Below are 113,117 nucleotides of genomic sequence, written 5' to 3' on the forward strand. Positions count from 1 at the left end.
GAGCGGGCCGGCTTCGAGGTCCGTGACGTCCACCCGTCGCACTACGGCCGCATGTGCCCGATCGAGACGCCCGAAGGCCCGAACATCGGTCTGATCGGCTCGCTGGCCTCCTACGGGCGCATCAACCCGTTCGGCTTCATCGAGACGCCGTACCGCAAGGTCGTCGAGGGCGTCGTCACCGACGACGTCGACTACCTGACGGCCGACGAAGAGGACCGCTTCGTGATCGCCCAGGCGAACGCGACGCTCTCCGAGGACATGCGCTTCACCGAGGCCCGTGTCCTGGTCCGCCGTCGTGGCGGCGAGATCGACTACATCCCCGGTGACGACGTCGACTACATGGACGTCTCGCCGCGCCAGATGGTGTCGGTCGCCACCGCGATGATCCCGTTCCTCGAGCACGACGACGCCAACCGTGCCCTCATGGGCGCGAACATGATGCGTCAGGCCGTCCCGCTCATCAAGAGCGAGGCGCCGCTGGTCGGCACCGGCATGGAGTACCGCTGTGCCACCGACGCCGGTGACGTGCTCAAGGCCGAGAAGGCGGGTGTGGTCCAGGAGGTCTCCGCGGACTACATCACCGTGACGAACGACGACGGCACGTACACCACGTACCGCATCTCGAAGTTCTCGCGCTCCAACCAGGGCACCTCGGTCAACCAGAAGGTCGTCGTCTCCGAGGGCGACCGCGTGATCGAGAGCCAGGTCCTCGCCGACGGGCCGGCCACCGAGAACGGTGAGATGGCGCTCGGCAAGAACCTGCTCGTGGCGTTCATGCCGTGGGAGGGTCACAACTACGAGGACGCGATCATCCTGTCGCAGCGCCTCGTGCAGGACGACGTCCTCTCCTCGATCCACATCGAGGAGCACGAGGTCGACGCCCGTGACACCAAGCTCGGCCCGGAGGAGATCACCCGGGACATCCCGAACGTCTCCGAAGAGGTCCTCGCCGACCTCGACGAGCGCGGCATCATCCGTATCGGTGCCGAGGTCGTCGCCGGCGACATCCTCGTCGGCAAGGTCACGCCCAAGGGTGAGACCGAGCTGACCCCGGAGGAGCGCCTGCTCCGCGCGATCTTCGGTGAGAAGGCGCGCGAGGTGCGCGACACCTCGCTGAAGGTGCCGCACGGTGAGATCGGCAAGGTCATCGGCGTCCGCGTCTTCGACCGCGAAGAGGGCGACGAGCTGCCGCCGGGCGTGAACCAGCTGGTCCGCGTCTACGTCGCGCAGAAGCGCAAGATCACCGATGGTGACAAGCTCGCCGGCCGTCACGGCAACAAGGGCGTCATCTCGAAGATCCTCCCGATCGAGGACATGCCGTTCCTGGAGGACGGCACCCCGGTCGACATCATCCTCAACCCGCTGGGTGTCCCGTCCCGAATGAACCCGGGACAGGTCCTGGAGATCCACCTCGGCTGGCTCGCCAGCCGCGGCTGGGACGTCTCCGGCCTCGGTGACGAGTGGGCCCAGCGCCTGCAGGCCATCGGCGCCGACCAGGTCGCCCCCGGCACCAACGTCGCGACCCCGGTCTTCGACGGTGCCCGCGAGGACGAGATCACCGGCCTCTTCAAGGCCACGATCCCGAACCGCGACGGCGACCGGCTGGTCCAGCCCTCCGGCAAGGCCCAGCTGTTCGACGGCCGCTCCGGCGAGCCGTTCCCGGACCCGGTCTCGGTCGGGTTCATGTACATCCTCAAGCTGCACCACCTGGTCGACGACAAGCTCCACGCGCGTTCGACCGGCCCGTACTCCATGATCACGCAGCAGCCGCTGGGTGGTAAGGCGCAGTTCGGTGGGCAGCGATTCGGTGAGATGGAGGTGTGGGCTCTTGAGGCTTACGGCGCCGCATACGCCCTCCAGGAACTGCTGACGATCAAGTCCGACGACGTGACCGGCCGCGTGAAGGTCTACGAGGCGATCGTCAAGGGCGAGAACATCCCCGAGCCCGGTATCCCCGAGTCCTTCAAGGTGCTCATCAAGGAGATGCAGTCGCTCTGCCTCAACGTGGAGGTGCTGTCCTCGGACGGCATGTCCATCGAGATGCGCGACACGGACGAGGACGTCTTCCGCGCGGCGGAGGAGCTCGGTATCGACCTGTCCCGGCGTGAGCCGAGCAGCGTCGAAGAGGTCTGACGGGTTGTCCGGCCGGATCCTCGTGATCCGGCCGGCTCTCCCCGGACCCGTTCAGACCATTGCTGAAGTGCCCCGATTTCTCGCGTGAAGCGAGGGGGCTCGAACCCCCGAAAGAGGGATTGACGACAAGTGCTCGACGTCAACTTCTTCGACGAGCTGCGGATCGGCCTTGCCACCGCGGACGACATCCGGACCTGGTCCCACGGCGAAGTGAAGAAGCCGGAGACCATCAACTACCGCACGCTCAAGCCCGAGAAGGACGGACTCTTCTGCGAGAAGATCTTCGGTCCGACCCGGGACTGGGAGTGCTACTGCGGCAAGTACAAGCGTGTCCGCTTCAAGGGCATCATCTGTGAGCGCTGTGGCGTAGAGGTCACGCGCGCCAAGGTGCGCCGTGAGCGCATGGGTCACATCGAGCTTGCCGCTCCCGTCACCCACATCTGGTACTTCAAGGGTGTCCCGTCGCGTCTGGGCTACCTGCTGGACCTCGCGCCGAAGGACCTCGAGAAGGTCATCTACTTCGCCGCGTACATGATCACGTTCGTCGACGAGGAGCGCCGCACGCGTGACCTCCCGTCGCTGGAGGCGCACGTCTCCGTCGAGCGTCAGCAGGTCGAGAACCGTCGTGACTCGGACCTCGAGAACCGCGCCAAGAAGCTCGAGACCGACCTGGCCGAGCTCGAGGCCGAGGGCGCCAAGGCCGACGTACGCCGCAAGGTGCGCGAAGGTGCCGAGCGTGAGATGAAGCAGCTGCGTGACCGTGCGCAGCGCGAGATCGACCGTCTCGACGAGGTGTGGAGCCGCTTCAAGAACCTCAAGGTCCAGGACCTCGAGGGCGACGAGCTGCTCTACCGCGAGCTGCGTGACCGCTTCGGCACGTACTTCGACGGCTGCATGGGCGCCGCCGCCCTGCAGAAGCGCCTGGAGTCCTTCGACCTCGACGAGGAGGCCGAGCGCCTCCGCGAGATCATCCGTACCGGCAAGGGCCAGAAGAAGACCCGTGCGCTCAAGCGCCTCAAGGTCGTCTCCGCGTTCCTGCAGACCAGCAACAAGCCCAAGGGCATGGTGCTCGACTGCGTGCCGGTCATCCCGCCGGACCTGCGTCCGATGGTGCAGCTGGACGGTGGCCGCTTCGCGACCTCCGACCTGAACGACCTGTACCGCCGTGTGATCAACCGCAACAACCGCCTCAAGCGTCTCCTCGACCTCGGTGCCCCCGAGATCATCGTGAACAACGAGAAGCGGATGCTGCAGGAGGCCGTCGACGCGCTGTTCGACAACGGCCGCCGCGGTCGCCCGGTCACGGGTCCCGGTAACCGTCCCCTGAAGTCCCTCAGCGACATGCTGAAGGGCAAGCAGGGCCGTTTCCGTCAGAACCTCCTCGGCAAGCGCGTGGACTACTCCGCGCGTTCCGTGATCGTCGTCGGTCCGCAGCTCAAGCTGCACCAGTGCGGTCTGCCGAAGGCGATGGCGCTGGAGCTCTTCAAGCCGTTCGTGATGAAGCGCCTGGTGGACCTGAACCACGCGCAGAACATCAAGTCGGCCAAGCGCATGGTCGAGCGTGGCCGCACCGTCGTGTACGACGTCCTCGAAGAGGTCATCGCCGAGCACCCGGTGCTGCTGAACCGTGCGCCCACCCTGCACCGCCTCGGCATCCAGGCCTTCGAGCCGCAGCTGGTCGAGGGCAAGGCCATCCAGATCCACCCGCTCGTCTGCACCGCGTTCAACGCGGACTTCGACGGTGACCAGATGGCCGTGCACCTGCCGCTCTCCGCGGAGGCGCAGGCCGAGGCCCGCATCCTGATGCTGTCCTCGAACAACATCCTGAAGCCGGCCGACGGTCGTCCCGTCACCATGCCGACCCAGGACATGGTGCTGGGCCTCTTCTTCCTCACCACGGACGAAGAGGGCCGCAACGTCAAGGGCACGGACCGCGCGTTCGGCTCCACGGCCGAGGCCACCATGGCCTTCGACGCCCGCGAGCTGTCGCTCCAGGCGAAGGTCGACATCCGCTTCCCGGTGGGCACCATCCCGCCGCGTGGCTGGGTGCCGCCGGTCGCCGAGGAGGGCGAGCCCGAGTACCAGCCGGGTGACACCTTCCGGCTGCGTACGAGCCTGGGCCGCGCGCTCTTCAACGAGCTGCTGCCCGAGGACTACCCGTTCGTCGACTACTCGGTGGGCAAGAAGCAGCTCTCCGAGATCGTCAACGACCTGGCCGAGCGCTACCCCAAGGTCATCGTGGCGGCGACGCTCGACAACCTGAAGGCGGCCGGTTTCCACTGGGCGACCCGCTCCGGTGTGACCGTGGCCATCTCCGACGTCGTCGTGCCCGAGGCCAAGAAGGCCATCGTCAAGGGCTACGAGGAGCAGGACGAGAAGGTCCAGAAGCAGTACGAGCGCGGTCTCATCACCAAGGACGAGCGCACGCAGGAGCTCATCGCGATCTGGACCAAGGCGACCAACGAGGTTGCCGAGGCGATGAACGCGAACTTCCCGAAGACGAACCCCATCTTCATGATGGTCGACTCGGGTGCCCGAGGAAACATGATGCAGATGCGTCAGATCGCGGGTATGCGTGGTCTGGTGTCGAACGCCAAGAACGAGACGATTCCCCGTCCCATCAAGGCGTCCTTCCGTGAGGGCCTCACCGTTCTGGAGTACTTCATCTCCACGCACGGTGCCCGTAAGGGTCTGGCGGACACCGCCCTGCGTACCGCCGACTCGGGTTACCTGACCCGTCGTCTGGTGGACGTCTCGCAGGACGTGATCATTCGCGAGGAGGACTGCGGCACCGACCGTGGCCTCAAGCTGAAGATCGCCGTCAAGGGTGCCGACGGTGTCCTCCGCAAGACGGACGACGTCGAGACCTCGGTCTACGCCCGCATGCTCGCCGAGGACGTCGTCGTCGACGGCAAGGTCATCGCGCCTGCCAACGTCGACCTCGGTGACGTCCTGATCGACGCCCTCGTGGGCGCCGGCGTCGAGGAGGTCAAGACCCGCTCGGTCCTGACCTGTGAGTCCGCGGTCGGCACCTGTGCCTTCTGCTACGGACGCTCGCTCGCCACCGGCAAGCTGGTCGACATCGGTGAGGCGGTCGGCATCATCGCCGCCCAGTCCATCGGTGAGCCCGGTACCCAGCTGACGATGCGTACCTTCCACACCGGTGGTGTGGCCGGTGACGACATCACGCAGGGTCTGCCGCGTGTCGTCGAGCTCTTCGAGGCGCGTACGCCCAAGGGTGTCGCCCCGATCTCGGAGGCCAAGGGCCGTGTCCGGATCGAGGAGACCGAGAAGACCAAGAAGCTCGTCGTCACCCCGGACGACGGCAGCGAGGAGACGGCGTTCCCGATCTCCAAGCGTGCCCGTCTCCTGGTCGGCGAGGGCGACGCGGTCGAGGTGGGCCAGAAGCTCACCGTCGGTGCCACCAACCCGCACGACGTGCTGCGGATCCTCGGTCAGCGCGCGGTCCAGGTCCACCTGGTCGGCGAGGTCCAGAAGGTCTACAACTCGCAGGGTGTGTCGATCCACGACAAGCACATCGAGATCATCATCCGGCAGATGCTGCGCCGTGTGACGATCATCGAGTCCGGCGACGCGGAGCTGCTGCCGGGCGAGCTCGTCGAGCGGTCGAAGTTCGAGACCGAGAACCGTCGTGTGGTCCAGGAGAGCGGTCACCCCGCCTCCGGCCGACCGCAGCTGATGGGTATCACCAAGGCCTCGCTCGCCACCGAGTCGTGGCTGTCGGCGGCGTCCTTCCAGGAGACGACCAGGGTCCTGACCGACGCGGCGATCAACGCCAAGTCGGACTCCCTGATCGGCCTCAAGGAGAACGTCATCATCGGTAAGCTCATCCCGGCCGGTACGGGTCTCTCCCGCTACCGCAACATCCGGGTCGAGCCGACCGAGGAAGCCAAGGCCGCGATGTACTCGGCCGTCGGCTACGACGACATCGACTACTCGCCGTTCGGCACGGGCTCCGGCCAGGCCGTTCCGCTGGAGGACTACGACTACGGTCCGTACAACCAGTAGAAGTGAGTGAGAAGGGCGCCCACCCCGGCGAGTACCGCGCACGGGGTGGGCGCCCTTCTGCGTGCCCGTGGGCCGGCGGTTCAGCGCACGGATTCCCACAGGGCGACGGCGAGCCGGCTTGTCGGCCGGATGGGTCACGGGCGGCTCACACGGTCGTGTGCGGGACCTTGAGGGCGTTCCAGGAGGTGCGGCCGGGGACCCCGTCGGCGTCGCTGTCCCGGAAGCCGAGCTTGCGTTGCCAGGCGGCGTACGAGCGGCGGTCGGCGTCGCTCCAGCGGGGGCCCGGCCCGACGGCGTAGGACGAGCAGCCCTCGGCGACGAGCCGGCGGCCCATGGCGGTGATCACGGGGGAGCTGGTGCGGCCGTCGAAGAATGAGGTCCCGGGGAACGGCTCGTACCTGGGGGCGGACGTCCCGCCGGCCGGTCTGCCCGCGGAACCGCCGCTCGCCGGGCCGCTCAGCCGCGCGGCGATACGGTCGCGCAGCGACGGCATGGTGAAGCCGCGCGGGTCGACCTTCCAGTCGGACCACTCCAGGTGGCCGATGACGCTGCGGGCGGACCAGCCGTGGGCCCGGCAGAGGGCAGCGGTGGCCCGTTCGATCGCTTCGAGCTGGGCGGCGGGCCAGGGGTCTTCGCCGTCGCCGAGGTTGACGCACTCGAATCCGTAGAAGCGGGCGTTGCCGTCGACGGCACCGGCGCTGCCTTCGTGTTCCTGCGGGGTGGGCGGCCGGTCGCCGTAGTCCTCGGCGATCACGCGCCGGAGCACGACGGGGTCGCCGCCGCCCGCGTGGTTGGCGCGGCCGTTGCCGACCAGGTGGACGGTGCCCGCCTTGTCGATGACGCCGTGGCAGAGCGGCCCGGGCAGGGCGGAGTGGCCGTTGCGGCAGAGCTCCACGGACGCGTCGGTACCGCTGCTCACGGTGTGGTGGATCATGACGCCGTTCAGCGGGCCCCAGGCGCCCTTGTGGTTGCGGTTGTGGGTGCGCCAGCTCGCGTACTCGACGACGTCGACGCCTTCGGCGCGCAGCGCGGTGAGCAGCTGCTCGGCGGTCAGGGGAGTGGCCATGGGTGTTCCTTTCGGTCGGGCCCGTGCGGGTACGGCAAGGGCTTCGCACCGAGCGGTGCGGGGCCACTCGCACGGGAGCGTCAGGAAAGTGCTTCCCAGATCGCGTCGGAGTCCGCGACCAGATGAACTCACCCGGCATCCGGGCGTTGCCGCCAGGTCGGCGGGAAGACCACGGTCCTGCCGATTTGAGAACGGGTTATGGGGTGCAGCCCTCACACACGAGGTGAAACTCTGCATTACGCCCCATGCGGTCCCCTGGGAATGTCAGAGAGACATTCCGCACCCGAGCAGCCAAGAAGTATCCTGGATTTGCGCAAAAGCTTCCGTACGCCTTCAGCCTGTCGCGGTGGAGCCGATGCATGAGGTCAGGATCACGGCCCCGGGAGGCTGACGGGCGGAAAACAGGGCCCGATGGCGCCCTGGCGCCGGTGCTGCCGGGCCCGGTGTCGAGCTGAATGCTTTCACGCCCGCCGGTGACGCGAACGCATTTTTTACTCTTCCACTGTTCTCGCCCTGTTCGCCCTCAATTTCCTGGCGTGGGGCGGCGCTGCGGCGTTCTCTGCTTACTTGTGGAATTTCGCCGGCAGGGCGGCGAATTGTGGAGCGCGCATCGGAGTGCCGTGCCGGTCGGGTGCCGCGGCCGGACTCGCCGGAGTCTGGATCGGATCTCCGTGGCCGCGATGACCGTGCTGCTCGTCCACCTCTGGCGTGTGGGTGTGCGCGGTCCATGCCGGCCGCGGCGGTTCCGGGGCTGCTGGGCGCGGTCCTGGGAGTGCGCTTCCTGTGGTCGGCCCTGGTGGCCGCCCCCGGGGCATTTGTTTTGACCCAGCTCCGTGAGGTAGGTACGCTCAAGCCTTGTGCCTGGGGTGTGCCTGGGCTCGGGTGCGTGTCCTCAACCGCATGGCGAGTCCGTAAGTGGCCACCGCAATCTGTGTTCCGTCTGCCTTCCAGCAGGGGCGTGCAGTGTTCGACACACCCGACCGCGTGGGTCGGTGACTGTTCCAGGTTAGTTTCACCGAACGGCACACAGAAACCGGAGAAGTAGTGCCTACGATCCAGCAGCTGGTCCGGAAGGGCCGGCAGGACAAGGTCGAGAAGAACAAGACGCCCGCGCTCGAGGGTTCGCCCCAGCGTCGTGGCGTCTGCACGCGTGTGTTCACGACCACCCCGAAGAAGCCGAACTCGGCCCTCCGTAAGGTCGCGCGTGTGCGTCTGACCTCCGGTATCGAGGTCACGGCCTACATCCCGGGTGAGGGACACAACCTGCAGGAGCACTCCATCGTGCTCGTGCGTGGTGGCCGTGTGAAGGACCTGCCGGGTGTTCGTTACAAGATCATCCGCGGTTCGCTCGACACCCAGGGTGTCAAGAACCGCAAGCAGGCCCGCAGCCGCTACGGCGCCAAGAAGGAGAAGTAAGAATGCCTCGTAAGGGCCCCGCCCCGAAGCGCCCGGTCATCATCGACCCGGTCTACAGCTCTCCTCTTGTCACCTCGCTGATCAACAAGATCCTCCTCGACGGCAAGCGTTCCACCGCCGAGCGGATCGTGTACGGCGCCATGGAAGGCCTCCGCGAGAAGACCGGCGCTGACCCGGTCATCACGCTGAAGCGCGCGCTTGAGAACGTCAAGCCCTCGCTCGAGGTCAAGTCCCGCCGTGTCGGTGGCGCCACGTACCAGGTGCCGATCGAGGTCAAGCCCGGTCGCGCCGCCACCCTCGCGCTCCGCTGGGTCGTCGGTTACTCCCGCGCCCGTCGCGAGAAGACCATGACCGAGCGCCTCATGAACGAGCTGCTCGACGCCTCCAACGGTCTTGGCGCTGCCGTCAAGAAGCGCGAGGACACCCACAAGATGGCCGAGTCCAACAAGGCCTTCGCGCACTACCGCTGGTAGTCGCTCACCCCATCGAGACCGAGAGAAGATTGAGCCTTATGGCCACCACTTCGCTTGACCTGGCCAAGGTCCGCAACATCGGGATCATGGCCCACATCGACGCGGGCAAGACGACCACCACTGAGCGGATCCTCTTCTACACCGGCGTTTCGTACAAGATCGGTGAAGTCCACGACGGCGCAGCCACGATGGACTGGATGGAGCAGGAGCAGGAGCGCGGCATCACGATCACGTCGGCCGCGACGACCTGTCACTGGCCGCTCAATGATGTTGACCACACCATCAACATCATCGACACCCCCGGTCACGTCGACTTCACCGTCGAGGTGGAGCGTTCGCTCCGCGTCCTCGACGGTGCCGTCACCGTGTTCGACGGTGTGGCCGGCGTCGAGCCCCAGTCCGAGACTGTCTGGCGTCAGGCGGACCGCTACGGCGTGCCGCGTATCTGCTTCGTCAACAAGCTCGACCGTACGGGCGCCGAGTTCCACCGCTGCGTCGACATGATCGTGGACCGCCTGGGCGCGGTTCCGCTGGTCATGCAGCTCCCCATCGGTGCCGAAGCCGACTTCAAGGGCGTCGTCGACCTCGTGTCGATGAAGGCCTTCGTGTGGTCGGACGAAGCCGCCAAGGGCGAGATGTACGACACCGTCGAGATCCCGGACACCCACAAGGAGGCCGCCGAGGAATGGCGCGGCAAGCTCCTTGAGGCCGTCTCGGAGAACGACGACGAGATGATGGAGCTGTACCTCGAGGGCGTCGAGCCCACCGAGGAGCAGCTGCACGAGGCGATCCGTCGGATCACCCTCGCGTCGAAGGGCTCGGCCGACTCCGTCACCGTGACCCCCGTCTTCTGTGGCACGGCGTTCAAGAACAAGGGCGTCCAGCCCCTGCTCGACGCCGTCGTCCGCTACCTGCCTTCCCCCCTGGACGTCGAGGCCATCGAGGGCCACGACGTCAAGGACCCGGAGCTGGTCGTCAAGCGCAAGCCTTCGGACGACGAGCCGTTCTCCGGCCTGGCGTTCAAGATCGCGAGCGACCCGCACCTCGGCAAGCTCACCTTCGTCCGGATCTACTCCGGTCGCCTCGAGGCCGGCACCGCGGTGCTGAACTCGGTCAAGGGCAAGAAGGAGCGCATCGGCAAGATCTACCGCATGCACGCGAACAAGCGTGAGGAGATCGCGTCGGTGGGCGCCGGTGACATCGTCGCCGTCATGGGCCTGAAGCAGACCACCACGGGTGAGACGCTGTCCGACGACAAGCACCCGGTGATCCTGGAGTCCATGGACTTCCCGGCGCCGGTCATCCAGGTCGCCATCGAGCCCAAGTCCAAGGGTGACCAGGAGAAGCTGGGTGTCGCCATCCAGCGGCTCTCGGAGGAGGACCCCTCCTTCCAGGTGCACTCCGACGAGGAGACCGGCCAGACCATCATCGGTGGTATGGGCGAGCTTCACCTCGAGGTGCTCGTCGACCGCATGAAGCGCGAGTTCCGCGTCGAGGCGAACGTCGGCAAGCCCCAGGTCGCGTACCGCGAGACGATCCGCAAGACCGTCGAGCGCATCGACTACACGCACAAGAAGCAGACTGGTGGTACCGGCCAGTTCGCGAAGGTGCAGATCGCCCTCGAGCCCATCGAGGGTGGCGACGCCTCCTACGAGTTCGTCAACAAGGTCACCGGTGGCCGCATCCCCCGTGAGTACATTCCCTCGGTGGACGCGGGTGCCCAGGAAGCCATGCAGTTCGGCATCCTGGCCGGCTACGAGATGGTGGGCGTCCGCGTCACCCTTCTCGACGGTGGTTACCACGAGGTCGACTCCTCGGAGCTCGCCTTCAAGATCGCCGGTTCGCAGGCGTTCAAGGAGGGTGCCCGCAAGGCGTCCCCCGTGCTCCTCGAGCCGATGATGGCCGTCGAGGTCACCACGCCCGAGGACTACATGGGCGATGTCATCGGCGACCTCAACTCCCGCCGTGGCCAGATCCAGGCCATGGAGGAGCGCAGCGGCGCTCGCGTCGTGAAGGGCCTCGTGCCCCTCTCGGAGATGTTCGGCTACGTCGGAGACCTCCGCAGCAAGACCTCGGGTCGCGCAAGCTACTCGATGCAGTTCGACTCCTACGCCGAGGTTCCGCGGAACGTCGCCGAGGAGATCATCGCGAAGGCCAAGGGCGAGTAACTCTTCCGAGCTCACGCTTTAGGCTTGTCACCGGAGCCCGGTCGGACATTCGTCGCAGCGCGTAAGCAGCGTGGCGAATGTCCCCGGCACCGGCATTCCAGCAAAGATCACCTGGCGCCGATGAAGCAAGGCGTACAGAACCACTCAGGAGGACCCCAGTGGCGAAGGCAAAGTTCGAGCGGACTAAGCCGCACGTCAACATCGGCACCATCGGTCACATCGACCACGGTAAGACGACCCTCACGGCCGCCATTACCAAGGTGCTGCACGACGCGTACCCGGACCTGAACGAGGCCTCGGCCTTCGACCAGATCGACAAGGCTCCTGAAGAGCGCCAGCGCGGTATCACGATCTCGATCGCGCACGTCGAGTACCAGACGGAGTCGCGTCACTACGCGCACGTCGACTGCCCGGGTCACGCCGACTACATCAAGAACATGATCACGGGTGCGGCGCAGATGGACGGCGCCATCCTCGTGGTCGCGGCCACCGACGGCCCGATGCCGCAGACCAAGGAGCACGTGCTCCTGGCCCGCCAGGTAGGCGTGCCGTACATCGTCGTCGCGCTGAACAAGGCCGACATGGTGGACGACGAGGAGATCCTGGAGCTCGTCGAGCTCGAGGTTCGTGAGCTCCTCTCCGAGTACGAGTTCCCGGGCGACGACCTTCCGGTCGTCAAGGTCTCGGCGCTCAAGGCCCTCGAGGGCGACGCCGAGTGGGGCAAGACCGTTCTCGACCTGATGAAGGCCGTCGACGAGTCCATCCCGCAGCCCGAGCGTGACGTCGAGAAGCCGTTCCTCATGCCGATCGAGGACGTCTTCACGATCACCGGTCGCGGTACGGTCGTCACCGGCCGCATCGAGCGTGGTGTCCTCAAGGTCAACGAGACCGTTGACATCGTGGGCATCAAGCAGGAGAAGACCACCACCACGGTCACCGGCATCGAGATGTTCCGCAAGCTGCTCGACGAGGGCCAGGCCGGTGAGAACGTCGGTCTGCTGCTTCGTGGCATCAAGCGCGAGGACGTCGAGCGCGGCCAGGTCATCATCAAGCCGGGTTCGGTCACGCCGCACACCGAGTTCCAGGCCCAGGCCTACATCCTGTCGAAGGACGAGGGTGGCCGTCACACCCCCTTCTTCAACAACTACCGCCCGCAGTTCTACTTCCGTACCACGGACGTGACGGGCGTTGTGACCCTTCCCGAGGGCACCGAGATGGTCATGCCGGGTGACAACACCCTCATGGACGTCGCGCTGATCCAGCCGGTCGCCATGGAAGAGGGCCTGAAGTTCGCCATCCGTGAGGGTGGCCGGACCGTGGGCGCCGGCCAGGTCACCAAGATCGTCAAGTAATCACCTGACTGTCTGACCTGGTTGCTCCGCACAGAGCACCGAGAGGGGCCCCGGCCCGCCGCGCGAGCGGTGGGACGGGGCCCCTCTTCTGTGTGCGTGACGAGGGCGTACGGGTTACGGGCGCCACGTCCAGGGAAGCGCGTCCGTCCCCAGCCCCACCACCACCGGGCGGCCGTCGTCGCCGGCCCGGAGCGCGGCTCCGTCCAGGGCGACGGGCCCGTGCGACCGCACCGAGAGCCGCGTGCCCGTACGGAGCTGGAGCAGGCCGCCGACCGTGCGGCCGAGCAGCGCGGGACCCGCGGCGGTCAGCTCTCCGTACCCGTCGAAGCCGGTGAGGTCCGTGGCCGCCCCGCCCCGTACGGCCGTCGTCGCAGCCCGCGCCTGGCCCCGGTAGAACAGGTCGACGGACCCGTCCGCGGCCGGCAGCGCCGTGGGGGCGTCGCCCGGTACGGGGCCGGCGTCGATCTGCGTACGGGCGGTGAGCCCGGCGCCCGGAGTGTCCTGGGTCCAGTGGTGCACCGCGTGATGGCCCGCGGCGTACACATGGACCCGCCCGCTGCCGTCCACCACCGCGCTCAGACCGTCCTGGACCTCTCCGCCGCCCAGGTCCCGCCACTCGCCCCAGCTTCGGTCCGCCTCCCGCACCCGGGTGCTGAGCCCCTTCTCCGCGTTGCGCACGAAGAGGTGGACGCGGCCGTCCGGCGCCGCCACGGCGACGGGAACGCCGATGCGCCGCCCCTCGTCCCGGCCGGGCGAGGGGGTGCCGAGACCGCGCCAGGCGAGGAATCCGCCGCCCGGCGCCCTCCGCTCCAGCAGGACGATCTCGCGCTCGTTGTCGGCCCCGTGTCCGCCGAGCGCCGCGAACCGCAGCCCGAACAGGAGGAGACCGCCGTCGCCCGTGGCGGCCGATCCCAGCGCCGGGGCGAGCGGGCCGCCGCCGAGGTCACGGGGCGGGCCCCACACCCCGGCGGCGTCGGCCTCGCGCCACCGGACCAGGCGCAGCCCCACCACCGCGTACGCCGCGAGCCCCCCGCCGGGTTCGGCCGCGACGACGGTGCGGGGGCCCGGATAGCGGTGGTGGGTGGAGCGGACCCAGCCCTTCCTGTTGGTCAGCGGCCGGTCGCCGCCCACGTTGTAGTCGCCGCACCCGGACGGGTTGCCGCAGTCCCAGTCGGGCGAGCCGCCGTAGGGGACCAGGGCGGCGGCCTTCCCGTCGAGCACACCGGGCGGCAGGTTCTTCGGCCAGTGCCGGTTGTAGTACCCGCGGAACGAGGTGACGACGAACCCCGGTATCCCCGCGCCGTCCCGCGTGCTCCTGGCGACCCGGCGGATCATCGCCGCCCAGGCGAAGCAGGCCGCCGCGGTGTGGTCGGCGTGGTCGGAGTACCCGTGCTGCTCACTGTCCGCCCGCCGGACCGCCTCGGTGCTGTGCTGGATGTCCGGATCCGGGTCCAGGGTGTGCACGACGGTGGGCTCGTAGCGCTCCAGCAGCCCGGCGAGGACGTCGATCAGCCCGTCGTACGTGTACGAACCGGCGCGCCGCAGCGGTGAACCCTCGGCGACGACGGTGCGCAGAACCAGCCGGCGGTCCTGCCAGAGGCTGGGCAGTCCGAGCCGGTGGCGGCCGGTGTGCATGGCGGTATCGAGGAAGATCAGCTCGACCCGGCGCACCCCGGCGGTCAGGGTGTTGACCTCGGCCCGGTGTCCGCCGCCGAGCTCGGCGACGGAGACCTCCCAGGGGGCGAACTTCTCCAGCCCGAGCAGCGTCGCGTACGCCTGTCGCAGGCCCTGGTGGCGCGCCGAGGAGTACGCGGCCTTGTCCGGCGCCGGGCGGGCCCGGCCGGGGATCTTGTTGACGCCGTCGGCCTCGCCGGCCGTGAGGTACACGCAGACCAGGGGTGTCCCGGCGTCGAGGGCGCGCCGGGTGTCCGGGTTCATGAAGTACAGGTCGTCGTCCGGGTGGGCGAGCATCTGCATGAGCAGCGCACGCCGCGCGGTGCTGATGGGCCGGCCGGGCGCGGGATCCGGGGCGGGGTCCGCACGCCGGGGCGGGGGGACCGAGCAGGCGCTGAGCGCCGCCCCCGCGGCGGCGATCGTCATGACGGTGCGTCGTGGCACACCGTTTCCGGGCAGGGCAGGTCCATCCGTCACGCCACGCACTCCGTCCGCGTCCCCCCGCAGCGGACGGGCGGGAGCCCAGGGCTGCGTGCTGTCGGTCAGCGCAGGTCAGGGCTGTGCGCCTGTTCCTGCGGGGGGATAGACGGGGATCCGGACGGCCGGGTTGCCCGGGAGATGCGCGAGGCCTCCGCGTCACGGTCACAAGAACGTCACGGAATACGGTGTTCCCTTGTTCGGGTTCGCACGCCCCGGATGAAGTTGACCTGACAACTTCATGGGGGAGTGGGGCAGAACGATGAGCACGAGCACGTCAGGGGGATCTCCTGACCACGGCGACGGCACGGATCGCGTCTCCGACGAGCAGTGGGCGGAGCTGGTCCGGCGGGCGGAGGAGGGCGGGGCCGAGGCGCCGAAGGAGCCCTCGGCCCGCGCCCGGATGGTCACCGCGCGGCTGCGCGCGCTGGACGAGGAGGCGGCGCGCGGGCGGGGCCGGGGCCGTAAGGGCGAGCCGGCCGAACCGTGGCAGCCGGAGGGCTGGCGCACGGGCCCGCCGATCGGGGACGCCCGTCCCCGTCCCAGGAAGCGTCGCCGCCTCGCCGCGGTCCTGGGGTTCGCCGTGGTCGTGGGGATCCTGGTGGTCACCATGCGGCCGAGCCTGCTGACCGACCACCTGCCCGGAGGCGGCGACTCCGCGAGTGCCGACCCGCTGCCCGCCGAGACCGCGCCGCCGACCGCGGCGCCCGCCGACGGGCCCGTGGGTGACCGGCCGACCCTGGCAGAGCCGTTCCGCGGCTCGCCCGCCGTCCGCTGGGCGGACGGGGCGGAGGGGATCGAGATCCCGGAGGCCGAGGCGGCCGGAGGGATGAGCAAGGGGGAGGTCGAGCAGGCCCTGCGGGCGACCCGGCAGCTGCTCGTCGCCGCCAACCTCGATGCCGCCACCCTGCGGGGGGAGAAGCCCGAGGAGGCGCTGAACCTGCTCGACCCGCTGCAGAAGGGCGAGCGGGAACGCCTGGAACGGTCACTGGCGGAGCCCGGCGGGGAACAGGACCCGCTGATGCTGTTCAGCCGGTTCGACCCGGACGAGGCACGGCTGGTCGGGGACGTCGTGAAGACCCGCGGACGGATGACCTTCGAGGCGGGCGCCGCCGGCTCGGTCGAGGTCCACGCCGACTACACGTTCGTCTACCCGCTGGTGAAGCCGGGCGGCGACGAAGTGGCGCGCACGATCGTGCGGCGGAAGCTGACGACGGCGCTGCACGACCCGGAGCGGTTCGTGGCGACGCGCGGCAAGCTCTCCGTCGTCAGTTCCGAGCAGAACTTCGGCAACACCTCCTGCGAGGTGAACGACGGCTTCCTCCACCCGTCCTTCCCGAGCGACAGCGCGAACCCTCCGCGCGGGGACGACGTGGACCCGTACGACCGCAGCGAGTGGCAGCCGGACGGGTCCTGCGGGACGGTCACGCGTACGTAGCTCCGCAGGGACCTACGGGGCCCGCACCATGAACACGTCGACCGGGTCCTCGTGCTCCAGGACGAACCCGTGGCGCTCGTACAGCCTGCGGGCCGCGCTGCCCTGGAGGACGTTGAGGCGGACCGGCGCACCCTCGGCGTCCGTACGGGCCAGGAGGCCGGCCAGGACGGCGGTGCCGATGCCTCTGCCCTGGAGCTCCGGGGCGAGGTAGAAGTGCTCCAGGCACCAGCCGTCCTCGGAGGGCCGCAGGGCGACGCATCCCGCCACGGCCCCGTCGACCTCCACGACGGAGGTGTGCTCGGGGGCGTAGGCGTCACGCAGCCGCTGCCGGACCCGGTGCCCGTCGTAGCGGCCGAGGCGCTCCAGGTCGGGGCGCATCACCAGGGCCCGGAGCTCGGCCATGGCCTCGATGTCATCGGGTGTGGCAGGGCGCAGGGACCACGCCTGAGTGGTACGTACAGACATGGCGGGAGTCTCCCAGAGACTTCGGACGGCAGCGGAGCAGGGCTCCCCGCTGCCGTCCGGGCCCGGCCGGTCAGTGACGCTCGGCAAAAACCTCTTCGGTGGTGGTGGCAGTGGCGGCGCGGTGCAGCCACCGGTGGAGGAGCTCGGGGTCGGTGCAGGTGGTGATCTTCTGCCGGAGCTCGTCGGTGAGGGTGATGCCACGGGCTTCGAGGATCAGCAGGAGGCCTTCGGCACGGCCTTGGGCTCGGCCTTGGGCTCGGCCTTGGGCTCGGCCTTCGTCCCGGATTTCTTCGGACATGAAGGACTTGTAGAAAGAGGTGTCCACGGCCACCAGGTTCCTCCACTGTTGTGCGGCCGGGCGGTCGCCCAGGCCGGTTGAGGGCGAGTGTGTGTCACGCGGCTCTGTGCATGACGTCTGGCTGTTCGGTTCGGCAGTCCCGGCAGTGACCGGGGTGGGTGGCGCGGAAGGCGCGGTCGCAGGTGTCGCAGTTCTGGAGCGGGATCACGATCACCTTGCGGCGGGGCGGGGTGAGGTCTGCTGTGCCGGGGAGCGGGGGTGGCAGGAGCGTGGTGATGCGGCTGCGGACGAACTTCGCCGGGTGTTTCACCGGGGTCGGGAGGTCGCTGGTGAGGGCGTGGCGGATGGTGTCGGGGTGGGCGTCGCGTTCGAGCCAGGTAGCGACACCGGGGGCGAGTGCCTCGATGTCCGCCTCAGGGAGGGTGAGTTGGGGCGAGCTGCGCCGGAGGTCTGCTAGGAGCGCTGTGGCGGCTCGGTGGAGTTCCACAGTGGGCGCGTGGGGGTGGGGGAGCGGCGGGGGCTGTTTCCTCGGGGCCGTGGGAGCCGGTACGTAGACGGGGGCGGCTGACGGCAGGGGTGCCGGGGCTGCGGGTGCGGCCGTAGGCGGCGGAGGTGGTGCCTCGACGGGCGCCGGGGGTGGCGGCGGGGCGGCGAGCGTGGCTGGTGGCTCGCTGTGGCGGGGCTGGGGGCGCGGCGCTGTGGCCGTGGCGCCGGGCTGGTTGTACGAGACCGTGCGTGTGACCATGCGGCCGTCGGGGAGGCGTACGCGGCTGCGGTGGAGGTAGCCGGTGGCTTCCAGCTCGTGCAGGGCGGCGGCGATGCGGGCTTCGCTCTCCGGGAAGCGGGCGCTGAGGACCTTGATGCCGACCTTGGCCCCGGCGGGCAGCGACTGGATGTGTGCGGCGAGCCCGATCGCGGTGAGGGAGAGGCCACGGTGCTGGGCGAGGTGGTTGCCGATGACCGTGAAGCCGGAGATGTGGCGGACGTTGACGTGGAGGACGCCGGAAGTCGGCGTGACGTCGAGCCGGGTGCCAGGGGAGCCGGGCTGGGCGCACGGGGGCGCGATAACCTGCGGGGTATCCATCGGGAAGGTGATCTCTTCCTCGTGGTCAGGCCCCCGGTTGAGATTTGCCGTCTCGGTCGGGGGCCGTCTCGTGTCTGTGGTTGTCGCGGCGAGCATATGCCAGCCAACCCGCCCCAAATCCAGCCCTGTTGCGATATGTCACCCGTGCGAGTGACGCAGGTCAGGACGGGGGTGGGGTGGGGTCTGGTCGGGTTTCTTTCCCGAGTTCTTTAAAAGCCTTTAGACGTCGTGGGTGGCCGCGTCGCGGGTCACCAGGGCGTGGCCGACCGGGTCGTGGGTGCCCGCGACCCGGTGGAGTCGGTCACGGTGCGAGGTCGAGCTCCGCCCAGACCGTTTTGCGCGGGGCCGGGCCCGGGGAGACGCCCCAGCGGTCGGCGAGGGCCGCGACGATGAGCAGGCCGCGCCCGCCCTCCCTGTGGTGGTCGGGGGGCGTTGTGACGGGCAGGCGGTCACCCCGGGTGTCGATGACCTCGATCCGCAGTCGGCTGTCCGCGTGCACGGCGAGGCGCAGTTGGAAGTCCCGTCCCGTTACCCGCCCGTGGACCGAGGCGTTGGCGGCGAGCTCCGCGACGATGTGCGCGGCCGAGTCGGAGGGAAACCCCCAGAGGTCGAGATGGGCCACGGCGAGGAGGCGGGCGAGCCGGGCGCCTCGGCGAGTGGGGGAGAGGAGCACGGTGAACGTGCGTCCGTCGGTGGGCCCTTGAGGGGTGGCGGTCTGTTGGTTCACGTCACTCAGCGTGGCCGGGTCTGCGTACCGTGCCCAGTGACTGAGCCCTTGCGTACGGTGATTGTCCCGGGCTTGTCCAGTGCTGTCCCGGCTGTCCGGAGTGACGTGCGGGGAACAGGGGCGGTTGAGGAAGAACGGCACGCACGTCGGAAGTGGGGCACGGATGAGTGTGGACGGGGTCGGTACGCAGCAGGGTGGCGGCGGGGCGGACGAGCCCGGCTGGGATGTCGATCCCGATGACGAGTCGGGCGTTGCGGTGGTCGCCGCCGTGGGGCGCCAGGTCAAGGCCTGGCGGGAGGCGGCCGGGATGCGGGCCGGCGAGCTCGGGGCCGCGATCGGGTATGGGGAGGACCTGGTCCGCAAGGTGGAGGGCGGGCGGCGGATCCCTCGGCCGGAGTTCCTGGACAGGGTGGACGAGGTCCTGGGGGCGGGCGGCAAGATCGCCGCGATGAAGCAGGATCTGGCGGCGGTCCGGTACCCGAAGAAGATCCGGGAGCTGGCGAAGATGGAGGCGCAGGCGGTGGAGCTCTCTGCTTACGGGAGTCACAACCTCCACGGCCTGTTGCAGACGGAGGAGTATGCACGGGCGCTGTTCGGGATGCGCCGGCCCGCCTTCTCGTCGGACGAGGTGGAGAGGCTGGTGGCTGCCCGTGTCGCCCGGCAGTCCATCTTTGACCGCTCGCCCGGACCGGAGCTCAGCTTTGTCCAGGAAGAGGTGACACTGCGGCGGCACCTCGGGGGCAGAATGGTGCTGCGGCGACAGCTTGAACGGCTCTTGGAGGTGGGGCAGTTGCGGAACGTCGAGATCCAGGTGATGCCGACCGGCCGCGACGATCACGCCGGAATGGGCGGGGAGATGCAGGTGCTGAAGTTCAGGGACGGCTCGGCGGTGGGGCGCTCCGAGGGCGACTTCGGCAGTCGCCCGGTCTCGGACCCGAAGTATCTCCGGATCGTTGAGCTGCGCTGTGGCATCATCCGGGCTCAAGCTCTCACGCCTCGGGAGTCGCTGGCCTTCATCGAGCAAGTGCTGGGAGAGACATGATCAGCGAGACCTCTGCTGGAGACGCTTCCCGGCTGGAGTGGTTCAAGAGCAGCTACAGCGACAGCAGCAACAGCAACGAATGCGTAGAGGTCGCGGCTGCGCCTGACTCGGTGCACGTGCGCGACTCCAAGGACGTGCAGGGGGCGAGGCTCGCCTTCGCACCCGACGCGTGGGCGGGCTTCGTCCCGTACGCCGCCGGGCGCTGACCCTCCCTATATACGTACCGGGACCAACGACGCCTCCCGGATCCCCCGCAGCACCTCCGCCCCGATCTCCGCCAGCCGGTGGGCCGGTGGCGGGGTCGCGCCGAGCCCGATCGCGTACCCCGTGCGGCCGTCGGTCGTGAGAGGGCGCGGCCAGATGCGGCAGTCGGCGGCGCCCGCCTCGGAGAGGGCGGCGGCCAGGGCGAGGAGGCGGCCGCGCAGGCGCCCCTCGGCCGGTCCGCCCGTGGGTACGGAGGCGAGGGCCCAGGACGGGTGCAGTTCGGGGAGGCTCGGCGGCGCGCACAGGAGGGGACGCGGGTCGTCCCCCTCCCCGGCCGACTCCAGGATCTCCCAGGCGCGGTACAGCTCGGCGGAGAGGAGATCGCGGTCTGCGGCGGAGACCTGCGTGGTGCAGGAACGTACGGGGGCGGTCGGGGTCAGCACGGTGACCGGGGACGCGGTTGCCGCCACCCCGCCCACCGCCTCGTCCCAGTCCCACGCCGCCCAGACCCCGAAGAAGTGCCGGAGCAGCGCGAGCGGCGGCAGGTCGCCCGCCTCGTGGGCGGTACGGGCCGCGAGTACGGCCCAGGCGAGGCCCGGCAGTCCGCCGCAGGGAGCGGAGTCCAGGCCCCTCGCCGCCGCCCACGCCTTGACGTCCCGGGCGAGGGCGGCGAAGGCGTCCCGGTGCGGGTCCGCCACCGCGAGCACCGCATCGGCGTCGCTCACCGCGCTGAGCGCGATCGCCGCCGCCTCGCCCAGTTCCGCGCGGCGGGCGACCGCCTCGGCGGGGGAGAGGTCGCCGGTCACCACGGTGACCAGGTCGACCCGGAGGCCGTCCAGGTGCCAGCGCAGGCCGGGCACCCGGGCGCCCGTCACCCCCCGCAGGTCCCGCGCCTCCGGGAACGCGGCGGCCAGTCGTTGGCCTACCCCTGCCGGATCGGGGGCGCCGGGCAGCGCGGCGACCAGGTCCAGGTCCGCGCCGGGCAGCGCGCAGCCCATGCGCCGGGAGCCGACGACGTGGACCCGGGCGCCGGGCAGGGCCGCGGTGACGCGTTCCGTGCTCCCTTCACTCCCTTCGGCCACCAGAAGGGGAGGGCCCAGCTCCACCCGTACTCCGTAGTGGTCGGAGACGTACAGCCCCTCCGGGCCGGGTGTCTCGCCGGTCAGGGCCGCCGACCGGGCGCGCAGCCGTTCCGTACGCAGCAGGACCCTGTCCAGCCGGGAGATACGGCCGGACAGGGAGGAGACCGCGGCGAGGGGGTTCGCTGACGGGTCGAAGGTGGCGGTCCGGTCGGCGGGGCCGTGCACCTGGCTCCAGGCGTCCGTCATCGCCAGGCGGGTCTGGGGGCGGTCGCTGCCGTCGTTGAAGTCTCCGACGAGCAGCAGTTCGCCCTCGATACCCGCCAACCCCGTTGCCAGGTCGGCCAGTTCGGTGTCGCGGCGGGTGGCGCCCTCGGGGGAGTGGTCGCTGCTGAGGTGGGTCACGGCCACGGTGACGGGCCCGCCGGCCGTCTCGACGACGGCCGCGGTCACCGCCTTGTGCGGGCCGAGGGCGTGCACCCCCGCCTCGCTCACGGGCAGCCGGCTGAGCAGCAGCAGCCCGTTGTCCGCCACGTCACGGCCGGCCGGTCCGGTGGCGATGACGTATCCGTCCCGTACCCACGCGCGGTCCAGCAGCAGGCGCAGCAGCGCGGGCTCCGCCTCCTGGAGTGCGATGACGTCCGCGTCCGCCGCACACAGGGCGTCGAGCAGGAGGGGGCGGCGCCGGGCCGTGTCGATGCGGTCGCTGTCGTACCGGTCCCAGAGCGTGTTCCAGGTGAGCACGGTCAGGGAGGCGGAGGCGGACGAGCCCGGCGGGCCGGGGGAGGCCGGCTCCCAGGTGCCCGTCGCCGGGGAGAACGCGTGCGGGACGCGTGAGGTGAAGTACGGGGACGGCAGGCGGCGCGGGGTCCGGACGCGCCCCGCCTCCGACGCGTCGATCCGGTCGAGTCCCGTGGAGCGGTCCCACACCACCTCGCCGTCCGCCTCGAAGAACAGCACCCGGTGCCAGGGGATGTCGCCGCCGGGCGTGAACCGCTCCAGCGGCACCCGTTTGGGGTCACGGCCGCGCTGGGCGACGCCCAGGAAGAAGCGCGCCGGGTCGAACCGGGCGTCCCAGCGGACCCGGTGGTAGATCTCCTCGCTCGTACGCATCAGGTCCGGTCCTCCACGGTTCCGCTCGTCCCGATGTACCAGGTGCGGTGGGCCTGGCCGGGGTACGGGGGCACGAAGCGGCGCACCTGGGAGGCCAGGACGTCCGGGGGCACCGGATGGCCGCGCCGGCCGTTGCGCACGGTCAGCTCGTCCGCGCCGACCCACGCCACGGCGTGGGTGAGCAAAGCGTCCCTGCGGTGGGCGGCCGCGTGCACGAGGGAGCGCTGGCGCGGGTTGAGCGAGGTGGCGTCCCAGACCACGGTCGCGCCCGGGACGAGCGCGGCGTCCAGGCGGCGCAGCGCCTCGCGCAGGACGTCGGCGTTGGCGCTCTGGTCGGCGCGCGATCCGCGGGACTCGCGCAGGTCGTCGAGCGAGATGTACGTGGCGGTGCCCGGCAGCCCGCGGCCGAAGGTGCTCTTCCCGCTGCCCGAGGGACCGACCAGGTGGATCAGGCGCGGGAAGTCCCCGGACCGCCACCGCCAGGTCGCGGCGACCGCCTCCTCCGCGGTGGTGAGGCGGCCCAGCGCGTAGGCCTCGCGGGCCTGCGCCAGACAGCGGTCGGCGGAGTCCGGCTCCAGGCCGGCGAAGGCGGCGGGCAGCCCGTCCGGTTCGGCCACGTCCTGGCCGTGCAGCTCCGACCACTCCACCTGCTCGCGGGCCTCGGACCCGTCGGCCAGCACGCCGGCCAGCGCGTGCAGCACCGTCAGGTCCGCGGCGAGCGCCATCCTCGCCAGGCCGCTGTGCCGGTCGTCGTCCGGGTGGGGACGGTGCAGGAGGGGATAAAGGCCGACCAGGTCCGCGGTCCGCCGGGCGAGCCGCATCCCGAGCGGTCCGGCGAGCGCGGGTGCGAGTACGGCCCGGCGGGTGCGGTGCAGCAGGGCGGCGAGCACCCCGGCCAGCCGGTCGTCGCCGGTACGGCCCCGTGCGTCCAGGGCGTCGGCGGTCATGAGGGCGGCCGGCGCGTCACCGGGGCCGGCTCCCGCGGCGGCGGCGAGTGCCGCAGGGTCCACGGGGGCGCCCGAGCGCACCGCCCACAGGGCGGCGGCGGGGCCCAGCCCGTTCTCCACCACCTCCGCGTGCATCCAGTGCGTGTCCGTCGTCACATGCCCCGGCCGCACCCACTTCGCCACCCGCCGCGCGAACGCCGCGGCGGGAAAGCCCTCGGCAGGCCGGACGACGTACCCCTCCTGGCGTTCCGTGTCCGGCCTCAGCGCGAGCAGCGCGTTCTCGGCCCGGGCGTCGAACACACCGCGCCACAGCACCGTCGGCGTCGGGATCCCCAGGTCCCGCAGGAAGTCCACGGTCCGGTCCCAGTCCAGGCAGAAGTCTCCGTCCCAGACGGAGAAGCCGTAGAAGTGGCTCGCGAGGTCCTCGTACGGGATCGAGTGGCGGGCGAACATGTTCTCGCCGCAGATCCGCCACCCCGCCGGGACGCGCGGGCCGATGCGGCTCTGGAGCGCCTTGACCCAGGCCCGGGAGGGGTGGTGTGCCGAGTCGAGGGAGCGGGCGTGGAGCCCGTCGGCGTACAGCGTGGTGTTCTCGCCGTCCAGCTTCTCGGTGACCACGACCTGGGAGCCGGTCAGTCCGGCGAGGTCGGCGAGGCGCACGTCGTCCGAGGTGGCCCCGGGTGACCAGGGAAGATGCGAGGTCCGTGGATAGTGCGTACGCATGTTCCGTGCCCCCGGTGAGTCGCCGTTCCGGCCGGTCACACTAGGGGCGGTGGCGTGCGGCGCTCGACCGAATTTCGCGGTACTGCGCACCGGCCGGCCGGCGCGGGGTCGTGCCCGCGTTTGACCGGTCCCCCGCAGGGGGTAAGATCCCCGGCCCGATTGGCCAGGCCCCCGAGCCGTGTGGCACACTAGCCAGGTTGCTCGGTTGAGTGTCAATGCTGCGCGCCTCCCGCCGGGAGGACCGGAAGCGAGTCCCACAGTACTCGTCGACCCCCAGGGTCGGACGTACGGGAATCTTTCGGGAAGTTCAGCAGGGCGCTGACCAGGCACCCGGTGGGGTTTCGCCCCCGGCAGCGCGGTTTCGGCCCGCACCCCCTTGGTTGGGAAATCCTTCGGGAGATCTTCGTAGAGGGGATGCGACACGCCCGACCGCGTGGGTCGGAGGCGGAGTTAAGAGAACTCCCGGGTTCCAGAGCGTTATTGAGAGACAGGACTACTAGTAGCCATGGCGGGACAGAAGATCCGCATCCGGCTCAAGGCCTACGACCACGAGGTCATCGACTCCTCGGCGAAGAAGATCGTCGAGACGGTGACGCGCACTGGTGCGTCGGTCGCGGGCCCGGTGCCGCTGCCCACTGAGAAGAACGTGTACTGCGTCATCAAGTCGCCGCACAAGTACAAGGACTCTCGCGAGCACTTCGAGATGCGCACGCACAAGCGCCTCATCGACATTCTCGACCCCACGCCGAAGACGGTTGACTCGCTGATGCGCCTCGACCTGCCGGCAGGCGTCGACATCGAGATCAAGCTCTGAGGGGACGGGCCGAGATGAGCAAGAACATCAAGGGCGTCCTGGGCGAGAAGCTCGGTATGACCCAGGTCTGGGACGAGAACAACCGGGTTGTCCCGGTGACCGTCGTCAAGGCCGGTCCGTGCGTCGTGACGCAGGTTCGCACGAATGACAGCGACGGCTACGAGTCGGTCCAGATCGCCTTCGGCGAGATCGACCCGCGCAAGGTGAACAAGCCCCTCAAGGGCCACTTCGCCAAGGCCGACGTGACCCCGCGCCGCCACCTGGTGGAGCTCCGCACCCCTGACGCCAGCGAGTACACGCTGGGCCAGGAGGTCACTGCCGAGGTGTTCGAGTCCGGCGTCAAGGTCGACGTCACGGGCAAGAGCAAGGGCAAGGGCTTCGCCGGTGTCATGAAGCGTCACAACTTCAAGGGCCTCGGCGCCGGCCACGGCGTCCAGCGCAAGCACCGTTCCCCCGGTTCGATCGGTGGCTGCGCCACCCCTGGGCGTGTCTTCAAGGGCATGCGCATGGCCGGTCGGATGGGTAACGAGCGCGTCACCACCCAGAACCTGACCATCCACGCGGTTGACGCGGAGAAGGGTCTGCTGCTCATCAAGGGCGCGGTCCCCGGTCCGAACGGCGGCCTCGTCCTGGTCCGTACCGCGGCCAAGGGGGCTTGAGGTAATGAGCACCATTGACATCCTTTCGCCGGCAGGCGACAAGGCCGGTACCGTCGAGCTCCCCGCGGAGATCTTCGACGCGAAGACCAGCGTTCCGCTGATCCACCAGGTCGTCGTCGCACAGCTGGCAGCTGCCCGTCAGGGCACGCACAAGACCAAGAGCCGCGGCGAAGTCCGTGGTGGTGGGCGCAAGCCGTACCGCCAGAAGGGCACCGGCCGCGCGCGCCAGGGTTCGACCCGTGCGCCGCAGTTCGCCGGTGGTGGCGTCGTCCACGGCCCGCAGCCGCGTGACTACTCGCAGCGCACCCCGAAGAAGATGAAGGCCGCCGCCCTGCGCGGTGCCCTCTCGGACCGGGCGCGTCACTCCCGCATCCACGTCGTCACCGGCGTGGTCGAGGGTGGGATCTCCACCAAGGCCGCCAAGACGCTGCTCGGCAAGATCTCGGAGCGCAGCAACCTGCTCCTGGTCGTCGACCGCGCCGACGAGGCCGCGTGGCTGTCCGCGCGCAACCTGCCCCAGGTGCACATCCTGGAGCCGGGCCAGCTGAACACGTACGACGTGATCGTCTCTGACGACGTGGTCTTCACCCAGGCCGCTTTCGAGTCCTTCGTGTCTGGCCCCCAGACCGCTGAGACCGAAGGGAGCGCCGCCTGATGAGTGAGGCGACCGTTACCAGCAAGACCTACTCGGACCCGCGCGACGTTCTCGTCAAGCCGGTTGTTTCCGAGAAGAGCTACGCGCTGCTCGACGAGAACAAGTACACGTTCATCGTCGCGCCCGGCTCCAACAAGACCCAGATCAAGCAGGCCGTGGAAGCGGTCTTCTCGGTCAAGGTCACCGGGGTCAACACGATCAACCGGCAGGGTAAGCGCAAGCGCACCAAGACCGGTTTCGGCAAGCGCGCCGACACGAAGCGCGCCATCGTGACCCTCGCCGAGGGCGACCGTATCGACATCTTCGGCGGCCCGACCTCCTGACGGAGGTCGAGTCGTCCGGAATCGGACGAGGACTGAGAAATGGGTATCCGCAAGTACAAGCCGACGACCCCGGGCCGTCGTGGCTCCAGCGTCGCCGACTTTGTCGAGATCACGCGGTCCACGCCGGAGAAGTCGCTGGTCCGCCCCCTGCACAGCAAGGGCGGCCGTAACAACGCCGGTCGTGTGACCGTTCGCCACCAGGGTGGTGGCCACAAGCGCGCCTACCGCGTGATCGACTTCCGTCGTCACGACAAGGACGGCGTGCCGGCCAAGGTCGCGCACATCGAGTACGACCCCAACCGCACCGCGCGCATCGCGCTGCTGCACTACGCGGACGGCGAGAAGCGTTACATCGTCGCCCCCCGTGGTCTGTCGCAGGGTGACCGCGTCGAGAACGGTCCGGGCGCCGACATCAAGCCGGGCAACAACCTGGCGCTGCGCAACATCCCGGTCGGTACGACCATCCACGCCATCGAGCTGCGGCCCGGCGGCGGCGCGAAGTTCGCCCGCTCCGCGGGTGCCTCCGTGCAGCTGCTGGCGAAGGAGGGCACGATGGCCCACCTTCGTATGCCTTCCGGTGAGATCCGGCTGGTCGACGCCCGCTGCCGCGCCACCATCGGCGAGGTCGGCAACGCCGAGCAGTCGAACATCAACTGGGGCAAGGCCGGCCGCATGCGCTGGAAGGGCGTTCGCCCGACCGTCCGCGGTGTCGCGATGAACCCGGTTGACCACCCGCACGGTGGTGGTGAAGGCAAGACCTCCGGTGGACGTCACCCGGTCTCGCCGTGGGGTCAGAAGGAGGGTCGTACTCGCTCGCCGAAGAAGGCATCGAGCAAGTACATCGTCCGCCGCCGCAAGACGAACAAGAAGCGCTAGGAGCGGGTTTAGATGCCGCGCAGTCTCAAGAAGGGGCCCTTCGTCGACGGCCACCTCATCAAGAAGGTGGACGTACAGAACGAGGCAGGCACCAAGAACGTCATCAAGACCTGGTCCCGTCGCTCGATGATCGTCCCGGCCATGCTGGGTCACACCATCGCGGTGCACAACGGCAAGATCCATGTCCCGGTGTTCGTCACCGAGTCGATGGTCGGCCACAAGCTCGGCGAGTTCTCGCCGACTCGCACCTTCCGCGGCCACGTCAAGGACGACCGGAAGTCGAAGCGCCGCTAACCGCGGGGTGGAAACGACTATGACTTACACCGAAGGGACAACCATGGAAGCCAGGGCCCAGGCGCGGTACATCCGCGTCACGCCCATGAAGGCCCGCCGAGTGGTGGACCTCATCCGTGGCATGGACGCCACGGAGGCTCAGGCGGTCCTGCGTTTCGCCCCGCAGGCCGCGAGCGTGCCGGTTGGCAAGGTGCTTGACAGCGCCATCGCCAACGCTGCACACAACTACGACCACACCGACGCCTCTTCGCTGGTCATCAGCGAGGCGTTCGTGGACGAGGGTCCGACCCTGAAGCGGTTCCGTCCGCGTGCTCAGGGCCGTGCCTACCGGATCCGTAAGCGGACCAGCCACATCACCGTGGTCGTCAGCAGCAAGGAAGGAACCCGGTAATGGGCCAGAAGGTAAACCCGCACGGGTTCCGGCTCGGCATCACGACGGACTTCAAGTCCCGTTGGTACGCCGACAAGCTGTACAAGGACTACGTCAAGGAAGACGTCGCCATTCGTCGCATGATGACGAAGGGCATGGAGCGGGCCGGCATCTCGAAGGTCGAGATCGAGCGCACCCGCGACCGCGTCCGCGTTGACATCCACACCGCCCGCCCGGGCATCGTCATCGGCCGCCGTGGCGCCGAGGCCGACCGCATCCGTGGCGAGCTGGAGAAGCTGACCGGCAAGCAGGTCCAGCTGAACATCCTCGAGGTCAAGAACCCCGAGGTGGACGCTCAGCTGGTGGCCCAGGCCGTCGCCGAGCAGCTCTCCTCCCGTGTCTCCTTCCGTCGTGCCATGCGTAAGAGCATGCAGAGCACGATGAAGGCGGGCGCAAAGGGCATCAAGATCCAGTGCGGTGGCCGCCTCGGCGGCGCCGAGATGTCCCGCTCGGAGTTCTACCGCGAGGGCCGCGTGCCCCTGCACACGCTCCGTGCGAACGTCGACTACGGCTTCTTCGAGGCCAAGACGACCTTCGGCCGCATCGGTGTGAAGGTCTGGATCTACAAGGGCGACGTCAAGAACATCGCCGAGGTCCGCGCCGAGAACGCAGCGGCTCGCGCCGGCAACCGACCGGCTCGTGGCGGCGCTGACCGCCCGGCCGGCCGTGGTGGCCGTGGTGGCGAGCGCGGCGGTCGCGGCCGCAAGCCGCAGCAGTCCGCGCCGGCAGCCGAGGCCCCCAAGGCCGACGCTCCCGCCGCCGCTGCTCCGGCTGAGAGCACCGGAACGGAGGCCTGACCGAAATGCTGATCCCCCGTAGGGTCAAGCACCGCAAGCAGCACCACCCGAAGCGCAGCGGTATGTCCAAGGGTGGCACGCAGGTTGCGTTCGGCGAGTACGGCATCCAGGCGCTGTCCCCGGCGTACGTGACGAACCGCCAGATCGAGGCAGCTCGTATCGCGATGACCCGCCACATCAAGCGTGGCGGCAAGGTCTGGATCAACATCTACCCGGACCGCCCCCTGACGAAGAAGCCTGCCGAGACCCGCATGGGTTCCGGTAAGGGTTCTCCCGAGTGGTGGATCGCGAACGTCAAGCCCGGTCGGGTGATGTTCGAGCTGTCCTACCCGAACGAGAAGATTGCTCGTGAGGCGCTCACCCGCGCTGCTCACAAGCTTCCGATGAAGTGCCGGATCGTTCGGCGCGAGGCAGGTGAGTCGTGATGTCGGCCGGTACCAAGGCGTCCGAGCTGCGCGAGCTGGGCAACGAGGAGCTTCTCAACAAGCTCCGCGAGGCCAAGGAAGAGCTGTTCAACCTCCGCTTCCAGGCGGCGACGGGCCAGCTCGAGAACCACGGTCGGCTCAAGTCCGTCCGTAAGGACATCGCCCGGATCTACACCCTGATGCGCGAGCGCGAGCTGGGCATCGAGACGGTGGAGAGCGTCTGATGAGCGAGAAGACTGTGACTGAGACCAACACCGACCGCGGTTTCCGTAAGACCCGTGAGGGTCTGGTCGTCAGCGACAAGATGGACAAGACCGTCGTCGTCGCTGTCGAGGACCGCGTCAAGCACGCGCTGTACGGCAAGGTCATCCGCCGTACGAACAAGCTCAAGGCCCACGACGAGCAGAACGCTGCCGGCGTCGGCGACCGCGTCATCATCATGGAGACGCGTCCGCTGTCCGCCACGAAGCGCTGGCGCATCGTCGAGATCCTCGAGAAGGCCAAGTAATTCCTGAGGGGCATCCCCCTCAGGCAAGTTCCGCCAGGCTCGGCGGGGGCACCTTCACCGGCGCCCCCGCCGGGAACCGGCAGACGATCAGGAGATAGACGTGATCCAGCAGGAGTCGCGACTGCGCGTCGCCGACAACACGGGTGCGAAGGAAATTCTCACCATCCGTGTTCTCGGTGGCTCGGGTCGCCGCTACGCGGGCATCGGTGACGTCATCGTCGCCACCGTCAAGGACGCGATCCCCGGTGGCAACGTGAAGAAGGGTGACGTCGTCAAGGCCGTCATCGTTCGCACCGTCAAGGAGCGTCGTCGCCCGGATGGCTCGTACATCCGCTTCGACGAGAACGCCGCTGTCATTCTCAAGAACGACGGCGACCCCCGCGGCACCCGTATCTTCGGCCCGGTGGGCCGTGAGCTGCGCGAGAAGAAGTTCATGAAGATCATCTCGCTCGCGCCGGAGGTGCTGTAAGCATGAAGATCAAGAAGGGCGACCTGGTTCAGGTCATCACCGGTAAGGACAAGGGCAAGCAGGGCAAGGTCATCGTTGCCTTCCCCGCTCAGGACCGCGTCCTCGTCGAGGGTGTCAACCGGGTCAAGAAGCACACCAAGGCCGGTCAGACGGCTCGCGGTTCGCAGACGGGTGGCATTGTCACCACCGAGGCCCCGATTCACGTCAGCAACGTTCAGCTGGTCGTGGAGAAGGACGGCAACAAGGTCGTCACCCGCGTCGGCTACCGCTTTGACGACGAGGGCAAGAAGATCCGCGTTGCCAAGCGGACCGGTGAGGACATCTGATGACGACCACCACTGCGCCGCGTCTCAAGACGCGCTACCGCGAGGAAATCGCCGGCAAGCTGCGTGAGGAGTTCTCGTACGAGAACGTCATGCAGGTCCCCGGTCTGGTCAAGATCGTGGTCAACATGGGTGTGGGCGACGCCGCCCGCGACTCCAAGCTGATCGACGGTGCCGTCAAGGACCTCACCACGATCACCGGCCAGAAGCCCGCCGTCACGAAGGCCCGCAAGTCGATCGCGCAGTTCAAGCTGCGCGAGGGGCAGCCGATCGGCTGCCACGTCACCCTCCGTGGTGACCGCATGTGGGAGTTCCTGGACCGTACGCTGTCGCTCGCGCTTCCGCGTATCCGTGACTTCCGTGGTCTGTCGCCGAAGCAGTTCGACGGCCGTGGCAACTACACCTTCGGTCTCACGGAGCAGGTCATGTTCCACGAGATCGACCAGGACAAGATCGACCGGGTCCGGGGCATGGACATCACCGTGGTCACCACGGCGACCAACGACGACGAGGGTCGTGCCCTGCTTCGTCACCTCGGCTTCCCGTTCAAGGAGAACTGACCGTGGCGAAGAAGGCTCTGATCGCTAAGGCCGCCCGTAAGCCGAAGTTCGGCGTGCGCGGTTACACCCGCTGCCAGCGCTGCGGCCGGCCCCACTCCGTCTACCGCAAGTTCGGCCTCTGCCGCGTGTGCCTTCGTGAGATGGCTCACCGTGGCGAGCTGCCGGGCGTGACCAAGAGCTCCTGGTAATCCTCCTTCGCCCTCGGGCGTCGTAGGACCAGAAAGCTCTCGGTAAGTATCCGGTCGGCAGGAGCCCCGCTCTTCATGCCGTAGGCTTGAAGGGTTGGGCGCCTGCCGCCCTGACCGACTTACTACGCCGTAGGTCCCCGCACCGCACCCGTCCCGCCACTGAGTGGGGAGAGGGATGGCGCATACAGGAAACCCCGGCGAGAGAGGCCGAAGGCCAACTCATGACCATGACTGATCCCATCGCAGACATGCTCACGCGTCTGCGTAACGCGAACTCGGCGTATCACGACGATGTTTCGATGCCGCACAGCAAGATCAAGTCGCACATCGCGGAGATCCTCCAGCAGGAGGGCTTCATCACCGGCTGGAAGGTCGAGGACGCCGAGGTCGGTAAGAGCCTCGTTCTCGAGCTGAAGTTCGGGCCGAACCGCGAGCGTTCGATTGCCGGCATCAAGCGCATTTCGAAGCCGGGTCTGCGTGTATACGCAAAGTCCACCAATCTGCCGAAGGTTCTCGGCGGCCTGGGCGTGGCGATCATCTCCACGTCCCACGGTCTCCTGACCGGCCAGCAGGCCAGCAAGAAGGGCGTAGGTGGGGAAGTCCTCGCCTACGTCTGGTAGTCGGGAACGGAGGAATAGCTCATGTCGCGAATCGGCAAGCTCCCCATCCAGGTTCCCGCCGGTGTGGACGTCACCATCGATGGCCGCACGGTCGCGGTGAAGGGCCCGAAGGGTTCCCTCTCGCACACCGTCGCAGCGCCGATCGAGGTCACCAAGGGTGAGGACGGCGTGCTCAACGTCGTCCGCCCGAACGACGAGCGTCAGAACAAGGCCCTTCACGGCCTGTCCCGCACGCTGGTGGCGAACATGATCACCGGTGTGACCCAGGGATACAGCAAGGCGCTCGAGATCAGCGGTGTCGGTTACCGCGTCCAGGCGAAGGGCTCCAACCTGGAGTTCGCCCTGGGCTACAGCCACCCGATCCTCATCGAGGCTCCGGATGGCATCACCTTCAAGGTCGAGTCGCCCACGAAGCTCAGCGTCGAGGGCATCGACAAGCAGAAGGTCGGCGAGGTAGCCGCCAACATCCGCAAGCTGCGGAAGCCCGACCCGTACAAGGCCAAGGGCGTCAAGTACGCGGGCGAGGTCATCCGCCGCAAGGTCGGAAAGGCTGGTAAGTAGCCATGGCATACGGTGTGAAGATCGCCAAGGGCGACGCGTACAAGCGTGCCGCTCTCAAGCGGCGCCACATCCGCGTCCGCAAGCACATCTCCGGTTCGCCGGAGCGTCCCCGCTTGGTCGTGACGCGTTCCAACCGCCACATCGTGGCCCAGGTCATCGACGACATCGCGGGCCACACGCTCGCGTCGGCGTCGACCCTGGACACCTCGATCCGTGGTGCGGAGGGTGACAAGAGCGCCCAGGCCAAGCAGGTCGGCGCCCTGGTCGCCGAGCGTGCCAAGGCCGCAGGCGTCGAGGCCGTCGTGTTTGACCGCGGTGGTAACCAGTACGCCGGGCGGATTGCCGCTCTGGCTGACGCCGCCCGTGAAGCCGGGCTGAAGTTCTAAGCCCCGGTTCCAACGCACAGCGGACGTAACAGAGAGAGGTAAATCCAATGGCTGGACCCCAGCGCCGCGGAAGCGGTGCCGGTGGCGGCGAGCGGCGGGACCGGAAGGGCCGTGACGGTGGCGCTGCCGCCGAGAAGACCGCGTACGTCGAGCGTGTCGTCGCGATCAACCGCGTCGCCAAGGTAGTGAAGGGTGGTCGTCGCTTCAGCTTCACCGCGCTGGTCGTGGTGGGCGATGGTGACGGCACCGTCGGTGTCGGATACGGCAAGGCCAAGGAAGTTCCCGCGGCCATCGCCAAGGGCGTCGAAGAGGCCAAGAAGAGCTTCTTCAAGGTCCCGCGTATCCAGGGCACCATCCCTCACCCGATCCAGGGCGAGAAGGCTGCGGGCGTCGTCCTGCTGAAGCCTGCTTCCCCCGGTACCGGTGTGATCGCCGGTGGCCCGGTGCGCGCCGTTCTGGAGTGCGCCGGCGTTCACGACATCCTGTCGAAGTCGCTCGGTTCTTCGAACCCGATCAACATCGTGCACGCGACCGTGGCGGCCCTCCAGGGCCTGCAGCGTCCCGAGGAGATCGCGGCCCGCCGCGGTCTGCCCCTCGAGGACGTCGCCCCCGCGGCTCTGCTCCGTGCGCGTGCGGGAGCGGGTGCGTAATGGCTCGCCTCAAGATCACGCAGACGAAGTCGTACATCGGCAGCAAGCAGAACCACCGCGACACCCTGCGTTCGCTCGGGCTCAAGCGCCTGCACGACGTGGTTGTCAAGGAGGACCGCCCCGAGTTCCGCGGAATGGTTCAGACCGTCCGCCACCTCGTGACGGTTGAGGAGGTTGACTGACATGGCGGAGAACAGCCCGCTGAAGGCCCACAACCTCCGGCCTGCCCCGGGCGCCAAGACCGCCAAGACCCGTGTGGGTCGTGGTGAGGCGTCCAAGGGTAAGACCGCAGGCCGTGGTACCAAGGGTACGAAGGCTCGTTACCAGGTTCCGGAGCGCTTCGAGGGTGGCCAGATGCCCCTCCACATGCGTCTCCCGAAGCTCAAGGGCTTCAAGAACCCGTTCCGCACGGAGTACCAGGTCGTGAACCTGGACAAGCTCGCGACGCTCTACCCCGAGGGTGGAGAGGTCACGGTGGCCGACCTGGTCGCCAAGGGCGCTGTGCGCAACAACCACCTCGTCAAGGTCCTCGGACAGGGCGAGATCTCCGTGGCGCTGCAGGTTTCGGTTGACGCCGTCTCCGGCTCCGCCAAGGAGAAGATCGCCGCCGCAGGCGGCACCGTCACCGAACTCGTCTGAGACAACTCGGACAGGGCTGTGGCCTGAACACCCGACCGGGGATGCCTCTCATTTGGGGCATCCCCGGTTGGTCGTTCCTAGGGGGGCATGTACGCCGGTAAGGTGGCGTGCACTGTTGCTGTGGTAAGTCCTGGGCAAGAGCCCGGGGTCCTTTGGCTGTTACGTAATCGTCGATCCTCAAGACCGTCACCTCACGCTTTTGCGCGGGGGTCGCAGGAGGCACCGTGCTCACCGCGTTCGCCCGGGCGTTCAAGACGCCCGACCTGCGCAAGAAGCTGCTCTTCACGCTCGGCATCATCGTGCTCTACCGTCTCGGTGCGCACATTCCCGTACCGGGGGTGAGCTACGAGAACGTCCAGACCTGTGTTGACCAGGCCAGTCAGGGCAACAACAGCCTGTTCGGTCTGGTGAACATGTTCAGCGGTGGTGCACTGCTGCAGATCACGATCTTCGCGCTCGGCATCATGCCGTACATCACGGCCAGCATCATTCTCCAGCTGCTGACCGTGGTCATCCCCCGACTCGAAGCCCTCAAGAAGGAGGGGCAGTCGGGCACGGCCAAGATCACGCAGTACACGCGTTATCTGACCGTCGCGCTGGCCATCCTCCAGGGCACCGGCCTCGTGGCGACCGCCCGCAGCGGCGCGCTCTTCAGCGGCTGCTCCGTCGCCGACCAGGTCGTCCCGAACCAGTCGATCTTCACGACCGTCGTCATGGTGATCACCATGACCGCCGGCACCGCCGCCGTCATGTGGCTCGGTGAGCTCATCACCGACCGCGGCATCGGCAACGGCATGTCGATCCTGATGTTCATCTCGATCGCCGCCAGCTTCCCCGGCGCTCTCTGGGCCATCAAGCAGAGCGGCAAGCTGGCCGACGGCTGGATCGAGTTCATCACCGTCATCCTCATCGGCTTCGTGATGGTCGGCCTCGTCGTCTTCGTCGAGCAGGCCCAGCGCCGGGTTCCGGTGCAGTACGCGAAGCGGATGATCGGGCGCCGGTCCTACGGTGGTACGTCCACTTACATCCCGCTGAAGGTGAACCAGGCGGGTGTGATTCCCGTCATCTTCGCTTCTTCGCTGCTCTATATCCCTGCTCTAATCGTTCAGTTCTCCAACTCCACCGCGGGCTGGGCGACCTGGATTCAGGACCACTTCGTCAAGGGCGACCACCCGTACTACATCGCGACGTACTTCCTGTTGATCGTGTTCTTCGCATTCTTCTATGTGGCGATCTCGTTCAACCCCGAGGAAGTCGCGGACAACATGAAGAAGTATGGTGGCTTCATCCCGGGTATCCGGGCAGGTCGACCTACTGCCGAGTATCTGAGCTACGTGCTCAACCGGATCACTTGGCCGGGCTCGCTGTACCTGGGTCTGATCGCTCTGGTGCCGACGATGGCGTTGGCAGGCTTCGGTGGCGCTAACCAGAACTTCCCGTTCGGCGGGACGAGCATCCTGATCATCGTGGGTGTGGGTCTGGAGACCGTGAAGCAGATCGAGAGTCAGCTCCAGCAGCGCAATTACGAAGGGTTCCTCCGCTGATGCGAATCGTCCTCGTCGGGCCGCCCGGTGCCGGCAAGGGAACGCAGGCCGCGTTCCTTGCCAAGAATCTGTCGATTCCGCACATCTCCACGGGCGACCTCTTCCGCGCCAACATCAGCCAGGGCACCGACCTTGGCAAGCAGGCCCGTGCCTTCATGGACGCGGGACAGCTGGTGCCGGACGAAGTCACCATCGCGATGGCCAAGGACCGCATGTCCCAGTCGGACGCCGAGAACGGCTTCCTCCTGGACGGCTTCCCCCGCAACGTGGGGCAGGCCGCGGCACTCGACGAGATGCTGCACAGCGAGGGCGTCAAGCTCGACGCGGTTCTTGACCTCGAGGTCCCCGAGGACGAGGTGGTCAAGCGCATCGCCGGCCGCCGTATCTGCCGTAACGACAGCGCGCACGTCTTCCACGTGACGTACAACCCGCCGAAGACCGAGGGCGTCTGCGACGCCTGCGGTGGCGAGCTGTACCAGCGGGACGACGACACCGAGGAGACGGTACGTACGCGTCTCGAGGTCTACCACACGCAGACCGAGCCGATCATCGACTACTACCGGTCCCAGGGCCTGGTCGTGACGATCTCCGCGCTCGGCAAGGTCACCGAGGTGACCGAGCGGGCCATGGAGGCCCTCAAGAAGTCCGACGAGGGCTGACCCGCCCCCGTAGAACCACCCAGCCGGCCGCGGCGCCCTCGGGCGTCGCGGCCGACTGTTTTGGCGCCGTATCGTGGAGTACGGCTTCAACCGTTTCCCTTCGTAGGCAGAGAGGCGCCGCGCAATGGTGCAGATCAAGACCCCCGAGCAGATCGCGAAGATGCGCGAGGCGGGCCTCGTGGTCGCTGCCATTCACGCCGCCACCCGTGAGGCGGCCGTGCCCGGCGCCACGACGAAGGACCTGGACGAGGTCGCCCGCAAGGTGATCGCCGACCACGGCGCGAAGTCGAACTTCCTGGGTTACGGCGGGTTCCCCGCCACGATCTGCACCTCGGTCAACGAGGTCGTCGTCCACGGCATCCCGGACGAGAAGACCGTCCTCAAGGACGGCGACATCATCTCGATCGACGCCGGCGCGATCATCGACGGCTGGCACGGCGACGCGGCCTACACGGCCTTCGTCGGCACCGGTCACGCTCCGGAGCTCGTAGAGCTCTCGCGGGTGACCGAGGAGTCGATGTGGGCCGGGATCGCCGCGATGAAGGTGAACAACCGGCTCGTCGACATCTCGAAGGCCATCGAGTCCTACATCCGCCGCCAGCCCCGCCCGGCGACCGGCAAGTACGGGATCATCGAGGACTACGGCGGCCACGGCATCGGCACCGAGATGCACATGGACCCGCACCTCCTGAACTACGTCTCGCGCAAGCGCGGCAAGGGGATCAAGCTGGTCCCCGGTGTCTGCCTGGCCATCGAGCCGATGGTCTCGCTGGGCACCGCGCAGACGAAGGTGCTGGCCGACGAGTGGACGGTCCTGACGACCGACGGCACCTGGTCCTCGCACTGGGAGCACTCGATCGCCCTCACGGAGCAGGGCCCGCTGGTCCTGACCTCCCCGGACTGCGGCCGGGCCAAGCTCGCCCAGTACGGCGTGGAGGCCGCGCCGGACCCGCTGGCCTGACACTCCGGCCCGATGCTTCGGCCTGACGCTCACCAGGACTGTCCGGCTGATCCGTGTCTAAGGATCAGAGGAAGTGGGCAAACTTGACGGATTCGTCTTTTGGAGTCCGCTGACGTAGACTGACTCGTCGGCTCTCGTGCATCCGTGTGTCTTCATGCGGCGGGCGTGAGTCGATCAAGGTAGCCGATTCGAAAGGCGAAGCGTGGCCAAGAAGCAAGGTGCCATCGAAATTGAGGGCACCGTGATCGAGTCCCTCCCGAACGCCATGTTCAAGGTGGAACTCCAGAACGGTCACAAAGTCCTCGCGCACATCAGCGGCAAGATGCGGATGCACTACATCCGCATCCTCCCGGATGACCGGGTCGTCGTGGAGCTGTCTCCGTACGACCTGACGCGTGGCCGGATCGTCTACCGGTACAAGTAGATCTTGCCGCCATCCCGCTTCGGCGTGGTGAGGGCACTGACCCGGAGAACCTGACATCCCATGAAGGTCAAGCCGAGCGTCAAGAAGATCTGCGACAAGTGCAAGGTGATCCGCCGTCACGGCCGGGTCATGGTCATCTGCGACAACCTGCGCCACAAGCAGCGCCAGGGCTGACGCACGACCACCTGCATCTCGCAGCTCTTCGCGCGACGCACGTAAACGTACATACGCAGTGCCCGTCCAAGCTTCGGCTGACGACACCTCCGGCGGGGGCCGGGGACCCGGGCGTACCACCTCTTCCCACGCGGACGAGGTCGGCGTTCGGGAGTGGTACTGCGGAAGACCCCCGAAATGACAACTGGAGCCATTGAATGGCACGCGTTTCAGGTGTTGACATCCCGCGCGAAAAGCGCGTGGAGGTTGCCCTCACCTACGTCTTCGGTATCGGGCGCACCCGGTCCAAGGAGATCCTCGCCACCACCGGCGTGAACCCGAACACCCGCGTTCGTGACCTGGCCGAAGAGGACCTGGTCAAGATCCGCGAGTACGTCGACGCCAACCTCCGCACCGAGGGTGACCTTCGCCGCGAGATCCAGGGCGACATCCGCCGCAAGATCGAGATCGGCTGCTACCAGGGCATCCGGCACCGTCGCGGTCTGCCGGTCCACGGTCAGCGCACCAGCACGAACGCGCGTACCCGCAAGGGCCCGCGTCGCGCCATCGCCGGTAAGAAGAAGCCGGGCAAGAAGTAGTCCTCAGCGGACGCACTGCGGATCTCCGGACCTCCGGGGCCCGCAGCAACCAGCGGTCTTCGCTGTAGGACCGATCACCTCCCCTCTCCATCTGGAGTCAAGACATGCCCCCCAAGGGTCGTCAGGGCGCAGCCAAGAAGGTGCGTCGCAAGGAAAAGAAGAACGTCGCTCACGGGCACGCCCACATCAAGAGCACGTTCAACAACACCATCGTCTCGATCACGGACCCCTCGGGCAACGTGATCTCCTGGGCCTCCGCCGGCCACGTCGGCTTCAAGGGCTCGCGCAAGTCCACCCCCTTCGCCGCGCAGATGGCCGCCGAGTCGGCCGCCCGCCGCGCGCAGGAGCACGGCATGCGCAAGGTCGACGTCTTCGTGAAGGGTCCGGGCTCCGGCCGCGAGACCGCGATCCGCTCCCTCCAGGCCACGGGCCTCGAGGTCGGTTCGATCCAGGACGTCACCCCGACGCCGCACAACGGCTGCCGTCCGCCGAAGCGTCGCCGCGTCTGATCCGCTGCGGCCGGTGACGGCCGTGCGTCAGTAGCGTCGGATCCGGGCGGTATGTCCTTCCCAGGGCGTGCCGCCCGTATCCTTGTTTCATCTGTCGGGCATCAAATAGTGGGTGCCCACGACTGAAGGATTCCTTCATGCTTATCGCTCAGCGTCCGTCGCTGACCGAAGAGGTCGTCGACGAGTTCCGCTCCCGGTTCGTGATCGAGCCGCTGGAGCCGGGCTTCGGTTACACCCTCGGTAACTCCCTGCGTCGTACCCTCCTCTCCTCGATCCCCGGTGCCGCTGTCACCAGCATCCGGATCGACGGTGTCCTGCACGAGTTCACCACCGTGCCGGGCGTCAAGGAGGACGTGACCGACCTCATCCTCAACATCAAGCAGCTGGTCGTCTCCTCGGAGCACGACGAGCCGGTCGTGATGTACCTGCGCAAGCAGGGTCCCGGCCTGGTCACCGCTGCTGACATCGCCCCGCCGGCCGGTGTCGAGGTCCACAACCCGGACCTGGTCCTGGCCACGCTCAACGGCAAGGGCAAGCTGGAGATGGAGCTGACCGTCGAGCGCGGTCGCGGCTACGTCTCCGCCGTCCAGAACAAGCAGGTGGGCCAGGAGATCGGGCGTATTCCGGTCGACTCCATCTACTCGCCGGTGCTCAAGGTCACGTACAAGGTCGAGGCGACCCGTGTCGAGCAGCGCACCGACTTCGACAAGCTGATCGTCGACGTCGAGACCAAGCAGGCCATGCGTCCCCGTGACGCCATGGCGTCGGCCGGTAAGACCCTGGTCGAGCTGTTCGGTCTGGCGCGCGAGCTCAACATCGACGCCGAGGGCATCGACATGGGCCCGTCCCCGACGGACGCCGCGCTCGCCGCCGATCTGGCGCTGCCGATCGAGGAGCTCGAGCTCACGGTCCGTTCGTACAACTGCCTCAAGCGCGAGGGCATCCACTCCGTGGGTGAGCTCGTCGCCCGCTCCGAGGCGGACCTGCTCGACATCCGCAACTTCGGTGCGAAGTCGATCGACGAGGTCAAGGCGAAGCTGGCCGGTATGGGCCTCGCGCTCAAGGACTCGCCTCCCGGCTTCGACCCGACCGCCGCGGCGGACGCGTTCGGCGCGGACGACGACGCGGATGCGGGTTTCGTGGAGACCGAGCAGTACTGATCGCCTTCCGGCGGGGGTGCCCGGGTTCTTGGGTGCCCCGTGCCGGGGCTCAGGCTTTGTCCTCAATCTCCCCCAGACTTCGTCCGGGGGGACCCCCAGGGGCTTGATTTTGGCTGCTGTCCGGTGTGAGCCGGACGGGCTTGATGTGGCTGATGGCTGGTGGAAGCCGGTTTCAGCCGCTGCGGAGTAAAGACTTCCGCGGGGCGGCCGCCTCGCGGGAACTGACACCGGTACCTGATACGGCCGGTGCAGCACACAAGGAGAAAAACCATGCCTCAGCCCGCCAAGGGTGCCCGTCTGGGCGGCAGCGCTGCGCACGAGAAGCTTCTTCTCATCAACCTCGCGAAGTCGCTGTTCGAGCACGGCCGCATCACCACGACCGAGGCCAAGGCCCGCCGCCTGCGTCCGGTCGCCGAGCGTTTCATCACCAAGGCGAAGAAGGGCGACATCCACAACCGTCGCCTGGTGCTGCAGTCGATCACGGACAAGGGCATCGTGCACACGCTCTTCACCGAGATCGCCCCGCGGTACGAGAACCGCCCCGGTGGTTACACCCGCATCACCAAGATCGGCAACCGTCGTGGCGACAACGCCCCGATGGCCGTCATCGAGCTGGTCGAGGCGCTGACCGTGGCCCAGCAGGCCACCGGTGAGGCCGAGGCCGCGACGAAGCGTGCCGTCAAGGAAGACGCCCTCAAGAAGGACGAGGCTCCGGCCGAGACCGTCGAGGACGCCAAGCCGGCCGACGCCGCCGAGGAGTCCAAGGACGCCTGAGCGTTCTGAGACCCAGGTACGGGCCCGCATCACCCTTCGGGGCGGTGCGGGCCCGTTCGGTTCTGAGAGGATCTTCGGGTGAGTGACGAGGCAGAGCCCGGCTTTGTACGGGTACGGCTGGACCTTTCCTACGACGGCAAGGACTTCTCCGGCTGGGCGAAGCAGACCAGCAGGCGCACGGTGCAGGGCGAGATCGAGGACGCGCTGCGCACCGTGACGCGGTCGTCGGTGACGTACGACCTGACGGTGGCCGGGCGCACCGACGCCGGGGTGCACGCGCGTGGGCAGGTGGCGCACGTCGACCTGCCGGCCGAGGTGTGGGCCGAGCACGAGGAGAAGCTGCTGCGGCGGATGGCGGGGCGCCTGCCGCTGGACGTACGGATCTGGCGGGCGGCCGAGGCTCCCGCGGGGTTCAACGCGCGCTTCTCCGCGCTGTGGCGGCGTTACGCGTACCGCGTGGGGGACCGGCCGGGCGGTGTGGACCCGCTGACCCGCGGCCATGTGCTCTGGCACGACCGGCCGCTGGACCTGGACGCGATGAACGAGGCGGCCGCCCTGATGGTGGGGGAGCACGACTTCGCCGCGTACTGCAAGAAGCGGGAGGGCGCGACGACCATCCGTACGCTCCAGAAGCTGCACTGGGTGCGGGACGCGGAGTCGGGTGTGCTGACGGCGACCGTGCAGGCCGACGCGTTCTGCCACAACATGGTGCGGGCGCTGATCGGGGCGGCGCTGTTCGTCGGGGACGGGCGCAGGCCGGCCGGGTGGCCTGCCGAGGTGCTGGCGGCCAAGGTGCGGGACCCGGCGGTGCACGTGGTGCGGCCGCACGGGCTGACGCTGGAGGAAGTGGCCTATCCGGCCGACGAGTTGCTGGCGGCCAGGGCGCTGGAGGCCCGGAACGTCAGGACGCTTCCGGGGACGGTCTGCTGCTGACCGGTCTGCGGCGCCGGGCGCGGAGCAGCTTGGCCGCGAAGTACAGGGCGACAACGGTGGACGCGGTGGAGCGGAACCAGCCGATGTCGGGCGTCCACCAGGCGTAGGCCGCGGCCGCGCTGAAGAAGAGCAGTCCGGCCGTGCGCAGGACCCACCAGCGGGCCGGGTGCGGCTCGTCCGGGGCGGGGGCCTCCGGGTGGACGCCGTCCCTGGTGGTCATGGTGTCCCGCATGCCCGCGAGGAAGCCGCGCCGGGCCAGCACCCGGGCCCCGGGGAGCGCCGTGAGGATCTCCTGTTCGCCCCCGTATCCGGCGGGCAGCGGCGGGAGGCCCAGGGCGGCGACGAGCTCTCCCTGGTGGCGGGCGGGATCGCCGGTGGCCCGCAGGATGTGGGCCAGGGGGCGCGGGTCGGTCAGCTTGTACACCCGGGCCAGCGCGGCGGCCGTCGCGCCCGCCTCCGCGTGGTCGGTGGCGGGTGCGGCGGTCTCCCAGGTGTGGTCCGTCACCTTCCTTCCCCGGTGCAGCAGGGTGAAGCTGCTGCGTTCCGGGGTGCGGTGCAGGACCAGGGCGGGCCACTCCTCGGCCGTGGTGAAGTTGTCGGCCGCCGAGGTGAGCGGGTCCTCCGGGAGCAGGGCCGCGCGTCTGCCGCGTACGGGGTCCGGGACGATCTCGACGTACGTGTGACGGCTGCCGGCCGGGGCCGTCCGCAGGCTGTGGCCGCAGATCAGGGCGGCCTGGGCCACCTCGGTGGGGCCGGTGGAGGCGATGGCGACCGACCGCGGTGCCAGCTCACGCTCCCATTCGGGCGTGCCGGTGGCCGGGGGCGCGGGGGAGGGACGGAAGAAGGGGACCTTCATCGCCAGCTCGACGCGGGTGTCGGAGCGGGCCTCCAGGAACTCGGCCCGGGGCTCGCCGAAATAGGTCCACGGGAAGGTCGTGGCGTGCACCCCGATGCTGCGGAAGGCCGTGAGGGCCTCCTCGTAGCGGTTCATCGACCACAGGACCAGGGCCAGGTGGTTGCGGAAGCCGGCGGCCTCCCGGTCTCCCGGGGCGTAGCTGTCGGACAGGGCCTGGGCGCGGGTGACCGCCGCCTCGGCGCGGGCGGTGTGGTCGGGGCCGGACGTCTCCTCGTCGGCGATCAGGTATTCGACGACGGCCTGGAGCGGCAGCGCGTGGAGCCGGGAGCCGGGAGGCGCCTGGTCCGCCGCGCGCTCGGCGAAGGCGAACATCTCCTCGTGCGAGCCGTACCACTTGTCGCAGAGGTACTGGAGCGCCTGGGTGTGGCAGCCCTCGTGGTGCGGGTCGCGTGCGTTCGCCTCGGCGAGATAGGTGTCGAAGACGTCCCGGGGAGCCTGGATGCCCCGGGCCTGGGTCAGCGCGACGCGCCACGGGACGGGGTCGTCGGGGTTGAGCTCCGCGGCGGCGGATATCACCGGCACCGAGTCCCGCAGCACCGCGTGGAACGCCCGGAACTGGTCGGCCTCGACGTGCTTGGCCCGGGCCCCCGTCCGTATCTGCCAGGCCTGGCAGATGTACTGGTCGGCCTTGACCAGTACGGCGTCGGGGTCCTCCGGGGACTCCTCCAGCCAGCTGTCCAGCCAGCCCGGGTGGTGCAGCGAGGCCCGTGCGAGGCGGGTGACACAGGTGTCCCTGCGCTCCCACTGGGCGTGCTCGCGGGTGAGGGCGAGCAGCTCGGCGGCCGGGGCGTGGTCACCCGCCGCGGCGGCGGCGAGGGCCGCCCGCAGCGAGGGGTCCGGGGCGTCGAGGACCACGGCGTCGTCCGGGGGCAGACCGGCGCCTATCGCGTCACTGTGGCGCAGGACGCGCGGGAGGGTGAAGAGGGTGGTCAGACGCACGGCTGCGGGTCCTCGGTCGAGGGGAGGGACGGGGACTGGTGCGTGGGGGGAGGGAGCACAGCACGGGCGGTCAGACGACGGGGGCCCCCGCGGCGGCCGAGGCCTGGACCTCGCCGCGGTGCCGGATCTGCCGGAAGGTGAAGTCGGTCAGGTCGTCGCCCACCTTGTACGCGTCCTTGGAGGCCGTGGTGACGTTCTTGCCGCTGGTGTAGCCGCCGATCGTGAAGTAGGCGTAACGGCCGTAGGAGTTGGAGGTGCGCCGGCAGACGGATCCGCCGCGGCAGAAGGTGGGGACTCCCGAACCGCTGAGCGAGGCGACTCCGCCGGACGCCTGCTGGGCGGCCTTCCTGGCCTCCGCCTCGGTGCCGAAGACGGCGAGCCCGACGGTGACCGCCACGCCGCCCTTGCTGTACGTCGCGCGGATGACCTGGTCGCAGCCGTTGTTCTCGAGGATCGAGCCGAGCGCGCCCTGGGTCGTCGCGGCGCAGTTCGCCGTACGGGCGGTGGCGCCCTTGGCGTAGACGCGGTCGCCCATGGTCAGCTTCCTGCCGGGGAAGAAGGCGTTGACGTCGACCGGGGCCTTGTCCTTCTTCTCGTCGGCTATGTAGTCCTTCGGGTCCGGCGGGGGCGGCGGTGCCACCGAGGAGAAGGAAGGCTCCGGCACGGAGGTCTCCGAGGGCAGGTCGGCGGGGGCCGGCAGCTCGCTGGCGTTCTTGTCCGACCCGGAGGCCCCGCCCCCGTCGGTCGTGATGACGGCCGTGGCCACGATCGCGGCCACCGCGGCGGTGGCCAGCGCGCCGCCGCCGATCATCAGCCACTTCTTGCGCCTGCCGCGTGCCGCGGACGCCTCCGCCAGCGCCGCCCAGTCCGGAGTCCGGCTCTCTCCCGGCCCCCAGGAGGGCCCCCCTTGCCCAAAGCTCATGCGGCGAATCCTAGACCGACCGTAATCCGGTTGGGTCAACGGTTCGCATGCCGTGACAATGCTGTGCATGGGACATCTTGAAGCGGGCCATCTGGAGTACTACCTACCGGACGGACGGGTGCTGCTCGGCGACGCTTCGTTCCGGGTGGCCGACGGCGCCGTCGTCGCCCTCGTCGGCGCGAACGGGGCGGGCAAGACGACGCTGCTGAAGCTGCTCGCCGGAGAGCTCCAGCCGCACGGCGGCTCGGTCTCGGTGAGCGGCGGGCTGGGCGTGATGGCCCAGTTCGTGGGCTCCGTACGGGACGAGCGGACCGTCCGCGACCTGCTGGTGTCCGTGGCCCAGCCCCGCATCAGGGAAGCGGCGAAGGCGGTCGACGCGGCGGAGGAGCGCATCCTCACCGTGGACGACGAGGCCGCGCAGATGGCGTACGCGCAGGCGCTCAGCGACTGGGCGGAGGTGCGGGGGTACGAGGCCGAGACGCTCTGGGACATGTGCACCACGGCCGCGCTCGGCGTCCCGTACGAGAAGGCGCAGTGGCGCGAGGTGCACACGCTCAGCGGGGGTGAGCAGAAGCGGCTGGTCCTGGAGGCGCTGCTGAGGGGCCCGGACGAGGTGCTGCTCCTGGACGAGCCGGACAACTATCTGGACGTACCCGGCAAGCGGTGGCTGGAGGAGAAGCTCAAGGAGACCCGCAAGACGGTCCTCTTCGTCTCCCACGACCGGGAGCTGCTCTCGCGGGCCGCCGAGAAGATCGTGAGCGTGGAGCCCAGCCCCGCCGGCTCGGACGTCTGGGTGCACGGCGGCGGTTTCGGGACGTACCACCAGGCCCGCAAGGAGCGGTTCGCGCGCTTCGAGGAGCTCCTGCGGCGCTGGGAGGAGGAGCACGCCCGGCTGAAGGCGCTCGTCCTGCGGATGCGGCAGCAGGCGGCGAACAGCCCCGACATGGCGAACCGCTACCACGCGATGCAGACCCGCTTCAAGAAGTTCGAGGAGGCGGGCCCGCCGCCGGAGCCGCCCCGCGAGCAGGACATCCGGATGCGGCTGCGCGGCGGGCGGACCGGGGTGCGGGCGGTGACCTGCAAGAACCTGGAGCTGACGGGTCTGATGAAGCCGTTCGACCTGGAGATCTACTACGGGGAGCGGGTCGCGGTCCTCGGCTCCAACGGTTCGGGGAAGTCGCACTTCCTGCGGCTGCTGGCCGGGGAGCCGGTCGCGCACACCGGTGAGTGGAAGCTCGGGGCGCGGGTCGTGCCCGGCCACTTCGCGCAGACGCACGCCCATCCGGAGCTGCTGGGCAAGACGCTCGTCGAGATCCTGTGGACCGAGCACGCCAAGGACCGCGGCGGCGCCATGTCGGTGCTGCGGCGCTACGAGCTGGAGCGCCAGGGCGACCAGGCCTTCGAGAGGCTGTCCGGCGGGCAGCAGGCGCGGTTCCAGATCCTGCTCCTGGAGCTGGCCGGCACGACCGCGCTGCTGCTGGACGAGCCGACGGACAACCTGGACCTGGAGTCGGCCGAGGCACTGCAGGACGGGCTCGAGGTGTACGACGGGACGGTCATGGCCGTCACGCACGACCGCTGGTTCGCGAAGTCCTTCGACCGCTATCTGGTCTTCGGCTCGGACGGGGTGGTGCGGGAGTCCACGGAGCCCGTCTGGGACGAGCGCAGGGTCGAACGGGAGCGGTAGGGCAGCGCGTTTTGACCCGTCCCGGGCGGGGCGGGTACTGTCGGTGGTTGTTATACGTATCGGCTCCGTCGCTCTCACGCGAGCAGCCCTTACGTAGGTTCTCTGGAGCAGTTACCAGTGGCTCGCATACGGGCAGTGTTCCCGGCATTGTGAGCCCCAGCTGCATGATCGCTTCAGGGGTGCCATGTGTTGTCTGGACCTCATCCACTGAAGAAGCGAAGGCTACGAAGTGCGTACGTACAGCCCCAAGCCCGGCGATGTCACTCGCCAGTGGCACATCATCGACGCCGAGGACATCGTTCTCGGCCGTCTGGCCACCACGGCTGCGAACCTCCTCCGAGGCAAGCACAAGGCGATCTACGCCCCCCACATGGACATGGGCGACTTCGTCATCATCATCAACGCCGAGAAGGTTCACCTCTCCGGTAACAAGAAGACCCAGAAGATGGCGTACCGCCACTCGGGCTTCCCGGGCGGTCTCCGTTCGGTGCGCTACGACGAGCTCCTCTCCAAGAACCCGGAGAAGGCCATCGAGAAGGCCATCAAGGGCATGATCCCCAAGAACACCCTGGGTCGTCAGATGATCTCGAAGCTCAAGGTCTACGCGGGCGACCAGCACCCGCACGCTGCGCAGCAGCCGGTCCCGTTCGAGATCACCCAGGTCGCGCAGTAGTTCCGGCCTCCCCCCTAAGACGTAAAGAAAGATCTGAGGAGAATCGTGGCCGAGACCACTGTTGAGACGCCCGTCGAGGGCACCGAGGGCGAAGAGACCTTCGCCGAGGTGACCACCTTCGAGTCGGAGGTCCCCGTCGAGGGTGAGTACACCTCCGAGTCGCTCGCGGGCCGCTTCGGCGACCCGCAGCCCGCGGCCGGCCTGGGCCGCCGCAAGAACGCCATCGCCCGCGTCCGGATCGTCCCGGGCACCGGCAAGTGGAAGATCAACGGTCGCACCCTTGAGGACTACTTCCCCAACAAGGTGCACCAGCAGGAAGTCAACGAGCCCTTCAAGGTGCTCGAGCTCGACGGCCGCTACGACGTCATCGCCCGCATCTCGGGTGGCGGCGTCTCCGGTCAGGCCGGCGCCCTGCGCCTCGGCGTGGCCCGCGCGCTGAACGAGGCGGACGCGGACAACAACCGCGCCACGCTGAAGAAGGCCGGCTTCCTCTCCCGCGACGACCGTGCGGTCGAGCGCAAGAAGGCCGGTCTCAAGAAGGCCCGTAAGGCCCCGCAGTACAGCAAGCGCTAAATCGCCTGCTCGTCTGCTTTACACGTTCGCCCCGGCGGCACACACCGTGCTGCTGGGGCGTTCGTTTATCAACCCGTGCGGGCGTATAACGGCATAAGACGTTTGCACGTTCATAGGGTCGGTGGCCTCGGGCGCACCCTTCTTTGTTGTGCCTTGCCTCGCTTCGCCCTGTTTTGATTACTTTGGTTTTGCGGTTTCGGAGCACCTTCGGAGGACACCAGTGGGACGACTCTTCGGCACGGACGGCGTGCGCGGCGTCGCCAACGCGGACCTGACAGCCGAGCTCGCGCTCGGGCTCTCGGTCGCGGCGGCGCACGTGCTGGCCGAAGCGGGCACCTTCGAGGGGCATCGGGCCACCGCGCTGGTGGGCCGCGACCCCCGTGCGTCGGGAGAGTTCCTGGAGGCCGCCGTCGTGGCGGGCCTGGCCAGCGCCGGCGTGGACGTGCTGCGTGTCGGGGTGCTGCCCACCCCCGCCGTGGCGTACCTCACCGGTGCGCTGGGCGCGGACATCGGTGTCATGCTCTCGGCCAGTCACAACGCGATGCCGGACAACGGCATCAAGTTCTTCGCGCGCGGCGGGCACAAGCTCGCCGACGAGCTGGAGGACCGCATCGAGACGGTCTACGAGCAGCACCGCACCGGTCAGCCGTGGAGCCGTCCGACCGGCGCCGGAGTGGGCCGCGTCACCGACTACACCGAGGGCTTCGACCGTTACGTCGCCCACCTCATCGGCGTCCTCCCGAACCGGCTCGACGGGCTGAAGGTCGTCCTGGACGAGGCGCACGGTGCCGCCGCCCGTGTCTCGCCCGAGGCGTTCGCCCGGGCCGGGGCCGAGATCGTCACCATCGGTGCCGAACCGGACGGCCTGAACATCAACGACGGCTGCGGCTCCACCCACCTGGAGCTGCTGCGGGCCGCCGTCGTCGAGCACGGTGCGGACCTCGGCATCGCGCACGACGGCGACGCGGACCGCTGCCTGGCCGTGGACGCGACCGGCGCGGAGGTCGACGGCGACCAGATCCTGGCCGTGCTCGCCCTCGCCATGCGCGACGCCGGCCAGCTGCGCAAGGACACCGTCGTCGGGACGGTCATGTCCAACCTGGGCTTCAAGATGGCGATGGAGCGGGAGGGCATCCAGCTCGTCCAGACCGCCGTCGGCGACCGTTACGTCCTGGAGTCGATGAAGGCCGAGGGCTTCGCGCTGGGCGGCGAGCAGTCCGGACACGTCATCGTCCTGGACCACGCGACGACGGGTGACGGCACGCTGACCGGGCTGATGCTCGCGGCCCGGGTCGCCGCCACCGGACGTACGCTCGCCGACCTGGCGGGGGTGATGCAGCGCCTCCCGCAGGTCCTCGTCAACGTGCCGGACGTCGACAAGTCCCGCGTGGACACCTCGCCCGAGGTGGCCGCCGCGGTGTCCCAGGCCGAGCGCGCGCTGGGTGACACCGGTCGCGTACTCCTGCGCAAGTCGGGCACCGAGCCGCTCGTACGGGTCATGGTCGAGGCAGCCGACCTGGAGCAGGCGCGCGCCGTGGCGGGGCAGCTCGCCGACGTGGTGAAGTCCGCGCTCGGCTGACGGCTCCTCAGCTCCCGGACGGGCCCGGCCTCACGGCCGGGTCCGTCCTGCGTTGCCAGGCCCACAGCACCCTCTGGACCAGCAGGGTCAGGGTCCCCGCCACCACGATGCCGCCCAGGTTGGCCAGCAGCTGTCCCGACGATCCCCACGTCTGCTGGAGGTCCTGGTAGCTGAAGGCCACCGCCGCGTTGGCGGCGGCCGGCACCGTGGTCACCGAGATCGCCACGCCGATCAGAGCCCCCGACTTCGCCGAGGTCAGCGAGAGCGTCCCCGCGATGCCCGCCAGGAGTGCGACCACGAACGACATCCAGTCCGGGTGCCAGATGAAGCCGGTGTTGGGCCTCTCCGCCTTGACCATGTCCTCGGTGAACAGACCGAGGGCGTCCATCAGCCAGGCGAAGCCGGCCGTGAGGACCATCGCCACCACGAAGCCGCCGATCAGCGCCCAGAGCGACCGCGCCACCAGCCGGGGCGCGCGCTGAACCAGCGCCGTCGAGATCCCGGCCAGCGGGCCGAACTCCGGGCCCACCGCCATCGCGCCCACGATCAGGACCGCGTTGTCCAGCATCACGCCGCACGCGGCGAGCATCGTCGCGAGGGCGAGGAAGGCCACATAGGTGACGCTGAAGGTCGACTCCTCGTGGGTGACCTCGCTCAGCTCCTCCCAGAGCACCGCGTCGGCGCCCTCGCCCGGCGCCGCGCGTTCGGCCTCGTCGGCGCGCTTGGAGAGGGTGAGGTCTATGTTCTCGACGGTGATGGAACCGCAGTCGTCGATGCCCATCTGCCGCAGCGAACCGATGAGTTCGTCACCGGCCTCCCGCGCCACGTCGCACAGGATCACATCGCCCACAGGGCTCCGCGCCGCACCCGCGAGCACCGCGACATGGGCGGTGCCCACGGTCCGTTCGATCAGACCGACCACCTCGTCGGTGCGGTCGGTGGGCACGATGAGGCGCAGATGCAGCACGGTGCACCCTTTCCGGGTTCAGAGCTTGCGCAGTGACAGACGCTGGACCTTGTGGTCCGGCCCCTTGCGCAGCACCAGGGTGGCACGGCCCCGCGTCGGCGCCACGTTCTCCAGGAGATTGGGCTTGTTGATGGTCCGCCACATGGTGCGCGCGTAGTCCAGGGCCTCGGCCTCGGAGACCTGGGTGTACTTGCGGAAGTACGAGAACGGGTTCTGGAAGGCCGTCTCGCGCAGCCGGCGGAAGCGGTGGAGGTACCAGGTCTCGATGTCCTCGGCCTTCGCGTCCACGTACACGCTGAAGTCGAAGTAGTCCGCGAGCCCGACCCTGGTCCGGCCGTCCTTGCCGGGCAGCGCCGGCTGCAGCACGTTCAGCCCCTCGACGATCAGGATGTCGGGGCGGCGTACGGTCAGCCGCTCGCCCGGCACGATGTCGTAGATCAGGTGCGAGTAGACGGGGGCCGTCACCTCGTCCTTGCCGGCCTTGATGTCGGCGACGAACCGGGTCAGCGCCCGCCGGTCGTAGGACTCGGGGAACCCCTTGCGCGACATCAGGCCCCGTGACTCGAGCTCCTTCATCGGCAGCAGGAAGCCGTCGGTCGTCACCAGCTCCACCCGGGGATGCTCCGGCCAGCGCGCCAGCAGCGCCTGGAGGATGCGGGCGGTGGTGGACTTGCCGACCGCGACGCTCCCGGCGACCCCTATGACGAAGGGGGTACCGCGCTGCGCGCCGTGCCCGTTGCCCGCGTCACCCAGGAAGGTGTTCAGGGCACCGCGCAGGCCCGAGGTGGCCTGGACGTAGAGGTTGAGCAGCCGGGAGAGCGGCAGATAGACGTCCCGGACCTCGTCGAGGTCGATGACATCGCCGAGCCCTCTCAGCTTCTCGACCTCCTCCGCGGTCAGCGGCAGCGGAGTCTTGTCACGCAGGGCGCTCCACTCGGCCCGGGTCAGGTCGACGTAGGGCGTCGGCGCGTGCTCGGTGCGGCGGGGGGGCCGTGCGGGTGAGGTGATCACGTACTCATTGTTGCGGGAGTTTTAACGGAGCGGGGGGTGGGGTCGGTCACGTGGGCTCGCGGACGGCGCCCTGAATGTGGGTGGCCTGCAATTCTTTGTACATGATCCACATCACTCGAAGGGGAGGCCGGATGTCCGTCACCCAGATCCACATTGACGATGACGCGCTGGAACGCACCATGGCGCTGTCCAAGGCCAGGACCAAGAAGGAAGCCGTCAATCTTGCGCTCCGGTACTACGCGGACCAGCAGGACCGTGCGGCGCGCATCAGCCGGCACTTCGAGCGGGCCCGGCGCTGGGGTGCCGTGGAGGACGCCGACCGCCGCCACCGGGCGGAGAAGGACCATCGGTGATCTACCTGCTCGACACGTCCGGGCTTGTTCGGATGCTCAGTGACATCACGCTGCAGACCGCCTGGTACGACACCATCTGTGCCGGCGCGGTCGGTTCCTGCTATCCGCAGCGCGCCGAGTTCCTCTTCAGCGCCCGGCCCGGGGTCGAGTACGACGAGATCGTGGAGATGTTCACAGACCTGTATCCCGACGTCTCCGTGCCGAAGAACGCGGGACGCTGGATCGGAGCGGTGCAACAGCGGATGGCCCGTGCCGGACAGCACCGGAGCGCTTCGGCGGTGGATCTGATCATTGCTGCTACCGCAGCCCATCACGGGCTGACCGTCCTCCATGACGACGCCGACTACCGCACTGTCGCCCAGCACGCTCCTGACCTGCGCGAGCACCGCATCCACGACGTCGGCTGACAGCCGCAGACGGCCATTCCCTCTACCCGCTCCCATGCTCGTCATCCACGAGCTGCAGAACGGACGTGCCTCCGCAGCCGGGCCCCTCCGGCATGTCGGAAGCCGAGCAGAGGGGCGGTGCGGGCTTTATGGTGCCGATATGTGCGGAATCGTGGGTTATGTCGGGGCGCAGTCGGCGCAGGATGTCGTTGTCGCGGGGCTGAAGCGGCTGGAGTACCGGGGGTACGACTCCGCCGGGGTCGCCGTCCTCGCGGACGGGGGGCTGGCCTCCGCGAAGAAGGCGGGGAAGCTCCTCAATCTGGAGAAGGAGCTCAAGGACCGGCCGCTGCCGGCCGGGAACACCGGTCTCGGGCACACCCGTTGGGCCACGCACGGCGGGCCCACCGATGCCAACGCCCACCCGCACCTCGACAACGCGGGCCGGGTCGCCGTCGTGCACAACGGGATCATCGAGAACTTCGCCGCCCTGCGCGAGGAGTTGGCCGGGCGGGGCCATGACCTGACCTCCGAGACCGACACCGAGGTGGTCGCCCATCTGCTCGCCGAGGCGTACTCGTCCGGCGGTGACCTGGCGGAGGCCATGCGGCAGGTGTGCCGGCAGCTGGAGGGGGCGTTCACGCTGGTCGCCGTGCACGCGGACGAGCCCGGCGTGGTCGTCGGGGCCCGGCGGAACTCGCCGCTGGTCGTCGGAGTGGGGGACGGGGAGATGTTCCTGGCCTCCGACGTGGCCGCCTTCATCGCCCACACCCGGGACGCGATCGAGCTCGGCCAGGACCAGGTGGTCGAGCTGGGCCGGGACGGGGTGACGGTCACCGGTTTCGACGGCCTGCCCGCCGACGTACGCGAGTACCACGTGGACTGGGACGCGTCGGCCGCAGAGAAGGGCGGCTACGCCTCCTTCATGCTCAAGGAGATCGCCGACCAGCCCAAGGCCGTCGCCGACACGCTGCTCGGCCGGATCGACGGCTCGGGCGCGCTCCACCTCGACGAGGTGCGCATCCCGCCGGGTGTGCTCCGCGAGGTCGACAAGGTCGTCGTCGTCGCCTGCGGGACCGCCTTCCACGCCGGGATGATCGCCAAGTACGCCATCGAGCACTGGACCAGGCTGCCGTGCGAGACGGAGCTCGCCAGCGAGTTCCGCTACCGCGACCCGATCCTGGACCAGCGCACCCTCGTCGTCGCCATCTCGCAGTCCGGCGAGACGATGGACACGCTGATGGCGGTCCGGCACGCCCGTGAGCAGGGGGCGAGGGTCCTCGCCATCTGCAACACGAACGGGTCGACCATCCCCAGGGAGTCGGACGCGGTCCTCTACACGCACGCCGGGCCGGAGGTCGCCGTCGCCTCCACCAAGGCGTTCCTGACCCAGCTCGTCGCCTGCTACCTCGTCGCGCTCTACCTCGGACAGGTGCGCGGCACCAAGTGGGGCGACGAGATCCGCACGGTCGTGCGCCAGCTCTCCGAGATCTCCGGCGCCGTCGAACGCGTGCTGGGGACCATGGAGCCGGTGCGCGAACTGGCCCGCTCCCTGGCCGCCCACGACACCGTGCTCTTCGTGGGCCGGCACGTGGGCTACCCGGTGGCCATGGAAGGCGCGCTCAAGCTCAAGGAGCTCGCCTACATGCATGCCGAGGGCTTCGCCGCGGGGGAGCTCAAGCACGGTCCGATCGCCCTGATCGAGGAGGGGCTGCCGGTCGTCGTGATCGTGCCGTCCCCCCGCGGCCGCTCGGTGCTGCACGACAAGATCGTGTCGAACATCCAGGAGATCCGGGCCCGTGGCGCCCGTACCGTCGTCATCGCGGAGGAGGGCGACGAGGAAGTCGTCCCGTACGCCGATCACCTCATCAGGATCCCGGCTACGCCTACGCTGCTTCAGCCACTGGTCGCCACGGTGCCGTTGCAGGTCTTCGCCTGCGAGCTGGCGACCGCCCGGGGCAACGAGGTGGACCAGCCGCGCAATCTGGCGAAGTCCGTGACAGTCGAATGAGTGAGTGAGCGCGTGATCATTGGGGTCGGGATCGATGTGGCGGAGATCGAGCGCTTCGGCGCCGCGCTGGGGCGCACGCCGCAGCTGGCCGAGCGGCTCTTCCTGGAGCGGGAGTTGCTGCTGCCCGGCGGGGAGCGGCGGGGGATCGCCTCGCTGGCGGCCAGGTTCGCCGCGAAGGAGGCCCTGGCCAAGGCGCTCGGCGCACCGGGCGGCCTGCTCTGGACCGACGCCGAGGTCTGCGTCGAGGACAGCGGGCAGCCGCGTCTGGAGGTCCGCGGCACCGTCGCGGCCCGGGCGGCCGAGCTCGGCGTGCGCAGCTGGCACGTCTCGCTCAGCCACGACGCGGGGGTGGCGTCCGCCGTGGTGATCGCGGAGGGTTGAGGTATGCGACATGCCTACAGCGTCGAGACCGTAAGGACCGCCGAGAAGGCGCTCATGGCACGGCTCCCGGAGGGCGCGCTGATGCAGCGCGCCGCCGCCGGGCTCGCGGTGGCCTGCGGTGACCTGCTCCGGCGCAACGGTCGGGTCTACGGCTCCCGGGTGCTGCTGCTCGTCGGCAGCGGCGACAACGGCGGCGACACGCTGTACGCGGGGGCCCGGCTGGCCCGGCGCGGAGCCGGCGTGCGGGCCGTGCTGACCTCGCCGGACAAGGTCCACCGGGCCGCACTCGCCGCCCTGCTGGCCGCCGGCGGGCAGGTCCTGGACACCCCCGACGGGCTGTCCCCCGTCGACCTCGTCGTCGACGGGATCACCGGGATCGGCGGCCGCGGCGGCCTGCGCCCCGAGGCCGCCGAGCTGGTCCGCGCGGTCACCGGGGGCCACGCGCCCGTGCTGGCGGTGGACCTGCCGAGCGGGGTCGAGGCGGACACCGGCCAAGTGCTCGGCGCGGCCGTACGGGCGGACGCGACGGTCACCTTCGGTACGTACAAGCCGGGGCTGCTCATCGACCCGGCCGCAGAACACGCGGGCGCCCTCCGGCTCGTCGACATCGGACTGGCGGCGGGGCTGCCCGCGCGCCCCGACCTGGAGGCCCTCCAGTACGCCGATGTGGCCGCGCTGCTGCCCGTACCTGACGCCGAGAGCGACAAGTACCGGCGCGGGGTCGTCGGGGTGGCCGCGGGCTCCGAGCGGTACCCGGGCGCGGCCGTGCTCGCCGTCGCGGGGGCGCTGCGGGGCGGCGCCGGAGCCGTGCGGTACGCGGGCCCCGGGGCCGACGCGGTGATCGCCCGCTTCCCGGAGACGCTGGTGCACCCCGGGCCGCCGTCGAAGGCCGGGCGCGTCCAGGCCTGGGTGGTCGGGCCCGGGCTGGGCGACGGCTCGCAGGCCGCGACCGCGGTGTCCGACGTGCTGGCCGCGGACGTGCCCGTGCTGGTCGACGCGGACGGGCTGCGGCTGATGGACGCCGGGGCCGTGCGGGAGCGGACCGCCGCCACCGTCCTCACCCCGCACGCCGGTGAGGCCGCCGCGCTGCTGGGCGTGGAGCGCGAGGAGGTCGAGGCGGGCCGGCTCGCCGCCGTACGGGAGCTTGCCGCGCGCTACCGCGCCACGGTGCTGCTGAAGGGCTCGACGACCCTCGTCGCGGAGGCCGGGAACACGCCCGTGCGGGTCAATCCGACCGGGACGTCCTGGCTGGCCACGGCGGGCAGCGGCGACGTGCTCTCCGGGCTGACCGGTTCGCTGCTGGCCGCGGGCCTCGCCCCGCGCGACGCCGCGTCGGTGGGCGCCTATCTGCACGGGCTCGCGGCCCGCCGGACCTCCGACGGGGCGCCGGTCACCGCCCAGGACGTCGCGGACGCCGTACCGGCTGCCTGGCGGGACGTGCGGGCCTGATCCAGGCTGGAAGCACGGGAACGGAAGGTGGTCGGTCGTGGGCAGCGGCAGCGGAATCCGCGTACGCAGGGTCTACGACCCTCCGGAGGAGGACGACGGCACCCGCGTGCTCGTCGACCGGCTCTGGCCACGGGGGATCTCCAAGGAGCACGCGGCGGTGGACCTGTGGGCCAAGGACGTGACGCCTTCGAAGGAACTCCGCACCTGGTACCACGAGGACCGCGGCACCCGGTACGACGACTTCGTGGACCGCTACCGGACCGAACTCGGCGACCCGGCGCACACCGAGGCCGTCGAGCAGCTGCTCGCGCTGCTGCGCCGGGGCGGCGCCGTCACCCTCGTCACGGCGGTGAAGGACGTCCCGGTCAGCCATGTCCCGGTCCTCGTCGAGCATCTGGAGCACGCCCTGGACCACCGCTGACCGCCTCACCGGGCACAGAGGGTCGAGGGCACAGGCGTACGGCTCTGAGAGACTGGGCGCGATGAACGAGACAGCGACCCTGAGAGCCCGTGCCGAGATCGACCTCGCCGCGTTGCGCGCCAATGTGCGGGAACTGCGCGCGCGGGCGTCCGGGGCGCAGCTCATGGCCGTGGTGAAGTCCGACGCGTACGGCCACGGGGCGCTGCCCTGCGCCAGGGCGGCTCTGGAGGCCGGTGCGGCCTGGCTGGGCACCGCCACCCCGCAGGAGGCGCTCGCGCTGCGCGCGGCCGGGATCGGCGGCCGGGTGCTGTGCTGGCTGTGGACGCCGGGCGGCCCCTGGCGCGAGGCGGTCGAGGCCGATATCGATGTCTCGGTGAGCGGTATGTGGGCGCTCGACGAGGTCGTCGCCGCCGCCACGGAGGCGGGGGTCGCGGCCCGCGTCCAGCTCAAGGCCGACACGGGCCTGGGGCGCAACGGCTGCCAGCCCGCCGACTGGCCGGCGCTCGTCTCGGCCGCCCGCGCCGCCGAGGACGCGGGCATCCTGCGCGTCACCGGCCTCTGGTCGCACTTCGCCTGCGCCGACGAGCCCGGCCACCCGTCGATCGCCGCCCAGCTGAACGTCTTCCGCGACTTGGTGGCGTACGCCGAGAAGGAGGGCGTCCGCCCCGAGGTGCGGCACATCGCCAACTCCCCGGCGACGCTGACGGTGCCCGAGTCCCACTTCGATCTCGTCCGCACCGGTATCGCGATGTACGGCATCTCGCCCAGCCCGGAGCTGGGCACCTCGGCCGACTTCGGGCTGCGGCCCGTCATGACGCTCGCCGCCTCCGTCGCACTGGTCAAGCAGGTTCCCCCTGGCCACGGCATCAGCTACGGGCACCACTACACGACCTCCGCCGAGACGACGCTCGCCCTGGTGCCGGTCGGCTACGCGGACGGCATCCCGCGCCACGCCTCCGGCCGGGGCCCCGTCCTCGTCGGGGGCGCCGTGCGCAGGATCGCGGGCCGGGTGGCGATGGACCAGTTCGTGGTCGACCTCGGGGGCGACGTCCTCGAAGCGGGCGCGGAGGCGGTGCTGTTCGGGCCGGGCGACCGGGGCGAACCGAGCGCCGAGGACTGGGCGCGGGCGGCGGACACGATCGCGTACGAGATCGTCACACGCATCGGCTCACGCGTCCCCCGCGTCCATCTCCACGGGGACTCGGACCGGGACTGACACCCCGGCCCGGCAGGACCCGACCACATCGACGACGAAGGAGCACGGCACGGTGAGCGAGACCAGCGCCGAGGACGTGGTGGCGACGGCGGCCGTCGCGGCGGCCGGCTGGCGCCGGGCGGGCGTCGCCGGGGCGGCGATAGGCGTCATCGCCGCGGGCGCGGCCGCGGGTGTCGCCGTCGAGCGGCTCACCGTCGGCCGGGGCATGCGCAAGAAGGCCCGCCTCGCACTGGACGCCTCCGGCCCGTACGGCTCGCTGCGCGGGCAGCCCGGCCGGGCGGTCGCCGACGACGGCACCGAGCTGTACTACGAGGTCGACGAGATCGAGCCGGACGGCGGGACGGGCCGCGCGGGCGTGGGCGCCGGGGTGAGCACCCCCGCGGGCTCCGGCACGCGCCGGCGCAGGCTCTTCGGCAGCAAGGACCCCGCGCCCCTGACCGTCGTCTTCAGCCACGGCTACTGCCTCGGCCAGGACTCCTGGCACTTCCAGCGGGCGGCGCTCCGCGGCCTGGTCCGCGCGGTCTACTGGGACCAGCGCAGCCACGGCCGGTCCGAGCGGGGCAAGGCGCAGGGCGAGGGCGTACCGGTCGGCATCGACCAGCTCGGCCGTGACCTCAAGGCGGTCCTCGACGCGGCGGCCCCCGAGGGCCCGCTGGTGCTGGTCGGGCACTCCATGGGCGGCATGACGATGATGGCGCTCGCCGACCGGTATCCGGAGCTGATCCGCGACCGGGTGGCCGCGGTCGCGTTCGTGGGCACGTCGAGCGGCAAGCTCGGCGAGGTGAACTTCGGGCTGCCGGTGGCGGGCGTGAACGCGGTGCGCCGGGTGCTGCCCGGGGTCCTGAAGGCGCTCGGCTCGCAGGCGGAGCTGGTGGAGCGCGGGCGGCGGGCGACCGCCGACCTGTTCGCGGGGCTGATCAAGCGGTATTCGTTCGGGTCCCGGGACGTGGACCCGGCGGTCGCGCGGTTCGCGGAGCGGCTCATCGAGTCCACCCCGATCGACGTGGTCGCCGAGTTCTACCCGGCCTTCACGGAGCACGACAAGAGCGAGGCCCTCCCCGCCTTCCGCGGGCTTCCGGTGCTGATCCTGGCCGGTGACAAGGACCTCGTGACGCCGAGCTCGCACAGCGAGGCCATCGCGGACGAGCTTCCGGACGCGGAGCTGGTCATCGTGCCGGACGCCGGTCATCTGGTGATGCTGGAGCACCCCGAGACGGTGACCGACCGCCTCGCGGACCTGCTGGTGCGGATCGGAGCCGTTCCGGCCGAGGGGTGCTGATCCTCTACCGTTGGTCGGCATGGAAGCAGCGCACAACGGCCCCGTGGCCGGCACCGTCGAACCGGGCACCGTCACCCTGGACGTCGCCGTCGAGTCCCCCGAAGAGATGAAGGAGCTGGGCCGCCGGATCGCCGGTGTGCTGGCCCCCGGCGACCTGGTGATGCTCAGCGGCGAGCTCGGCGCGGGCAAGACCACCCTGACCCGCGGCCTCGGTGAGGGCCTCGGGGTACGCGGTGCCGTCACCTCGCCGACCTTCGTGATCGCCCGGGTCCATCCGCCGCTGGGCGAGGGCCCCGCCCTGGTCCACGTCGACGCGTACCGCCTGGGCGGCGGTCTCGACGAGATGGAGGACCTGGACCTCGACGTGTCGCTGCCGGAGTCGGTGATCGTCGTGGAGTGGGGCGACGGCAAGGTCGAGGAACTCTCGGAGGACCGGCTGCGGGTGGTGATCGACCGCGCGGTCGGCGACACGGACGACGAGCGCCGCGCGGTGACCCTGACGGGCATCGGCGCGCGCTGGTCGGGGCTGGACACGGAGCTGGCGGCGCTCCGGGAGGAGCTCTGAGGGGCGAGCGGCTTCCGTGCCCCTGTTTCCCGAGCTTCCCGAGCTTCCCGACGCTTCCCGACGCTTTCCGACAGGACGTCGGTAAAATGTTGCGCCGGGGCGGCCCCTCGTGGTCACATGGGATACAGGGGCTTGTTAGGTCTACCTAACCACGCCTCTCACCGAAGCACGAGGAGGCATCCATGCCGGGACCCGAGCGTGAAGTGCAGCCGCAGCCGTCGCAGGCGGAATCACCGTCGGTGTCCGCGGTGTCGATGAAGGACCTGCTGGCCTCCTGCGCCGCCGCGACGGCGGTGTCGACACCGCCCCACGACGAGCACGCCGATGAGGGCGACGCCGAGGACTTGGGGCGCGACGCCGCTTAAGGCCCTCGAAGCGGCCCTCAGGGGACGACGACGACCTTCACGCCGACCGTGGCGAAGGTCCACAGCGCGTTGCCGTCGGCGCGCTTCATGCGGACGCCGCCGGTCTTCATCGTGGGGTCGGGGCTCTCCATCGAGTTGTCCTGCGCGGCGCTGAAGCCCACGGAGACGTCGCCGACGTTCGCGAAACGCACCACGTGCTCGATCGGGACGCCGTCCGAGCCCTTGATGCTGCCGGAGCGCGAGGTCACCGCGTAGACGCCGGGCAGCGGGTTCACCGAGCTCGGCATGACGGTGAACGTCCGGAGGGCCTTCTCCTTGTCGTCCACGATCCACACCCGGCGGTCCTTCAGCGCGTACACGACGCGGGTCCCGGTGTCGGAGTCCGCGGGGACCGCGAGCGGCTCCTTCGGCGGCTTCGGCTTCGCGGAGGGGGCGGCCGTCGTCCCGGAGGGCTTGTCCGAGGGCGCGGCGACCGAGTCGGGCGCGTTGGCCGACGCCTGGTAGGCGAGGAAACAGACCGCGGCCAACGCCGCGGCAGTGAGCCCGGCCACGATTCCCGAGCTGCCCCTTGCCACCGTGAGGTCCCCTTTCACATGCCGTCCGTCGCATGTCGTACAAGCATTTACGTCGTACACGCGTATACCCGGCGACGGTACCAGCAGCGGCAGGCGAGACCGGGACGTCGTACGGGCTGCCGTGACCGGGTCGGCGGAGCCGTAGGCTGTTTGTGTGCTGCTGCTCGCCATGGATACCGCCACCCCCGCCGTCACCGTCGCCCTCCACGACGGGTCCTCCGTCGTGGCCGGGACGGGCCAGGTCGATGCCCGGAGGCACGGGGAGCTGCTGCTGCCCGCCGTCGACCGGGTCCTCGCCGAGGCCGGGGTGAAGCTCGACGCCGTGACCGACCTGGCCGTCGGCGTCGGACCCGGCCCCTACACCGGGCTGCGCGTCGGCCTCGTCACCGCCGCGACCTTCGCCTCCGCCCTCTCGGTGCCGGTGCACGGACTCTGCACGCTGGACGCCCTCGCGTACGCCGCCGGAATGGACGGCCTCGAAGGCCCGTTCGCCGTGGCGACCGACGCGCGCCGCAAGGAGGTCTACTGGGCGCGGTACGAGGACTTCCGCACCCGGGACGGCGAGCCCGCCGTCGACCGGCCCGCCGACATCGCGGACCGGCTCGCCGGACTGCCCGTCGTCGGCGCGGGCGCGCTGCTCTACCCCGAGGCCTTCCCCAACGCGCGCGGCCCGGAACACGTCTCCGCCGCCGCGCTCGCCGCCCTGGCCGCTGAGCGGCTGGCCTCCGGCGCCGCACTGCTGCCGCCGCAGCCGCTCTATCTGCGCAGGCCCGACGCCCAGGTCCCGAAGAACTACAAGGTGGTCACCCCCAAGTGACCACCGCGACCGCTGTGCTCCGCGAGATGCGCTGGTGGGACATCGAACCGGTGCTTGAGCTGGAACACGAGCTGTTCCCCGACGACGCCTGGTCCGCCGGCATGTTCTGGTCCGAGCTGGCCCGCGCGCGCGGGCCCCGGGCCACCCACCGCTACGTCGTCGCCGAGGACTCCGTCGACGGCCGGATCGTCGGCTACGCGGGCCTCGCCTCGGCCGGTGACCTCGCCGACGTCCAGACGATCGCGGTGAGCCGCGGCCAGTGGGGCGGCGGCCTCGGATCCGAACTCCTCACCGACCTGCTCCGGCACGCCACGGCCTTCGAGTGCGCCGCCGTGCTCCTGGAGGTCCGTGTCGACAACACCCGCGCGCAGAAACTCTACGAACGCTTCGGCTTCGAACCCATCGGCTTCCGCCGTGGCTACTACCAGCCGGGGAACATCGACGCACTCGTCATGCGGCTGACCGTACAAGGAACAGAGACAGACTGATGGCTGACGAACCGCTCGTACTCGGTATCGAGACCTCCTGCGACGAGACCGGAGTCGGCATCGTGCGCGGCACGACGCTCCTCGCCGACGCCGTGGCGTCCAGCGTCGAGACGCACGCCCGCTTCGGCGGTGTCGTCCCCGAGATCGCCTCCCGCGCCCACCTGGAAGCGATGGTCCCCACCATCGAGCGCGCCCTGAAGGACGCCGGGATCAGCGCCCGCGACCTCGACGGCATCGCCGTCACGGCCGGCCCCGGGCTCGCCGGGGCGCTGCTCGTCGGTGTGTCGGCCGCCAAGGCGTACGCGTACGCGCTGAACAAGCCGCTGTACGGGGTGAACCACCTGGCCTCGCACATCTGCGTCGACCAGCTGGAGCACGGCCCGCTGCCCGAGCCGACGATGGCGCTGCTGGTGAGCGGCGGGCACTCCTCGCTGCTGCTGGCCCCGGACATCACGAGCGACGTACGGCCGCTGGGCGCGACCATCGACGACGCGGCGGGCGAGGCGTTCGACAAGATCGCCCGGGTGCTGGACCTCGGCTTCCCCGGCGGCCCGGTCATCGACCGGCTGGCCAGGGAGGGCGACCCGAAGGCGATCGCGTTCCCCCGCGGACTGACCGGCTCGCGCGATCCCGCGTACGACTTCTCCTTCTCCGGGCTCAAGACGTCCGTGGCGCGCTGGATCGAGGCGAAGCGCGCGGCCGGCGAGGACGTACCCGTACGGGACGTGGCGGCTTCCTTCCAGGAGGCCGTCGTGGACGTCCTCACCCGCAAGGCCGTCCGGGCCTGCAAGGACGAGGGCGTCGACCACCTGATGATCGGGGGCGGCGTGGCGGCCAACTCGCGGCTGCGGGCGCTCGCCGAGGAGCGGTGCGAGAGGGCGGGCATCCGGCTGCGGGTTCCCAGGCCGGGGCTCTGCACGGACAACGGCGCCATGGTCGCCGCGCTGGGCGCGGAGATGGTCGCGCGCAACCGGCCGGTGTCGGACCTGGACCTCTCGGCGGACTCCTCGCTGCCGGTCACGGAGACCCATGTGCCGGGTGTCCACGGACACAGCCACAGCCACAGCCACGACCATGTGCACGAGGTCAGCAAGGACAACCTCTACTCATGACCGTCGCCCTGATGTGGGAGGCCCGCGCCGCCGAGGGCCGCGGCGCGGAGCTGCTGGAGTGGGCCAGGTCCCAGGCGTCCGGGCTGGTCCGGGAGCCGCTGCGCAGCGAGCTGCTGCGGGCCCCGCAGGACCGGGTGCTCGTGCTGACCTGGTGGGACGCGGGATACGACGACGAGCTGCCCGAGCTGCCCGAGCCGGAGGCCGGGCTGATCAGCCGCCCGGTGCACCGGTGGCGGTTCGAATCCCTGGGTCCGGCGGTCGGCTGACGTACTCCCGCGCGGCGCGTGTTCCGATGAATTTCCGGCGCGGAGCCGGTCTACCTTGCACAGCGAACGACGACGTTCGTGGAGCGAGGAGAGCGACCGTGCAGAAGATCAGGCCCTGTCTGTGGTTCGACGACCAGGCCCAGGAAGCAGCGGAGTTCTACGTCTCGGTGTTCGGCGGGGACTCCCGCATCGAGGACATCACCTACTGGAACGAGGGGTCCCCGAAGGCGGGCTCGGTGCTGACCGTCGACTTCGTGCTCGCCGGACAGGAGTACCTCGGCCTCAACGGCGGCCCGGAGTTCACCTTCAGCGAGGCCGTCTCGCTCAGCGTGGACTGCGCCGACCAGGAGGAGGTCGACACCCTGTGGGCGAAGCTCACCGACGGCGGTGAGGAGAGCATGTGCGGGTGGCTGAAGGACAGGTACGGCCTGTCCTGGCAGATCGTCCCGCGCGCGCTGCCCGAGCTGCTCGGCGATCCCGACCGGGCCAAGGCCGACCGCGTGATGAAGGCGATGATGGGGATGCGGAAGCTGGACGTGCAGGCTCTGCGGGACGCCTGAGGCGTGCGGCGCCGCACGCCGTGCGCGGGCGGGGGATCGGGCGCACCCTGGAAGCAGGAATCCCGGGAGGTGACCGACATGATGGAGACCACGGTCGGCTGGCACATCGAGCTGGAATTCGAGGAGGACACCCACCGGACCCGCGCGGCCGCGATGGTGCGGCTGAGCGACGGGACCGAGGTGCGGGCCCACGGGTACGCCAGCCGTCACCCCTCCGACGCGGAGCAGCCGAGGGTCGGCGAGGAGATCGCCGGTGCCCGTGCGCTCAACGAGCTGGCGATGAAGCTGCTCACCAAGGCGCACGACGAGATCGACGAGGCGTCCGGCCGCACGTCGTACCCGCTGACCTGACCCAGGCCCGTCCCACCGTCCTCGGGCGGGTGCGCGCTCGGTAACCTCGGGGCCATGCCCAGTCGTTCACCGCTTCCGCCGCCTCCTCCGCCCGTGGAGACACGTACGTGGCCCGACCGCGACGCCCTGCTGAGGGACCGGGCAGTCGTCCTCGGCGAGTTGGTGAAGATGTTCATCGGACCCGGGCGGCTCGGAATCCTGTGGATGTGGGCGGGGGTCGCCGCGCTCGGCTGGTCCCTGGCGGGCTCGGCGTTCCTTATGTTCGAGGACGCCTTGGACGCCCTCGGTGCGATCCCGGCGGTCATCTGCCTCGCCGTCGGTGCCGCGGTGCTGGTTCCCGCTGCCGTCCTCATGGCCGTGGGCGTGGCCAGGGACGTGCGGGTCCACCGCCTGCTCGTGCAATGGGGCGCGCTGGACCGCGACCCGGAGGGGGACAAGCTGCTGCGCCGGCCGCGGGCGAGCCTCGCGTGGCTGCTGATGTCGTTCACGCTCTGCGCGGCGGGCCTGTTCGGCTGTGTGGCCGTCCCGGCGACCGCCAGGGCGGGTCAGGAGACGTACGGCCTGGTGGCCTGGCTGATGGGGCTCGGGTTCCTCGCCTGGCTGACGGGGCTGACCGGCCTGGTGAAGGCGTTCGCCCACCGCCGCTGGGTGCTGCGGATGCCCGCCGGGGCCCCGGCGGAAGCGCTGGTCGCGGCGGACCGCTGATCAGCTCCGCTTCACGGGGTGCCCGATCAGCATCGTCGGGGCCCCGGCCACCCGGGTCAGGAAGACGGTGGCCGCGTGCGGCCCCTGGAGCTTCATCTTGCGGCGCAGCTCCTCCGGTTCGACGGCCGAGCCGCGCTTCTTCACGGTCAGCACGCCCACCTGACGCTCCCTCAGCAGGGCTTTCAGCTTCTTCATGTTGAAGGGCAGCTGATCGGTGATCTCGTACGCGGCCGTGGCGTCGGACTCGTACGGCCGGTCGCTCGTGACGTACGCGATCGTCTCGTCGATCAGCCTGCCCCCGCACCGTTCCACGATGTCGGCCACCAGATGGGCGCGGATGACGGCGCCGTCCGGCTCGTACAGATAGCGGCCGACGGGACCGACCGGCGGGGCGGGGAGCGGGCCGTCGGAGGCGAGGGTGGTGCGGGAGGGGAGCAGCGTGGCCCGGAAGGTGCCCGGGGCGAAGCCCTCGCCGAACCAGAGCACGGCCTCCTTCACGTCCCCGCCGTCCGAGATCCACTCGGCCTCGGCCCGCGGTTCGATCGCCTCGTGCGGGACGCCGGGGGCGATCTTCAGCGCGGCGCGGGGGGCCTTCAGCGCGGCCCCGGTCGCCCAGGAGAGCGGCGGTGAGTAGGCCTCGGGGTCGAAGATCCTGCCCCGCCCGCCGCGCCTCGCGGGGTCGACGAAGACCGCGTCGTACGGGGAGGTGTCGACCTCCGTGACATCGGCGCACCGCACCTCGACGAGGTCCTGGAGGCCGAGCGCCTCGGCGTTGGCGCGGGCGACCTGGGCGGTGAGCGGATCGCGGTCCACCGCCAGGACCGAGACGCCCGCCCTGGCCAGCGCGATCGCGTCCCCGCCGATGCCGCAGCACAGGTCGGCGACGCTCCGTACGCCGAGCTCCGCGAACCGCCCGGCCCGGTAGCCGGCGACCGAGGTGCGGGTCGCCTGCTCCACGCCGTCGGGGGTGAAGAACATGCGGTACGCGTCCGCCGCCCCGAACTTCGCCACCGCGCGCTGACGCAGCCGCGCCTGGCCGAGCGCCGCCGACACGAGGGCGGCGGGGTGCGTGCGGCGCAGCCGGGTCGCGGTCGCCAGCTCCCGGGCGGGGTCGTGGTCGCGCAGCTCGTCCAGGAGCGCCGCGCCCTCGGGGGTGCGGAGGGCGGCGAAGGCGGAGAGCGGGTCGGCCTGGTCGGCCTGACCGGCAGGGGGAAGGGCGTTCACCAGTCCATTGTGAGCCAGCCGGGGGACCCGGCGGGCCCCCCGGAGGTGTCGCCGGAGACGGCCGGTGGCCCGGTGGCAGGATGCGGCGCCATGCAGCTAGTACGACAAAACGACAAAAGAGTCCCGAAGCGCCACAGACCGGTCTGCGCGGTCCTGGTCGCCCTGCTGGTGGGTGCCGCCGCCTCCGGGTGCGGTGACGGCGCGGACGAAGCGTCCGCCGGGCGGCAGAAGCCGGTGGCCGGGCAGCCGGGCGCCGCCGCCGCGCAGGCGGGCCCCGCCGCGGCCGAGGCGAAGGCGAAGGCCCGGGCCGAGCGGCTGAAGCGGGCGGTCGCCGCCCGCACCGCCGTCGCGAGGAAGTGGGGCCTGGCCAAGGTCCCGCTCGTCGCACCCGCGCCGCCGGCCGAGAAGCCGCGCATCACCACCCGTAAGGGCTTCGAGGTCGAGGGCGGGGAGGATCTGCCGCCGGTCTTCACCACCGTGCCGACCGAGGAGCGGATCGTCTTCCTCACGATGGACGACGGCGCGGAGAAGGACCCTGAACTGCTGCGGATGATGTCGGAGCTGGACATCCCGTACAGCGCCTTCCTCAGCGACTACGAAGTCAGCGACGACTACGGGTACTTCAAGGACATGCAGGCCCGGGGTGTCACCCTCAGCAACCACACCCTCAACCACCGCTATCTCCCGGGGCTCTCCCGGGAGGAGCAGCAACGGGAGATCTGCGGCTCGCAGGACAAGATCGAGAAGTTCCTGGGGAAGCGGCCCACCCTCTTCCGCCCGCCGTACGGCAACTACAACGGCGACACCCTGCGCATCGCCAAGTCCTGCGGCATCAAGGCCGTGCCCCTGTGGGCCGCCGAGGCGTTCCCCGACCACATGGAGTGGCGCGAGTGGGACCGGGACCTGCACCCCGGCGACATCATCCTCACCCACTTCCGGGGACGTGAGGACTGGGACGGCTCCATGGCCGACATGATCCGCAACGTCATGAAGACGGTCACCGACAAGGGATACGCCGTGGCCAGGCTGGAGGACTACGTCTGACGGGCGGTCATCCGCCGTACGGAACCCTGCGGAGATCTCCCGCGTTGTCCGGGGCGTGCGCCGGTCCCACGGCGCCACGCGAGGGTGGTGAATTGGCACTCCGCTTGACCGAGTGCTAATCGCGGTCATAGTGTCAGTGCTGGCACTCCCCGATGGAGAGTGCCAGCACAACCGCGCGACAGGGCAGGTCCGGCACCCGCGACGACGGATCGGTCTGGTCGCCACCCCACAGACTGTTAAACCCCGTGAGATCTCCGAAGGGGGAGACCGGATCGTGTCGACCACCAGCTCCAAGGTTGCGATCAAGCCGCTCGAGGACCGCATTGTGGTCCAGCCGCTCGACGCCGAGCAGACCACGGCTTCCGGCCTGGTCATTCCGGACACCGCCAAGGAGAAGCCCCAGGAGGGCGTCGTCCTGGCCGTGGGCCCGGGCCGCTTCGAGAACGGCGAGCGCCTTCCGCTCGACGTCAAGACCGGCGATGTCGTTCTGTACAGCAAGTACGGCGGCACCGAGGTGAAGTACAACGGCGAGGAGTACCTCGTCCTCTCGGCGCGCGACGTTCTCGCGATCGTCGAGAAGTAATTCACCCACGTTTGCTTCTGTTCTGCGCCCCTGGCCCCCTGCGAAATAACTAGCCGGGCGGCGAGGGGCGCAGTTCGTTTGAGAGGACAGCTCAGCCCATGGCGAAGATTCTGAAGTTCGACGAGGACGCCCGTCGCGCCCTTGAGCGCGGCGTCAACAAGCTTGCCGACACGGTGAAGGTGACGATCGGCCCGAAGGGCCGCAACGTCGTCATCGACAAGAAGTTCGGCGCCCCCACCATCACCAACGACGGTGTCACCATCGCGCGCGAGGTCGAGCTCGACGACCCGTACGAGAACCTCGGCGCCCAGCTGGTGAAGGAGGTGGCGACCAAGACCAACGACGTAGCGGGTGACGGCACCACCACCGCCACCGTGCTCGCCCAGGCCCTCGTCCGCGAAGGCCTGCGCAACGTCGCCGCGGGCGCGTCCCCGGCCGCCCTGAAGAAGGGCATCGACGCCGCCGTGAAGGCCGTGTCCGAGGACCTCCTCGCGACCGCCCGCCCGATCGACGACAAGGCCGACATCGCCGCCGTGGCCGCGCTCTCCGCGCAGGACCCGCAGGTCGGCGAGCTCATCGCGGACGCGATGGACAAGGTCGGCAAGGACGGTGTCATCACCGTCGAGGAGTCCAACACCTTCGGTCTGGACCTCGAGTTCACCGAGGGCATGGCCTTCGACAAGGGCTACCTGTCCCCGTACATGGTGACCGACCAGGAGCGTATGGAGGCCGTCCTCGACGACCCGTACATCCTGATCCACCAGGGCAAGATCGGCTCCATCCAGGAGCTGCTCCCGCTGCTGGAGAAGGTCATCCAGGCCGGCGCCTCCAAGCCGCTCCTGATCATCGCCGAGGACGTCGAGGGCGAGGCGCTCTCCACCCTCGTCGTCAACAAGATCCGTGGCACCTTCAACGCCGTCGCGGTGAAGGCCCCGGGCTTCGGTGACCGCCGCAAGGCCATGCTCGGCGACATCGCCACCCTCACCGGTGCGACCGTCATCGCCGAGGAGGTCGGCCTCAAGCTCGACCAGGCCGGTCTGGACGTGCTGGGCACCGCCCGCCGCGTCACCGTCTCCAAGGACGACACGACCATCGTCGACGGCGGCGGCGACTCCGCCGACGTCAAGGGCCGCGTCAACCAGATCAAGGCCGAGATCGAGTCCACGGACTCCGACTGGGACCGCGAGAAGCTCCAGGAGCGCCTCGCGAAGCTGGCCGGCGGCGTGTGCGTGATCCGCGTCGGTGCGGCCACCGAGGTGGAGCTCAAGGAGAAGAAGCACCGTCTGGAGGACGCCATCTCCGCGACCCGCGCCGCGGTCGAGGAGGGCATCGTCTCCGGTGGTGGCTCCGCTCTGGTCCACGCCGTCAAGGTCCTCGAGGGCAACCTCGGCAAGACCGGCGACGAGGCCACGGGTGTCGCGGTCGTGCGCCGCGCCGCCGTCGAGCCGCTCCGCTGGATCGCGGAGAACGCGGGCCTCGAGGGCTACGTCATCACCTCGAAGGTCTCCGAGCTCGACAAGGGTCAGGGCTTCAACGCCGCGACCGGCGAGTACGGCGACCTGGTGAAGGCCGGCGTCATCGACCCGGTCAAGGTCACCCGCTCCGCCCTGGAGAACGCCGCGTCCATCGCGTCGCTGCTGCTCACGACCGAGACCCTGGTCGTCGAGAAGCCGGCCGAGGAAGAGGCCGACGCCGGTCACGGCGGCCACGGCCACAGCCACTAGTACGGCTCCGCAGGACAGCGAGGCCCGGTACCCCCGTCGCGGGGGCACCGGGCCTCGGTGCGTTCTCCGTGCTCGCCTACTGAGGTCCGTAACTCCGGCCCGCGCGGGACGTGACCCCGCCGAGGAGACTGCGGGGCGTCAGCTTCACCAGACCCATCAGGGCCTTGTAACGTGGGTCCGGGATCGACACCGACCTGCCCCGCGCCAGGTCCTCCAGGGCCGCGGCCACCAGCTTGTCCGCGTCGAGCCACATCCAGTCCGGGATGTTGCCCGTCCCCATCCCGGCACGCTCGTGGAACTCGGTCCGTACGAAGCCCGGGCACAGCGCCATCAGCCGCACCCCCGAGCCCGCCAGGTCCTTCGCGGCGCCCTGGGTGAACTGGACGACCCAGGCCTTCGACGCCCCGTACGTCCCCCGCGGCAGGAACGCCGCGACGGAGGCCACGTTGACCACCCCGCCGCGACCGCGCTCCCGCATCGAGCCGGCGGCGGCCGAGGTCAGACGCAGCACCGCCTCGCAGTGGACCTTCAGCATCGTCAGCTCGTCGGCCACCGGGACGTCGAGGTAGCGCCCCTTGTTGCCGAAGCCCGCGTTGTTGACCAGCAGGTCGACAGGGCTCACACGGTCCGTCAGCCGTGCCGCGACCGCCTCGATGCCGCTGTCCGTGGACAGATCGGCCGTCAGCACCTCGGCCTCGATGCCGTGTCCGTCGTGCAGCTCCGTGGCCTGGGCCCGCAGCCGCTCCGTGTCACGGGCCACCAGCACCAGATTGTGCCCGTCACTCGCGAGCCGCCGCGCGAAGGCGGCCCCGATCCCCGCCGTCGCGCCCGTAATCAGTGCAGTCGTCATAGGCGGCACGTTAGCCGCCTCGCGCGCGGGCGACGGACCCGGCTTCTTCCAGGTGGGGCCGCTCCTCGCCCGGGTGGGCCGTCCCCGTCCGGTGGGGCCTCGCCCGGGTGGGGCCGCCCCCCGCCCGGGTGGGGCCTCGTCCGCCCCCTACCGCGGTAGCACCTCCATGTTGGCTCCCGGGTATGACGCCCGGCGCGGTGCCGCCCTCGTACGTTCCGCCCGTCGGCACCGGAACATCGCGAAAGGGCGGAACATTGAGGCTACGCAGCAGCAAGCGGGAGAAGGCGGACGACCGGCCGGAGGCCCCGGCCGCCGCACCCGGTCTCGCCGTCGAACTGCGGGGTGTCCGCAGGCGTTACGGCCGCGGCTCCGGTGCCGTGCACGCGCTCGCGGGCGTCGACCTCGCCCTTCCACGCGGCACGTTCACCGCGGTCATGGGCCCGTCCGGGTCAGGGAAGTCCACCTTCCTGCAGTGTGCCGCCGGGCTCGACCAGCCGTCGGCGGGATCCGTGCGCCTCGGGGGCACCGAGATCACCGGTATGAGCGAGAACCAGCTCACCGAGCTCCGCCGCAGCCGCCTCGGCTTCGTCTTCCAGGCGTTCAACCTGCTGCCGTCGCTGACCGTGGAGCAGAACGTCCTGCTGCCCCTGCGACTCGCCGGGCAGCGCCAGGACCGCCGCCGGGCGGCCGAGGTGCTCGCGCAGGTCGGGCTCGCCGACAAGGCGCGGCGCCGCCCCGGCGAACTCTCCGGCGGCCAGCAGCAGCGCGTGGCCGTCGCCCGCGCCCTGGTCACCGGCCCCGACGTCATCTTCGCCGACGAGCCGACCGGCGCCCTGGACACCGGCACCGCCGCCGAGGTCCTCGGCCTGCTCCGGCACGCGGTGGACACTCCCTCCGGCTCCGGGCTCCGCGCGGGCGGGGGGCACGCACAGGGCGCCACCGTCGTCATGGTCACCCACGACCCGGCCGCGGCCGCCTGGGCCGACCAGGTGCTGTTCCTCGCCGACGGCGCCTTCGCCGGGAGCCTGGAACGCGGTTCGGCGGAGCAGATCGCGGCGCGCATGACGGCGCTGACCGTCCGTACGGGCGCGATGGCGGGGGCTGCGGCATGAGGCGCCCCACCGGACTCGCCCGCGCGGCCGTCCGCTTCAAACCCGCGTCGTTCGCGGGCACGTTCGTCGCGCTGATGATGGCGGCACTGATCGTCTCGGCCTGCGGAACCCTGCTGGAGACGGGCATCCGCGCCTCGGTGCCCGCGCAGCGGTACGCGAAGGCACCGGTCGTCGCGGCGGCCGACCAGTCCGCGCGGGTCGTCTCCGACACCGTCGACGGCCCCGAGGAATCCGCCTACCCGCTGCCGGACAAGGCCCGCGTCGACGTGGGCCTCGTGGCGAAGGCCGCCCGGGCAGCGGGCGCCGGGGCGGCGGTGCCGGACTCCACCTTCCCGGTGCGGCAGGGCGGCGCGGCGCTCACCGGCCACGGCTGGGGATCGCACGCCTTCACCGGTACCGCGCTGTCCGCGGGCACCGCACCCCGTACGGGCGAGGTCGTGCTCGACGCCGCCGCCGCCCGGGGCGCGAAGGCCGGTGTCGGAGGCACCGTCACGCTCGAAACAGCCGCGGGCCGCGCGGACTTCCAGGTCTCCGGACTGGCCCGGCCCGGCCCGGGCGACGCCACGGCCACCGCGTATTTCACCGACGCCGAAGCACCCACGCTGGCCGGGCACCCCGGCAAGGTCGACGCCATCGCCGTACTGGCCGAGGGCGGCGCCTCCCCCGTCGACGAAGCAGCCCTCGCCGCCGCCGTCGGAGAGGCCCTCGCCGGCTCCGGCGCGCAGGTGCTCACCGGAGACGCCCGGGGCGGCGTCGAGGACCGGGGTCTGGCGTACGCCAAGGAGACGCTCACCGGACTCGGCGGCTCCTTCGGCGGGATCGCCACGCTGGTCGCCGTCTTCACCGCCGCCGGAACCGTCGCGCTCTCCGTCGGCCAGCGCACCCGCGAGTTCGCACTGCTGCGCGCGGTCGGCGCCACCCCGCGGCAGATCCGCCGCGCGGTCGCCGCCGAGGCGCTCCTCGTCGCGCCGCTCGCCGGTGTGGCCGGCTGTCTGCCGGGGATCGGGCTCGCGCACTGGTGGTTCGGGCAGCTGAAGGACCGCGGGGTCATCCCGGACCCGGTCGAACTCCACGTCTCGTGGATCCCGCTGGGCATCGCCGTCGGGGCCGGGCTGCTCACGGCACTCGGCGCCGGCTGGGCGGCCGGCCGCAGGCCCGCCAGGATCAAGCCGGGGCAGGCACTGGCCGAAGCCTCGGTGGAGCGGCTGCGGCCGGGCGTCATCCGTACCGTCCTCGGGCTGGCCGCCCTCGGCGGTGGCGCGGTCCTCGCCGGTGTCGCGGCCTCCGCCGCCGGTGACGACGCGGCAGGCGCCTCCCTCGGCGTCATCATGCTCTTCATGCTCGCCTTCGCCCTGCTCGGACCGCTGGTGGCCAGGCTGTGCGCGGCGCTCTTCGGTCTGCTGGTGCGCGGCGGCGGGGCCGCGGCGACACTGGCCGCCGCCAACTCCCGTACCAACTCCCGCCGGCTGGCCTCCGCGATCACCCCGATCGTGCTGGCCATGGCCTTCGCCTCGACGCTCGTCTTCATGCACACGAGCGAGAGCAAGGTCGCCTCCGATCAGCTCCGTGCCGGCATCACGGCGGACCACGTCGTCACCGACCCGGCGGGCCTGCCCGCCGACGCCGCCGACCGGGCCGCCCGCGCCCCCGGCGTCGACGCGGCCGTGAGTCTGCTCGACACACAGGTGCTGGTGCCCGTCCGCGCCGTCGGCGAGACGTCTTTGCAGGGCGCGGCGGCCCAGGGCGTCTCGGGCTCCGCCTCCCAGCTCGCCCGGGTGCAGGACCTGGACGTGCGCAGCGGCAGCCTGGACCGCGTGGGTCCGGGCCGGATCGCCATCGACAGGACCCTCGCCGCCTCGGCGGGCGCCGAGGTCGGCGACACGCTGCCGCTCTACCTCCCCGACGGCACCGAGGCCCGCCCCGAAGTCGTCGCGGTGTACGGCAGGGGCCTGGGCCTCGCGGCGGTGACCATGGACCGCGCGTCCCTGGCCGGCCATGTCACGTCGGGCTTCGACAGCACGCTCCTGGTGCACGGCGGGGACGCGGGCTCGTTCGCTGCACTCGGCAAGGTCACCGACGCCTCGGGTTACGCCGTCGAACAGGACCTGGACCACGCGTACGGCGCCTGGTCCAACTACATGATGGCCGCCGTCCTGGGCGGCTTCGCCGCCGTCGCCGCCGTCAACACCCTGGTGATGACGGTCCTGGACCGCCGCCGCGAACTGTCCACGCTCCGCCTCGTCGGCTCCACCCGCCGCCAGGTGCTGCGCATGCTGCGCTGGGAGAGCCTGCTGGTCTCGGCGGCGGGCGTGACCCTGGGCACGGTGATCGCCATGATCACGCTGACGCCGATGATGCGCGGCGTGACGGGCGGGTCCCCGCACGTGCCCCCGCTGCTGTACGCCACCTTCGCCGCGACCGCGGTGACCCTCGGCCTCGTCGCCGTGACCCTCCCGGCCCGCGCGGCACTGCGCGAGCGGGAGGCCGGATCATGACGCGGTGCTTCGCTTCGCCACGTACGCCCGTGCCGCGCGCAGGGTCTCCGTGTGCAGCGCGTCACCGGCTTCGAGCAGCCGCGGCAGCAGCTCCCGCTCCGTGGTCGTCGCCCGGAACTCCAGGGCCGTGGTGATGTCATGGCCGGGGACGTGCACCACCTCGACCGGGTCACCGGAACGGATCGTCCCCGGCTCGATCACCCGGAGGTACGCGCCCGTGGCCCCCTCACGCGTGAACCGCTTCACCCAGCCCCGCTCGCCCATGTGACCCGCGAACGTACGGCAGGGGATGCGGCCCGACGTCACCTCCAGGAGCACGCCGTCGCCGATCCGCCAGCGCTCCCCGATCCGCGCGTGACTCACGGTGAGCCCGAGGGTCGTCAGGTTCTCGCCGAACGCGCCGTTGGGCAGGGGGCGGCCGAGCTGCTGCCCCCAGGTGTCCAGCTCCTCGCGGGCGTACGCGTACACGGCCTGGTCCGATCCGCCGTGGTGCCTGAGGTCGCACACCGCGTCACCGGCCAGGCCACTGCCGCCGCTGCCCTTGGGGCCGGGGTCGGCGACCCGCACGGGACCGTCGGACGGCTGCTTGCCGATCCCGGTGAGCCCGTCGACTGCGTCGCTGTGGGGAGAGGGCGTGGGACGGCCGAGATTCACGGTGAGCACCTTCATAACCGGACAGGCTAACGGGGCCACCCTCAAAGCCGCTCATGATTAATCGCCCGATACTGCAAGAGTCCCTTATGGTTGAAGGGTGATCGAAGCCCGTCATCTCCGTGTCCTGCGCGCCGTGGCCACCACCGGTTCCTTCTCCGCCGCCGCGCGGGAACTGGGCTGCACCCAGCCCGCCGTCAGCCAGCAGATGAAGGCCCTGGAGGGTTCGGCGGGGACTCCGCTGCTGATCCGTACGGGGCGCGAGATGCGCCTCACCCAGGCGGGTGAGGCGCTGGTGCGGCATGCCTCCGGCATCCTCGCGGGGCTGACCGCCGCCGAGGAGGAGATCGCCGCGATCGCCGGGCTGCGGGCCGGCCGGGTCCGGCTCGTGTCGTTCCCGAGCGGGAGCTCCACCCTGGTCCCCGGCGCCCTCGCCGCGCTGCGCGCCGCGCACCCCGGCACCCAGGTCTCGCTCGTCGAGGCGGAACCGCCACGCTCGGTGGAGATGCTGCGCGACGGGGACTGCGACATCGCGCTGGCGTTCCGTTACGGGACGGCCGGCGGCGAGTGGGACGACCTGGTCGTGCGCCCACTGCTCAGGGACCGGCTGATCGGCCTGGTCCCCGAGGGGCACCGGCTGGCGGACGCGGACGCGGTGGGCATCGGGGAGCTGGCCGACGAGTCGTGGATCGCCGGCTGCCCGCGCTGCCGGCGCCAGCTGGTCGAGGTCTGCGAGGAGTCCGGCTTCACCCCGCGGATCGACTTCGCCACGGATGACTACCCGGCGGTGATCGGCCTCGTCGGAGCGGGTCTCGGGGTCGCCGTCCTGCCCCGGCTGGCCATCGAGTCCGTACGTTCCAAGGGGGCCCGCACCGTGACGGTGGAGCCTGCCGTGGAGCGGGAGATCGTCGCCCTCACCCTGCCCGACCTCTCCCGGGTGCCGGCGGTGGCGGCGACCCTGGACCAGCTGTCCCTGGCGGCCGCACGCTGACCTGCCCGGCCCGCGGTACCCGTGGCGCCAGGCCCTGCGGCAGGTGTGAGGAAACGTTTCTTCGTTCGGCGGGTCGTGCGGAGTGTCAGGTGTGACCGGCCTCCGGGGCCGGTCCTGAGTGGGCGGAGATCAGACGGTTGCGGGCGCGGCCCATGAGCTCTTCGCGCTCGTCCTCGGTCAGGCCGCCCCATACGCCGTAAGGCTCTCGTACCGCGAGCGCGTGCGCCGCGCACTCGGCGCGCACCGGGCAGCGCATGCAGACCTCCTTCGCCGAGGTCTCACGGGCGCTCCGGGCTGCTCCGCGTTCCCCTTCGGGGTGGAAGAAGAGCGAACTGTCGACCCCGCGGCAGGCGGCCAGCAGCTGCCAGTCCCACAGGTCCGCGTTGGGTCCGGGAAGGCGGGAGAAATCTGCCATTGCGTGTCCCCTCGAAACCTTGCTGGTTCGGAAACGGCTTCCTCGACCGTTGTTGCTCGTCGGTGACCTGAGTCCCGACCGTACATCTACGGTGTTAGTAGATGTAAATATGACTGATTGGGAATCTAGCCGCAGACGCCAGCAAAAGGGAAGAAAACCCGCTAAATGGGGCAGGCTGCCGGGTGAGAGATCGGTTGAGGGGTGAATGATCTCGTGTCGCTCTCCTCCGTGCACGGGCCCTCACTTAGAGTGCCGAACCGGATGCTTTGACCCGTAACTCTTTCGAGTGACCGTCGTTGATGGGGGAGAGGCGGTTGACGGAGAACGAGCTCGGGCAGATGTCCGAGGGGGTCAACCGCACAGGTGACGACTTGTATCAGCCTGGAGGCTCAAGGTGACGCGCATCAGCTGCGGAGGACGGTCATGACATCCGTCCTCGTCTGCGACGACTCCCCGCTTGCCCGAGAAGCGCTCCGCCGCGCGGTTGCCACCGTGCCCGGCGTCGAGCGTGTGACGACGGCGGCCAACGGCGAGGAAGTCCTCCGCCGCTGGGGGGCCGACCGTTCGGATCTGATTCTGATGGACGTACGCATGCCCGGTCTGGGGGGTGTGGAGACGGTCCGGCGGCTGCTCTCGGCGGACCCCGGGGCCAGGATCATCATGCTGACCGTCGCCGAGGATCTGGACGGTGTCGCGCTCGCGGTCGCCGCCGGGGCCCGCGGTTATCTGCACAAGGACGCCTCGCGCGCCGAGCTGCGTGCGACGGTGACCCAGGCGCTCGCGGATCCGACGTGGCGGCTCGCCCCGCGCCGGCTGCGGTCCGCCGAGATGGGGGCGGCGCCGACCCTCACCGCGCGGGAGATCCAGGTGCTCGAAGGCATGAGCCACGGGCGTTCCAACGCGGAGATCGGGCGGGAGCTGTTCCTCTCCGAGGACACGGTGAAGACGCACGCCCGGCGTCTGTTCAAGAAGCTCGGGGCCTCGGACCGCGCGCACGCCGTCGCGCTCGGATTCCGCTGGGGTCTGGTCCGCTGACGCCGCTGCGCGGCCGGTAGCCGTGCGATCCCGTCCGCACGCCGGCGGACGGGGCGACGGTGGCGGCGGACCTGCGGCCGGGCCCTCCTCACCAGCGCTATGTGACGCTTCCCGGCCGATGCCGCATCCTTGGGGTTGTGGAGTTCCTCGGGGAACATTCGGTCGAGCGGAAGGGGAGGGCGCAGGACATGACATCCGGCGCAACCGCTCAGAACGCTGGAGCACTCGCTCACGACGCGGACGACGCACATACGGGCGCACCCGCTGATAACGCTTCGGTGCACAACTCGGGACGCGATGCATCGGATCGGACGCCGCCAAGGCACCATGGTCCGATGCGCGAGGACGGGACGACGGTGATCGGTGCTCTGGTGCACCGTGCCGTCGACGGTGACGCGCAGGCCACCCATGACCTGCTGGCCCATGTCCACCCCCTCGCTCTGCGCTACTGCAGGTCACGGCTCAACCGGCTGCCCGGTGATGCCCGTCACTTCGTGGAGGACCTCGCGCAGGAGGTCTGCGTCGCGGTCCTGATGGCGCTGCCTCGGTACAAGGACACCGGCAGGCCCTTCGAGGCGTTCGTCTTCGCCATCGCGGGCCACAAGGTCGCCGACCTCCAGCGCGCCGCGATGCGGCACCCCGGATCGACCGCCGTGCCCTCCGACGAGATGCCGGAGCGGCCCGACGACTCGCTCGGCCCCGAGGAGCGGGCGCTGCTCAGCAGTGACGCGGCCTGGGCCAAGAAGCTTCTCGCCAATCTGCCGGAGAACCAGCGTGAGCTGCTGGTCCTCCGGGTCGCGGTCGGACTGACGGCGGAGGAGACCGGACAGATGCTCGGGATGTCCCCGGGCGCCGTCCGCGTCGCCCAGCACCGCGCGCTGAGCAGACTGCGGGCCCTCGCGGGCCAGTAGGGGCCGGTTCCCGCGACTCCCACGATGTGGAGGAAGCCACAGAACCGCCAGGTGATCTTGCTCGTGGAATGAGACACCCCGCTGGGCCGTTAGCATGGACATCCGCACCGATCAAGGCCATTTGGGGAAGGTGTCATGACTGCAAACGTCGACGGAGTGCCCGAGAAATTCGCGACGCTCGGGCTGACATACGACGACGTGCTGCTGCTGCCGGGCGCATCTGACGTGCTGCCCAACGCGGTCGACACCTCGTCGCTCATCTCGCGGAACGTACGCGTGAACATCCCGCTGCTCTCCGCCGCGATGGACAAGGTGACCGAGGCCCGGATGGCCATCGCCATGGCCCGGCAGGGCGGTGTCGGTGTGCTGCACCGCAACCTCTCGGTCGAGGACCAGGTCAACCAGGTCGACCTGGTGAAGCGGTCCGAGTCCGGCATGGTGACCGACCCGATCACCGTGCACCCCGACGCCACGCTCGGCGAGGCCGACGCGCTCTGCGCGAAGTTCCGCATCAGCGGAGTGCCGGTCACCGACGCCGCGGGCAAGCTTCTCGGCATCGTGACCAACCGTGACATGGCCTTCGAGTCGGACCGGTCGCGCCAGGTGCGCGAGGTCATGACGCCGATGCCGCTGGTCACGGGCAAGGTCGGGATCTCCGGCGTGGAGGCCATGGAGCTGCTGCGCCGCCACAAGATCGAGAAGCTGCCGCTGGTCGACGAGGCCGGCATCCTCAAGGGCCTCATCACGGTCAAGGACTTCAAGAAGGCCGAGCAGTACCCGAACGCCGCCAAGGACGCCGAAGGCCGTCTGCTGGTCGGCGCGGCCGTCGGCGCCAGTCCCGAGGCGCTGGACCGCGCGCAGGCGCTCGCGTCCGCCGGGGTCGACTTCCTGATCGTCGACACCTCGCACGGCCACAACAGCAACGCCCTCAACTGGATGGCGAAGATCAAGTCGGCCGTGGACGTGGACGTGATCGGCGGCAACGTCGCGACCCGCGACGGCGCCCAGGCCCTGATCGACGCCGGCGTGGACGGCGTCAAGGTCGGCGTCGGACCCGGCTCGATCTGTACCACCCGTGTGGTCGCCGGCATCGGCGTCCCGCAGGTCACCGCGATCTACGAGGCGGCGCTGGCCGCCCGCGCGGCGGGCGTCCCGGTCATCGGCGACGGCGGCCTGCAGTACTCCGGCGACATCGGCAAGGCCCTGGTCGCCGGCGCGGACACGGTGATGCTCGGCTCGCTGCTCGCCGGCTGCGAGGAGTCCCCGGGTGAGCTGATGTTCATCAACGGCAAGCAGTTCAAGTCGTACCGCGGCATGGGTTCGCTGGGCGCGATGCAGTCCCGTGGGCAGGGCCGCTCGTACTCGAAGGACCGCTACTTCCAGGCCGAGGTGTCCTCGGACGACAAGCTCGTCCCCGAGGGCATCGAGGGCCAGGTGCCCTATCGCGGCCCGCTGGCCAACGTGCTGCACCAGCTCGTCGGCGGTCTCCGCCAGACGATGGGTTACGTGGGCGCGGCCTCGGTCGACGAGATGGAGAGCAAGGGACGCTTCGTCCGGATCACCTCGGCGGGTCTCAAGGAGAGCCACCCGCACGACATCCAGATGACGGTCGAAGCACCGAACTACAGCAGGAAGTAAGACATCAACGCAGGTGAGGGGCGGACCGGGGTTCCCGGGACCGCCCCTTATCCGTGTGTCGGTGATACTGGTCAGCGCAGACGTAGAGGAAAGGCACACCATCGTGACTGAGATCGAGATCGGGCGCGGCAAGCGCGGTCGCCGGGCATACGCGTTCGACGACATCGCTGTCGTGCCGAGCCGCCGCACCCGCGACCCGAAGGAGGTCTCGATCGCCTGGCAGATCGACGCCTACCGCTTCGAGCTGCCCTTCCTGGCCGCCCCCATGGACTCGGTGGTCTCCCCGCAGACCGCCATCCGCATCGGTGAGCTGGGCGGCCTCGGCGTCCTCAACCTCGAGGGGCTGTGGACCCGGCACGCCGACCCGCAGGCGCTCCTCGACGAGATCGCCGAGATGCCCGTCGAGACCGCCACCCCGCGGCTCCAGGAGATCTACTCCGCCCCCATCCAGGAGGAGCTGATCGGGCAGCGCATCAAGGAGGTGCGCGACTCCGGTGTCGTCACCGCCGCCGCGCTCTCTCCGCAGCGCACCGCGCAGTTCTCCAAGGCCGTGGTCGACGCGGGTGTGGACATCTTCGTCATCCGCGGTACGACGGTCTCCGCCGAGCACGTCTCCGGCGCCGCCGAGCCGCTCAACCTGAAGCAGTTCATCTACGAGCTGGACGTCCCGGTCATCGTCGGCGGCTGCGCCACGTACACCGCCGCCCTGCACCTGATGCGCACCGGCGCGGCCGGCGTCCTCGTCGGCTTCGGCGGCGGCGCGGCGCACACCACGCGCAACGTCTTCGGCATCCAGGTCCCGATGGCGACCGCGGTCGCCGATGTGGCCGGGGCCCGCCGTGACTACATGGACGAGTCCGGCGGCCGGTACGTCCACGTCATCGCGGACGGTGGCGTCGGCTGGTCCGGCGACATCCCGAAGGCCGTCGCCTGCGGTGCGGACGCCGTGATGATGGGCTCCCCGCTGGCCCGCGCCACGGACGCGCCCGGCCGCGGCCGGCACTGGGGCATGGAGGCCGTCCACGAGGACGTCCCGCGCGGCAAGCTGGTCGACCTCGGCTCCGTCGGCACGACGGAGGAGGTCCTCACCGGCCCCTCGCACAACCCCGACGGCTCGATGAACATCTTCGGCGCGCTGCGCCGGGCGATGGCCACCACGGGCTACAGCGACCTCAAGGAGTTCCAGCGCGTCGAGGTGACGGTGGCGGACTCGCAGCACCGCCGCTGATCTCCCACGCGATACGCACGACGGCCCGGACCAGGGAAAACGGTCCGGGCCGTCGTGCGTGGTGCGAGAGGTCAGCCGGCGCGCTTGGCGCCACCGAAGGCGGCCACCGGGCCCAGGAGGAGGAAGAGGTACGTCATGAAGTCGGCAGCCTCCTTCCAGATGTCGAGGACGTCGCCGAAGCGGTCGAAGAAGACCTCGGAGAAGCCGAGGCCGTTGGCGTCCGCGAGGATCATCGACATGCCGATGAGCTGGCCGAGGAAGACGGCGACCAGGGAGAAGACGGCACTCGCGCCGAGGACGGCGGGGTTGGCTCCGCCGATCTTGCTCCCGGCGAAGCCGACCAGGAAGCCGACGCCGATGGCCGCGTAGCCGACCTCACGCTCGATGGACCCGGCCAGGACGCCGTAGAGGATGGCGGCGACGATCGCGGCGCCCAGGGCGGCCAGCACACCGAGGCCGACCTTGTTGCCGGCCGCCTGCGGGGCGGGCGGGAACGGTCCACCGGCGAACTGGCCCGGCTGCTGGCCCTGCTGGCCCGCGAACGGGTTGCCCGTCGGCGCCGGAGGCTGCTGGCCGTACGGGTTGCCGGGCTGGACGGGCTGCTGACCCGCGTACGGGTTGCCGTCGGCCGGCTGTCCGCCGTAGGGCTGCTGTGGCGGGTTCGGCGGCTGCACGGGCTGGCTCATGGTGGATCTTCCCCCTGGGACGGATACGCGCACGACTGTGCGAGAAGTGACGCCGCAGGCTAGCAGTCCATGCCGACACGGCCCACCGTAATCCTTGGGGGCACTGGCCTCGGGCGGCCTCGGGGGGGTCTCAGAGCCGGTGCGCGGCTCCCGCCGGAGTCGCTCCCCGGGTGTCCAGGAGGAGTTGCGCCTTCACCGCGAGCCCTTGGAGGTCGTACGTGCGGTGGTGCTGGAGGAGGACCGTCAGATCGGCCCCGGCGGCGGCCTCGTAGAGCGAGTCGGCGCGGGGGACGGGCAGGTCGCGCACCCGCCAGTCCAGGACGTGCGGGTCGTGGTAGCCGATCTGGGCACCCATGTCCATCAGCCGGGTCGCGATCTCCCGGGCGGGCGAGGCCTCCTGGTCGGCGAGGTCCGGCTTGTAGGTGACACCGAGCAGCAGGACCCGGGCCCCCCGGACGGACTTGCCGTGTTCGTTCAGCAGGGTCGCGCAGCGCTGGATCACATAGCTCGGCATCCGGTCGTTGATCTCCTTGGCCAGCGAGACCATCCGCAACGGGTGTCCGGGCGTACGGCTGTTGTACGGGAAGTAGCCCGGGTCCACGGGGACGCCGTGGCCGCCGACACCCGGGCCGGGGCGGAACGGCTCGAAGCCGAACGGCTTGGTCTCGGAGCACCTGATGACGTCCCAGAGGTCGACGCCGAGGTCGTGGCAGAGCACCGCCATCTCGTTGACGAGCGCGATGTTGACGTGCCGGAAGTTGGTTTCGAGGACCTTCGTCATCTCCGCCTCGCGCGGCCCGCGGGCCCGGACGACCTTGTCGGTGAGCCGCCCGTAGAAGGCGGCGGCCGATTCGGTGCAGGCGGGGGTGAGGCCGCCGATGACTTTCGGGGTGTTGCCGTACACGTGGGTGCGGTTGCCGGGGTCGAGGCGGCCGGGGGAGTGGGCGAGGTGGAAGTCCCGTCCGGCGCGCAGCCCGGAGCCCTCCTCCAGCAGGGGCCGTACGACGTTCTCGGTGGTGCCGGGCGGCACGGCCGACTCCACCAGGACGGTGGTGTGCGGCCGCAGCCGGGCGGCGAGAGCCCGGGCCGCGTCGGTGACGGCGCGGAGGTCGAGGGCGCGGTCCGGCCCGAGGGGGGTGGGGGCGCAGATGGCGGCGGTGCGCACCCGGCCCAGCTCGGCCGGGTCGGCGGTGGGCCGGAAGCCGCCCGAGATCATCCGCCGGATGTCGGACGCGCTGAGGGATCCCTCGACCGGAGTACGGCCCGCGGAGAGTTCGGCGAAGGGGCGTGGGTCGGTGTCGTAGCCGACGGTGTGGATTCCCACACCCACGGCCGCTTGGGCGAGGGGCAGGCCGAGGTGACCGAGTCCGATGACGGCGAGGTCTGCGGGCATGTGGGCCGTCCTTTCCCTAAGGCCAAGAGACAGAAAGTGCAACTGCTGGGGACAGCGCTATGTCAGACTAGGCGTAAATATGACCTATATGTCGCATTCTGTGACTCTTGTGGGGCGGGTGTTGTCCACAGGCGGTGGCTGAAGTCGTGGACCGCGGACAGAATCGAGGGGTGGGCACGGGCGCCCGGCCCTCCGGCCGGTCTCCGCTCACGTGCCGTACGACCCCCGATGCACCGGGATTACCGGGAGGCAGCAGTGAGGACAGCGACACTGGGACCCGCGGAGCGCGCCGAGGCGCTGACCGCGATGGCCGAGCGCGAACTGGACGTGCTGGTCGTGGGAGCGGGCGTGGTCGGCGCCGGGACCGTGCTGGACGCCGCCACCAGAGGCCTTTCGACCGGACTGGTCGAGGCGCGCGACTGGGCGTCCGGCACATCGAGCAGGTCGAGCAAGCTGATCCACGGCGGGCTGCGCTATCTGGAGATGCTGGACTTCGCACTCGTACGGGAGGCACTGAAGGAGCGCGGGCTGCTGCTGGAGCGGCTGGCGCCGCACCTGGTGAAGCCCGTCCCCTTCCTCTACCCGTTGCGGCACAAGGGCTGGGAGCGGCTCTACGCGGGCTCGGGCGTCGCGCTGTACGACGCGATGTCGGTCTCCTCCGGCCACGGCCGCGGGCTGCCCGTGCACCGGCACCTGTCCCGACGCCACGCCCTGCGGGTCGCCCCCGCGCTCAAGAAGGACGCCCTGGTCGGCGCCCTCCAGTACTACGACGCCCAGATGGACGACGCGCGCTATGTGGCGACCCTGGTGCGCACGGCCGCGGGTTACGGCGCACATGTGGCCAACAGGGCGCGGGTGACCGGCTTCCTCCGCGAGGGCGAGCGGGTCGTCGGCGCGCGGGTGCAGGACGTCGAGGGCGGCGAGGAGTACGAGATCAGGGCCAAGCAGGTGGTCAACGCCACCGGGGTGTGGACGGACGACACCCAGGCGCTGATCGGCGAGCGCGGCCAGTTCCACGTCCGCGCGTCCAAGGGCATCCATCTCGTGGTGCCCAAGGACCGGATCCACTCCTCGACCGGGCTCATCCTGCGGACCGAGAAGTCGGTGCTCTTCGTGATCCCGTGGGGACGGCACTGGATCATCGGCACGACCGACACCGACTGGGACCTGGACAAGGCCCATCCGGCCGCCTCCAGCGCCGACATCGACTATCTCCTCGAACACGTGAACTCGGTGCTGAACACCCCGCTGGGCAGGGACGACGTCGAGGGCGTCTACGCCGGGCTCCGCCCCCTCCTGGCCGGCGAGTCGGACGCCACGAGCAAGCTCTCGCGCGAACACACGGTGGCGCACCCGGCGCCCGGGCTCGTCGTCGTGGCGGGCGGCAAGTACACGACGTACCGGGTGATGGCGAAGGACGCCGTCGACGAGGCGGTGCACGCGCTGGACCAGCGGGTGGCGGAGTGCGTCACGGAGGACATCCCGCTGCTGGGCGCCGAGGGGTACCGCGCCCTGTGGAACGCCCGGGCCAGGATGGCCGCCCGTACAGGTCTGCACGTCGTCCGGGTCGAGCACCTGCTCAACCGGTACGGCTCGATGACCGAGGAGCTCCTGGAGCTCGTGAAGGGCGACTCCTCGCTGGGTGAGCCGCTGGCCGGCGCCGAGGACTATCTGCGGGCCGAGGTCGTCTACGCCGCCTCGCACGAGGGCGCCCGGCACCTCGACGACGTCCTGACGCGGCGCACCCGGATCTCCATCGAGACCTTCGACCGGGGCACCCGCTGTGCCCGCGAGTGCGCGGACCTGATGGCGCCGGTGCTCGGCTGGGACACGGACCAGGTCGAGCGGGAGGTGGAGCACTACCGCAAGCGCGTGGAGGCGGAGCGGGAGTCCCAGCGGCAGCCCGACGACCTGACGGCGGACGCGGCACGGCTGGGGGCGCCGGACATCGTGCCTCGCTGAGGGCGTCTCAGAAAGCCGCGCCGGGGCCCTGTCCGGGGGCCCGGCGCCGGACGGGGCCGGCTCCGTCCGGCGGGCGGAGAGGGGGGATCACCCGGCCCGCGGAGCCGTGTTCCTCCTCGCTCCGGGGGTGTTGCGGGGCGCTGGAGGAGCGGCTGCGGGGGCGCGGCCCTCGACGGCGGACCGGGGGAGGTAGGACGATGCGGTCGTGAGGTGTGGTTCGCTTGGCAGGCTCGCCGTTCCCAGGGCGGGTGGAGTCGGCACCGGCGGGGCGGTGGGCAGCGCCCTGTATGTAGGCATGGCAGGGGATTTCTTCCGCCGGCCGCACCAGGGCCGCCCCGGACCCGGGGCCACGACCGGTCCCGGGGTGAGGGACAATGAACGCTCTGCCAGGGCGGGTTGATCGCAGAGGGGACGCATGTCGGAGGCGGAGCAGGCGCGGGAGCCCCAAGGGGACAAGGACGGACGTCTCCTCGCGGGGCGGTACCGGCTCGGGGAGGTGCTCGGCCGGGGCGGCATGGGCACGGTCTGGCGTGCTGCCGACGAGACGTTGGGGCGTACGGTCGCGGTCAAGGAACTCCGGTTCCCGTCGTCGATCGACGACGACGAGAAGCGGCGTCTCATCACGCGAACCCTGCGTGAGGCGAAGGCGATCGCGAGGATCCGCAACACCAGTGCGGTGACGGTCTACGACGTCGTCGACGAGGACGACCGGCCGTGGATCGTCATGGAACTCATCGAGGGCAAGTCCCTCGCCGAGGTGATCCGTGAGGACGGGACGCTGACGCCGAGGCGCGCGGCGGAGGTCGGTCTCGCCATCCTCGACGTGCTGCGTTCGGCGCACCGCGAGGGCATCCTGCACCGCGACGTGAAGCCGTCCAACGTGCTGATCTCCGAGGACGGGCGCGTCGTCCTGACCGACTTCGGGATCGCGCAGGTCGAGGGCGACCCCTCGGTCACCTCGACGGGCATGCTCGTCGGCGCCCCCTCCTACATCTCGCCCGAGCGTGCCCGCGGCCACAAGCCGGGGCCGCCCGCCGACCTGTGGTCACTGGGCGGGCTGCTGTACGCGAGCGTCGAGGGCCGCCCGCCGTACGACAAGGGTTCGGCGATCGCCACGCTCACCGCGGTGATGACGGAACCTGTGGAGCCGCCGGCGCACGCGGGCATGCTGGAGGAGGTCATCTACGGCCTGCTCGCCAGGGACCCCGACGAGCGGTTGGACGACGCCGGGGCGCGCGTCCTGCTCAACGCGGTGATCAACGCTCCGGAACAGCCCGTCGTGCCGCCGGCCGACTCCACCCAGGTCATGGCGCTGCCCACGATCGGTGACGCCGAGAGCGACAAGAGCGACAAGGGCGGCAGGAGCGACTCCAAGGGCGGTGGCAAGAAGGCCGCCGCTGCTGCTGCCGCAGCCACCGCAGCGTCCACCCCGGCGGCCGAGGACGGCGCGCCCGGGGCCGTCACGGGCTCCGGAAGACCGGACACCGGCGGATCGGCCTCCGCGGGCCGGGCCGCCGGCTCCGCTTCCTCCTCCGCGACCACGCCGGTCGGCGTCTCCGGGATCGCCGAGGGCACGCGGGACCGGCTGCGCGGCGCCCTGCGGTCCGTACGCAACGCGAAGTCCCCGGCCGCGGGCGCCGGCGTTTCCCCGGTGCCCCCGCACGCTCCGGGGACGGCCGCCACGGCGTCGGCCTCCGGGCCCGCGGGCTCCGGACGTCCGGCCGTGCCCCGGGCGTCGATCACGGACGTCGTGCCGCGCCGCACGCTGGCGGTCATCGCCGGCGTCGTCGTGCTCGCCGTCCTCGGTACGGTCCTGGCGCTCACCCTCGGCGGTGACGACACGGGCAACGAAGGCGGCGGCTCCAAGGGCGACACCGCCGCGTCCGCCGGTGCGGCGGGTGGCGGCGACACCGAGGCCGCCTCCTCGGGAGGCTCGGGCAAGGGCGACGACAGCGAGCAGGACGGCGGCAAGGACGGCCAGGGGCAGGACAAGGGCGAGGCGACCGGCGACGCGTCCCCCTCGCCGGAGACCGGCGAGCAGACCCCGGACCCGGACGCGCTGCCCGCCGGGTTCAAGACGGTCACCAACCAGCAGTTCCACTTCTCGATGGCGATGCCGGGGAACTTCAAGTTCGACAAGATAGCGGGACAGAACTCCGGCGCGATCTACAACGCCGACGGTGGCTTCCCCCGCGTCCAGGTCGACTACAACTCCTCCCCGAAGGACGACGCGGCGGCCGCCTGGGCCGGGGCGGTCGCGGCGACCAAGAGCCTCAGCAACGGCTACAAGCACATCGGGATAAAGAAGGTCGAGTACAACGGCTACCCGACCGTCGCCGACTGGGAGTTCACACGCGACCAGCAGGGCATGCGGATCCGGGTCCTCAACCGGGGCTTCAAGGTCGACGCCACCCACGGCTACTCGATCATGATCAGCTGCAAGGCGGACGCCTGGGACGACGACGAGTGCCGGACGCTGCGCGAGACGGCGTTCGCCACGTTCAAGCCGACCGACTGACGGGCCGACTGGCCGTCCGGGCGACCGCCCGGACGGCCGGGTTGCCGTGACACGGCCGCGCGTCCTCGACTTGCCACGTATTGTGAGAGGCCGAAGACCGTACGCAGCCGGAATGAAGGGTCAATTGCACAGCAAGTGACCGCAATTGACGGAATCATGCGGTCTCGGTGACCGGGGGACAGCGCGCTCTGGGGAGGCGTCGTGGACGACTACGCGGGTCGGGTGCTTGCCGACCGCTACCGCCTGCCGCTGCCCCCGTCCGACGCCTTCGAGCTGGTCGAGACGCGGGCCTTCGACACGTACAGCGGACAGGAAGTCCTGGTGCGGCAGGTGCCGTTGCCGGAGGTCGTGGACGCGGAGGTGCTCGACGCCGACGGTCTGACCTCCGCCAGGCGCGCCACCGGGCGCACGGTGCGGCGGTCCACGGACCCCGCGGTCCGGCGGGCGATCGAGGCCGCGCAGGCGGCGGCCCAGGTGCCCGACCATCCGCGCCTGGACCAGGTCTTCGACGTGTTCGCCGAGGCGGGTTCGCTCTGGATAGTGAGCGAGTTGGTGGCCGCCCGGCCGCTCGCCGCGCTCCTCGCGGAGCGGCCCCTCAACCCCTACCGGGCCGCCGAGATCGGCTCCGACGTGCTCACGGCGCTGCGGGTGCTGCACGCGCACGGCTGGACGCACCGCAACATCACGGTCCGCACGGTGCTGGTCTGCGACGACGGCCGGGTCGTGCTGACCGGGCTCGCGGCGGGCGCGGCCGAGGAGGCGCTCTGCGGATACGTTCCGGCGCCTCGCACGGATCCGGACGAGGAGAACGCCTACGGGCCGCCGGCGGTCGAATCGGGCCCCACCGGCCCGTACGAACCCCCGGCCGCCGAGGCGGTCCCGTACGAGGCCCGGGCCGTCGAGGCCGGTCCGTACGATCCCCGGGCCGTCGAGGCCGGTCCGTACGAACCCCCGGCCGCCGAGGCGGACCCGTACGATCCCCCGGCCGCCGAGACCGGTCCGTACGAGCCCCCCGCGCCGTTCGAGCCGGGCGCCGCCCTGCCCGGCCCCGACGCGCCGGCCGCTCCGGAGGCCCTGCCCGGCCCCCGGGCGTCCACCGACGGAGTGCCGGCCCCCGGGCCCCGTGGAGAGATCGAGGTGGCGCCGCCCGCCGGCCTGCCCGCGGCGGAGCCCGGGGCGGGGAGCGCCGCGCAGCTGCGCGCCGCCCGTGCCGGAGCCATCGCCGCCTACCGCGCGGGGGCCCGTGCCGCGGCCCGCGCGGGCGAGGACCGCAAGCGCGCCGAGCACGACCGCGACGACGGCCCCGGCGAGGGTCCCGGCGCGGATGAGCGGGAGCGGCCCGTCGTGCCTCCCGCCCCCGGACTGCCGCAGCTGCCCGCCACCTGGGGCCGGGCGGCGGACGACCCGTACACCTACGTGTACGACGAGGACGAGGACGACGAGGACGACGACGAGGGCCCGGGCCCCACACCCCCCGGGCGGCGCGTCCACCTCGCCGGCACGTGGGGAGACGGCCCCGGCTCCGGCCGGCCCGTGCCCGCCGGCGGCTCCGGAGGGTCCGGCGGCTCCGGCGAGGACGCGCTGCGCGCCGACGCCCGGCGTCTCGGCAGCGGTCCCGTGGAGCGCCGGGACCGGCCGCTGCCGGAGCCGGTGGCCGCCCGTACGCCCGCCGGAGGGTGGGACGAGGTCGTCGCCGGAAGCGGCACCACCCCCGCCTACCGGGGCCCGGCCACCCCCCTCGCCGCAGAACGCGCCCGGCAGGCCCGCATCGCCGTGGTCGGTGCGGTCACCGAGCGGTGGGCGCCCGAGCAGGCCGGACCGGTCCACGACAACTGGCAGCTCGCCCCGCCCATCGGCCCTTCCACCGATCTGTGGGCACTGGGCGCGCTGCTCTACCGCGCTGTGCAGGGCCACGCGCCGTATCCGGAGGAGAACGCCGCCGAGCTCGTCCAGATGGTGTGCGGCGAACCGCCCGCCTTCGCGGAGGAGTGCGGCCCGCTGCGGCCCGTCGTCGAGTCGCTGCTGCGCCAGGACCCCACGGAGCGGCCCGACTTCGAGGAGCTGCGCGGCTGGCTGCGCTCCCTCGTGCGCTCGGCCCCGGAGCCCGAGGCCGGCACCGACATCGTCACGCTGCCGCCCGCCGACGCCACCCGCCTTCCGGTCGTACGCCGCCGGGGCGAGCTGGTGCGCCGCCGCCGGGGCCGCGGAGGCGCGGCGCACGGCCGGCACCGCCAGGGGAAGCCGCAGCGCCGCGAACAGCCGCAGACGTACGAGCAGCAGGAGGTGTACGAGAAGCCGCCGCGCGCGCCCCGCGAGCCCAAGGGGCCCAAGGTGCTGCGCCAGCCGCCGCCGGGCGGCCGGGCACCGCGACGGCTGGGACGGCTGCTGCTGGTGCTGATCCTGCTGCTGATGGCGGCCGCCATCGCCTACGCCATGCTGTTCATGTCCGAGTCGGAGCCGGGGACGGGAGCGGGCACCTCGCCCTCGGGCTCCGCCGCACCGGGCCCCGGCAGCAGCCCGTCCGGCGGCGCGGCGCCGGACGGCGGGCCGTCGGAATCGGCCTCGTCGGGCTCATCGGGTTCATCGGGTTCATCGGGTTCATCGGGTTCATCGGGTTCGGAGAAGCCGCAGACCAGTCGCTCCGCCGTGGCTCTCGCGGAGGGTTACGAGCTGCGCAAGGACGCCGAGGGCTTCGAGATCGGCGTGCCGAAGGGCTGGCAGCGCGGTGCGACCGGCTCCGACCGTCAGATCCGTTACGGGAGCGACGGGTTCACGGTGCTCGTCGTGCCCGGCCGGGACACCGTCAAGGCCAACGGGAGTGACCCGCTGGACTACCAGCGGACCGCGGAGCCCGAGCTGAAGCCCTTCAGGGAGTCCAGCTGGGCCACGTCCACCGGCCTGCGCCGTGTCGACATCGGGCGACAGGCCATGGCGGAGGGGCAGTTCACCTGGCAGGAGGGCGACGGCCGTCAGGTGTACGTCCGTAACCTGGTCATGATCGTGGACGGCAGGTACCACATCGTCCAGGTCATCGGCCCGGAGAACGAGCGCGACAAGGTCTCGGAGATCTACGAACAGGCCATCTCCACCTATCGCGCGGGCTCCTGACGGCCCGCCAGTCGCGGGGCGACAAGCATCACAGTGCGGTCTCGTGGGCGATGCGAGGTTTCCCGGTACCACCTCCCGTCCGTACCCTGTCGTCCCGAGGAACGGGGCGAACAGACGTGGAACACGCGCAGGGCACGAACGCTGGGCTCGTACTGGCCGGAAGGTACCGACTGGGCGAGGTCCTGGGCCGAGGCGGCATGGGCAAGGTGTGGCGCGCCCAGGACGAAGTGCTCCACCGGACGGTCGCCGTCAAGGAGCTGACCGCCGGACTGTACGTCGCCGAGGCGGACCGGGCCGTGCTGCACGCCCGCACGCAGAAGGAGGCGCGCGCGGCGGCCCGGATCACGCACCCGGGTGTCGTCACCGTGCACGACGTCCTCGAGTACGACAACCGCCCCTGGATCGTCATGCAGTACGTCGACGGGCCCTCGCTCGCCGACGCGACGAAGGAGTCGGGTGAGGTCGAGCCGCGCGAGGCGGCCAGAATCGGGCTCCATGTCCTGAGCGCCCTGAGGGCGGCCCACGGCGCGGGTGTCCTGCACCGTGACGTGAAGCCGGCCAACGTCCTGCTCGCCAGGGACGGCCAGGTCCTGCTGACGGACTTCGGGATAGCCGCGATCGAGGGCGACTCCACCATCACCAGGACCGGTGAACTGGTGGGATCCATCGACTATCTGGCGCCCGAGCGGGTGCGCGGCGGCGACCCGGGCCCCGCCTCCGATCTCTGGTCGCTGGGCGCCACGCTCTACACGGCCGTCGAGGGCACCTCGCCCTTCCGCCGTACGTCCCCCATCTCCACCATGCAGGCCGTCGTCACCGAGGAGCCGCCCCCGCCGCTGCGCGGCGGCGCGCTGGCGCCCGTGATCACCGCGCTGCTGCGCAAGGACCCGGCGGACCGCCCCACGGCCGAGGAGGCCGAGCGCATGCTGCTGGACGCGATGGAGGGGCGCAAACCCCGGGCCGCGCAGGCGCACGTGCCGACGCAGCGGGTCTCCGAGGACGACCTGCGCGACTTCTTCGGCCCGGACGGTTCCACCGCCCAGCTCCCGCCGCCCCTGCCCCCGCCGCCCGTGCCCCCGCACACCGCGCCGCCCGCCGCCCCGCGCGGCCGGGGCCGTGGGCGCACGGTCCTGCTCGTCGTCGCGGTGGCCGCCCTGATCGGCGGGGCCGCGGGTCTGGTCGCGATGAAGGCGGACAACAGCGGCGGAGCGACCGGGGGCACCTCGGAGCTGAGCACCGCCGGCCCGGCCCCCACCCCCACTCCCACCCCCTCCGGCTCCGCCGTCGCCGACACGTCGGGCAAGGAGAGCGGGTCCGCCCGGCCGGAGATACCCGACGGCTGGAAGAAGGTCACCGACCCCGAGGGCTTCGGCATCGTGGTGCCCGAGGGCTGGGAGCGGCAGCTGAACGACGGCCAGATCGACTACACCCCGGACAACGGCGCGCACCGCATCCGGATCAGCCTCGATCCGCAGCCCGACTTCAGCAACTCGTACGCGCACATGCAGAGCATCGAGAAGGACCTGGCCGTGCGCCTGCCGGCGTACGAACGCCTGCTGCTGGAGGAGAACGTCTTCCGCGACCGCCCCGGCTCCCTGTGGGAGTTCACCTGGGTCGAGTCCAAGGACTTCCCCGGCCCGCGCCACGGCATCGACCAGATGTACTTCGCCGAGGAGGGCGGGCCGGAGTACGCGTTCTACATGACGGGGCCCGAGGAGGACTGGGCCGAGACCCGGAAGCTCTTCGACACGATGCTCCGCGGCTGGGAGCCGCCGGAGGAGACGGGCTGAGGGGCTCACCCCCGTACGGCCGCACCGAGGTGGACGGGCGGCCGAGGATTCACGATTCCTGACGCCCGATCCCGCGAAGGGTGGCGGATCGCCCCTGATCAGCGGTTATACCGCCAGTGATCACTGGCTGGATGGCCGGTCGGGGCAGGGGTCTCTGGCGGGGTCTGTGAAAACCTGTTACCCACGGGTACCCAAAGTGGGCGGGTGGACATACTCTCGCCCTCATGACGGACTCGCAGGCCTCCACGACCACCGCCGCCCCCGGCACCCGCGTCGGCACCAATCCGGTGGCCGCCGCCCCGGCCGGCGCGCGCACCGCCGCCGACGTGGTCACACCCGAGGTGATCGCCCAGCTGACCCGTGACGTCATCGGTTCCGGCCGTACGGCCAACCACAGCCCCTTCACCGGGGAGAAGCTGGCCGACCTGCCCGAGTCCACCCCCGAGGACGTCGCCGCCGCCTTCGACCGCGCCCGTGCCGCCCAGCCGGCCTGGGCCGCCACGCCGGTCCGCGCCAGGGCAGCCGTGCTGCTCCGCTTCCACGACCTGGTGCTGCAGCGCCAGTCCGAGGTCCTCGACCTGATCCAGCTGGAGACGGGCAAGGCCAGGCTGCACGCCCACGAGGAGGTGCAGGCCGTCGCCGTCGCGGCCCGGCACTACGGGCGCAAGGCCGCCTCGTACCTCAAGCCGAAGCGGCACACCGGAGTCGTGCCGACCCTCACCAAGGTCACCGAACTGCGCCAGCCGCGCGGGGTCGTCGGCCAGATCGCCCCCTGGAACTACCCGCTCGAACTCTCCGTGGGCGACGCGCTCCCCGCATTCGTCTCCGGGAACGCCGTCGTGATGAAGCCCGACACGGAGACCGCCCTGACCGCCCTGTGGGCCCGTGACCTGCTGATCGAGGCCGGGCTGCCCGCCGAGGTGTTCCAGGTCGTCATCGGGGAGGGGCCGGTCGTCGGCCCCGAGGTCGTCAGCCGTGGCGACTACGTCTCCTTCACCGGCTCCACCCGCACCGGCCGGGAGGTCGCCCAGGGCGCAGCCGCCCGGCTCGTCGGCGTGTCCCTCGAACTCGGCGGCAAGAACGCCATGCTCGTCCTGGCGGACGCCGACGTGGAGAAGGCCGCCGCGGGCGCCGTCCGCGCCTGCTTCTCCTCCGCGGGACAGCTCTGCATCTCCATCGAGCGGCTCTACGTCCACGAGTCGGTCGCCGACGACTTCGTGGAGCGTTTCGCCGCCCGCACGAAGGCCATGCGGCTCGGCAACTCCCTCGCGTACGGCGCCGACATGGGCTCCCTCGTCGGCGAGCGGCAGCTGGAGACCGTCAGCCGTCATGTGGCCGAAGCCGTCGAGAAGGGCGCCACCCTCGTCGCGGGCGGCGTCGCCCGCCCCGACATCGGCCCGCTGTTCTACGAGCCGACCATCCTCGACGGCGTCGAGGCGCCCATGGCCGTCTGCGGCGAGGAGACCTTCGGCCCGGTCGTCTCCATCTACCGCTTCAGCGACGACGACGAAGCCGTGGCCCTGGCCAACGCCACCCCGTACGGCCTCAACTCCAGTGTCTGGACGAAGAACGCCGGACGCGGCCACCGCGTCGCCGCGCGGCTGCGGACCGGCACGGTCAACATCAACGAGGGGTACGCACCCGCGTACGGCAGCGTCCAGTCACCCATGGGCGGCATGAAGGACTCCGGCCTCGGCCGGCGGCACGGCTCCGAGGGCATCCTGAAGTACACCGAGGCCCAGACGGTCGCCCAGCAGCGGCTGATCCCCCTCGCTCCGGCCTTCGGGATGGACGACGAGAGGTACGCCGCCTTCATGAGCCGCAGTCTCAAGGCGATGAAGGCCTTCCGGCTGCGCTGACCCCCTCAGCCACCCTTATCTGCCCTTTTCGTACCGAGGAGAGCCATGTCCCAGGACAGCCATGCCCAGAATCAGGCCGCACCGGCCGTTCCGGCGGCGGACGACGACGCGTACGACTACGACGTCCTCGTCGTCGGCTCGGGCTTCGGCGGCGCGGTCTCGGCCCTGCGGCTGAGCGAGAAGGGATACCGGGTCGGTGTCCTGGAGGCCGGCCGCCGCTTCACGCGCGCGACGCTGCCCAAGAACTCCTGGGACATCAAGAACTACCTGTGGGCACCCGCGCTCGGCCTGTTCGGCATCCAGCGGGTGCACCTGCTGGGAAAGGTGATGGTGCTGGCCGGGGCGGGCGTCGGAGGCGGCTCCCTCAACTACGCCAACACCCTGTACGTGCCGCCCGCGCCGTTCTTCGAGGACCGTCAGTGGGCGGACATCACCGACTGGAAGGACGAGCTGGCGCCGTACTACGACCAGGCGAAGCGGATGCTCGGGGTGCGGCTCAACCCGACCGTGACCCCGGCGGACGTCCACCTCAAGTCCGTGGCCGAGTCGATGGGCGTCGGCGACACCTTCCACCTCGCCCCGGTCGGCGTCTTCTTCGGCGACGGCCAGGACGCCGACGGCACGGCGCGCACGAAGCCCGGCGGGGAGACGGCCGACCCCTACTTCGGGGGCGCGGGCCCCGCCCGCAAGGCCTGCTCCCAGTGCGGCGAGTGCATGACGGGCTGCCGGCACGGCGCGAAGAACACCCTCAACGAGAACTACCTCTACCTGGCGGAGAAGGCCGGAGCCGTCATCCACCCGATGACCTCCGTCGTCGCGGTCACCGACGACCCGGACGGCGGCTACCGCGTCTCGACCGTGCCCACGCACCGGCGCCGCAAGGCGGCACCGTCCGTGCTGCGGGCCCGGAAGGTGGTCGTCGCGGCGGGCACGTACGGCACCCAGACCCTGCTGCACACCATGAAGGACGAAGGGCTGCTGCCCCGGCTGTCGTCCCGGCTCGGCGAGCTGACCCGCACCAACTCCGAGGGCCTGGTGGGGGCGCAGACCAGCGACCGCCGCTACCGCAGGAAGCACGGCACCGCCAAGGCCGACTTCACCCAGGGCGTCGCCATCACCTCGTCGATCCACCCGGACGAGAACACCCACATCGAGCCGGTGCGTTACGGCAAGGGATCCAACGCCATGGGCGCGCTGACCATCCTCCAGGTGCCCTACAGCACCCACCGGGTGCTGAGCTGGTTCGGCAACGTGGCCCGGCACCCGTGGCTCCTCATGCGCTCGCTGTCCAACCGGCGCTGGTCGGAGCGGACCATCATCGGGCTCGTCATGCAGTCGCTGGACAACTCGCTGACCGCGTACCGCAAGCCGGGCGGCGTCGGAAAGGGCCTGCTCACCGCCCGCCAGGGCCACGGCTCGCCCAACCCGACCCAGATAGCCGAGGCCACCCAGGGCGCGACGCTGCTCGCCCAGGAGATCAACGGCTTCGCGGGATCGAACATCGGGGAGCTGATGGGCACCCCGCTCACCGCGCACTTCCTCGGCGGCTGCCCGATCGGGGCGAGCCCGGACGAGGGCGTCATAGACCCCTACCACCGGCTGTACGGGCACCCCGGCATCTCCGTGGTCGACGGTTCCGCGGTCTCCGCCAACCTGGGCGTCAACCCCTCGCTGACCATCACGGCACAGGCGGAGCGCGCGATGTCCTTCTGGCCCAACAAGGGCGAGACGGACCCGCGCCCGGCACAGGACACGGTGTACGAACGGCTCGCCGCCGTCGAACCGAAGGCGCCCGCCGTGCCGAAGGAGGCGTTCGGCGCGCTGAAGCTGCCGTTCCTCGGGATTCCGGCGGTGCCGCCGAAGAAGGCCGCGTCGGAGGCCTGACTCCGGGAACGCCAAGGGGCTGCACCCCCCTCCGAGTGCAGCCCCTTGGCGGTCCTACGGGTGACGCGCCTTACGCGGCGGCGTCACCGTTCCTGCGGCGCCGCACGACGAACATCGCACCGGCACCCAGCACCACGGCCGCGCCGCCCGCGAGGGCGATCACCGACGTGCTGGAGGACGAACCGGTCTCGGCGAGGCTGCCGGTGACCTTGCTGGTGTCGCCGGCCGGCTTCGTGGTGGGGACGGGGACCTTGCCGCCCTCCTGGGGCTTCGAACCGTCGTCGTCACCGGCCTTGACGATCTGGAACCTGTAGGCGACGTCCGTGAAGCACGGAACGGCCTCCAGCTCCTCACCGAAGACGAGCCCGCCGCCGAGGCTGAAGCCGGCACCCACCGGAGCGCTGGCCTCCACCTTGAGACGCAGGTCGATGTCGACCTCGTAGCCGGGCTTGATCTCGTCGGTCTCGCCGACGTAGCCGGACGACGTGCCCAGGTCCTCCAGGTCCTCCCAGGTGCCCTCCGACTCGTTGAGGGCTTGGAGCCGGACCTGCTTGGTCGTGAAGAGCTGCGCGCCCTCCTTGTCGGCGGCGGCGCCCGCGAAGAACGCGATGTTCCTCACGGTCTTCTCCGAGTCGTTGTAGACGTTGAGGGTGAACCGGTCCCAGCCGCTCCCCCGGACGATCTTGCCGGAGAGGCCGTTGATGGAGAGTTCGAGCGGACGCGGCTCGCAGGCGTCGAGCGGCTCCTCCCCCTCCTCCTCGTCATCGGTCTCCGAAGCGGTGGGCGTCGGCGTCGCGGACGCCGTCTCCGACTCGGTCGCGGTCGCGGTCGGGGTGGCCGTCCCGGGGGTGGTGCCCTCGGACGACTCCGTGGCCGACGGCGTCACGGACGGCGAAGCGGACTCGGTGTTCTCGGGGGTCGCCGTCGGGGACGGGGACTCGCTCTCCGTCTCGGTCGGCGTGGCCGAAGGGCTCTCGGTCGTCGTGGTCTCGACGTCCGCGAAGGCGGCCGGTGCCGAGAGCAGGACGACCGGGCCTATGACGGCGGTGGCGGCAGCGAGTGCCAGGGTGCGGCGGAGCTTCATCTGGGGCCTCAGCGGGTCCGTGGTACCGCGTGGGCTGCGGTACGTCTGAAAAGGATGAACGGGCCGCCGTAGTGGGGACGGAACAAGCCGGTGTGTTCGCCATGCATGACCTGTGAAGTGCGGAAACAGTTGTCCTGGGTTTCACAGAATCTTTATGTGGCGCCCGCCACACCCGCGCGCCGTGCCCAAGCCGTGATCTTGGCCGGAGCAACTGTTCGCACCGCTGCGTGGTCGAACCCGTACTGCGTCACAGCAGTCACACAGCTCCGCCGATCCCCAGAGGTTCGCGATGACACGCCTTACCCCGAGAACAGCGCTGCGCCGGACGGCAGGCGGCCTCGCCGCCGCCGGGCTGCTCGCCGCCGGTTCGCTCGCCGTGGCCGCCCCGGCGCAGGCGGACGGCCCGGTCTTCACCCTCGGCGGCCCCGCCGAGACCGCCCTGCACCCCTACCCGGAGACCGGGAGCCCCCAGAAGTCCTCGCTCGGGCTCACCGTCCACAACCCGGACCCCGACGAGGAGAGCATGGGTTACGAGGGCGAGGTGACCTACACCCTCGACCTCACCGGCATCGCGGGCGTCGCCGAGCTCACCCCCGCCGAGGACACGGGATCGGACTGCGAGATCACCGGCACCACGGCCGTCTGCCACGACTGGGGCGTCTACGCGGGCCTCAGCTCCATCGCCGACTTCGACCTCGCCGCGGCGAAGGGCAGCAAGGACGGCGCCTCCGGCACCATCGAGGTGACCGGATCGGCGGACGGGGTCACCTTCACGCCCTTCTCGACGAAGGTGACCGTCGGCGGCCCCGACCTGGTCATGAAGCAGCTCCCCTTCAAGCAGGAGCTGAAGCCGGGCGACGTACAGCCCGCCCCGATCACCTTCACCAACAAGGGCACCACGGCCGCCGACGGCGTCCTGCTGACCCTGAGGTACTCGCGCGGGATGGAGATCCCCGAGCGCTACTCCAACTGCGAGTACGACGGCGAGGCCGGGGAAGAGCCGTTCGAGGGCTTCGCCTGGGCCACCGCCCTGTGCTCGGTCCCGGGCTCCTACGAACCGGGCGCCACCTACACACTGGCGGAGCCGCTGTCCGTCAAGGCCACCGAGCGCGCGTTCTACGACACCCTCATCTACCGCATCAACGAGGACAGCTCCGCACAGCGCTCCGCACAGCGCGCGGGCGCGGCCTTCACCCGGGGCACCGGCCCCGAGCTGACCCTGAAGAAGGTCACCTCCTCCGCCCGGGGCGCGGACCTGAACCCCTGGGACAACCAGCAGGAAACCGACTTCCGTACGGAGAACACCGCGAACTTCGTCGCCGTGGGCGGCAAGGCCGACGGCGCCCCGGGGGAGACCGTCACGGCGGACATCGGCTTCCGTAACGACGGACCGGCCTGGATCGGCTACATCCGGTCCGGCGAGCCCGTCGCCGCCCTCGACTTCACCGTCCCCGAGGGCGCCGAGGTCACCCGCAAGCCGGAGTCCTGCCGGGGCGTGACGGCGGACGGCAAGTACCGCGAGGACCAGAACCGCGCACCCCGCTACGTCTGCAACACCTTGATGACCGTGCGCGACGGGGCCGACGTCTCGCTGCCCTTCGACCTGAAGATCACCGAAGTCGTCCCGAACGCCGACGGCGCCGTCCGGATCCGCAACACCTGGCTGAGCGAACCCGAGCTGCCCTTCGACCCGAAGCCGGCCGACAACACCGCACGACTGGTGCTCAACGACGACGGCTCCGGCTCCGGCTCCGAGGACACCGGCGGGACGTCGGACGGCGCCACCGGCACGGGCGGGGCCACCGAGGGCTCCGCCGGCGGTGACACGGCCGGCCAGGACCCGACGCCCGGCACCTCGTCGTCCGCTTCGGGTTCGGGCGGGAGCACGGGATCGTCCGGCACCGCGTCGGCGAACACGGGTGGGGGCCTCGCCTCCACCGGCTCGGTCGCGCTGATGGCCTCCGGCGGAGCGGTGATCGCCCTGGCCGCGGGGGGCGTGCTGTACGCGACGAACCGGCGCCGGGCCCGGCAGGCCTGAGGCCGCCGCCCACGACGGTCCGTAGGCGGCCGGTCCCGGGCGTCCCCGGAACCGGCCGCACATGGGTGACCGGGCTGCTGTCCCCTGCCGACCGGTCACACGCGCCGGATCGTGGTCCCACGGCGTACCTGCGGCACGCCACACGTCCCGGCGGAGCCACGCGTGGATTCCTACCGATGCCGCCCCTGGCTGGCACGGACACACGGACCAACGAGGCCGTCCCGGCCCCGGTCACGCGCCGTACGGGTGAGACCCGGACCGAACGCGGGTGCGGCCGTACAGCCTTCCCGTACGTCACACCCGGCCACGGCACAGCTCCAGCAGCGTCATGGCGAGTGCCGTGCCCGGCTTGCCCAGGGCATCGCTGTAGTGGCTGAGGACGTCCATCTCCCGCGAGAGGTTCACCCGGCGGCCTCCGGACGTGATCCTCGCCTCCTGGATGACCGCCGAGACGGCCATCCGTTCCTGGACGAGGCCGATGATCCGGTCGTCCAGGGCGTCGATGCGGGTGCGGGCGCCCCCGATCAGGGACGCGGCCTCGTCGGTGTGCGCGCCGGTCCGCTCGGCGGCCGTCTTCGTGGGTGCGGTGCTGGTCATCTGTGACTCCCGGTGGGCTGAGGGCCCGGAGCGACAGGTCCCGAACGCCAGAACGCCCCGGGCCTGTCGGCCCGGGGCGCCTGGAACGTTGCTTGTCAGTTGCTCAAGCAGCACGACCATGGCAGCCGGCGGGCCGGGTGCCATAGGTAAAGACGAAGATCGTGTGCTGACGCATGGGGCCAGTATGGACCCCGCCCCGGGCCGGGGTCCACGCCGGGCCCGGATGGTGAGACGGGAGCCACGCGGGGACATGTCCCACGGCCGGTAGAATTGGGAGGACCGACCCCTCTCCACCGCCGGAAGGCCGCCCCGTGCCAGCAGCACCCCCCGCCGCCCCCGACACCACGACCGACGTCGTCCTGGTTGTCGACTTCGGCGCCCAGTACGCCCAGCTCATCGCCCGACGCGTCCGCGAGGCCCGGGTCTACAGCGAGATCGTCCCGTCCACGATGCCGGTGGCCGAGATGCTGGCCAAGAACCCCCGGGCGATCATCCTGTCCGGCGGGCCGTCCTCGGTCTACGCGGAGGGCGCGCCCAGCCTCGACCGTTCGCTCTTCGAGGCCGGGGTCCCGGTCTTCGGCATGTGCTACGGCTTCCAGATCATGGCCACCACCCTCGGCGGCACGGTCGACGACAACGGTGCCCGCGAGTACGGCCGCACCCCGCTCACCGTCTCCAAGGCCGGCTCCACCCTCTTCGAGGGCACGCCCTCCGAGCAGTCGGTCTGGATGTCGCACGGCGACGCCTGCTCCGCCGCTCCCGAGGGCTTCACCGTGACCGCGTCCACCGACGTCGTCCCGGTCGCCGCCTTCGAGAACGACGAGAAGAAGCTCTACGGCGTCCAGTACCACCCGGAGGTCATGCACTCGACCTACGGCCAGCAGGTCCTGGAGCACTTCCTCTACCGGGGCGCGGGCATCGAGCCGACCTGGACGACCACCAACGTCGTCGAGGAGCAGATCGCCCTGATCCGCGAGCAGGTCGGCGACAAGCGCGCCATCTGCGGCCTCTCCGGCGGCGTGGACTCCGCGGTCGCCGCGGCCCTCGTGCAGAAGGCCATCGGCTCCCAGCTCACCTGCGTGTACGTCGACCACGGTCTGATGCGCAAGGGCGAGACCGAGCAGGTCGAGAAGGACTTCGTCGCCGCGACCGGCGCGAAGCTGAAGGTCGTCGACGCGGAGAAGCGCTTCCTCGACGCCCTGGCCGGTGTGTCCGACCCGGAGCAGAAGCGGAAGATCATCGGCCGCGAGTTCATCCGCGTCTTCGAGCAGGCCCAGCTGGAGATCCTCCAGGAGGACGGCCCCGAGGTCGCCTTCCTCGTCCAGGGCACCCTCTACCCGGACGTCGTCGAGTCCGGCGGCGGCACCGGCACCGCCAACATCAAGTCCCACCACAACGTGGGCGGGCTTCCCGACGACATCGAGTTCCAGCTCGTCGAGCCGCTGCGCCAGCTGTTCAAGGACGAGGTCCGGATGGTCGGCCAGGAGCTCGGCCTGCCGGAGGAGATCGTCCAGCGCCAGCCGTTCCCGGGCCCCGGCCTCGGGATCCGCATCGTCGGCGACGTCACCAAGGAGCGCCTCGACCTGCTGCGCGAGGCCGACGCCATCGCCCGCGAGGAGCTCACGGCGGCCGGCCTGGACCGTGACATCTGGCAGTGCCCCGTGGTCCTGCTCGCGGACGTCCGCAGCGTCGGCGTCCAGGGCGACGGCCGCACCTATGGCCACCCGATCGTGCTGCGCCCGGTCTCCTCCGAGGACGCCATGACGGCCGACTGGTCGCGCCTGCCGTACGAGACGCTGGCGAAGATCTCCACCCGCATCACCAACGAGGTGGCCGACGTCAACCGCGTCGTCCTCGACGTGACGAGCAAGCCGCCGGGGACGATCGAGTGGGAGTGATCCCCACTCTCTGAGGTCAATGCCGATGCCGTCGCTCATTCGTTTGGGCGGCGGCATCGTCGTATCCGCTGGGTACGCTGAGTGAAGAGACGAGACTTCGGCGTATGGGAGCAATCATGAGCGCCGCACCCGAGCCCAGGTTCGAGCAGCAGCAGCCGTACCGGTGGCCCGTCCCGCCGGAGGGCGGCTGGACGGCGGACGACCTCGACCGAATTCCGGGCCTCCCGCCCCACACCGAGCTGATCGACGGGAGTCTCGTCTTCATGAGTCCGCAGCGTAAGTTCCACACGCGCGCCATGTGGTTGCTGGAGGCGGCGCTGCTGGCGCATGTGCCGGCCGACCTGGACGTCGACCGTGAGATGACGATCAGGCTGGACCGCGTGAACCGTCCCGAGCCCGACCTGCTGGTGTACCGGGCGGAGGCGGACACCGGAGCCGACCAGACCTGGTATGCACCGGAGGATGTCGTGCTGGCCGTCGAAGTCGTCTCGCCCGACTCCGAGGACCGCGACCGGGGGGTCAAGCCGCGCAAGTACGCCGAAGCCGGGATCAGGCACTTCTGGCGGGTCGAGCAGGGGGCCGACGATCTGCCCGTCGTCTATGTGTACGAACTCGACCCGGCTACGAACACGTACACGCCCACCGGGATCCACCGCAAGAAGATGAACCTCGACGTTCCGTTCTCCATCGACGTGGACCTCACCGAGATCCACCGTCGCGGTCGGCCGTAATCCACTGGCACGGCCCCCACCCCCGTGGCAAGCTCCCTCCCCATGTCCGCCGAAGAAGTCCGCGCCCTCATGTCCGCTCCCGGCAACGACCGCCTCACTTGGAACACCCCGCTGTCCGAGGAGCACGCCGCCCAGCTGATCTCGGCCTGCGCCCCCGCTCCCGGCGCTCGGATCGCCGACTTCGGCAGCGGTTGGGGTGAGCTGCTGATGCGCTTGGTCGAGGCCGCGCCCGGCTCCACCGGGGACGGCGTCGAGACCGACCCGGAAGCCGTGGCGCGAGGGCTCCAGCTGGCGGAGGAGCGAGGGCTCACCGACCGGGTGCGGTTCCACGAGGTACCGGCCGCCGCATACCCGGGGGAGGGCTACGACCTCGCCGTCTCCATCGGCTCTTCGCACGCCTGGCCGGGCGGCACCCCGGAGGCGCTCAAGGCCCTGCGCGCGGCCGTACGTCCCGGTGGCCGGGTGCTGTTCGGGGACGGGTTCTGGGAGCGCGAGCCCTCGCCCGCCGCGCTGGAGGGACTCGGCGCGGAGCCGGACGACTTCGGACCGCTCCTGGGTCTGATCCGGCAGGCGGAGGCGGCCGGGCTCAGGCCGCTCCAGGTGACCGTCGCCGACCGGCGCGAGTGGGACCTCTTCGAGTCCGCCGCCAACATCGGGCGCGGCGAGCGCTGGGCGCTGGCCAATCCCGGGCACCGGTTGCACGCCGCGGTGACCGAGGCCGTCGACGCCCGCCGCACCGGCTACTACGGGGGATACCGGGGAACACTGGGCCTCGCCTACCTCGTACTCAGCGCCTGACAATCGCACATCCGTACAACGAGCGCCCCCCAGCCGCCCCGATGCGGGGCGGAGCGGCCCCGTACGGCACAATTCGCAGAAATCAGAGGCGAGTTGGTTGGTACCGAGGCGGGAAAGGGCGGCGTTCTCCGTGGCGTTGGACGAGGCGAGGGCGAAAAGTACGCACGGCGGTGGCTGTACGTGCGGCGACTGCCCGCACGGGGCACGCGAAGGGCACCGGCGGGCCGTGGCGGCCTTCCTCGCCAAGCGGGACGAACTCGCCGCCGGCCAGGGCCTGCCCGGCGGTGTCGCCCAGTCGGTGTCGGCGTCCCGGCAGTGGGTGTCGGACGAGCTGACCGAGTCGGCCCGCACCGTCGCCGACCGCGGCAGGGAGGCCGGTGACGCCTGGCTCCACGCCCTCTGGCGGCGCACCCTGACCGTGGTCTGGGGCGGCGTCGCCCTGCTGGTCATCGGCGAGGCCGTGACCGCCATCGGCGCCGGCTGGTCCACCGCACGCACCGCGGGCCTGCTCGCCGCACTCGTCACCGCGGGTCTGCTGACGGGCGCCGCCCGCGTCCACCGGGCCCGCGGCGGCCTCCTCGCCCCGCTGATCGGCGAGGACAACCGGCTCTCCACCTCACGTACGGTCGCCGCCTCCTGGGTGCTGCTCGCCGTCTTCGCCGTCCTCGTCCTCGCGCTCCAGCTGGCCGGGGCGTCGGCACACGCCGACCGGGACGCCCTGATCGAGGGGCTGGACCTGGTCCGCTCGGCCGGCGTGCTGACCGTGCTCGCGCTGGTGTGCGCCGTCGCCGTCGTCGTACGCCGGGTGGTGACCGTACGCGTCCTGGGGCAGCGGCTGCAGAAGCTGCGGGCCGACCGGCCACGGGCCGCCGATCTGCTGACCGACGACTCCGGACGCGGCAGCTTCACCGACGTGCAGTACGTCCTGGTCAGTACGGTCGCCGTGCTGTTCGCCGCGGTCCGCCTGGCCCGCCGCCCCGAGCAGCTGCCGGATCTGCCGTGGGGCCTGGCGGTGCTGGTGGCCGTCTCGGCGGTGACGTACTTCGCGGGGAAGTACGCGGAGGGCGGCCGGCCGGTCATCCTGTCGGTCGTCCGGGCCAGGGAGGCCGGGGACCTCGACGCCCCGATCCGTACCGGCGACGACATCGAGATCCGGGGCGCCGGATTCGTGCCGCCGGGCGCCGGGAGCCCCGACCGGCTGGCCCGGGTGGTCGTCAGGATCGGCCGCGTACACGTGCACGTGCCCCTGATCCCGGTCACCGGGGGCTTCGCCAACCCGGCGGACACCGTGCTCACCGTGCCCGTGCCCGTCGAGGTCGAACCCGGCGAGGTGGAGGTGCAGGTCGTCACGGCCGCGGGCGTGGAGACCAACTCCTGCCGCATCGACGTCACGGACTGAGCCGCACACCTGGTGAGCCGCACCGAACCGGCGTACGTATGGTCTGTCGGAAGGCCAACGGAAGGCGGGACAGTGATGACTGGGTACAGGGGCGGTTCCTACGGGCTCGACGAGCCGAGGAGTCTGCGGGACCGGGCGGGGCAGTACGCGCTTCTCCCTCTGCGGATCTTTCTCGGTGTCACCTTCGTCTACGCGGGACTCGACAAGCTGACCGACAGCGCCTTCCTGTCCGCGAGCGGGAGCGGCTCCCTCGGCGAGATGATGAACGCCGTACGTGACAGCGCGGCGATCCCGGGCCTCGTCGACCTCGCTCTGAAGAGCCCCGAAGGCTTCGGCTACGCCATCGCGATCGGCGAACTCCTCGTCGGCCTCGGCACCCTGGCCGGCCTGTGGGCGCGGCTCGCGGCGCTCGGCGGGGCGCTGATCTCGCTGAGCCTGTGGCTGACCGTGAGCTGGCAGAGCACGCCGTACTACTACGGCAACGACCTCGTCTACCTCATGGCCTGGCTGCCGCTGCTGCTGGCCGGAGCGCCCTACTGGTCGGTGGACGCCCTGCGAGGAGGCCGGCGCCGCGGGCGTGTCTGAGGGCGAAAGGCATCCAAGGCCGGGCATACCGACGCTCGGATGGTGCCGTGATGTGAGCGTATTGCACCCGTTCGCCTCCGGTGCGTTCACCCTGCACGCATGTTGTTAGCGTGCTTGGAGCGGCGGTGTCCATCAGGGTTGCCGACGTACGGCGAAGGGGCCGGCGCGTGGCATGGGACGAGTGGGAACAGCTGAAGAGCGACGCGGCGGAGCGGAGCGCCGCGCGCATGCAGCTCAACGAGGCTCCCTCGGCAGGCGGGAGCGGTGGCGCGTCCAGCGGTGACCTGGTCGTGCACGACGACCAGTTGGGGAAGCTGGGCAACACGGCCTACCAGCTCCGCCAGCAGTTCGGCACGGACAGCGACTTCGCACGGCCCAGTACGTTCACCGCGTCGATCGACCTCTTCAACGACGGTCTCGACATGGGTTCCGCGCTGACCGAGCTGCACGACGCGTGGAACACCCAGACCGGAACCTTGAAGGACGCCTGCGCGCACATCTCGAATCACTTCGACTTCACGCGCGCGCAGCACTCCAAGGACGAGGTCCATGTCCAGACGGGGATCTCGGTTTCCAAGCTCGACGAGTACATCGAGTAACTCATCGGAACCGATCGTCGACCGACAGTCGTCGACTGATAGCTACGGGGCTGGGCAGCGTAATGGCAGCAGAAGTGATGACGGCGCAGGAACTCACCGACCTGCGTCTGGGCACACTGGACACGGCTGTGTCCGACTGGGAGAAAATGCACGGCAAGCTGGACACCCTGGCCACCGGGGGCGGCGGCGGTGTGAGCGGCAAGGCGCTGGAGACGCAGGCGAAGGCCGCCGACTGGTCGGGCGCCAACGCCACCGTCTCCAAGGAGTTCGTCACCAAGATCGCAGTCGAGTTCCAGGACGTGGCCGCCCAGGCGAAGAGCGTGCTCGGAATCCTGCGTGACGCCAGTGCCGCCCTCAAGAAGCACAAGACGGCCCTGCAGACGGTCATCGACGATGTCGCCAAGCACAACATCTACATCAACGCCAAGGGCGGAGCGGTCGCCTCCGTACCCTCCGGTGCGGCAGCGGGCAAGGGCGACATCCCTGTCCCCACCGACGAGGAACTCGCCGTCGCGGAGCGTCGGGTGAAGCGGGTGCTCTGGGAGGCGAGCGAGACCGACCGCATCGCCGCACGGGCCCTGCGCGCACTCGCCAAGAACAAGCATGACTTCACCGGCGACGGTCCCGGCGGGCTCAAGGAGGCCGATGACCGTCAGGGCAAGGCGGACGCCGAGTACTGGGCGAAGAAGGCCCAGGAGAGCAACCCCGGGGAGTGGAGCGACGAGGAGATCGCGCGCTTCAACGAGACGCTCAAGAACCAGCGGGACAACCCGGGCTTCAGCGAGCACTTCGCGACGACTCTCGGCGGCGAGGGAACACTCCAGTTCTGGAGGGACATGGCGGCCCCGCCCGGCGGCGCGGTCGAGGGCGACCGGGCCAAGACCCTCGCCGAGGTCCAGGACAACCTGAGCATGACTCTGGCCACGGCGACCCAGAGCGACAGCCCGGCCATGGACACCTGGAAGCGGGAGGTGATCGCGGCCGGCGACAAGCCGTTCCCGATCCAGGGACTGCCGATGGGGCCCAACGGCTACCAGGTCATGAGCAGCCTGATGGACAAGGGCAAGTTCGACGACGAGTTCCTGAACGACTACGGCGACAGCCTGCTGAAGTACGAGCGCGAGTACCCGGGAGACCCGGAAGTCGCCTGGCGCGACACGGCCAACCTCAACTACCCGCCCACGGATGAGCCCAACGACCCGTTCGTCGGTTTCATGGAGGGCCTCGGTCACAACCCCGAGGCGTCGCTGGACTTCTTCAACGATTCGACGACCGCGGACGGCAAGGAGATGGACAACTGGGACTACCTGGTGGCCAAGGGCGACGACGCCCGCGAATGGCCGCCGGGCGAGGACGGCAAGCCGCTGGGTCACGACGCCCTGGGGCACGCCCTGGAGTCGGCGACGATCGGCGTGCCGTACGACTCGGACGCGACACCGCCGAAGCACTCGGCCGGCAGCTCGGACCTGGTCAACCGGATCGTCGGGGAGTACGGCAAGAACCACGACGTGCTCAAGGACTCCCCGCTGAGCGACAGCCTGGGGAACATCACAGCGGAGTACATGCGTGATGTGCAGGACGGGATGAACCTGGGCCGCGACATCAAGACATACGGCAGCAACGCCAACCTGGGCGACCTGTCGCCGGGGCTGCTGAAGGACTTCCTCGGCGGGGTGGGCAAGGACCCCGACGCCTACGGGGCCATCATCAACTCCCAGCAGGCGGTCACCACCGAACTCATCAACGAGGGTTACCACGACAAGGCGAAGTACGAGGAGTTCTCGGAGGAGATCGGAAACCGCATCAACCCCGGCGCCGAGATCGCGGGGATCATGGCGGAGTCCCGTACCCAGGCGGTCTACGACGACAAGATCGCCGCTGACGCCGAGTTCAACGAGAGTCTGGCCACCACGGACAAGTGGGCGGACCGCGCCATCGACATGGGACTGTCCAGGTTCCCCGTCGCAGGAGATGCCGCCGGAATGATCATCGGGGACATCAAGGAAGCCGTCGTGGACCACTACACCCGTGACTCCAGCGATGAGGCGGGGCAGGACCGCAGCGACTTCCTGGAGAGCCAGCGGGTCAAGTCCGCGGACGCCGTTTACGACGCCACGTACCAGGCGGCACGCGAAGCCGGGACCGACCCGGAGAACGCCGCAAGCCAGGCCGACGCCGCAGCCCGCGAGGTCAAGCAGGGCTACGGCATGGGCCGCCAACGGGCAGGGAGCTGAGAAGGACCGTGCAGAACGATGGGGCGGCGATGCCGGCGAGCGGCAACAGGCGGAAGAAGATCGTGTTCGCCGCTCTGGGCGTTCTCGTGGTCGCCGGAGTGGGCGTGGCCGTGTTCCTGCCGGATCAGAAGCCGGCCCTCTCCGTACCTGACCGAGTGTGTCAGGAGGCGGTGCCCGGTGCCCACGTGAAGTCTCTGCTGCCGGAGAACGGCGAGGCCTTCGAGGAGGGCTCCACGAACTTCATGGCGGACGCGTCGAAGGGGCTGGGGAAGTGCGACCTGTCCGGCGGGGGCAGGGATCTCGAGATCAAGTACAGCAGGATCCAGGAACCCGACTTCACCTGGGATTCGGTGCGGCAGGACGCGTCGAAGCCTGACAACACTCCGCTCTCGCTCGGGCCGGCCAGTGGATACGTCGGTAACAACAGGGCCGAGCTGTTCGTCGACTGCCCGTACTCGAAGGGGCGTAGGGATGCCCTGGAGGTCTCGGTCGGCATCGCGGGAGTCCCGGACACGGAGGACACCACCAGAACGGCGGAGCTCTCCGCGCTGACGGCCGACGTCGCCCGCGCGGCAGCCCGCGACGTGGTCGGCTGCGAGCGCGCCGCCGATCTTCCCGACAGCGCGCCCAAGATCGGCTGATACCGGCTCGCCGCCGATGATGGTCAGGACACTCTGGCCGAACCGGTCGCCGGCGCCTCCGCCGACGCCTTCCGCGCCTCACGCCGTCGCCGTAGCCGGTAGCTCACCCAGGTCACCGTGGCCGCCAGCCACAGGCCGCCGAGGAACACCGGGGCGAAGAACGTCCACGGGGCGTTCCACGCGCCCGCCGCGTCCGCCGCGTAACCGGCCGCCAGGGTCAGCATGACGAGGCCCGCCACCGCGCGGCCCGGCCGGATCTCATGACGCAGCACGGGTGACCTCCAGTTGTCCGATGCCGACGCCCATGCCCAGCTCGACGGTGCCGGCGGGCTTGCTGTTCTCGGCGGGTCCGATGGTCTGCCGGGTGCGCCGGTCGGGGGCGATGTCCACGTCCTTGCGCCGGTCGGACGGGAACTGGATGTCGCCGAGGCCCGCCTCCGCGTCCACCTTCACCGTCACCCCGGCCGGTACGACGACGAGCGCGCGGCCCGCGCCGACCTCGATCCGGGTGCGCAGGGTCTCGCCCTTCGGGACGGTGACCTCGGACAGGTCGAGCTTCGCGACCCCGGTGCCCAGCTTGTACAGGGGCTCGACCGTGGCCACCGACGCCGGGCGCCACTCCTCGCGGACCCAGTCGGTGCCGACATCTTCCGGAACGGCCGAGGCGCCCGCCAGCAGCCCCGCAGTGATCATGGCCAGCAGGACCGTGCCGAAGCCGGTCCTGCCGAGGACGGAGGCGACGAGCAGGCCGAGGCCGAAGACCCCGAGTGCGGCGGCGAGACCGATCTGCAGGCTGGGCCCCAGCGGATGGGTCTCCCAGCTCAGCCCCGTGCCGAGGCCGCCCGCGAGCAGGGCGAGCAGGAGGACGAGGCCACCGATCGAGCGGGGGCCCCGGGTGCCCGTCGGGCGGTAGGGCGGGCGGTACGGGGCGTCCGGCGTCGGCCTGTTCCTGCCGAGCTGCACCGCCTCCGGCACCGCGCTCTCGGGACCCCAGAGATAGCCGGTCCCCGCCGGGCCGGTCGTGCCGTCCTTGACGATCGGGTCCCGCCACCAGGACGGGCTGCCGGGCGTGGGCGGTGCCTTCACCTCGGGGGGCGCCCCGTGGCCGGCGGCGTGCGCCGTGCTTCCCGGGGTGTACGCCGCCGTGCCCGGCGCGTCCTCGGGCGGAGCCGTCCGGCGGTGCCGGCTCCAGACCGAGAAGCCGATCACCGTCAGCGACAGCATCGCGTCGAAGGCGAGCATCCCGCCGTTGTGCAGCATGGACAGCAGCAGCCCGCACCCGGCCAGGGCCAGCACCAGCGCGATCAGCGAGGCGCCCTCCACCCGGCCCGACAGCAGCCTGCGCGCCTCGTTCTCGTCCTCGCCCTCCAGCGGGAGCAGCAGCCACGCGAAGCCGTAGAAGATCAGTCCGATGCCGCCCGTCGCGGCGAGGACTCCGAGCACGATCCGGAAGATCACCGGGTCCACGTCGCAGTACCGGCCGAGCCCGCCGCACACCCCGGCCACGACCTTCTGCCGCGGGCTGCGCTGCAGCCGCGGTGCCGGCTCGGGGGGTGGTGTGACGCCGGGGGAGGCGCCCTGGGGAACGGTCATGGCTCCATGGTGACGGCCCGTACGCCCTTGTGGGACCTGTGACGACCCTGGCCGATCCCTGATATTGCGTCCCGGAGGCCGGTGAGGGCCCGCCCGGCCGCCCCCTGGCCTCCTCAGGGTCGAGTCCGGGCAGACCCTGATGCCGCGGCCCGCCGGAACGTGTGACGATCGGTGCATGCCAGCAGCCACGACCCGAGCCCCGAGCTCGCACGCCCCGGACCCGGAGGAGCCGGCGCCGCGCAAGCTCTACCGCAGCGCGGACGGGCGGATGCTCGGCGGCGTCGCGCGCGGGCTCGCCGGACACCTGGGGCTGCCCGTCGCCTGGGTCCGGTTCGTCTTCCTCGGACTGTTCTTCGCGGACGGCCTCGGCGCCCTGCTCTACGCCGTGTTCTGGATCGTCGTACCGCTCGGGGTCGGCGGGGGCGGCGGGATGGGCGGGGTGGAGCGGTCCCTCTTCGAGACCGCCCCGGACGGCCGGCGCAGGCTCCGCAAGCCGGACAAGGGCCAGGTGTTCGCCCTCGTCGCGCTGCTCATCGGCGCCATGGTCTTCGTCGGCAACGTCGACATGGGAAGCAAGGCCGACCGTTACGTCTGGCCCGCGCTGCTGATCGGCGCGGGCTCCGTACTGGTCTGGCGCCAGGCCGACAACGCGCGCCGCGCCCGCTGGATGGAGGTCGGCCGCCGCCGCCGTGTGCTGCAACTGGCCCGCGGGCTGGCGGGCGTCGCGCTCGTCGGCCTCGGCCTCGCCGCGTTCATGGTGGTGCGGGGGTCGGCGGCCCAGCTCGGCACCGCGCTGACCGCCGCCATCGCCGTACTCACCGGGATCGCGCTGCTCGCGGGCCCCTATCTCGTCCGGATGACACAGGACCTCTCCGAGGAACGCCTGATGCGTATCCGGGCCCAGGAGCGTGCCGAGGTCGCCGCCCATGTCCACGACTCCGTCCTGCACACGCTCACGCTGATCCAGCGCAACGCGGACGACGGTGGCGAGGTCCGCAGGCTCGCCCGCGCCCAGGAGCGCGAGCTGCGCAACTGGCTGTACAACCCGGAGGGCACCGGCAAGGAGGAGGCCGAGGAACCGGCGACCCTCGCCGACGCGGTCAAGCGGGCCGCCGCCGAGGTCGAGGACAAGCACGGGGTCCCGCTGGAGGTCGTCGTCGTGGGCGACTGCCCGCTCGACGAGAAGCTGGCCGCACAGATGCAGGCCGCACGCGAGGCGATGGTCAACGCCGCCAAGTACGGTGGCGAGGGCGGTGCCGTCCAGGTCTACGCGGAGGTCGAGGGCCGCACGGTCTTCGTCTCCGTACGGGACCGGGGGCCGGGATTCGACCTGGACGCCGTTCCGGGCGACAGGATGGGCGTACGAGAATCGATCATCGGCCGGATGCAGCGCAACGGCGGCACGGCGCGGCTGCGTTCGGTGCCCGACGGGGGCACGGAAGTCGAGCTGGAGATGGAGAGGGCGAGCGAATGACCGAGAACACCGAAGCGACCGGGGGCCCGGAGCGCCGGGTACGGGTCGTGCTCGTCGACGACCACCGGATGTTCCGCACCGGCGTCCAGGCCGAGATCGGCCGCACCGAGGAGACCGGGGTCGAGGTCGTCGGCGAGGCCGCCGACGTCGACCAGGCGGTCACCGTGATCACCGCGACCCGTCCCGAGGTCGTCCTCCTCGACGTCCACCTCCCGGGCGGCGGGGGCGTCGAGGTGCTGCGGCGCTGTGCCCCGATGATGGGCGCCGTCGAGAACCCGGTGCGTTTCCTCGCGCTGTCCGTCTCGGACGCCGCCGAGGACGTCATCGGCGTCATCCGTGGCGGCGCGCGCGGCTACGTCACCAAGACCATCACCGGCACCGACCTCGTCGACTCCGTCTTCCGGGTCCAGGAGGGCGACGCGGTGTTCTCGCCGCGGCTGGCCGGGTTCGTCCTGGACGCCTTCGCCTCGACGGACGCCCCGCCGGTCGACGAGGACCTGGACCGGCTGACGCAGCGCGAGCGCGAGGTGCTGCGGCTGATCGCCCGGGGATACGCGTACAAGGAGATCGCCAAGCAGCTGTTCATCTCGGTGAAGACGGTCGAGTCCCATGTCTCGGCCGTGCTGCGCAAGCTCCAGCTCTCCAACCGGCACGAACTGACCCGGTGGGCCACGGCGCGTCGGCTGGTCTGAGCCCGGCCCGTGCTCAGGCGGGTCCGAGCGAGATGTTGAGCTTCTCGCCGGTCCTGCGGTAGCCGACGCCCGCGTAGATCCGCTCGACGTCGGGGCCGCCCGGCTCCAGCCACACGGTGGTGAAGCCGCGCTCGAACGCGGCGCGGGTCAGCCACGCGGAGAGGGCCGCGCCGACGCCCCGGCGGCGGAAGGCGTCGGCGACGGCCAGACCGGCCAGTTCGCCGATGCCGTCGGCCGGGGCCGAGCAGCCGCCCGCTCCGGCGGGCCGGCCGTCCACGGTGGCCAGGGCCGAGACGCCGCCGCTCTCCGTCGCCCGGCGCAGCCAGGCGATCTCGCCGTCGTCGGGGCCGCCCTCCCCGCCGAAACCGGTGTGCTGGACGGCGGCCGCGGAGGTGAACTCCGCGTCGGTGACGGGCTCGGCGATGCGGAGGCCGTCCACCGGCTTGGGTGCGAGCAGGCCGTCGGCGGTGCAGGCCATGACGGGTGCGCGGTTCTCGACGGTGAAACCGGCCGCCAGCAGGGCCGGTTCGACCGCGGGCGCCCAGGCGGGCAGGAACTCCAGCCGGGGCAGCCGGTCGTGCTCACGGAACGCGGTGACCAGGTCGGCGACGTCCTGTGCGGTGGGTTCGGCCCCCTGGTCGGGGATGGCGTAGTTGGCGAACTTCAGCTCCCAGCCCGGGTTGTGGCGCACCGTGAAGGGGCCGACCCGGTAGTGGTCCGGCGAGCGGAGAGCGAGCGTACGGGCGTAGTTCTGGATGGCGGTGTCCATGGGCCCGGGAGCCTATGCGACCCGGGTCGCACCCGCGAAAGGCATTTCGCTGATCGGCGCGATACGGACGGGGGCGCCCGGGCGCGGGGCGTGGATCATCTGGCCGCCGCCGATGTAGAGCCCGACGTGGGTGACCCCGGAGTAGAAGAACACCAGGTCCCCCGGGGCGAGTTCGGACCGGGAGACGCGTTGGCCCGCGTTGATCTGGGTGTACGTCGTACGGGGCAGGGAGACTCCCGCCGCGCGCCAGGCGGCCTGCGTGAGGCCGGAGCAGTCGAAGGACGCGGGGCCGGTGGCGCCCCAGACGTACGGCTTGCCGAGCGCCCCGTACGCGAAGTCGACGGCCTGTGCCGCACGGGCGTTGGGAGCGGCCACGGAACCGCGCGGGACGCCCCGGTCGGCGCGTACGGCGCTGCCGCCGTGCGCGGCGTCGGCCGAGCGCTCGTAGCCGGCGCGCTGCTCGGCCGTGAGGGTGGCCAGCAGCTTCCTGGCGTCGGCGAGCTTGGTGCGGACCGCGTC

The 113,117-nt window shown here is 70.5% G+C and carries 113 protein-coding genes (2 of these 113 only partly in view); 88 read left to right on the forward strand and 25 right to left on the reverse strand.

All coding sequences use genetic code 11. The features are described 5' to 3' along the window. Together rpoB and ACIP63_RS09505 are read left to right on the forward strand one after the other, a co-directional pair. Positions 1–2,133, forward strand: the 3' portion of a protein-coding gene (rpoB, locus tag ACIP63_RS09500; protein WP_401513009.1) for a DNA-directed RNA polymerase subunit beta. 1,353 nt of this gene lie to the left of the window's left edge; 2,133 of the gene's 3,486 nt are visible here — the last part of the coding sequence; its start codon lies off the left edge, out of view; its stop codon occupies positions 2,131–2,133. Positions 2,134–2,262: 129 nt separating this feature from the next. Continuing rightward, positions 2,263–6,162, forward strand: coding sequence for a DNA-directed RNA polymerase subunit beta' (locus ACIP63_RS09505; protein WP_401513012.1), 3,900 nt, complete (start codon positions 2,263–2,265; stop codon positions 6,160–6,162). Between the two features lie 145 nt (positions 6,163–6,307). Here ACIP63_RS09505 and ACIP63_RS09510 read toward each other — a convergent pair whose 3' ends face one another. Continuing rightward, positions 6,308–7,228 carry a peptidoglycan-binding protein gene (locus tag ACIP63_RS09510; protein ID WP_401513014.1) on the reverse strand — a complete coding sequence of 307 codons (921 nt, stop codon included), beginning with the start codon at positions 7,226–7,228 and terminating at the stop codon, positions 6,308–6,310. A 1,044-nt stretch (positions 7,229–8,272) separates the two neighbouring features. Between ACIP63_RS09510 and rpsL the strand changes: the two genes are divergently transcribed. The 4 genes from rpsL (at position 8,273) to tuf (ending at position 12,637) form a co-directional block, all read left to right on the forward strand. Continuing rightward, positions 8,273–8,644 (forward strand): 30S ribosomal protein S12, encoded by a 372-nt coding sequence (gene rpsL / locus ACIP63_RS09515; RefSeq protein WP_003948652.1) that lies wholly within the window; start codon positions 8,273–8,275, stop codon positions 8,642–8,644. A 2-nt stretch (positions 8,645–8,646) separates the two neighbouring features. Next, the gene (gene rpsG / locus ACIP63_RS09520; RefSeq protein WP_018101248.1) at positions 8,647–9,117 is read left to right on the forward strand and encodes a 30S ribosomal protein S7; all 471 of its coding nucleotides are present in this window, start codon (positions 8,647–8,649) and stop codon (positions 9,115–9,117) included. Positions 9,118–9,155: 38 nt separating this feature from the next. Then, a complete protein-coding gene (fusA, locus tag ACIP63_RS09525) occupies positions 9,156–11,285 on the forward strand; it encodes an elongation factor G (RefSeq protein ID WP_401513017.1) in 2,130 nt (709 codons plus the stop codon). Positions 11,286–11,443: 158 nt separating this feature from the next. Continuing rightward, the gene (gene tuf / locus ACIP63_RS09530) at positions 11,444–12,637 is read left to right on the forward strand and encodes an elongation factor Tu (protein WP_329231830.1); all 1,194 of its coding nucleotides are present in this window, start codon (positions 11,444–11,446) and stop codon (positions 12,635–12,637) included. A 114-nt stretch (positions 12,638–12,751) separates the two neighbouring features. Here the strand turns inward: tuf and ACIP63_RS09535 are convergent, their stop codons facing one another. Continuing rightward, positions 12,752–14,737, reverse strand: a complete 1,986-nt coding sequence (locus ACIP63_RS09535) for a PIG-L family deacetylase (RefSeq protein ID WP_401515040.1) — start codon at positions 14,735–14,737, stop codon at positions 12,752–12,754. A gap of 313 nt (positions 14,738–15,050) precedes the next feature. Between ACIP63_RS09535 and ACIP63_RS09540 the strand changes: the two genes are divergently transcribed. Then, positions 15,051–16,226 (forward strand): hypothetical protein, encoded by a 1,176-nt coding sequence (locus ACIP63_RS09540; protein ID WP_401513021.1) that lies wholly within the window; start codon positions 15,051–15,053, stop codon positions 16,224–16,226. 12 nt (positions 16,227–16,238) lie between these two features. Here the strand turns inward: ACIP63_RS09540 and ACIP63_RS09545 are convergent, their stop codons facing one another. From ACIP63_RS09545 to ACIP63_RS09560, 4 genes are all read right to left on the reverse strand, one after another. Beyond that, positions 16,239–16,691, reverse strand: coding sequence for a GNAT family N-acetyltransferase (locus tag ACIP63_RS09545; protein WP_401513023.1), 453 nt, complete (start codon positions 16,689–16,691; stop codon positions 16,239–16,241). 70 nt (positions 16,692–16,761) lie between these two features. After that, positions 16,762–17,022 (reverse strand): hypothetical protein, encoded by a 261-nt coding sequence (locus tag ACIP63_RS09550; RefSeq protein ID WP_401513026.1) that lies wholly within the window; start codon positions 17,020–17,022, stop codon positions 16,762–16,764. A 61-nt stretch (positions 17,023–17,083) separates the two neighbouring features. Beyond that, on the reverse strand, positions 17,084–18,073 hold the full coding sequence (locus ACIP63_RS09555) for a helix-turn-helix domain-containing protein (RefSeq protein ID WP_401513028.1): 990 nt from the start codon (positions 18,071–18,073) through the stop codon (positions 17,084–17,086). Positions 18,074–18,374: 301 nt separating this feature from the next. Continuing rightward, on the reverse strand, positions 18,375–18,800 hold the full coding sequence (locus ACIP63_RS09560) for an ATP-binding protein (RefSeq protein ID WP_401513031.1): 426 nt from the start codon (positions 18,798–18,800) through the stop codon (positions 18,375–18,377). 163 nt (positions 18,801–18,963) lie between these two features. Here ACIP63_RS09560 and ACIP63_RS09565 point away from each other — a divergent pair, with 163 nt between their 5' ends. Both ACIP63_RS09565 and ACIP63_RS09570 read left to right on the forward strand, forming a co-directional pair. After that, positions 18,964–19,842 (forward strand): helix-turn-helix domain-containing protein, encoded by an 879-nt coding sequence (locus ACIP63_RS09565; protein WP_401513034.1) that lies wholly within the window; start codon positions 18,964–18,966, stop codon positions 19,840–19,842. Next, positions 19,839–20,048, forward strand: coding sequence for a DUF397 domain-containing protein (locus tag ACIP63_RS09570; protein ID WP_401513035.1), 210 nt, complete (start codon positions 19,839–19,841; stop codon positions 20,046–20,048). Before ACIP63_RS09565 ends, ACIP63_RS09570 begins: the two co-directional genes overlap by 4 nt. A gap of 6 nt (positions 20,049–20,054) precedes the next feature. On the opposite strand, the gene ACIP63_RS09575 is transcribed toward ACIP63_RS09570, so the two are convergent. After that, a complete protein-coding gene (locus ACIP63_RS09575; protein ID WP_401513038.1) occupies positions 20,055–22,238 on the reverse strand; it encodes a poly(A) polymerase in 2,184 nt (727 codons plus the stop codon). Then, positions 22,238–23,908, reverse strand: coding sequence for an RNA ligase family protein (locus tag ACIP63_RS09580; RefSeq protein ID WP_401513041.1), 1,671 nt, complete (start codon positions 23,906–23,908; stop codon positions 22,238–22,240). Before ACIP63_RS09580 ends, ACIP63_RS09575 begins: the two co-directional genes overlap by 1 nt. 505 nt (positions 23,909–24,413) lie before the next feature. On the opposite strand from ACIP63_RS09580, the gene rpsJ reads away from it, so the two are divergent. The 31 genes from rpsJ (at position 24,414) to truA (ending at position 41,801) form a co-directional block, all read left to right on the forward strand. Further along, on the forward strand, positions 24,414–24,722 hold the full coding sequence (gene rpsJ, locus ACIP63_RS09585; RefSeq protein WP_003948644.1) for a 30S ribosomal protein S10: 309 nt from the start codon (positions 24,414–24,416) through the stop codon (positions 24,720–24,722). Between the two features lie 14 nt (positions 24,723–24,736). Beyond that, a complete protein-coding gene (gene rplC / locus ACIP63_RS09590) occupies positions 24,737–25,381 on the forward strand; it encodes a 50S ribosomal protein L3 (RefSeq protein WP_014154591.1) in 645 nt (214 codons plus the stop codon). A 4-nt stretch (positions 25,382–25,385) separates the two neighbouring features. After that, a complete protein-coding gene (gene rplD, locus ACIP63_RS09595; RefSeq protein ID WP_099173849.1) occupies positions 25,386–26,036 on the forward strand; it encodes a 50S ribosomal protein L4 in 651 nt (216 codons plus the stop codon). Continuing rightward, positions 26,036–26,359 carry a 50S ribosomal protein L23 gene (gene rplW, locus ACIP63_RS09600; RefSeq protein ID WP_014154589.1) on the forward strand — a complete coding sequence of 108 codons (324 nt, stop codon included), beginning with the start codon at positions 26,036–26,038 and terminating at the stop codon, positions 26,357–26,359. The genes rplD and rplW overlap by 1 nt, the downstream gene beginning before the upstream one ends. 39 nt (positions 26,360–26,398) lie before the next feature. Further along, positions 26,399–27,235 (forward strand): 50S ribosomal protein L2, encoded by an 837-nt coding sequence (gene rplB, locus ACIP63_RS09605; RefSeq protein ID WP_099173848.1) that lies wholly within the window; start codon positions 26,399–26,401, stop codon positions 27,233–27,235. Between the two features lie 12 nt (positions 27,236–27,247). Further along, positions 27,248–27,529: a 30S ribosomal protein S19 gene (gene rpsS, locus ACIP63_RS09610; protein WP_003966956.1), complete on the forward strand. Its 282-nt coding sequence runs from the start codon at positions 27,248–27,250 to the stop codon at positions 27,527–27,529. A 43-nt stretch (positions 27,530–27,572) separates the two neighbouring features. After that, positions 27,573–27,920, forward strand: a complete 348-nt coding sequence (gene rplV / locus ACIP63_RS09615; protein WP_056552397.1) for a 50S ribosomal protein L22 — start codon at positions 27,573–27,575, stop codon at positions 27,918–27,920. Then, positions 27,920–28,756, forward strand: a complete 837-nt coding sequence (gene rpsC / locus ACIP63_RS09620; protein WP_014047784.1) for a 30S ribosomal protein S3 — start codon at positions 27,920–27,922, stop codon at positions 28,754–28,756. Before rplV ends, rpsC begins: the two co-directional genes overlap by 1 nt. Before the next feature lie 5 nt (positions 28,757–28,761). Further along, a complete protein-coding gene (gene rplP, locus ACIP63_RS09625; RefSeq protein ID WP_014154587.1) occupies positions 28,762–29,181 on the forward strand; it encodes a 50S ribosomal protein L16 in 420 nt (139 codons plus the stop codon). Next, complete coding sequence (rpmC, locus tag ACIP63_RS09630) at positions 29,181–29,405, forward strand: 50S ribosomal protein L29 (RefSeq protein WP_014047786.1); 225 nt, start codon at positions 29,181–29,183, stop codon at positions 29,403–29,405. The genes rplP and rpmC overlap by 1 nt, the downstream gene beginning before the upstream one ends. Then, the gene (gene rpsQ / locus ACIP63_RS09635) at positions 29,405–29,689 is read left to right on the forward strand and encodes a 30S ribosomal protein S17 (protein ID WP_031096375.1); all 285 of its coding nucleotides are present in this window, start codon (positions 29,405–29,407) and stop codon (positions 29,687–29,689) included. Before rpmC ends, rpsQ begins: the two co-directional genes overlap by 1 nt. A 100-nt stretch (positions 29,690–29,789) precedes the next feature. Further along, positions 29,790–30,158 (forward strand): 50S ribosomal protein L14, encoded by a 369-nt coding sequence (gene rplN / locus ACIP63_RS09640; protein WP_003974257.1) that lies wholly within the window; start codon positions 29,790–29,792, stop codon positions 30,156–30,158. A gap of 2 nt (positions 30,159–30,160) precedes the next feature. Next, positions 30,161–30,484, forward strand: coding sequence for a 50S ribosomal protein L24 (gene rplX, locus ACIP63_RS09645; RefSeq protein ID WP_014047788.1), 324 nt, complete (start codon positions 30,161–30,163; stop codon positions 30,482–30,484). After that, positions 30,484–31,041 (forward strand): 50S ribosomal protein L5, encoded by a 558-nt coding sequence (gene rplE / locus ACIP63_RS09650; RefSeq protein WP_073718383.1) that lies wholly within the window; start codon positions 30,484–30,486, stop codon positions 31,039–31,041. Before rplX ends, rplE begins: the two co-directional genes overlap by 1 nt. 2 nt (positions 31,042–31,043) lie before the next feature. Next, positions 31,044–31,229 carry a type Z 30S ribosomal protein S14 gene (locus ACIP63_RS09655; protein ID WP_003948630.1) on the forward strand — a complete coding sequence of 62 codons (186 nt, stop codon included), beginning with the start codon at positions 31,044–31,046 and terminating at the stop codon, positions 31,227–31,229. A gap of 221 nt (positions 31,230–31,450) precedes the next feature. Further along, on the forward strand, positions 31,451–31,849 hold the full coding sequence (gene rpsH / locus ACIP63_RS09660; protein ID WP_104788302.1) for a 30S ribosomal protein S8: 399 nt from the start codon (positions 31,451–31,453) through the stop codon (positions 31,847–31,849). Between the two features lie 21 nt (positions 31,850–31,870). Next, positions 31,871–32,410, forward strand: a complete 540-nt coding sequence (gene rplF / locus ACIP63_RS09665; RefSeq protein ID WP_275493830.1) for a 50S ribosomal protein L6 — start codon at positions 31,871–31,873, stop codon at positions 32,408–32,410. A 2-nt stretch (positions 32,411–32,412) separates the two neighbouring features. Next, positions 32,413–32,796: a 50S ribosomal protein L18 gene (gene rplR, locus ACIP63_RS09670; RefSeq protein WP_033297607.1), complete on the forward strand. Its 384-nt coding sequence runs from the start codon at positions 32,413–32,415 to the stop codon at positions 32,794–32,796. A gap of 47 nt (positions 32,797–32,843) precedes the next feature. Beyond that, the gene (gene rpsE / locus ACIP63_RS09675; RefSeq protein WP_014047793.1) at positions 32,844–33,446 is read left to right on the forward strand and encodes a 30S ribosomal protein S5; all 603 of its coding nucleotides are present in this window, start codon (positions 32,844–32,846) and stop codon (positions 33,444–33,446) included. Continuing rightward, on the forward strand, positions 33,446–33,628 hold the full coding sequence (gene rpmD, locus ACIP63_RS09680; protein WP_214920405.1) for a 50S ribosomal protein L30: 183 nt from the start codon (positions 33,446–33,448) through the stop codon (positions 33,626–33,628). The genes rpsE and rpmD overlap by 1 nt, the downstream gene beginning before the upstream one ends. A gap of 1 nt (position 33,629) precedes the next feature. Continuing rightward, positions 33,630–34,085 (forward strand): 50S ribosomal protein L15, encoded by a 456-nt coding sequence (gene rplO, locus ACIP63_RS09685; protein WP_014047794.1) that lies wholly within the window; start codon positions 33,630–33,632, stop codon positions 34,083–34,085. A 224-nt stretch (positions 34,086–34,309) separates the two neighbouring features. After that, the gene (gene secY / locus ACIP63_RS09690; protein WP_099173846.1) at positions 34,310–35,629 is read left to right on the forward strand and encodes a preprotein translocase subunit SecY; all 1,320 of its coding nucleotides are present in this window, start codon (positions 34,310–34,312) and stop codon (positions 35,627–35,629) included. Further along, positions 35,629–36,288: an adenylate kinase gene (locus tag ACIP63_RS09695; RefSeq protein WP_356714192.1), complete on the forward strand. Its 660-nt coding sequence runs from the start codon at positions 35,629–35,631 to the stop codon at positions 36,286–36,288. Before secY ends, ACIP63_RS09695 begins: the two co-directional genes overlap by 1 nt. Before the next feature lie 124 nt (positions 36,289–36,412). Beyond that, positions 36,413–37,249, forward strand: a complete 837-nt coding sequence (gene map, locus ACIP63_RS09700; RefSeq protein WP_104788307.1) for a type I methionyl aminopeptidase — start codon at positions 36,413–36,415, stop codon at positions 37,247–37,249. Positions 37,250–37,451: 202 nt separating this feature from the next. Then, positions 37,452–37,673: a translation initiation factor IF-1 gene (gene infA, locus ACIP63_RS09705; RefSeq protein ID WP_003956442.1), complete on the forward strand. Its 222-nt coding sequence runs from the start codon at positions 37,452–37,454 to the stop codon at positions 37,671–37,673. A 60-nt stretch (positions 37,674–37,733) separates the two neighbouring features. Then, complete coding sequence (rpmJ, locus tag ACIP63_RS09710; protein ID WP_003956441.1) at positions 37,734–37,847, forward strand: 50S ribosomal protein L36; 114 nt, start codon at positions 37,734–37,736, stop codon at positions 37,845–37,847. Positions 37,848–38,044: 197 nt separating this feature from the next. Beyond that, positions 38,045–38,425 carry a 30S ribosomal protein S13 gene (gene rpsM / locus ACIP63_RS09715; RefSeq protein ID WP_014047799.1) on the forward strand — a complete coding sequence of 127 codons (381 nt, stop codon included), beginning with the start codon at positions 38,045–38,047 and terminating at the stop codon, positions 38,423–38,425. 104 nt (positions 38,426–38,529) lie between these two features. After that, positions 38,530–38,934: a 30S ribosomal protein S11 gene (rpsK, locus tag ACIP63_RS09720; RefSeq protein WP_003956432.1), complete on the forward strand. Its 405-nt coding sequence runs from the start codon at positions 38,530–38,532 to the stop codon at positions 38,932–38,934. 137 nt (positions 38,935–39,071) lie between these two features. Further along, the gene (locus tag ACIP63_RS09725; RefSeq protein ID WP_003966937.1) at positions 39,072–40,094 is read left to right on the forward strand and encodes a DNA-directed RNA polymerase subunit alpha; all 1,023 of its coding nucleotides are present in this window, start codon (positions 39,072–39,074) and stop codon (positions 40,092–40,094) included. Between the two features lie 270 nt (positions 40,095–40,364). After that, entirely contained in the window at positions 40,365–40,868 is a 504-nt protein-coding gene (gene rplQ / locus ACIP63_RS09730) for a 50S ribosomal protein L17 (protein ID WP_362935024.1), read from the forward strand. Between the two features lie 78 nt (positions 40,869–40,946). Continuing rightward, positions 40,947–41,801 (forward strand): tRNA pseudouridine(38-40) synthase TruA, encoded by an 855-nt coding sequence (truA, locus tag ACIP63_RS09735; protein WP_401513051.1) that lies wholly within the window; start codon positions 40,947–40,949, stop codon positions 41,799–41,801. On the opposite strand, the gene ACIP63_RS09740 is transcribed toward truA, so the two are convergent. Next, positions 41,770–43,656 carry a hypothetical protein gene (locus tag ACIP63_RS09740; RefSeq protein ID WP_401513054.1) on the reverse strand — a complete coding sequence of 629 codons (1,887 nt, stop codon included), beginning with the start codon at positions 43,654–43,656 and terminating at the stop codon, positions 41,770–41,772. The genes truA and ACIP63_RS09740 overlap by 32 nt on opposite strands. A gap of 70 nt (positions 43,657–43,726) precedes the next feature. Continuing rightward, positions 43,727–44,578 (reverse strand): hypothetical protein, encoded by an 852-nt coding sequence (locus tag ACIP63_RS09745; RefSeq protein WP_401513057.1) that lies wholly within the window; start codon positions 44,576–44,578, stop codon positions 43,727–43,729. A gap of 67 nt (positions 44,579–44,645) precedes the next feature. Between ACIP63_RS09745 and ACIP63_RS09750 the strand changes: the two genes are divergently transcribed. The 4 genes from ACIP63_RS09750 to glmM all read left to right on the forward strand — a co-directional run bounded on the left by ACIP63_RS09750 (position 44,646) and on the right by glmM (position 49,090). Further along, positions 44,646–46,265: an ABC-F family ATP-binding cassette domain-containing protein gene (locus tag ACIP63_RS09750; protein ID WP_401513058.1), complete on the forward strand. Its 1,620-nt coding sequence runs from the start codon at positions 44,646–44,648 to the stop codon at positions 46,263–46,265. Positions 46,266–46,494: 229 nt separating this feature from the next. Continuing rightward, on the forward strand, positions 46,495–46,938 hold the full coding sequence (gene rplM, locus ACIP63_RS09755; protein WP_401513061.1) for a 50S ribosomal protein L13: 444 nt from the start codon (positions 46,495–46,497) through the stop codon (positions 46,936–46,938). Between the two features lie 45 nt (positions 46,939–46,983). Beyond that, the gene (gene rpsI, locus ACIP63_RS09760; RefSeq protein ID WP_362888532.1) at positions 46,984–47,511 is read left to right on the forward strand and encodes a 30S ribosomal protein S9; all 528 of its coding nucleotides are present in this window, start codon (positions 46,984–46,986) and stop codon (positions 47,509–47,511) included. A gap of 220 nt (positions 47,512–47,731) precedes the next feature. After that, positions 47,732–49,090, forward strand: coding sequence for a phosphoglucosamine mutase (glmM, locus tag ACIP63_RS09765; protein WP_401513062.1), 1,359 nt, complete (start codon positions 47,732–47,734; stop codon positions 49,088–49,090). A gap of 7 nt (positions 49,091–49,097) precedes the next feature. On the opposite strand, the gene ACIP63_RS09770 is transcribed toward glmM, so the two are convergent. Further along, a complete protein-coding gene (locus tag ACIP63_RS09770) occupies positions 49,098–50,057 on the reverse strand; it encodes a DUF389 domain-containing protein (RefSeq protein ID WP_401513064.1) in 960 nt (319 codons plus the stop codon). An 18-nt stretch (positions 50,058–50,075) separates the two neighbouring features. Continuing rightward, positions 50,076–51,068, reverse strand: a complete 993-nt coding sequence (gene coaA / locus ACIP63_RS09775) for a type I pantothenate kinase (protein ID WP_401513067.1) — start codon at positions 51,066–51,068, stop codon at positions 50,076–50,078. Between the two features lie 131 nt (positions 51,069–51,199). On the opposite strand from coaA, the gene ACIP63_RS09780 reads away from it, so the two are divergent. From ACIP63_RS09780 to ACIP63_RS09825, 10 genes are all read left to right on the forward strand, one after another. Next, on the forward strand, positions 51,200–51,421 hold the full coding sequence (locus ACIP63_RS09780; RefSeq protein WP_401513070.1) for a type II toxin-antitoxin system VapB family antitoxin: 222 nt from the start codon (positions 51,200–51,202) through the stop codon (positions 51,419–51,421). Beyond that, on the forward strand, positions 51,418–51,828 hold the full coding sequence (locus ACIP63_RS09785) for a PIN domain-containing protein (RefSeq protein ID WP_401513073.1): 411 nt from the start codon (positions 51,418–51,420) through the stop codon (positions 51,826–51,828). Before ACIP63_RS09780 ends, ACIP63_RS09785 begins: the two co-directional genes overlap by 4 nt. Positions 51,829–51,967: 139 nt before the next feature. After that, positions 51,968–53,815 carry a glutamine--fructose-6-phosphate transaminase (isomerizing) gene (gene glmS / locus ACIP63_RS09790; protein ID WP_401513076.1) on the forward strand — a complete coding sequence of 616 codons (1,848 nt, stop codon included), beginning with the start codon at positions 51,968–51,970 and terminating at the stop codon, positions 53,813–53,815. Between the two features lie 12 nt (positions 53,816–53,827). Beyond that, the gene (locus tag ACIP63_RS09795) at positions 53,828–54,196 is read left to right on the forward strand and encodes a holo-ACP synthase (protein WP_073745977.1); all 369 of its coding nucleotides are present in this window, start codon (positions 53,828–53,830) and stop codon (positions 54,194–54,196) included. 3 nt (positions 54,197–54,199) lie between these two features. Then, positions 54,200–55,645, forward strand: a complete 1,446-nt coding sequence (locus ACIP63_RS09800; protein ID WP_401513079.1) for an NAD(P)H-hydrate dehydratase — start codon at positions 54,200–54,202, stop codon at positions 55,643–55,645. 37 nt (positions 55,646–55,682) lie between these two features. Beyond that, positions 55,683–56,066: a DUF488 domain-containing protein gene (locus ACIP63_RS09805; protein WP_401513082.1), complete on the forward strand. Its 384-nt coding sequence runs from the start codon at positions 55,683–55,685 to the stop codon at positions 56,064–56,066. 61 nt (positions 56,067–56,127) lie between these two features. After that, a complete protein-coding gene (gene alr / locus ACIP63_RS09810) occupies positions 56,128–57,282 on the forward strand; it encodes an alanine racemase (RefSeq protein WP_401513085.1) in 1,155 nt (384 codons plus the stop codon). Positions 57,283–57,334: 52 nt separating this feature from the next. Beyond that, the gene (locus ACIP63_RS09815; RefSeq protein WP_401513087.1) at positions 57,335–58,561 is read left to right on the forward strand and encodes an alpha/beta fold hydrolase; all 1,227 of its coding nucleotides are present in this window, start codon (positions 57,335–57,337) and stop codon (positions 58,559–58,561) included. A 19-nt stretch (positions 58,562–58,580) separates the two neighbouring features. After that, complete coding sequence (tsaE, locus tag ACIP63_RS09820; protein WP_401513089.1) at positions 58,581–59,126, forward strand: tRNA (adenosine(37)-N6)-threonylcarbamoyltransferase complex ATPase subunit type 1 TsaE; 546 nt, start codon at positions 58,581–58,583, stop codon at positions 59,124–59,126. Positions 59,127–59,308: 182 nt separating this feature from the next. Beyond that, positions 59,309–59,491 (forward strand): hypothetical protein, encoded by a 183-nt coding sequence (locus ACIP63_RS09825; protein WP_401513092.1) that lies wholly within the window; start codon positions 59,309–59,311, stop codon positions 59,489–59,491. Positions 59,492–59,508: 17 nt separating this feature from the next. On the opposite strand, the gene ACIP63_RS09830 is transcribed toward ACIP63_RS09825, so the two are convergent. Then, on the reverse strand, positions 59,509–60,042 hold the full coding sequence (locus ACIP63_RS09830) for a hypothetical protein (protein ID WP_401513094.1): 534 nt from the start codon (positions 60,040–60,042) through the stop codon (positions 59,509–59,511). A gap of 193 nt (positions 60,043–60,235) precedes the next feature. Here ACIP63_RS09830 and tsaB point away from each other — a divergent pair, with 193 nt between their 5' ends. The 7 genes from tsaB (at position 60,236) to ACIP63_RS09865 (ending at position 64,365) form a co-directional block, all read left to right on the forward strand. Further along, complete coding sequence (gene tsaB, locus ACIP63_RS09835; RefSeq protein ID WP_401515043.1) at positions 60,236–60,883, forward strand: tRNA (adenosine(37)-N6)-threonylcarbamoyltransferase complex dimerization subunit type 1 TsaB; 648 nt, start codon at positions 60,236–60,238, stop codon at positions 60,881–60,883. After that, positions 60,880–61,371 (forward strand): ribosomal protein S18-alanine N-acetyltransferase, encoded by a 492-nt coding sequence (gene rimI, locus ACIP63_RS09840; RefSeq protein WP_401513097.1) that lies wholly within the window; start codon positions 60,880–60,882, stop codon positions 61,369–61,371. The genes tsaB and rimI overlap by 4 nt, the downstream gene beginning before the upstream one ends. Beyond that, entirely contained in the window at positions 61,371–62,483 is a 1,113-nt protein-coding gene (tsaD, locus tag ACIP63_RS09845; protein ID WP_401513100.1) for a tRNA (adenosine(37)-N6)-threonylcarbamoyltransferase complex transferase subunit TsaD, read from the forward strand. The genes rimI and tsaD overlap by 1 nt, the downstream gene beginning before the upstream one ends. After that, on the forward strand, positions 62,480–62,749 hold the full coding sequence (locus ACIP63_RS09850; RefSeq protein ID WP_401513103.1) for a hypothetical protein: 270 nt from the start codon (positions 62,480–62,482) through the stop codon (positions 62,747–62,749). The genes tsaD and ACIP63_RS09850 overlap by 4 nt, the downstream gene beginning before the upstream one ends. A 98-nt stretch (positions 62,750–62,847) precedes the next feature. Beyond that, positions 62,848–63,309: a VOC family protein gene (locus tag ACIP63_RS09855; protein WP_401513105.1), complete on the forward strand. Its 462-nt coding sequence runs from the start codon at positions 62,848–62,850 to the stop codon at positions 63,307–63,309. Between the two features lie 78 nt (positions 63,310–63,387). After that, a complete protein-coding gene (locus tag ACIP63_RS09860) occupies positions 63,388–63,660 on the forward strand; it encodes a DUF1876 domain-containing protein (protein ID WP_104791830.1) in 273 nt (90 codons plus the stop codon). 54 nt (positions 63,661–63,714) lie between these two features. Further along, positions 63,715–64,365, forward strand: a complete 651-nt coding sequence (locus ACIP63_RS09865) for a hypothetical protein (protein WP_401513108.1) — start codon at positions 63,715–63,717, stop codon at positions 64,363–64,365. Here ACIP63_RS09865 and ACIP63_RS09870 read toward each other — a convergent pair whose 3' ends face one another. Further along, positions 64,366–65,589 (reverse strand): methyltransferase domain-containing protein, encoded by a 1,224-nt coding sequence (locus ACIP63_RS09870; RefSeq protein ID WP_401513111.1) that lies wholly within the window; start codon positions 65,587–65,589, stop codon positions 64,366–64,368. 90 nt (positions 65,590–65,679) lie between these two features. Here ACIP63_RS09870 and ACIP63_RS09875 point away from each other — a divergent pair, with 90 nt between their 5' ends. The 3 genes from ACIP63_RS09875 (at position 65,680) to groL (ending at position 68,940) form a co-directional block, all read left to right on the forward strand. Further along, positions 65,680–66,633 carry a polysaccharide deacetylase family protein gene (locus ACIP63_RS09875; protein WP_401513113.1) on the forward strand — a complete coding sequence of 318 codons (954 nt, stop codon included), beginning with the start codon at positions 65,680–65,682 and terminating at the stop codon, positions 66,631–66,633. 274 nt (positions 66,634–66,907) lie between these two features. Continuing rightward, entirely contained in the window at positions 66,908–67,216 is a 309-nt protein-coding gene (groES, locus tag ACIP63_RS09880; protein ID WP_003966899.1) for a co-chaperone GroES, read from the forward strand. A 98-nt stretch (positions 67,217–67,314) separates the two neighbouring features. After that, positions 67,315–68,940, forward strand: a complete 1,626-nt coding sequence (gene groL / locus ACIP63_RS09885) for a chaperonin GroEL (RefSeq protein ID WP_358973399.1) — start codon at positions 67,315–67,317, stop codon at positions 68,938–68,940. Positions 68,941–69,016: 76 nt separating this feature from the next. Here groL and ACIP63_RS09890 read toward each other — a convergent pair whose 3' ends face one another. Continuing rightward, complete coding sequence (locus ACIP63_RS09890) at positions 69,017–69,790, reverse strand: SDR family NAD(P)-dependent oxidoreductase (RefSeq protein WP_401513117.1); 774 nt, start codon at positions 69,788–69,790, stop codon at positions 69,017–69,019. 254 nt (positions 69,791–70,044) lie between these two features. On the opposite strand from ACIP63_RS09890, the gene ACIP63_RS09895 reads away from it, so the two are divergent. Together ACIP63_RS09895 and ACIP63_RS09900 are read left to right on the forward strand one after the other, a co-directional pair. After that, entirely contained in the window at positions 70,045–70,902 is an 858-nt protein-coding gene (locus tag ACIP63_RS09895; protein ID WP_401513120.1) for an ABC transporter ATP-binding protein, read from the forward strand. Next, positions 70,899–73,397 (forward strand): FtsX-like permease family protein, encoded by a 2,499-nt coding sequence (locus tag ACIP63_RS09900; RefSeq protein ID WP_401513122.1) that lies wholly within the window; start codon positions 70,899–70,901, stop codon positions 73,395–73,397. Before ACIP63_RS09895 ends, ACIP63_RS09900 begins: the two co-directional genes overlap by 4 nt. Here ACIP63_RS09900 and ACIP63_RS09905 read toward each other — a convergent pair. Continuing rightward, complete coding sequence (locus ACIP63_RS09905; protein WP_401513124.1) at positions 73,392–74,066, reverse strand: MOSC domain-containing protein; 675 nt, start codon at positions 74,064–74,066, stop codon at positions 73,392–73,394. The genes ACIP63_RS09900 and ACIP63_RS09905 overlap by 6 nt on opposite strands. An 82-nt stretch (positions 74,067–74,148) precedes the next feature. Between ACIP63_RS09905 and ACIP63_RS09910 the strand changes: the two genes are divergently transcribed. Beyond that, positions 74,149–75,039, forward strand: a complete 891-nt coding sequence (locus ACIP63_RS09910; RefSeq protein WP_401513126.1) for a LysR family transcriptional regulator — start codon at positions 74,149–74,151, stop codon at positions 75,037–75,039. An 85-nt stretch (positions 75,040–75,124) separates the two neighbouring features. Here the strand turns inward: ACIP63_RS09910 and ACIP63_RS09915 are convergent, their stop codons facing one another. Continuing rightward, positions 75,125–75,454 carry a WhiB family transcriptional regulator gene (locus tag ACIP63_RS09915; RefSeq protein ID WP_099173812.1) on the reverse strand — a complete coding sequence of 110 codons (330 nt, stop codon included), beginning with the start codon at positions 75,452–75,454 and terminating at the stop codon, positions 75,125–75,127. Between the two features lie 423 nt (positions 75,455–75,877). Here ACIP63_RS09915 and ACIP63_RS09920 point away from each other — a divergent pair, with 423 nt between their 5' ends. From ACIP63_RS09920 to ACIP63_RS09935, 4 genes are all read left to right on the forward strand, one after another. Further along, complete coding sequence (locus tag ACIP63_RS09920) at positions 75,878–76,489, forward strand: response regulator transcription factor (RefSeq protein ID WP_003948568.1); 612 nt, start codon at positions 75,878–75,880, stop codon at positions 76,487–76,489. 335 nt (positions 76,490–76,824) lie between these two features. Further along, a complete protein-coding gene (locus tag ACIP63_RS09925; RefSeq protein WP_030123887.1) occupies positions 76,825–77,400 on the forward strand; it encodes a sigma-70 family RNA polymerase sigma factor in 576 nt (191 codons plus the stop codon). A gap of 135 nt (positions 77,401–77,535) precedes the next feature. After that, the gene (gene guaB / locus ACIP63_RS09930; protein WP_393762399.1) at positions 77,536–79,038 is read left to right on the forward strand and encodes an IMP dehydrogenase; all 1,503 of its coding nucleotides are present in this window, start codon (positions 77,536–77,538) and stop codon (positions 79,036–79,038) included. Positions 79,039–79,141: 103 nt separating this feature from the next. Then, positions 79,142–80,266, forward strand: a complete 1,125-nt coding sequence (locus ACIP63_RS09935; protein ID WP_099173810.1) for a GuaB3 family IMP dehydrogenase-related protein — start codon at positions 79,142–79,144, stop codon at positions 80,264–80,266. 71 nt (positions 80,267–80,337) lie between these two features. Here ACIP63_RS09935 and ACIP63_RS09940 read toward each other — a convergent pair whose 3' ends face one another. Both ACIP63_RS09940 and ACIP63_RS09945 read right to left on the reverse strand, forming a co-directional pair. Next, positions 80,338–80,952 (reverse strand): hypothetical protein, encoded by a 615-nt coding sequence (locus tag ACIP63_RS09940; protein WP_401513130.1) that lies wholly within the window; start codon positions 80,950–80,952, stop codon positions 80,338–80,340. A gap of 130 nt (positions 80,953–81,082) precedes the next feature. After that, positions 81,083–82,345 carry a nucleotide sugar dehydrogenase gene (locus ACIP63_RS09945; RefSeq protein ID WP_401513133.1) on the reverse strand — a complete coding sequence of 421 codons (1,263 nt, stop codon included), beginning with the start codon at positions 82,343–82,345 and terminating at the stop codon, positions 81,083–81,085. A gap of 255 nt (positions 82,346–82,600) precedes the next feature. On the opposite strand from ACIP63_RS09945, the gene ACIP63_RS09950 reads away from it, so the two are divergent. From ACIP63_RS09950 to ACIP63_RS09975, 6 genes are all read left to right on the forward strand, one after another. Continuing rightward, a complete protein-coding gene (locus ACIP63_RS09950; protein WP_401513136.1) occupies positions 82,601–84,307 on the forward strand; it encodes a glycerol-3-phosphate dehydrogenase/oxidase in 1,707 nt (568 codons plus the stop codon). 415 nt (positions 84,308–84,722) lie between these two features. After that, on the forward strand, positions 84,723–86,825 hold the full coding sequence (locus tag ACIP63_RS09955; RefSeq protein WP_401513139.1) for a serine/threonine-protein kinase: 2,103 nt from the start codon (positions 84,723–84,725) through the stop codon (positions 86,823–86,825). Positions 86,826–87,026: 201 nt separating this feature from the next. Beyond that, positions 87,027–89,933: a protein kinase gene (locus ACIP63_RS09960; protein WP_401513142.1), complete on the forward strand. Its 2,907-nt coding sequence runs from the start codon at positions 87,027–87,029 to the stop codon at positions 89,931–89,933. Between the two features lie 116 nt (positions 89,934–90,049). Then, entirely contained in the window at positions 90,050–91,723 is a 1,674-nt protein-coding gene (locus ACIP63_RS09965; protein WP_401513144.1) for a serine/threonine-protein kinase, read from the forward strand. Between the two features lie 224 nt (positions 91,724–91,947). Continuing rightward, positions 91,948–93,582, forward strand: coding sequence for a succinic semialdehyde dehydrogenase (locus ACIP63_RS09970; protein ID WP_401513146.1), 1,635 nt, complete (start codon positions 91,948–91,950; stop codon positions 93,580–93,582). Between the two features lie 45 nt (positions 93,583–93,627). Beyond that, the gene (locus ACIP63_RS09975; protein ID WP_401513149.1) at positions 93,628–95,466 is read left to right on the forward strand and encodes a GMC oxidoreductase; all 1,839 of its coding nucleotides are present in this window, start codon (positions 93,628–93,630) and stop codon (positions 95,464–95,466) included. Positions 95,467–95,536: 70 nt separating this feature from the next. Here ACIP63_RS09975 and ACIP63_RS09980 read toward each other — a convergent pair whose 3' ends face one another. Continuing rightward, on the reverse strand, positions 95,537–96,550 hold the full coding sequence (locus ACIP63_RS09980; RefSeq protein ID WP_401513151.1) for an LAETG motif-containing sortase-dependent surface protein: 1,014 nt from the start codon (positions 96,548–96,550) through the stop codon (positions 95,537–95,539). Positions 96,551–96,839: 289 nt separating this feature from the next. Here ACIP63_RS09980 and ACIP63_RS09985 point away from each other — a divergent pair, with 289 nt between their 5' ends. Further along, positions 96,840–98,588, forward strand: coding sequence for a peptidase (locus ACIP63_RS09985; protein WP_401513153.1), 1,749 nt, complete (start codon positions 96,840–96,842; stop codon positions 98,586–98,588). Positions 98,589–98,882: 294 nt separating this feature from the next. Here ACIP63_RS09985 and ACIP63_RS09990 read toward each other — a convergent pair whose 3' ends face one another. Continuing rightward, entirely contained in the window at positions 98,883–99,185 is a 303-nt protein-coding gene (locus ACIP63_RS09990; RefSeq protein ID WP_104788373.1) for a chorismate mutase, read from the reverse strand. Positions 99,186–99,496: 311 nt separating this feature from the next. Between ACIP63_RS09990 and guaA the strand changes: the two genes are divergently transcribed. The 8 genes from guaA (at position 99,497) to ACIP63_RS10030 (ending at position 108,070) form a co-directional block, all read left to right on the forward strand. Next, positions 99,497–101,083 carry a glutamine-hydrolyzing GMP synthase gene (gene guaA / locus ACIP63_RS09995; protein WP_401513155.1) on the forward strand — a complete coding sequence of 529 codons (1,587 nt, stop codon included), beginning with the start codon at positions 99,497–99,499 and terminating at the stop codon, positions 101,081–101,083. Positions 101,084–101,199: 116 nt separating this feature from the next. After that, positions 101,200–101,814, forward strand: coding sequence for a Uma2 family endonuclease (locus tag ACIP63_RS10000; protein ID WP_401513158.1), 615 nt, complete (start codon positions 101,200–101,202; stop codon positions 101,812–101,814). 42 nt (positions 101,815–101,856) lie between these two features. Continuing rightward, positions 101,857–102,612 carry an SAM-dependent methyltransferase gene (locus tag ACIP63_RS10005; RefSeq protein ID WP_401513159.1) on the forward strand — a complete coding sequence of 252 codons (756 nt, stop codon included), beginning with the start codon at positions 101,857–101,859 and terminating at the stop codon, positions 102,610–102,612. 130 nt (positions 102,613–102,742) lie between these two features. After that, positions 102,743–104,011 (forward strand): hypothetical protein, encoded by a 1,269-nt coding sequence (locus tag ACIP63_RS10010; protein WP_401513162.1) that lies wholly within the window; start codon positions 102,743–102,745, stop codon positions 104,009–104,011. A gap of 75 nt (positions 104,012–104,086) precedes the next feature. After that, positions 104,087–104,596 (forward strand): DoxX family protein, encoded by a 510-nt coding sequence (locus tag ACIP63_RS10015; protein ID WP_401513163.1) that lies wholly within the window; start codon positions 104,087–104,089, stop codon positions 104,594–104,596. Between the two features lie 167 nt (positions 104,597–104,763). Next, a complete protein-coding gene (locus ACIP63_RS10020) occupies positions 104,764–105,195 on the forward strand; it encodes a hypothetical protein (protein WP_401513165.1) in 432 nt (143 codons plus the stop codon). 62 nt (positions 105,196–105,257) lie between these two features. Then, complete coding sequence (locus ACIP63_RS10025) at positions 105,258–107,429, forward strand: hypothetical protein (protein WP_401513167.1); 2,172 nt, start codon at positions 105,258–105,260, stop codon at positions 107,427–107,429. 8 nt (positions 107,430–107,437) lie between these two features. Continuing rightward, positions 107,438–108,070 carry a hypothetical protein gene (locus ACIP63_RS10030; protein WP_401513170.1) on the forward strand — a complete coding sequence of 211 codons (633 nt, stop codon included), beginning with the start codon at positions 107,438–107,440 and terminating at the stop codon, positions 108,068–108,070. Positions 108,071–108,093: 23 nt separating this feature from the next. Here ACIP63_RS10030 and ACIP63_RS10035 read toward each other — a convergent pair whose 3' ends face one another. Then, positions 108,094–108,342 carry a hypothetical protein gene (locus tag ACIP63_RS10035; RefSeq protein WP_401513173.1) on the reverse strand — a complete coding sequence of 83 codons (249 nt, stop codon included), beginning with the start codon at positions 108,340–108,342 and terminating at the stop codon, positions 108,094–108,096. Next, positions 108,329–109,663 carry a PspC domain-containing protein gene (locus ACIP63_RS10040; protein ID WP_401513175.1) on the reverse strand — a complete coding sequence of 445 codons (1,335 nt, stop codon included), beginning with the start codon at positions 109,661–109,663 and terminating at the stop codon, positions 108,329–108,331. The genes ACIP63_RS10035 and ACIP63_RS10040 overlap by 14 nt, the downstream gene beginning before the upstream one ends. Before the next feature lie 175 nt (positions 109,664–109,838). Here ACIP63_RS10040 and ACIP63_RS10045 point away from each other — a divergent pair, with 175 nt between their 5' ends. Next, positions 109,839–111,137: a PspC domain-containing protein gene (locus tag ACIP63_RS10045; RefSeq protein ID WP_401513178.1), complete on the forward strand. Its 1,299-nt coding sequence runs from the start codon at positions 109,839–109,841 to the stop codon at positions 111,135–111,137. Next, positions 111,134–111,829 (forward strand): response regulator transcription factor, encoded by a 696-nt coding sequence (locus tag ACIP63_RS10050; RefSeq protein ID WP_099173788.1) that lies wholly within the window; start codon positions 111,134–111,136, stop codon positions 111,827–111,829. Before ACIP63_RS10045 ends, ACIP63_RS10050 begins: the two co-directional genes overlap by 4 nt. A 13-nt stretch (positions 111,830–111,842) precedes the next feature. On the opposite strand, the gene ACIP63_RS10055 is transcribed toward ACIP63_RS10050, so the two are convergent. Then, positions 111,843–112,598 (reverse strand): GNAT family N-acetyltransferase, encoded by a 756-nt coding sequence (locus tag ACIP63_RS10055; protein WP_401513181.1) that lies wholly within the window; start codon positions 112,596–112,598, stop codon positions 111,843–111,845. Between the two features lie 12 nt (positions 112,599–112,610). After that, positions 112,611–113,117 carry the 3' end of an NlpC/P60 family protein gene (locus tag ACIP63_RS10060; protein WP_401513182.1) on the reverse strand. It continues 564 nt past the right edge of the window, so 507 of the gene's 1,071 nt are visible here — the last part of the coding sequence; its start codon lies off the right edge, out of view; it ends in the stop codon at positions 112,611–112,613.

The organism is Streptomyces sp. NPDC088746, from assembly GCF_044751065.1.
Lineage (GTDB): Bacteria > Actinomycetota > Actinomycetes > Streptomycetales > Streptomycetaceae > Streptomyces.

Coding starts and splice junctions, on each gene's coding strand:
- ACIP63_RS09510 (WP_401513014.1), bottom strand. CDS start 7,228: ATGGCCACTCCCCTGACCGCCGAGCAGCTGCTCACCGCGCTGCGCGCC.
- rpsG (WP_018101248.1), top strand. CDS start 8,647: ATGCCTCGTAAGGGCCCCGCCCCGAAGCGCCCGGTCATCATCGACCCG.
- fusA (WP_401513017.1), top strand. CDS start 9,156: ATGGCCACCACTTCGCTTGACCTGGCCAAGGTCCGCAACATCGGGATC.
- ACIP63_RS09535 (WP_401515040.1), bottom strand. CDS start 14,737: ATGACGATCGCCGCCGCGGGGGCGGCGCTCAGCGCCTGCTCGGTCCCC.
- ACIP63_RS09540 (WP_401513021.1), top strand. CDS start 15,051: ATGAGCACGAGCACGTCAGGGGGATCTCCTGACCACGGCGACGGCACG.
- ACIP63_RS09545 (WP_401513023.1), bottom strand. CDS start 16,691: ATGTCTGTACGTACCACTCAGGCGTGGTCCCTGCGCCCTGCCACACCC.
- ACIP63_RS09555 (WP_401513028.1), bottom strand. CDS start 18,073: ATGGATACCCCGCAGGTTATCGCGCCCCCGTGCGCCCAGCCCGGCTCC.
- ACIP63_RS09565 (WP_401513034.1), top strand. CDS start 18,964: ATGAGTGTGGACGGGGTCGGTACGCAGCAGGGTGGCGGCGGGGCGGAC.
- ACIP63_RS09570 (WP_401513035.1), top strand. CDS start 19,839: ATGATCAGCGAGACCTCTGCTGGAGACGCTTCCCGGCTGGAGTGGTTC.
- ACIP63_RS09575 (WP_401513038.1), bottom strand. CDS start 22,238: ATGCGTACGAGCGAGGAGATCTACCACCGGGTCCGCTGGGACGCCCGG.
- ACIP63_RS09580 (WP_401513041.1), bottom strand. CDS start 23,908: ATGCGTACGCACTATCCACGGACCTCGCATCTTCCCTGGTCACCCGGG.
- rpsJ (WP_003948644.1), top strand. CDS start 24,414: ATGGCGGGACAGAAGATCCGCATCCGGCTCAAGGCCTACGACCACGAG.
- rplC (WP_014154591.1), top strand. CDS start 24,737: ATGAGCAAGAACATCAAGGGCGTCCTGGGCGAGAAGCTCGGTATGACC.
- rplD (WP_099173849.1), top strand. CDS start 25,386: ATGAGCACCATTGACATCCTTTCGCCGGCAGGCGACAAGGCCGGTACC.
- rplW (WP_014154589.1), top strand. CDS start 26,036: ATGAGTGAGGCGACCGTTACCAGCAAGACCTACTCGGACCCGCGCGAC.
- rplB (WP_099173848.1), top strand. CDS start 26,399: ATGGGTATCCGCAAGTACAAGCCGACGACCCCGGGCCGTCGTGGCTCC.
- rpsS (WP_003966956.1), top strand. CDS start 27,248: ATGCCGCGCAGTCTCAAGAAGGGGCCCTTCGTCGACGGCCACCTCATC.
- rplV (WP_056552397.1), top strand. CDS start 27,573: ATGGAAGCCAGGGCCCAGGCGCGGTACATCCGCGTCACGCCCATGAAG.
- rpsC (WP_014047784.1), top strand. CDS start 27,920: ATGGGCCAGAAGGTAAACCCGCACGGGTTCCGGCTCGGCATCACGACG.
- rplP (WP_014154587.1), top strand. CDS start 28,762: ATGCTGATCCCCCGTAGGGTCAAGCACCGCAAGCAGCACCACCCGAAG.
- rpmC (WP_014047786.1), top strand. CDS start 29,181: ATGTCGGCCGGTACCAAGGCGTCCGAGCTGCGCGAGCTGGGCAACGAG.
- rpsQ (WP_031096375.1), top strand. CDS start 29,405: ATGAGCGAGAAGACTGTGACTGAGACCAACACCGACCGCGGTTTCCGT.
- rplX (WP_014047788.1), top strand. CDS start 30,161: ATGAAGATCAAGAAGGGCGACCTGGTTCAGGTCATCACCGGTAAGGAC.
- rplE (WP_073718383.1), top strand. CDS start 30,484: ATGACGACCACCACTGCGCCGCGTCTCAAGACGCGCTACCGCGAGGAA.
- rpsH (WP_104788302.1), top strand. CDS start 31,451: ATGACCATGACTGATCCCATCGCAGACATGCTCACGCGTCTGCGTAAC.
- rplF (WP_275493830.1), top strand. CDS start 31,871: ATGTCGCGAATCGGCAAGCTCCCCATCCAGGTTCCCGCCGGTGTGGAC.
- rplR (WP_033297607.1), top strand. CDS start 32,413: ATGGCATACGGTGTGAAGATCGCCAAGGGCGACGCGTACAAGCGTGCC.
- rpsE (WP_014047793.1), top strand. CDS start 32,844: ATGGCTGGACCCCAGCGCCGCGGAAGCGGTGCCGGTGGCGGCGAGCGG.
- rpmD (WP_214920405.1), top strand. CDS start 33,446: ATGGCTCGCCTCAAGATCACGCAGACGAAGTCGTACATCGGCAGCAAG.
- rplO (WP_014047794.1), top strand. CDS start 33,630: ATGGCGGAGAACAGCCCGCTGAAGGCCCACAACCTCCGGCCTGCCCCG.
- ACIP63_RS09695 (WP_356714192.1), top strand. CDS start 35,629: ATGCGAATCGTCCTCGTCGGGCCGCCCGGTGCCGGCAAGGGAACGCAG.
- map (WP_104788307.1), top strand. CDS start 36,413: ATGGTGCAGATCAAGACCCCCGAGCAGATCGCGAAGATGCGCGAGGCG.
- rpmJ (WP_003956441.1), top strand. CDS start 37,734: ATGAAGGTCAAGCCGAGCGTCAAGAAGATCTGCGACAAGTGCAAGGTG.
- rpsM (WP_014047799.1), top strand. CDS start 38,045: ATGGCACGCGTTTCAGGTGTTGACATCCCGCGCGAAAAGCGCGTGGAG.
- rpsK (WP_003956432.1), top strand. CDS start 38,530: ATGCCCCCCAAGGGTCGTCAGGGCGCAGCCAAGAAGGTGCGTCGCAAG.
- ACIP63_RS09725 (WP_003966937.1), top strand. CDS start 39,072: ATGCTTATCGCTCAGCGTCCGTCGCTGACCGAAGAGGTCGTCGACGAG.
- rplQ (WP_362935024.1), top strand. CDS start 40,365: ATGCCTCAGCCCGCCAAGGGTGCCCGTCTGGGCGGCAGCGCTGCGCAC.
- ACIP63_RS09745 (WP_401513057.1), bottom strand. CDS start 44,578: ATGAGCTTTGGGCAAGGGGGGCCCTCCTGGGGGCCGGGAGAGAGCCGG.
- ACIP63_RS09750 (WP_401513058.1), top strand. CDS start 44,646: ATGGGACATCTTGAAGCGGGCCATCTGGAGTACTACCTACCGGACGGA.
- ACIP63_RS09780 (WP_401513070.1), top strand. CDS start 51,200: ATGTCCGTCACCCAGATCCACATTGACGATGACGCGCTGGAACGCACC.
- glmS (WP_401513076.1), top strand. CDS start 51,968: ATGTGCGGAATCGTGGGTTATGTCGGGGCGCAGTCGGCGCAGGATGTC.
- ACIP63_RS09800 (WP_401513079.1), top strand. CDS start 54,200: ATGCGACATGCCTACAGCGTCGAGACCGTAAGGACCGCCGAGAAGGCG.
- alr (WP_401513085.1), top strand. CDS start 56,128: ATGAACGAGACAGCGACCCTGAGAGCCCGTGCCGAGATCGACCTCGCC.
- tsaE (WP_401513089.1), top strand. CDS start 58,581: ATGGAAGCAGCGCACAACGGCCCCGTGGCCGGCACCGTCGAACCGGGC.
- ACIP63_RS09825 (WP_401513092.1), top strand. CDS start 59,309: ATGCCGGGACCCGAGCGTGAAGTGCAGCCGCAGCCGTCGCAGGCGGAA.
- tsaB (WP_401515043.1), top strand. CDS start 60,236: ATGGATACCGCCACCCCCGCCGTCACCGTCGCCCTCCACGACGGGTCC.
- tsaD (WP_401513100.1), top strand. CDS start 61,371: ATGGCTGACGAACCGCTCGTACTCGGTATCGAGACCTCCTGCGACGAG.
- ACIP63_RS09850 (WP_401513103.1), top strand. CDS start 62,480: ATGACCGTCGCCCTGATGTGGGAGGCCCGCGCCGCCGAGGGCCGCGGC.
- ACIP63_RS09860 (WP_104791830.1), top strand. CDS start 63,388: ATGATGGAGACCACGGTCGGCTGGCACATCGAGCTGGAATTCGAGGAG.
- ACIP63_RS09865 (WP_401513108.1), top strand. CDS start 63,715: ATGCCCAGTCGTTCACCGCTTCCGCCGCCTCCTCCGCCCGTGGAGACA.
- ACIP63_RS09875 (WP_401513113.1), top strand. CDS start 65,680: ATGCAGCTAGTACGACAAAACGACAAAAGAGTCCCGAAGCGCCACAGA.
- groL (WP_358973399.1), top strand. CDS start 67,315: ATGGCGAAGATTCTGAAGTTCGACGAGGACGCCCGTCGCGCCCTTGAG.
- ACIP63_RS09890 (WP_401513117.1), bottom strand. CDS start 69,790: ATGACGACTGCACTGATTACGGGCGCGACGGCGGGGATCGGGGCCGCC.
- ACIP63_RS09900 (WP_401513122.1), top strand. CDS start 70,899: ATGAGGCGCCCCACCGGACTCGCCCGCGCGGCCGTCCGCTTCAAACCC.
- ACIP63_RS09905 (WP_401513124.1), bottom strand. CDS start 74,066: ATGAAGGTGCTCACCGTGAATCTCGGCCGTCCCACGCCCTCTCCCCAC.
- ACIP63_RS09915 (WP_099173812.1), bottom strand. CDS start 75,454: ATGGCAGATTTCTCCCGCCTTCCCGGACCCAACGCGGACCTGTGGGAC.
- ACIP63_RS09920 (WP_003948568.1), top strand. CDS start 75,878: ATGACATCCGTCCTCGTCTGCGACGACTCCCCGCTTGCCCGAGAAGCG.
- ACIP63_RS09925 (WP_030123887.1), top strand. CDS start 76,825: ATGCGCGAGGACGGGACGACGGTGATCGGTGCTCTGGTGCACCGTGCC.
- guaB (WP_393762399.1), top strand. CDS start 77,536: ATGACTGCAAACGTCGACGGAGTGCCCGAGAAATTCGCGACGCTCGGG.
- ACIP63_RS09940 (WP_401513130.1), bottom strand. CDS start 80,952: ATGAGCCAGCCCGTGCAGCCGCCGAACCCGCCACAGCAGCCCTACGGC.
- ACIP63_RS09945 (WP_401513133.1), bottom strand. CDS start 82,345: ATGCCCGCAGACCTCGCCGTCATCGGACTCGGTCACCTCGGCCTGCCC.
- ACIP63_RS09955 (WP_401513139.1), top strand. CDS start 84,723: ATGTCGGAGGCGGAGCAGGCGCGGGAGCCCCAAGGGGACAAGGACGGA.
- ACIP63_RS09970 (WP_401513146.1), top strand. CDS start 91,948: ATGACGGACTCGCAGGCCTCCACGACCACCGCCGCCCCCGGCACCCGC.
- ACIP63_RS09975 (WP_401513149.1), top strand. CDS start 93,628: ATGTCCCAGGACAGCCATGCCCAGAATCAGGCCGCACCGGCCGTTCCG.
- ACIP63_RS09980 (WP_401513151.1), bottom strand. CDS start 96,550: ATGAAGCTCCGCCGCACCCTGGCACTCGCTGCCGCCACCGCCGTCATA.
- ACIP63_RS09985 (WP_401513153.1), top strand. CDS start 96,840: ATGACACGCCTTACCCCGAGAACAGCGCTGCGCCGGACGGCAGGCGGC.
- ACIP63_RS09990 (WP_104788373.1), bottom strand. CDS start 99,185: ATGACCAGCACCGCACCCACGAAGACGGCCGCCGAGCGGACCGGCGCG.
- ACIP63_RS10000 (WP_401513158.1), top strand. CDS start 101,200: ATGAGCGCCGCACCCGAGCCCAGGTTCGAGCAGCAGCAGCCGTACCGG.
- ACIP63_RS10005 (WP_401513159.1), top strand. CDS start 101,857: ATGTCCGCCGAAGAAGTCCGCGCCCTCATGTCCGCTCCCGGCAACGAC.
- ACIP63_RS10015 (WP_401513163.1), top strand. CDS start 104,087: ATGACTGGGTACAGGGGCGGTTCCTACGGGCTCGACGAGCCGAGGAGT.
- ACIP63_RS10025 (WP_401513167.1), top strand. CDS start 105,258: ATGGCAGCAGAAGTGATGACGGCGCAGGAACTCACCGACCTGCGTCTG.
- ACIP63_RS10040 (WP_401513175.1), bottom strand. CDS start 109,663: ATGACCGTTCCCCAGGGCGCCTCCCCCGGCGTCACACCACCCCCCGAG.
- ACIP63_RS10045 (WP_401513178.1), top strand. CDS start 109,839: ATGCCAGCAGCCACGACCCGAGCCCCGAGCTCGCACGCCCCGGACCCG.
- ACIP63_RS10050 (WP_099173788.1), top strand. CDS start 111,134: ATGACCGAGAACACCGAAGCGACCGGGGGCCCGGAGCGCCGGGTACGG.
- ACIP63_RS10055 (WP_401513181.1), bottom strand. CDS start 112,598: ATGGACACCGCCATCCAGAACTACGCCCGTACGCTCGCTCTCCGCTCG.